Annotated in this window: 107 protein-coding genes, 1 tRNA gene and 1 pseudogene (2 of these 109 cut by a window edge); 64 read left to right on the top strand and 45 right to left on the bottom strand. The window is 57.5% G+C overall.

All coding sequences use genetic code 11. The features are described 5' to 3' along the window. A protein-coding gene (locus YBN1229_RS00835; RefSeq protein WP_046475533.1) for an FAD-linked oxidase C-terminal domain-containing protein crosses the window boundary here: on the bottom strand, nt 1–132 show its 5' end (the start). 1,317 nt of this gene lie to the left of the window's left edge; the window shows 132 of its 1,449 coding nt (coding positions 1–132); its start codon is at nt 130–132; its stop codon lies off the left edge, out of view. A gap of 317 nt (nt 133–449) precedes the next feature. On the opposite strand from YBN1229_RS00835, the gene YBN1229_RS00830 reads away from it, so the two are divergent. Genes YBN1229_RS00830 through YBN1229_RS00815 form a run of 4 tightly spaced genes read left to right on the top strand, consistent with a single transcriptional unit; the run spans nt 450 to nt 3,927 of the window. After that, entirely contained in the window at nt 450–965 is a 516-nt protein-coding gene (locus YBN1229_RS00830; protein ID WP_076605264.1) for a c-type cytochrome, read from the top strand. After that, nucleotides 962–1,771: a (Fe-S)-binding protein gene (locus tag YBN1229_RS00825; protein WP_082100926.1), complete on the top strand. Its 810-nt coding sequence runs from the start codon at nt 962–964 to the stop codon at nt 1,769–1,771. The genes YBN1229_RS00830 and YBN1229_RS00825 overlap by 4 nt, the downstream gene beginning before the upstream one ends. A gap of 60 nt (nt 1,772–1,831) precedes the next feature. Then, a complete protein-coding gene (locus YBN1229_RS00820; RefSeq protein WP_046475528.1) occupies nt 1,832–3,259 on the top strand; it encodes a LutB/LldF family L-lactate oxidation iron-sulfur protein in 1,428 nt (475 codons plus the stop codon). Then, on the top strand, nt 3,256–3,927 hold the full coding sequence (locus YBN1229_RS00815) for a LutC/YkgG family protein (protein ID WP_046475525.1): 672 nt from the start codon (nt 3,256–3,258) through the stop codon (nt 3,925–3,927). Before YBN1229_RS00820 ends, YBN1229_RS00815 begins: the two co-directional genes overlap by 4 nt. 448 nt (nt 3,928–4,375) lie before the next feature. Here YBN1229_RS00815 and YBN1229_RS00805 read toward each other — a convergent pair whose 3' ends face one another. Then, nucleotides 4,376–5,758 (bottom strand): glutamate--cysteine ligase, encoded by a 1,383-nt coding sequence (locus YBN1229_RS00805; RefSeq protein WP_046475517.1) that lies wholly within the window; start codon nt 5,756–5,758, stop codon nt 4,376–4,378. A gap of 186 nt (nt 5,759–5,944) precedes the next feature. Beyond that, the gene (locus tag YBN1229_RS00800; RefSeq protein WP_046475512.1) at nt 5,945–6,685 is read right to left on the bottom strand and encodes a 16S rRNA (uracil(1498)-N(3))-methyltransferase; all 741 of its coding nucleotides are present in this window, start codon (nt 6,683–6,685) and stop codon (nt 5,945–5,947) included. Nucleotides 6,686–6,771: 86 nt separating this feature from the next. Here YBN1229_RS00800 and ubiA point away from each other — a divergent pair, with 86 nt between their 5' ends. The 3 genes from ubiA to YBN1229_RS00785 all read left to right on the top strand — a co-directional run bounded on the left by ubiA (nt 6,772) and on the right by YBN1229_RS00785 (nt 10,214). Further along, on the top strand, nt 6,772–7,746 hold the full coding sequence (gene ubiA / locus YBN1229_RS00795) for a 4-hydroxybenzoate octaprenyltransferase (RefSeq protein WP_046475507.1): 975 nt from the start codon (nt 6,772–6,774) through the stop codon (nt 7,744–7,746). Between the two features lie 311 nt (nt 7,747–8,057). Continuing rightward, nucleotides 8,058–8,306: a DUF4170 domain-containing protein gene (locus YBN1229_RS00790; RefSeq protein ID WP_046475501.1), complete on the top strand. Its 249-nt coding sequence runs from the start codon at nt 8,058–8,060 to the stop codon at nt 8,304–8,306. Nucleotides 8,307–8,375: 69 nt separating this feature from the next. Further along, nucleotides 8,376–10,214 (top strand): ABC transporter ATP-binding protein, encoded by a 1,839-nt coding sequence (locus YBN1229_RS00785; RefSeq protein ID WP_052743584.1) that lies wholly within the window; start codon nt 8,376–8,378, stop codon nt 10,212–10,214. A 15-nt stretch (nt 10,215–10,229) separates the two neighbouring features. Here the strand turns inward: YBN1229_RS00785 and YBN1229_RS00780 are convergent, their stop codons facing one another. Continuing rightward, entirely contained in the window at nt 10,230–10,967 is a 738-nt protein-coding gene (locus tag YBN1229_RS00780; RefSeq protein ID WP_076605263.1) for a fused DSP-PTPase phosphatase/NAD kinase-like protein, read from the bottom strand. 471 nt (nt 10,968–11,438) lie between these two features. On the opposite strand from YBN1229_RS00780, the gene YBN1229_RS00775 reads away from it, so the two are divergent. Both YBN1229_RS00775 and lpxK read left to right on the top strand, forming a co-directional pair. Further along, a complete protein-coding gene (locus tag YBN1229_RS00775) occupies nt 11,439–13,295 on the top strand; it encodes a glycosyltransferase N-terminal domain-containing protein (RefSeq protein WP_244466783.1) in 1,857 nt (618 codons plus the stop codon). Next, on the top strand, nt 13,285–14,358 hold the full coding sequence (lpxK, locus tag YBN1229_RS00770) for a tetraacyldisaccharide 4'-kinase (RefSeq protein WP_046475496.1): 1,074 nt from the start codon (nt 13,285–13,287) through the stop codon (nt 14,356–14,358). The genes YBN1229_RS00775 and lpxK overlap by 11 nt, the downstream gene beginning before the upstream one ends. A gap of 22 nt (nt 14,359–14,380) precedes the next feature. On the opposite strand, the gene YBN1229_RS00765 is transcribed toward lpxK, so the two are convergent. Beyond that, on the bottom strand, nt 14,381–14,605 hold the full coding sequence (locus YBN1229_RS00765) for a DUF2093 domain-containing protein (protein ID WP_046475492.1): 225 nt from the start codon (nt 14,603–14,605) through the stop codon (nt 14,381–14,383). Nucleotides 14,606–14,763: 158 nt separating this feature from the next. Next, nucleotides 14,764–16,386, bottom strand: coding sequence for an exodeoxyribonuclease VII large subunit (gene xseA / locus YBN1229_RS00760; RefSeq protein ID WP_082100923.1), 1,623 nt, complete (start codon nt 16,384–16,386; stop codon nt 14,764–14,766). Nucleotides 16,387–16,517: 131 nt separating this feature from the next. Here xseA and purD point away from each other — a divergent pair, with 131 nt between their 5' ends. Together purD and YBN1229_RS00750 are read left to right on the top strand one after the other, a co-directional pair. Continuing rightward, entirely contained in the window at nt 16,518–17,804 is a 1,287-nt protein-coding gene (gene purD, locus YBN1229_RS00755; RefSeq protein WP_046475488.1) for a phosphoribosylamine--glycine ligase, read from the top strand. An 84-nt stretch (nt 17,805–17,888) separates the two neighbouring features. Then, entirely contained in the window at nt 17,889–18,854 is a 966-nt protein-coding gene (locus YBN1229_RS00750; protein WP_046475486.1) for a patatin-like phospholipase family protein, read from the top strand. Between the two features lie 15 nt (nt 18,855–18,869). Here the strand turns inward: YBN1229_RS00750 and YBN1229_RS00745 are convergent, their stop codons facing one another. Further along, entirely contained in the window at nt 18,870–19,328 is a 459-nt protein-coding gene (locus tag YBN1229_RS00745; RefSeq protein WP_046475484.1) for a nucleoside deaminase, read from the bottom strand. 35 nt (nt 19,329–19,363) lie between these two features. On the opposite strand from YBN1229_RS00745, the gene YBN1229_RS00740 reads away from it, so the two are divergent. The 6 genes from YBN1229_RS00740 to gph all read left to right on the top strand — a co-directional run bounded on the left by YBN1229_RS00740 (nt 19,364) and on the right by gph (nt 24,017). Beyond that, complete coding sequence (locus YBN1229_RS00740; protein WP_082100920.1) at nt 19,364–20,416, top strand: pseudouridine synthase; 1,053 nt, start codon at nt 19,364–19,366, stop codon at nt 20,414–20,416. A 25-nt stretch (nt 20,417–20,441) separates the two neighbouring features. Further along, nucleotides 20,442–21,011 carry a 16S rRNA (guanine(966)-N(2))-methyltransferase RsmD gene (gene rsmD, locus YBN1229_RS00735; protein ID WP_046475481.1) on the top strand — a complete coding sequence of 190 codons (570 nt, stop codon included), beginning with the start codon at nt 20,442–20,444 and terminating at the stop codon, nt 21,009–21,011. Between the two features lie 13 nt (nt 21,012–21,024). Then, a complete protein-coding gene (locus YBN1229_RS00730; RefSeq protein ID WP_046475478.1) occupies nt 21,025–22,017 on the top strand; it encodes a hypothetical protein in 993 nt (330 codons plus the stop codon). A 65-nt stretch (nt 22,018–22,082) separates the two neighbouring features. Then, nucleotides 22,083–22,775 carry a ribulose-phosphate 3-epimerase gene (gene rpe, locus YBN1229_RS00725; RefSeq protein ID WP_046475476.1) on the top strand — a complete coding sequence of 231 codons (693 nt, stop codon included), beginning with the start codon at nt 22,083–22,085 and terminating at the stop codon, nt 22,773–22,775. A gap of 9 nt (nt 22,776–22,784) precedes the next feature. Then, the gene (locus YBN1229_RS00720; protein WP_046475473.1) at nt 22,785–23,339 is read left to right on the top strand and encodes a thioredoxin family protein; all 555 of its coding nucleotides are present in this window, start codon (nt 22,785–22,787) and stop codon (nt 23,337–23,339) included. Continuing rightward, nucleotides 23,340–24,017, top strand: a complete 678-nt coding sequence (gph, locus tag YBN1229_RS00715; protein WP_046475471.1) for a phosphoglycolate phosphatase — start codon at nt 23,340–23,342, stop codon at nt 24,015–24,017. Nucleotides 24,018–24,023: 6 nt separating this feature from the next. On the opposite strand, the gene mutL is transcribed toward gph, so the two are convergent. The 4 genes from mutL to YBN1229_RS00695 all read right to left on the bottom strand — a co-directional run bounded on the left by mutL (nt 24,024) and on the right by YBN1229_RS00695 (nt 30,268). Further along, nucleotides 24,024–25,871 carry a DNA mismatch repair endonuclease MutL gene (gene mutL, locus YBN1229_RS00710; RefSeq protein ID WP_046475468.1) on the bottom strand — a complete coding sequence of 616 codons (1,848 nt, stop codon included), beginning with the start codon at nt 25,869–25,871 and terminating at the stop codon, nt 24,024–24,026. 45 nt (nt 25,872–25,916) lie between these two features. Then, nucleotides 25,917–27,296, bottom strand: a complete 1,380-nt coding sequence (locus YBN1229_RS00705) for a glucose-6-phosphate isomerase (RefSeq protein WP_082100917.1) — start codon at nt 27,294–27,296, stop codon at nt 25,917–25,919. Nucleotides 27,297–27,455: 159 nt separating this feature from the next. Beyond that, nucleotides 27,456–28,829 (bottom strand): M16 family metallopeptidase, encoded by a 1,374-nt coding sequence (locus tag YBN1229_RS00700; protein WP_046475464.1) that lies wholly within the window; start codon nt 28,827–28,829, stop codon nt 27,456–27,458. Between the two features lie 17 nt (nt 28,830–28,846). After that, a complete protein-coding gene (locus tag YBN1229_RS00695; protein ID WP_076605262.1) occupies nt 28,847–30,268 on the bottom strand; it encodes a M16 family metallopeptidase in 1,422 nt (473 codons plus the stop codon). Between YBN1229_RS00695 and YBN1229_RS18810 the strand changes: the two genes are divergently transcribed. Continuing rightward, nucleotides 30,267–30,443, top strand: a complete 177-nt coding sequence (locus tag YBN1229_RS18810) for a hypothetical protein (RefSeq protein WP_160298672.1) — start codon at nt 30,267–30,269, stop codon at nt 30,441–30,443. The genes YBN1229_RS00695 and YBN1229_RS18810 overlap by 2 nt on opposite strands. A gap of 194 nt (nt 30,444–30,637) precedes the next feature. On the opposite strand, the gene YBN1229_RS00685 is transcribed toward YBN1229_RS18810, so the two are convergent. The 6 genes from YBN1229_RS00685 to YBN1229_RS00660 all read right to left on the bottom strand — a co-directional run bounded on the left by YBN1229_RS00685 (nt 30,638) and on the right by YBN1229_RS00660 (nt 37,671). Then, nucleotides 30,638–31,081 (bottom strand): hypothetical protein, encoded by a 444-nt coding sequence (locus YBN1229_RS00685; RefSeq protein WP_046475455.1) that lies wholly within the window; start codon nt 31,079–31,081, stop codon nt 30,638–30,640. Between the two features lie 73 nt (nt 31,082–31,154). Next, nucleotides 31,155–31,682, bottom strand: coding sequence for a signal peptidase II (gene lspA, locus YBN1229_RS00680; RefSeq protein ID WP_046475451.1), 528 nt, complete (start codon nt 31,680–31,682; stop codon nt 31,155–31,157). Nucleotides 31,683–31,698: 16 nt separating this feature from the next. Continuing rightward, nucleotides 31,699–34,731: an isoleucine--tRNA ligase gene (gene ileS / locus YBN1229_RS00675; RefSeq protein ID WP_046475448.1), complete on the bottom strand. Its 3,033-nt coding sequence runs from the start codon at nt 34,729–34,731 to the stop codon at nt 31,699–31,701. 124 nt (nt 34,732–34,855) lie between these two features. Then, nucleotides 34,856–36,169: a cation:proton antiporter gene (locus YBN1229_RS00670; RefSeq protein WP_052743582.1), complete on the bottom strand. Its 1,314-nt coding sequence runs from the start codon at nt 36,167–36,169 to the stop codon at nt 34,856–34,858. Between the two features lie 31 nt (nt 36,170–36,200). Continuing rightward, nucleotides 36,201–37,148 (bottom strand): bifunctional riboflavin kinase/FAD synthetase, encoded by a 948-nt coding sequence (locus YBN1229_RS00665; protein ID WP_046475443.1) that lies wholly within the window; start codon nt 37,146–37,148, stop codon nt 36,201–36,203. Between the two features lie 85 nt (nt 37,149–37,233). Further along, complete coding sequence (locus YBN1229_RS00660) at nt 37,234–37,671, bottom strand: MaoC family dehydratase (protein WP_046475440.1); 438 nt, start codon at nt 37,669–37,671, stop codon at nt 37,234–37,236. Between the two features lie 345 nt (nt 37,672–38,016). Here YBN1229_RS00660 and YBN1229_RS00655 point away from each other — a divergent pair. Then, nucleotides 38,017–38,739: pseudogene (locus tag YBN1229_RS00655) on the top strand (DUF1013 domain-containing protein); the annotation flags it as partial. A 151-nt stretch (nt 38,740–38,890) separates the two neighbouring features. Here the strand turns inward: YBN1229_RS00655 and YBN1229_RS00650 are convergent. Beyond that, the gene (locus tag YBN1229_RS00650) at nt 38,891–40,813 is read right to left on the bottom strand and encodes a propionyl-CoA synthetase (protein WP_046475436.1); all 1,923 of its coding nucleotides are present in this window, start codon (nt 40,811–40,813) and stop codon (nt 38,891–38,893) included. A gap of 159 nt (nt 40,814–40,972) precedes the next feature. On the opposite strand from YBN1229_RS00650, the gene YBN1229_RS00645 reads away from it, so the two are divergent. Then, a complete protein-coding gene (locus YBN1229_RS00645; protein ID WP_046475431.1) occupies nt 40,973–41,731 on the top strand; it encodes a sulfite exporter TauE/SafE family protein in 759 nt (252 codons plus the stop codon). A 477-nt stretch (nt 41,732–42,208) separates the two neighbouring features. Further along, the gene (locus YBN1229_RS00640) at nt 42,209–43,837 is read left to right on the top strand and encodes an acyl-CoA synthetase (RefSeq protein ID WP_046475425.1); all 1,629 of its coding nucleotides are present in this window, start codon (nt 42,209–42,211) and stop codon (nt 43,835–43,837) included. A 10-nt stretch (nt 43,838–43,847) separates the two neighbouring features. On the opposite strand, the gene YBN1229_RS00635 is transcribed toward YBN1229_RS00640, so the two are convergent. Next, nucleotides 43,848–44,642, bottom strand: a complete 795-nt coding sequence (locus tag YBN1229_RS00635) for a hypothetical protein (protein WP_046475419.1) — start codon at nt 44,640–44,642, stop codon at nt 43,848–43,850. A gap of 263 nt (nt 44,643–44,905) precedes the next feature. Continuing rightward, nucleotides 44,906–45,082, bottom strand: coding sequence for a YdcH family protein (locus tag YBN1229_RS00630; protein WP_076605261.1), 177 nt, complete (start codon nt 45,080–45,082; stop codon nt 44,906–44,908). Nucleotides 45,083–45,368: 286 nt separating this feature from the next. On the opposite strand from YBN1229_RS00630, the gene YBN1229_RS00625 reads away from it, so the two are divergent. From YBN1229_RS00625 to YBN1229_RS00615, 3 genes are all read left to right on the top strand, one after another. Further along, the gene (locus YBN1229_RS00625) at nt 45,369–45,575 is read left to right on the top strand and encodes a YdcH family protein (RefSeq protein ID WP_046479752.1); all 207 of its coding nucleotides are present in this window, start codon (nt 45,369–45,371) and stop codon (nt 45,573–45,575) included. An 88-nt stretch (nt 45,576–45,663) separates the two neighbouring features. Next, nucleotides 45,664–46,683: a ligase-associated DNA damage response exonuclease gene (locus YBN1229_RS00620; RefSeq protein ID WP_046475414.1), complete on the top strand. Its 1,020-nt coding sequence runs from the start codon at nt 45,664–45,666 to the stop codon at nt 46,681–46,683. Nucleotides 46,684–46,690: 7 nt separating this feature from the next. Beyond that, complete coding sequence (locus YBN1229_RS00615; protein WP_046475409.1) at nt 46,691–48,307, top strand: cisplatin damage response ATP-dependent DNA ligase; 1,617 nt, start codon at nt 46,691–46,693, stop codon at nt 48,305–48,307. Here YBN1229_RS00615 and YBN1229_RS00610 read toward each other — a convergent pair. After that, nucleotides 48,304–49,629 (bottom strand): dihydroorotase, encoded by a 1,326-nt coding sequence (locus tag YBN1229_RS00610; RefSeq protein WP_046475405.1) that lies wholly within the window; start codon nt 49,627–49,629, stop codon nt 48,304–48,306. The genes YBN1229_RS00615 and YBN1229_RS00610 overlap by 4 nt on opposite strands. A 110-nt stretch (nt 49,630–49,739) precedes the next feature. On the opposite strand from YBN1229_RS00610, the gene YBN1229_RS00605 reads away from it, so the two are divergent. From YBN1229_RS00605 to YBN1229_RS00590, 4 genes are all read left to right on the top strand, one after another. Continuing rightward, on the top strand, nt 49,740–50,627 hold the full coding sequence (locus YBN1229_RS00605) for a YgfZ/GcvT domain-containing protein (RefSeq protein ID WP_046475402.1): 888 nt from the start codon (nt 49,740–49,742) through the stop codon (nt 50,625–50,627). A gap of 7 nt (nt 50,628–50,634) precedes the next feature. Further along, a complete protein-coding gene (locus YBN1229_RS00600; protein ID WP_046475399.1) occupies nt 50,635–51,240 on the top strand; it encodes a DNA-3-methyladenine glycosylase I in 606 nt (201 codons plus the stop codon). Nucleotides 51,241–51,338: 98 nt separating this feature from the next. Then, nucleotides 51,339–51,923 carry an HD family hydrolase gene (locus YBN1229_RS00595; protein ID WP_046479751.1) on the top strand — a complete coding sequence of 195 codons (585 nt, stop codon included), beginning with the start codon at nt 51,339–51,341 and terminating at the stop codon, nt 51,921–51,923. Nucleotides 51,924–52,199: 276 nt separating this feature from the next. Further along, nucleotides 52,200–53,225 (top strand): NUDIX hydrolase, encoded by a 1,026-nt coding sequence (locus tag YBN1229_RS00590; RefSeq protein ID WP_432264134.1) that lies wholly within the window; start codon nt 52,200–52,202, stop codon nt 53,223–53,225. 40 nt (nt 53,226–53,265) lie between these two features. Here YBN1229_RS00590 and YBN1229_RS00585 read toward each other — a convergent pair whose 3' ends face one another. Together YBN1229_RS00585 and YBN1229_RS00580 are read right to left on the bottom strand one after the other, a co-directional pair. Next, nucleotides 53,266–54,024: a L,D-transpeptidase gene (locus YBN1229_RS00585; protein WP_046475392.1), complete on the bottom strand. Its 759-nt coding sequence runs from the start codon at nt 54,022–54,024 to the stop codon at nt 53,266–53,268. A gap of 210 nt (nt 54,025–54,234) precedes the next feature. Continuing rightward, nucleotides 54,235–54,777 carry a hypothetical protein gene (locus YBN1229_RS00580; RefSeq protein WP_052743581.1) on the bottom strand — a complete coding sequence of 181 codons (543 nt, stop codon included), beginning with the start codon at nt 54,775–54,777 and terminating at the stop codon, nt 54,235–54,237. Nucleotides 54,778–55,061: 284 nt separating this feature from the next. Between YBN1229_RS00580 and YBN1229_RS00575 the strand changes: the two genes are divergently transcribed. After that, the gene (locus tag YBN1229_RS00575) at nt 55,062–55,733 is read left to right on the top strand and encodes a LysE family translocator (RefSeq protein WP_046475389.1); all 672 of its coding nucleotides are present in this window, start codon (nt 55,062–55,064) and stop codon (nt 55,731–55,733) included. Here the strand turns inward: YBN1229_RS00575 and YBN1229_RS00570 are convergent. From YBN1229_RS00570 to YBN1229_RS00560, 3 genes are all read right to left on the bottom strand, one after another. Beyond that, a complete protein-coding gene (locus YBN1229_RS00570) occupies nt 55,730–55,987 on the bottom strand; it encodes a hypothetical protein (protein WP_046475385.1) in 258 nt (85 codons plus the stop codon). The two genes, YBN1229_RS00575 and YBN1229_RS00570, sit on opposite strands and share 4 nt — an antisense overlap. A 194-nt stretch (nt 55,988–56,181) precedes the next feature. Beyond that, nucleotides 56,182–56,565 (bottom strand): TIGR02301 family protein, encoded by a 384-nt coding sequence (locus YBN1229_RS00565; protein WP_046475381.1) that lies wholly within the window; start codon nt 56,563–56,565, stop codon nt 56,182–56,184. 30 nt (nt 56,566–56,595) lie between these two features. Continuing rightward, on the bottom strand, nt 56,596–57,063 hold the full coding sequence (locus YBN1229_RS00560) for an NUDIX hydrolase (RefSeq protein WP_052743580.1): 468 nt from the start codon (nt 57,061–57,063) through the stop codon (nt 56,596–56,598). 81 nt (nt 57,064–57,144) lie between these two features. Here YBN1229_RS00560 and YBN1229_RS00555 point away from each other — a divergent pair, with 81 nt between their 5' ends. After that, nucleotides 57,145–57,825 (top strand): SOS response-associated peptidase, encoded by a 681-nt coding sequence (locus tag YBN1229_RS00555; RefSeq protein ID WP_046475378.1) that lies wholly within the window; start codon nt 57,145–57,147, stop codon nt 57,823–57,825. A gap of 225 nt (nt 57,826–58,050) precedes the next feature. Then, the gene (locus tag YBN1229_RS00550) at nt 58,051–59,739 is read left to right on the top strand and encodes a Clp protease N-terminal domain-containing protein (protein ID WP_046475373.1); all 1,689 of its coding nucleotides are present in this window, start codon (nt 58,051–58,053) and stop codon (nt 59,737–59,739) included. 10 nt (nt 59,740–59,749) lie between these two features. Here the strand turns inward: YBN1229_RS00550 and YBN1229_RS00545 are convergent, their stop codons facing one another. Beyond that, nucleotides 59,750–60,712 carry an L-threonylcarbamoyladenylate synthase gene (locus YBN1229_RS00545; RefSeq protein ID WP_046475369.1) on the bottom strand — a complete coding sequence of 321 codons (963 nt, stop codon included), beginning with the start codon at nt 60,710–60,712 and terminating at the stop codon, nt 59,750–59,752. Between the two features lie 117 nt (nt 60,713–60,829). Between YBN1229_RS00545 and YBN1229_RS00540 the strand changes: the two genes are divergently transcribed. From YBN1229_RS00540 to dxs, 7 genes are all read left to right on the top strand, one after another. Beyond that, nucleotides 60,830–62,605, top strand: coding sequence for an acyl-CoA dehydrogenase (locus tag YBN1229_RS00540; RefSeq protein WP_046475366.1), 1,776 nt, complete (start codon nt 60,830–60,832; stop codon nt 62,603–62,605). Further along, complete coding sequence (locus YBN1229_RS00535) at nt 62,602–63,369, top strand: crotonase/enoyl-CoA hydratase family protein (RefSeq protein ID WP_046475361.1); 768 nt, start codon at nt 62,602–62,604, stop codon at nt 63,367–63,369. The genes YBN1229_RS00540 and YBN1229_RS00535 overlap by 4 nt, the downstream gene beginning before the upstream one ends. 58 nt (nt 63,370–63,427) lie before the next feature. Further along, nucleotides 63,428–64,969: a hypothetical protein gene (locus tag YBN1229_RS00530; RefSeq protein WP_152024932.1), complete on the top strand. Its 1,542-nt coding sequence runs from the start codon at nt 63,428–63,430 to the stop codon at nt 64,967–64,969. 53 nt (nt 64,970–65,022) lie between these two features. Beyond that, nucleotides 65,023–65,922 carry an SDR family oxidoreductase gene (locus YBN1229_RS00525; protein WP_046475355.1) on the top strand — a complete coding sequence of 300 codons (900 nt, stop codon included), beginning with the start codon at nt 65,023–65,025 and terminating at the stop codon, nt 65,920–65,922. Nucleotides 65,923–66,032: 110 nt separating this feature from the next. Next, complete coding sequence (locus tag YBN1229_RS00520) at nt 66,033–66,983, top strand: histone deacetylase family protein (protein WP_046475352.1); 951 nt, start codon at nt 66,033–66,035, stop codon at nt 66,981–66,983. Nucleotides 66,984–67,044: 61 nt separating this feature from the next. Next, nucleotides 67,045–67,308 carry an exodeoxyribonuclease VII small subunit gene (locus YBN1229_RS00515; RefSeq protein WP_046475349.1) on the top strand — a complete coding sequence of 88 codons (264 nt, stop codon included), beginning with the start codon at nt 67,045–67,047 and terminating at the stop codon, nt 67,306–67,308. A 221-nt stretch (nt 67,309–67,529) separates the two neighbouring features. After that, nucleotides 67,530–69,446, top strand: coding sequence for a 1-deoxy-D-xylulose-5-phosphate synthase (gene dxs / locus YBN1229_RS00510; RefSeq protein WP_046475345.1), 1,917 nt, complete (start codon nt 67,530–67,532; stop codon nt 69,444–69,446). A 146-nt stretch (nt 69,447–69,592) separates the two neighbouring features. On the opposite strand, the gene YBN1229_RS00505 is transcribed toward dxs, so the two are convergent. Further along, nucleotides 69,593–70,435, bottom strand: coding sequence for a hypothetical protein (locus tag YBN1229_RS00505; protein ID WP_046475341.1), 843 nt, complete (start codon nt 70,433–70,435; stop codon nt 69,593–69,595). Between the two features lie 174 nt (nt 70,436–70,609). Here YBN1229_RS00505 and YBN1229_RS00500 point away from each other — a divergent pair, with 174 nt between their 5' ends. From YBN1229_RS00500 to YBN1229_RS00470, 7 genes are all read left to right on the top strand, one after another. Beyond that, nucleotides 70,610–70,759: an aa3-type cytochrome c oxidase subunit IV gene (locus tag YBN1229_RS00500; protein WP_139165303.1), complete on the top strand. Its 150-nt coding sequence runs from the start codon at nt 70,610–70,612 to the stop codon at nt 70,757–70,759. Between the two features lie 169 nt (nt 70,760–70,928). Then, the gene (locus YBN1229_RS00495; RefSeq protein ID WP_046475338.1) at nt 70,929–72,071 is read left to right on the top strand and encodes a Re/Si-specific NAD(P)(+) transhydrogenase subunit alpha; all 1,143 of its coding nucleotides are present in this window, start codon (nt 70,929–70,931) and stop codon (nt 72,069–72,071) included. A 16-nt stretch (nt 72,072–72,087) separates the two neighbouring features. Then, nucleotides 72,088–72,501, top strand: a complete 414-nt coding sequence (locus YBN1229_RS00490; protein ID WP_076605260.1) for a proton-translocating transhydrogenase family protein — start codon at nt 72,088–72,090, stop codon at nt 72,499–72,501. 50 nt (nt 72,502–72,551) lie between these two features. After that, nucleotides 72,552–73,988 carry an NAD(P)(+) transhydrogenase (Re/Si-specific) subunit beta gene (locus YBN1229_RS00485; protein ID WP_425284152.1) on the top strand — a complete coding sequence of 479 codons (1,437 nt, stop codon included), beginning with the start codon at nt 72,552–72,554 and terminating at the stop codon, nt 73,986–73,988. Nucleotides 73,989–74,015: 27 nt separating this feature from the next. After that, nucleotides 74,016–74,846, top strand: coding sequence for an alpha/beta hydrolase (locus YBN1229_RS00480; protein ID WP_046475335.1), 831 nt, complete (start codon nt 74,016–74,018; stop codon nt 74,844–74,846). A gap of 117 nt (nt 74,847–74,963) precedes the next feature. After that, the gene (locus YBN1229_RS00475; RefSeq protein WP_139165304.1) at nt 74,964–75,524 is read left to right on the top strand and encodes a hypothetical protein; all 561 of its coding nucleotides are present in this window, start codon (nt 74,964–74,966) and stop codon (nt 75,522–75,524) included. Nucleotides 75,525–75,652: 128 nt separating this feature from the next. Further along, entirely contained in the window at nt 75,653–76,498 is an 846-nt protein-coding gene (locus tag YBN1229_RS00470; RefSeq protein ID WP_046475327.1) for an alpha/beta hydrolase, read from the top strand. A gap of 126 nt (nt 76,499–76,624) precedes the next feature. Here the strand turns inward: YBN1229_RS00470 and rpsU are convergent, their stop codons facing one another. The 3 genes from rpsU to purE all read right to left on the bottom strand — a co-directional run bounded on the left by rpsU (nt 76,625) and on the right by purE (nt 78,673). After that, nucleotides 76,625–76,870, bottom strand: a complete 246-nt coding sequence (gene rpsU / locus YBN1229_RS00465) for a 30S ribosomal protein S21 (protein WP_244465087.1) — start codon at nt 76,868–76,870, stop codon at nt 76,625–76,627. A gap of 153 nt (nt 76,871–77,023) precedes the next feature. Further along, nucleotides 77,024–78,112 (bottom strand): 5-(carboxyamino)imidazole ribonucleotide synthase, encoded by a 1,089-nt coding sequence (locus tag YBN1229_RS00460; protein ID WP_046475318.1) that lies wholly within the window; start codon nt 78,110–78,112, stop codon nt 77,024–77,026. Between the two features lie 48 nt (nt 78,113–78,160). Further along, on the bottom strand, nt 78,161–78,673 hold the full coding sequence (gene purE, locus YBN1229_RS00455; protein ID WP_046475315.1) for a 5-(carboxyamino)imidazole ribonucleotide mutase: 513 nt from the start codon (nt 78,671–78,673) through the stop codon (nt 78,161–78,163). A gap of 533 nt (nt 78,674–79,206) precedes the next feature. On the opposite strand from purE, the gene nadA reads away from it, so the two are divergent. From nadA to YBN1229_RS00435, 4 genes are all read left to right on the top strand, one after another. Beyond that, nucleotides 79,207–80,274 carry a quinolinate synthase NadA gene (gene nadA / locus YBN1229_RS00450; protein WP_046475312.1) on the top strand — a complete coding sequence of 356 codons (1,068 nt, stop codon included), beginning with the start codon at nt 79,207–79,209 and terminating at the stop codon, nt 80,272–80,274. Between the two features lie 84 nt (nt 80,275–80,358). Continuing rightward, nucleotides 80,359–82,041: an L-aspartate oxidase gene (locus YBN1229_RS00445; RefSeq protein WP_046475309.1), complete on the top strand. Its 1,683-nt coding sequence runs from the start codon at nt 80,359–80,361 to the stop codon at nt 82,039–82,041. A 7-nt stretch (nt 82,042–82,048) separates the two neighbouring features. Then, nucleotides 82,049–82,912, top strand: coding sequence for a carboxylating nicotinate-nucleotide diphosphorylase (nadC, locus tag YBN1229_RS00440; protein WP_046475305.1), 864 nt, complete (start codon nt 82,049–82,051; stop codon nt 82,910–82,912). A gap of 101 nt (nt 82,913–83,013) precedes the next feature. Beyond that, complete coding sequence (locus YBN1229_RS00435; RefSeq protein WP_046475304.1) at nt 83,014–83,235, top strand: hypothetical protein; 222 nt, start codon at nt 83,014–83,016, stop codon at nt 83,233–83,235. 24 nt (nt 83,236–83,259) lie between these two features. Here the strand turns inward: YBN1229_RS00435 and ppdK are convergent, their stop codons facing one another. Then, entirely contained in the window at nt 83,260–85,962 is a 2,703-nt protein-coding gene (gene ppdK, locus YBN1229_RS00430) for a pyruvate, phosphate dikinase (RefSeq protein ID WP_046479745.1), read from the bottom strand. Between the two features lie 339 nt (nt 85,963–86,301). On the opposite strand from ppdK, the gene YBN1229_RS00425 reads away from it, so the two are divergent. The 3 genes from YBN1229_RS00425 (at nt 86,302) to YBN1229_RS00415 (ending at nt 89,416) form a co-directional block, all read left to right on the top strand. Continuing rightward, nucleotides 86,302–87,702: a dipeptidase gene (locus tag YBN1229_RS00425; protein ID WP_046475302.1), complete on the top strand. Its 1,401-nt coding sequence runs from the start codon at nt 86,302–86,304 to the stop codon at nt 87,700–87,702. 29 nt (nt 87,703–87,731) lie between these two features. Beyond that, nucleotides 87,732–88,517, top strand: coding sequence for a ribonuclease T2 family protein (locus tag YBN1229_RS00420; RefSeq protein WP_052743579.1), 786 nt, complete (start codon nt 87,732–87,734; stop codon nt 88,515–88,517). A 203-nt stretch (nt 88,518–88,720) separates the two neighbouring features. Beyond that, nucleotides 88,721–89,416, top strand: a complete 696-nt coding sequence (locus YBN1229_RS00415; protein ID WP_046475299.1) for a hypothetical protein — start codon at nt 88,721–88,723, stop codon at nt 89,414–89,416. A 61-nt stretch (nt 89,417–89,477) separates the two neighbouring features. On the opposite strand, the gene YBN1229_RS00410 is transcribed toward YBN1229_RS00415, so the two are convergent. Continuing rightward, nucleotides 89,478–90,245 (bottom strand): hypothetical protein, encoded by a 768-nt coding sequence (locus YBN1229_RS00410; RefSeq protein ID WP_046475296.1) that lies wholly within the window; start codon nt 90,243–90,245, stop codon nt 89,478–89,480. Nucleotides 90,246–90,812: 567 nt separating this feature from the next. Continuing rightward, entirely contained in the window at nt 90,813–91,595 is a 783-nt protein-coding gene (locus tag YBN1229_RS00405; RefSeq protein ID WP_052743578.1) for a TorF family putative porin, read from the bottom strand. 505 nt (nt 91,596–92,100) lie between these two features. On the opposite strand from YBN1229_RS00405, the gene YBN1229_RS00400 reads away from it, so the two are divergent. From YBN1229_RS00400 to YBN1229_RS00390, 3 genes are all read left to right on the top strand, one after another. Then, nucleotides 92,101–92,889 carry an SDR family oxidoreductase gene (locus tag YBN1229_RS00400; RefSeq protein WP_046475293.1) on the top strand — a complete coding sequence of 263 codons (789 nt, stop codon included), beginning with the start codon at nt 92,101–92,103 and terminating at the stop codon, nt 92,887–92,889. Between the two features lie 234 nt (nt 92,890–93,123). Then, a complete protein-coding gene (locus tag YBN1229_RS00395; RefSeq protein ID WP_046475292.1) occupies nt 93,124–94,329 on the top strand; it encodes a glucosaminidase domain-containing protein in 1,206 nt (401 codons plus the stop codon). Nucleotides 94,330–94,566: 237 nt separating this feature from the next. Further along, nucleotides 94,567–95,025 carry a ParB N-terminal domain-containing protein gene (locus YBN1229_RS00390; RefSeq protein WP_046475290.1) on the top strand — a complete coding sequence of 153 codons (459 nt, stop codon included), beginning with the start codon at nt 94,567–94,569 and terminating at the stop codon, nt 95,023–95,025. A gap of 23 nt (nt 95,026–95,048) precedes the next feature. Here YBN1229_RS00390 and YBN1229_RS00385 read toward each other — a convergent pair whose 3' ends face one another. Together YBN1229_RS00385 and YBN1229_RS00380 are read right to left on the bottom strand one after the other, a co-directional pair. Further along, the gene (locus YBN1229_RS00385) at nt 95,049–96,035 is read right to left on the bottom strand and encodes a hypothetical protein (RefSeq protein WP_052743577.1); all 987 of its coding nucleotides are present in this window, start codon (nt 96,033–96,035) and stop codon (nt 95,049–95,051) included. A gap of 223 nt (nt 96,036–96,258) precedes the next feature. Beyond that, nucleotides 96,259–97,056 carry an enoyl-CoA hydratase/isomerase family protein gene (locus tag YBN1229_RS00380; protein ID WP_046475282.1) on the bottom strand — a complete coding sequence of 266 codons (798 nt, stop codon included), beginning with the start codon at nt 97,054–97,056 and terminating at the stop codon, nt 96,259–96,261. 310 nt (nt 97,057–97,366) lie between these two features. Between YBN1229_RS00380 and uvrC the strand changes: the two genes are divergently transcribed. Further along, nucleotides 97,367–99,478 carry an excinuclease ABC subunit UvrC gene (uvrC, locus tag YBN1229_RS00375; protein WP_046475279.1) on the top strand — a complete coding sequence of 704 codons (2,112 nt, stop codon included), beginning with the start codon at nt 97,367–97,369 and terminating at the stop codon, nt 99,476–99,478. Nucleotides 99,479–99,509: 31 nt separating this feature from the next. Here the strand turns inward: uvrC and YBN1229_RS00370 are convergent, their stop codons facing one another. Next, nucleotides 99,510–99,920 (bottom strand): hypothetical protein, encoded by a 411-nt coding sequence (locus YBN1229_RS00370; RefSeq protein ID WP_052743576.1) that lies wholly within the window; start codon nt 99,918–99,920, stop codon nt 99,510–99,512. A gap of 168 nt (nt 99,921–100,088) precedes the next feature. On the opposite strand from YBN1229_RS00370, the gene pgsA reads away from it, so the two are divergent. The 4 genes from pgsA (at nt 100,089) to YBN1229_RS00350 (ending at nt 102,976) form a co-directional block, all read left to right on the top strand. Further along, a complete protein-coding gene (pgsA, locus tag YBN1229_RS00365) occupies nt 100,089–100,721 on the top strand; it encodes a CDP-diacylglycerol--glycerol-3-phosphate 3-phosphatidyltransferase (protein ID WP_425284153.1) in 633 nt (210 codons plus the stop codon). 13 nt (nt 100,722–100,734) lie between these two features. After that, complete coding sequence (moaD, locus tag YBN1229_RS00360; RefSeq protein ID WP_046479740.1) at nt 100,735–100,986, top strand: molybdopterin converting factor subunit 1; 252 nt, start codon at nt 100,735–100,737, stop codon at nt 100,984–100,986. A gap of 4 nt (nt 100,987–100,990) precedes the next feature. Next, nucleotides 100,991–101,464 (top strand): molybdenum cofactor biosynthesis protein MoaE, encoded by a 474-nt coding sequence (locus tag YBN1229_RS00355; RefSeq protein WP_046475276.1) that lies wholly within the window; start codon nt 100,991–100,993, stop codon nt 101,462–101,464. Nucleotides 101,465–101,677: 213 nt separating this feature from the next. Next, the gene (locus tag YBN1229_RS00350; RefSeq protein ID WP_052743575.1) at nt 101,678–102,976 is read left to right on the top strand and encodes an N-acetylmuramoyl-L-alanine amidase; all 1,299 of its coding nucleotides are present in this window, start codon (nt 101,678–101,680) and stop codon (nt 102,974–102,976) included. Between the two features lie 734 nt (nt 102,977–103,710). Here the strand turns inward: YBN1229_RS00350 and rpoH are convergent. Together rpoH and YBN1229_RS00335 are read right to left on the bottom strand one after the other, a co-directional pair. After that, nucleotides 103,711–104,598: an RNA polymerase sigma factor RpoH gene (gene rpoH / locus YBN1229_RS00340; protein WP_046475271.1), complete on the bottom strand. Its 888-nt coding sequence runs from the start codon at nt 104,596–104,598 to the stop codon at nt 103,711–103,713. A gap of 405 nt (nt 104,599–105,003) precedes the next feature. Further along, entirely contained in the window at nt 105,004–106,029 is a 1,026-nt protein-coding gene (locus YBN1229_RS00335) for an RluA family pseudouridine synthase (protein ID WP_046479738.1), read from the bottom strand. A 157-nt stretch (nt 106,030–106,186) separates the two neighbouring features. Here YBN1229_RS00335 and YBN1229_RS00330 point away from each other — a divergent pair. Further along, a tRNA-Glu gene (locus YBN1229_RS00330) sits at nt 106,187–106,262 on the top strand. A 146-nt stretch (nt 106,263–106,408) separates the two neighbouring features. Here the strand turns inward: YBN1229_RS00330 and YBN1229_RS00325 are convergent. Next, nucleotides 106,409–107,107 (bottom strand): hypothetical protein, encoded by a 699-nt coding sequence (locus tag YBN1229_RS00325; RefSeq protein ID WP_046475269.1) that lies wholly within the window; start codon nt 107,105–107,107, stop codon nt 106,409–106,411. Between the two features lie 818 nt (nt 107,108–107,925). Between YBN1229_RS00325 and YBN1229_RS00315 the strand changes: the two genes are divergently transcribed. Then, complete coding sequence (locus YBN1229_RS00315) at nt 107,926–108,633, top strand: haloacid dehalogenase type II (RefSeq protein ID WP_046475266.1); 708 nt, start codon at nt 107,926–107,928, stop codon at nt 108,631–108,633. Here the strand turns inward: YBN1229_RS00315 and YBN1229_RS00310 are convergent. Then, nucleotides 108,630–109,268 (bottom strand): class I SAM-dependent methyltransferase, encoded by a 639-nt coding sequence (locus YBN1229_RS00310; RefSeq protein ID WP_046475263.1) that lies wholly within the window; start codon nt 109,266–109,268, stop codon nt 108,630–108,632. The two genes, YBN1229_RS00315 and YBN1229_RS00310, sit on opposite strands and share 4 nt — an antisense overlap. 96 nt (nt 109,269–109,364) lie before the next feature. Here YBN1229_RS00310 and YBN1229_RS00305 point away from each other — a divergent pair, with 96 nt between their 5' ends. Next, a complete protein-coding gene (locus YBN1229_RS00305; RefSeq protein WP_244466782.1) occupies nt 109,365–110,234 on the top strand; it encodes a LysR family transcriptional regulator in 870 nt (289 codons plus the stop codon). Nucleotides 110,235–110,270: 36 nt separating this feature from the next. Here the strand turns inward: YBN1229_RS00305 and gltS are convergent, their stop codons facing one another. From gltS to YBN1229_RS00285, 4 genes are all read right to left on the bottom strand, one after another. Next, entirely contained in the window at nt 110,271–111,470 is a 1,200-nt protein-coding gene (gene gltS, locus YBN1229_RS00300; RefSeq protein ID WP_046475258.1) for a sodium/glutamate symporter, read from the bottom strand. 261 nt (nt 111,471–111,731) lie between these two features. Further along, nucleotides 111,732–112,190 (bottom strand): hypothetical protein, encoded by a 459-nt coding sequence (locus tag YBN1229_RS00295; protein ID WP_046475256.1) that lies wholly within the window; start codon nt 112,188–112,190, stop codon nt 111,732–111,734. A gap of 177 nt (nt 112,191–112,367) precedes the next feature. Continuing rightward, the gene (locus YBN1229_RS00290; RefSeq protein WP_046475254.1) at nt 112,368–113,591 is read right to left on the bottom strand and encodes a YbfB/YjiJ family MFS transporter; all 1,224 of its coding nucleotides are present in this window, start codon (nt 113,589–113,591) and stop codon (nt 112,368–112,370) included. A 275-nt stretch (nt 113,592–113,866) separates the two neighbouring features. Then, nucleotides 113,867–114,379, bottom strand: a complete 513-nt coding sequence (locus tag YBN1229_RS00285) for a GNAT family N-acetyltransferase (RefSeq protein ID WP_046475250.1) — start codon at nt 114,377–114,379, stop codon at nt 113,867–113,869. 183 nt (nt 114,380–114,562) lie between these two features. Between YBN1229_RS00285 and YBN1229_RS00280 the strand changes: the two genes are divergently transcribed. After that, nucleotides 114,563–115,343, top strand: the 5' portion of a protein-coding gene (locus tag YBN1229_RS00280; RefSeq protein WP_046475246.1) for a cytochrome ubiquinol oxidase subunit I. The gene runs 629 nt beyond the window's last position; 781 of the gene's 1,410 nt are visible here — the first part of the coding sequence; its start codon is at nt 114,563–114,565; the stop codon falls past the right edge of the window.

Raw genomic sequence — 115,343 nt, 5'->3', positions numbered from 1 at the left:
TTCGAAGGTCCGCCGGCCTTCCTCATCGGCGATGACCGCCTCCGCACCAGCAAGAGCGGTAAGGTCCTTAATGATCTGCTGCGATCGCCCCAGCACGGAAGCATCCGGCGTAGGCATCTGCAAATGAGTCATGCGTAAGTCTCCGCGATCGGAATTGCGCCGATCGACTTCTGTCCCCTGAAAATCCTTGTGAGAGCGGCCTGCCGTCGCGTCGAACGACGCGGCGTATTAATTTTTGCACGCACACACGCAGGCAGCAAGTTTACCACACCCTGAGGATAGCAAGAAATTTACATTGCGCCAGCCGATCAACCCAGTCCCAATTCGTATTAGGGCCTTGCTCCCACCAGCAAATTCCCGGAACAATGGACCCGGAACATAAATGGACATAAGAGGTTGATTGGACGCGCGAGCCGTCCACGCCGGAATAGATGACAGGAACACCCAGCATGCATTTGAAAATGGCCGCCAACGTTCTAATCGGTGTGGCGACCTTTGCCCTCTGCTGTACTCCGGCCCTAGCCATCACGCGATGGATCCCCTTGCCAGTCGCGAAATCCGTAGCAATCGATACCTCTCAGCCAGGGCCGAACATCTCACGCGGAGCAGTTGTCTATAAAAATTGCCGGGCATGTCATGACATTGGCCAGGATGCCGGAACACGCGTTGGCCCCGATTTAACAGGCATCGTAGGCAGACCTGCCGCCGTCCTTGAGGATTACACCTATTCAAAAGCCATGCACGAGGCCGGGAAGGAAGGTTTGATTTGGTCCCGTGATCTTCTCGATCAGTATCTCTCTGCGCCGACCAAGTTCATTCCCGGAAACAAGATGGCCTATATCGGGTTGAATGACGCGGAAGCGCGGCGCAACCTGATCGCCTACCTCGCAACATTCGAGATCATTGGCCGCGCACCTTGGGAGCCGGTCGAAATTACAGCTCCGTTACCCGACCAACGTCCATGAATCAGCAATCCAGTGACCGCGATTTTTCGGGCCCCCCACCCGAGCCGGCAGCGCCATGTGTTGGCCTGTTCGTCACCTGCCTCGTCGATCTATTTCGGCCCAGCGTAGGCTTTGCGGCTGTAAAGCTCTTAGAAGCCACGGGCTGCAAAATAGTCGTCCCACGCGAACAGACATGCTGCGGCCAGCCCGCCTATAATTCAGGCGACCGAAAAACAGCCAGAAGCCTCGCTCTGCAAACGATCGAAGCATTTAAGGACTGTGACTACGTAGTCGCGCCCTCGGGCTCCTGCGCGGGCATGCTGAAATCCCACTATCCGTCCCTTTTGGCTGACGATCCATCGGCACACGACGACGCCCTGCGCTTCGCCGCTAAAGTCTACGAATTGATCTCATTTCTGTCCGACGTCCGCGGCATGGTCAGTGTCCCAGGCGCCTACACCGGCACAGTCACCTACCATGACAGCTGTTCAGGGTTGCGCGAACTAGGCATCAAGGATCAACCCCGTCGCCTGCTGAAATCCGTCGAGGGACTGGAACTTGTCGAAATGGCCGAATGCGAAACCTGCTGTGGATTCGGCGGAACATTTTCGGTCAAATTCCCCGATATCTCCAATGCCATGGTTGAACGTAAAACCACCAACATAAGTGCATCGCAAGCACCACTGCTTCTCGCTGGAGACCTCGGTTGCCTCATGAATATCGCGGGTAAACTGAGCCGACAAGGCTCACCCGTCGGATGCCGTCATATCGCCGAAGTGCTTGCCGGAGAACTATCCGATCCCGTAATTGCTGCACCTTCACGCTAATCCGGCTAGCCAATAAGTCTTGTTGCCCGCGGACGGGCTTTAGGACAGCTTTCTTCTGTCATGCAGCCAACCACGCGCACCTTCAAAGCGAACGCCCGCGAAGCCCTTGGCGACGAACAGCTACAGACAGCCCTTGCTGGGCTGCCCACGGGCTTGGTCGCACAGCGCGCCGCGGCACGCGCGCGACTGCCGGAATTCGATGAGCTGAGAGACCTCGGCCGCGATATCCGCAACCACACGCTGGATCATCTCGATCAATACCTGGAAATCTACGAAAAGAATGCCATCGCAGCCGGCGCGCATGTGCATTGGGCCGCGACCGGCCAAGAAGCTTGCGACAAAATTTTAGAAATTTGCCGGGAGGCGAACGCGCAACTCGTCACCAAGGGCAAATCCATGGTGTCCGAGGAAATCGGCCTAAATCACGAGCTTCAGAACGCGGGTCTCGAAGTCGTCGAAACCGACCTAGGAGAGTACATCCTGCAAATCCGCGGGGAAACGCCAAGCCACATCATCGCACCGGCGATCCATCTCACCCAGGGACAGGTCGAAGCTGATTTTCGACGCGAGCACAGCGACCTGCCACCTTCCCGCGACCTTAAGGAACCTGCCGAACTCGTAGACGAGGCCCGCCAGATCCTGCGCCAGAAATTTCTCACCGCCGACGTCGGCATAACGGGCGCGAATTTCCTGATTTCTGAGACCGGCTCTTCAATCATCGTGACCAATGAAGGCAACGGCGATCTCACCCAATCGCTCGCCAAGGTGCACATCGTCCTGGCAACGATCGATAAGGTCGTTCCAACGCTCGAAGACGTATCCGTACTGCTTCGCCTTCTCGCGCGCTCAGCAACAGGCCAGGACATCACGGCCTACACGACCTTTTCCACCGGCCCGCGCCGTCCGAGCGATCCTGACGGCCCCGAAGCCTACCATGTCATCTTGCTAGACAATGGCCGTAGCGAATTGCTGGCATCTCAGTTTCGCGAAATTTTACGCTGCATTCGGTGCGGTGCATGCATGAACCATTGCCCTGTTTATGGCGCAGTCGGAGGGCATGCCTATGGTTGGGTCTACCCTGGTCCCGTCGGTGCGGTGTTAACGCCAGGCCTCATCGGTATCGAACAAGCTGCGAACCTACCCAACGCGTCGACGTTTTGCGGCCGCTGCGAATCCGTCTGCCCGATGCGCATCCCGCTTCCCGGCCTGATGCGGCGTTGGCGCGAGGTCGAATTCGAACAGAATAAGACATCGTTCCAGGCGCGACTAGGCCTCAAGCTGTGGGCTGCCTTCGCAAAACGCCCGTGGGCCTATCGTCTCGCATCTCGCTTCGCGGCCTCGTTTCTCCGCCTGCTCGCAGGAAGCCGCGGTGCGGTACGCAATCTGCCCGGTGCGGGAGGTTGGACAAAAAACCGCGATATGCCAGCCCCCCAGGGCCGGACGTTCCAACAGCTGTGGAACAAGAGCAAGCGGGAGCTCTCCAAATGAGCCGCGATCAGATTCTTGCAAAGGTCCGAGCCGCGATCTCTGACGCAACACCACAGCTTCAGCGCCGAGCAGCCGCCGAAGCCCGTGTCGCCAAGCCGTCGCGTAGCGCACCACCATTGCAACGCGTCTCACGTCCGACACAGGAACTGATTGAAGTCTTCAAATACGAGTTGGGCCGGCAATCAGCGAACGTGATCGAGGCACAAGGTTCGATCCCTCAATCTATCGCGGCCTACCTGCAAGAAGCCGCTCTCCCACCAACACTACGTTGCGGTTCAGATTCGCGGCTCACACGACTGCAATGGCGCGACGCGCCCACGCTGGCGCTTCAACATGGCCCCGCCGCTGCCCAAGACGGCATCGGCCTATCCCACGCGTTTTGCGGAATTGCCGAGACGGGCACACTCGCATTGTTGTCCGGGCCGGAGAATCCCGTAACCCTCTGTTTCCTGCCCGATACACATATCGTCGTTGTCCGCCGCTCTGACATCGTAGCAAGCTACGAAGACGCCTACGTTCGGCTCAGACACCTGCTCGGCGAGCGGCGTATGCCGCGAACGCTTAATCTTATTTCAGGGCCTTCCCGCACTGCCGACATCGGCGGAAAAATCGTCATTGGCGCGCACGGTCCGCGGCGCCTGTGTGTCGTAATCGACAACACAAACTAAACGCACTTGAAACTAATCGATTTCGCGGAACGCCACTTACTTCCGCTTGCAGGAACGCAGACACTTGATGAGCTGCGCGTCACACTTCGAACTGTCGAGCGAGGCCTGTCGGGTGCGGCATTTGTTGTGCTCTTCATGACATTTGGCGCAGCCATCGGCAGCAGCCGTCTCAGCAAAGCTAGCAACCGTAACCGCCAACCCGGCTGAAAGGCAAAGCCCCGCGAGCCCCAAGAATATTGCGCGTCGTGTCAAATCGAGCCTCATCAGATCTTGGTTTGAAAGAACACCGCATCGGCCAAGCTGCAGGCCAAAAATGAAATGCGCCACCCATGCGGATGACTCATATCGCAGGTTCGATGAACGTGACCTGAACTTGCAATCAAACACAACCTGGGGATGCAACAACCCACAGCGAGCCTTTAGCCTCGCCCGTATCAAAGCGAACGGGCTACATCGCGGTCTCAGCAAAGACCCACGAAATATCGCCAGCCCACGCACCGTGATACTTTTCGAGAAGCTGATCAGCCACCGTACGACGCGAATCGACGATGTCTTCTAAAGGCGCCAGATATTGTCGTTCATCTGCGCCCGATGAATCGCAGAAATTGCGATTGGCGAGCCCCTTAGCGGCCAACTCAACCATCTCACGCGCAAGGTCAGCAACATGTCCGCCACGGAAGGGCGTCTCAAGCGCCAGCCTGGGGACCTCATCACGGAGTTTCTGACGCTCGTCCGCCGTCCAATCTTTAACGCGGTCCCAAGCCGCATCCAGCACATCAGCGTCATAGAGCAGGCCAGACCAAAGCGCTGGCAGCGCATTGATCATCTCCACCCGGCCGCCATCTGCGCCCCGCATTTCCAGGAACCGCTTCAAGCGCGCTTCTGGGAAAAGCGTTGTTAAATGATCCGACCAGTCATCCAGCGTCGGAAGAATGCCCTCCAGGCCGACAAGCTTACCAGCGAGAAAATCTGCGAAAGAAGCGCCCGCGACGTCGATGTAATGTCCGTCGCGGTAAACGAAGTACATCGGCACCTTGAGCGCATAATCGACAAAGGCCTCGTATCCCATGCCCTCTTCGAAAGCGAACGGCATCATGCCCGTACGATTGGGATCGGTATGACGCCAGATCTCGCTCCGCATTGATTTGAAGCCGTTTGGCTTGCCTTCCGTGAATGGCGATGAGGCAAACAATGCCGTTGCCACCGGCTGCCAGGCCAACGCAACCCGAAGCTTTTTGACCATATCCGCTTCGGATCCAAAATCCAGATTGGCCTGGATGGTCGCGGTCCGATACATCATGTCGAGGCCACGCGTTCCGACCTTCGGCATATAGCTAGTCATGATGCCGTAACGCTTTTTTGGCATCCGCGGCATGTCCTCGAAGGTCCATGTCGGCGCAAAACCGAGGCCCAGGAAACCAAGTCCGAGCGGCCCGCCGGCACGGTGGCATTGCTCCAGGTGCTGCTGCGTTTCAGCTGCCGTTTCATGAACGGTACGAAGGGGTGCTCCGGAAAGCTCAAACTGCCCACCGGGTTCGAGACTGACCGTTGCTCCAGGCTCACCAATCGCACGTTTCAATGCGATCATGTTGCCGTCTTCAATAATGGGTTCCCATCCGCAGCACTTCATGAGCCCGGACATCAGCGCGTTGATGCCGGTTTCGCCGTCGTAAGCAACGGGTTGCCGCGTCGCTCCATGAAACACGAACTTTTCGTGTTCGGTTCCTATGCTCCAGGCGTCACGCGGCTTTTCGCCGGCAGCAATCCAGGCGACAAGATCATTGCGTGAGTTAATCGTTTCGCTCGGCGCTGCGTCCTGACGGGTCGACATAAAGGGCCTTCCGCATTTCTATTCTTACGCCCGCTGAGCGCACGAAGGAGACCTCGTACCAGCGCAGGCTTTAAACCATCGCCATAGGAAGTCGGAATCTGCGAGTTATGACGAGGCGCCGCGACGCGCACAAGCCCTACAATCAGTGTTAACGAGATTGCGAACACGGTCTGAGCCGCACGGACTTCAGGCCCAGTCGCCAAGAACGGAATTAACAAGGCTCAACGCAGCAACAGCCGCCGTGTCTGCACGCATGATTCTTGGGCCCAATGAAATCGCAGTTGTATCAGAGCGTCCCAGAAGAAGAGTCCGTTCGGTGGCATCGAATCCGCCCTCCGGGCCCACCAAAACGGCCACAGGTCCCGGTGAGATCTGCTGCAGCGCGGCAAGTGGGCTGGCCGTTTCGGCTGCTTCATCGCAGAAGATGATCCGACGAGATCCATCCCACCCCGCGAGTAAATCTGAAAACTTGACCGGCTCATCGACGGCCGGCAGCGCCAAGATGCCGCACTGCTCTGCCGCTTCGATGACGTTGGATCGCATCCGCTCAAGGTTGACCCGCTCAGCAATCGTGCGCCGTGTAATTACCGGTCTGAGCCGCGCGGCACCGAGTTCAACAGCCTTTTGCACCATATAGTCGAGCCGCGCGCGCTTCAGCGGCGCAAAAACATAGTGGAGATCGGCCCCACTCTCCTGCGGACGGACCTGTTTGTGCACGATCAAGTTGCATCGACGCTTGCTAGCGCCGCTGACAGCCGCACGCCATTCCCCGTCGCGGCCGTTAAAGATGAGAATTTCATCCTCATTCTTGAGCCGCAATACGTTGATGAGGTAGTTCACCTGCTCATTGGTGCAGGTAATGGTCGCGCCAGGAGCGAGCGCCGCATCGACAAAGAGACGCTCTGCATTGAAATCATGTACTGCCATGTGCGGGTGATACCCGAGACCGCGCCGAATTGACAATTGCTATAGTCGGCGCACACCACTTGCCTTGCCCTGAAAGCCACAACGTCATGCCCAACAACGCAACGTCCGGAAAAATTCCTCCCTTAGACCCGACGGTCGCGGATGCGGTTCCGGGCAATTGGGTCGACCGCTACGCGCCGTCCGCGTGGAGGCCCTACCTGCGGCTCGCGCGTGCCGACCGCCCGATCGGGACGTGGCTTCTGCTGTTTCCCTGCTGGTGGTCGCTGGCGCTCGCTGAACTGAGCGAAGGCGCCAGCTATCCAAATCCTTGGCACCTTGCGCTCTTCGCTATTGGAGCCTGGGTCATGCGCGGCGCTGGCTGCGCCTATAATGACTATGTCGATCGTGATTTCGATGCCCAGGTCGCCCGCACACGATCACGCCCAATCCCATCCGGGCAGGTCTCCCCGAGCCAAGCCTTGGTTTTCGTCGTGGCCTTATCGCTCGTCGGCCTGCTCGTTTTGCTCCAATTCAATGCGTTGACGGTAGCCACCGGCATCGCTTCGCTTGCACTCGTCGCGCTCTATCCGTTCACAAAGCGTTACACCTACTGGCCTCAATTCGTGCTCGGACTAACCTTTAATTGGGGTGCACTCGTCGGCTGGACGGCAGCGATAGGTTCGTTCGCTTGGCCCCCATTGCTCCTGTACGTGGGATCAGTGGCATGGACCATTGCCTATGACACGATTTACGCACACCAAGACAAGGAGGACGATCTGATGCTCGGCCTCAAGTCTACCGCTATCCGCTTCGGAGAGCACACGCGCAACTGGCTGGCCGCCTTGTTCGCATTGACCGTCATTCTATGGACGGCAGCCGCTCTCGCTTCTGGGGGTGGCACGGCTTCGCTGATCGCAATGGCAATCATAGCGGCACATTTCATTTGGCAAGTTCGAACGCTGGATATTTCTGACAGCGACAATTGCCTTGAACGGTTCAGGGCAAATCGCGTTGTCGGCGTAATATTTTTCGCCGGCATCCTGGCTGAGTTCGTCCTCGCGGCGCTTGGGTTAGACCTATAATTCAAGGCCCCAAAAGCAATGCGGCACGGGGAAAGCGTTCTCCCGTGCCGCACCTACGCCGTCCTGTTGACGAACATCACCGTCTTCCGCGGTGGATGTTCACACCATACACCGGATCACTTCAGACCGAGTTAAAGAAACGTTCTAAAATTCGCTGCTCTCCGCTCCGTTATGAACCGATTTGCGGCAAACACATTCACAGCCCATCCCCGCGGGGCTTGCTCAAGTCCCGCAGCTCAGGCAGGAAGAAATCTTAAAGAAGCTCACTGGCTTCGTGGTCCGTCTAACCAAGCGCAAAGGATCTCTCGACAATGAACGCCGACAAATCCGTTACGCCGAAGCAACTTTTACACCTCGTCTTCGGGGGAGAAGTGAGCACACTAGATAAGCCTGAGTTTAAAGACCTGAAAAACCTCGATATCGTCGGAATTTACCCGAACTACGCCGAGGCCCACACCGCGTGGAAGGCCGCCGCCCAACGCACAGTCGACAATGCCGAAATGCGTTATTTCGTTGTTCACCTACATCGCCTCCTCGAACCCGATGCAAGCTCTGCATAATAGTTCCGAACATCGTCAGACCGACGCCGCTACTGCGAACGCAGTCGTTCGCACTCGAAAGGAGATCGTGTGAGCAAGGCCAGCACCGGCACGCCTCCGAAGGGAGCGAAGGCGCGCAAACGGGTCGCTTTCGACGCGAACTCGCGTCTTCTGATCTCACGCTTTCTCAACGATTGGGTCTGGCCCCGCTGGCGCAGCCTTCTCTATGCCCTTGTATTGACCGCCTGCCTCGCTGCGATCACCGGAGGCTATCCGATGATCATCAAGCTATCGTTCGATACCTTGATGAAGGAGCAAACCGGAACGCTGCTACCCATCCTTCTGGGCATTATCGCAATTACCGTCGCACGCAGCATTTTCATGTATCTGCAGACGGTATCGACCCAACGCATTGTCCAGCGCATGGGCACCGACATTCAAAAGGCGGCGTTCACCCACCTTATTGAAGCTGATTTTGCTCGTCTTTCACGAGAATCCCCAGGCCACCTGCTCTCGCGACTGACTAACGATATCAACATGATACAACAAGCCGTGCAGGCAACGGTGAACACGGCGGTGCGCGACGTTTTGATGGTCGTCGCGCTCGTTATCTCGATGTTCTATCTCGACTGGCTGATGTCATTGTTTGTCCTGGGCGTTTATCCGATTGCAGCGCTGCCGATCGCCATTATTTCCGAACGTCTTCGCAAGGTCGCAAAGCGCACGCAAAGCCAACTCGGTGATCTGACATCCTTGTTGTCCGAGAAACTTTCGGGATCGCGACTGATCAAAACCTTCAGGCTTGAGAACTATGCATCCGAAAAAGTGCACTCTAGCTTTGAAGAGGTCTTCAAACTTCGCATGAAGGCGTTGCGCAATCGCGCTCGTCTTGACCCAATGCTAGAAGCGCTTGGGGGCTTGGCCGTCGCTGGGGTCATCGCCTTCGCCTATTGGCGTATCTCCAGCGGAATTTCGACAGTCGGCGACTTTATGGGCTTCATCACGGCGTTGCTGATGGCCGCCCAGCCCATCCGTTCGCTCGGTAATTTGTCGGGGAAGATCCAGGAAGGGTTGGCGGGTGCCGAAAGCCTTTATGGACTGCTCGAAGAGAAGCCTAAGATCATTGATCTCCCGGACGCCGCAACGCTCAAGGTAACTGGCGGAAATATCCGCTTCGACAACGTTGCTTTCGCCTACGACAGCGCCCCTGACGCGCCCGCCCTCCGCGGCATCAATGTCGATATCCCAGCAGGAGCGACCGTCGCTTTTGTCGGCCGGTCGGGTGCGGGGAAATCCACACTTATCAACCTAGTCCCCCGCCTCTTCGATCTCGCCGGGGGGACCATATCTATCGACGGCCAAGATATTCAACAGGTGCGGCTCGCGTCCTTGCGCGACAACATCGCCATCGTAAGCCAGGACGTCACCCTCTTCGACGACACCATTCGCGCCAATATCGCGCTAGGTCGTCTCGATGCGAGCGACAGTGACATTGTCGCTGCCGCCAAGGCCGCTGCCGCCCATGACTTCATCATCGCTCAGCCCAGTGGCTACGACACACAGATCGGTTCAAGCGGACAACGTCTTTCGGGCGGACAGCGTCAGCGTCTCGCTCTGGCCCGCGCCATCCTTAAAAATGCTCCGATCCTTTTGCTCGATGAAGCCACAAGTGCACTCGACACAGAGTCAGAACGTCTGGTCCAGGAGGCCTTGACCCACTTCACCTCAAACCGCACGACATTGGTGATCGCGCATCGGCTCTCGACCGTTCAGAATGCCGACCTGATTTGCGTTATGGACGAAGGCCAAATCATCGAACTGGGCAACCACACAGACCTGATGGCGCAAGACGGCACCTACGCAATGCTCGCCAAAACCCAGTTGGTGGCCGACCCGGTCTTGGTCGACGATCCAGCGGCAGCTGGCTAGGAAACCAATACCCGCTTACTCACGCTGGAGCACGCGGTCAACGAGCCGGTTGGCCCAGCGATTGGACTGGTATGATTCCTTAAGCTTTTCGCTGTCGTAAACGGTCTCGACCCACTCGAAGAAGGGCATCGGACGCTCAGCGGTATCCGCAAGATACCGCTCGAAAAACATATCGAGAATACCCGTATCTGCTTGGCGGATATGTCCATATTTGAGCGACAACTGCTTCAGCGCCTCATCGATCGGCTGATGCCCGCGAACATGCTTGTAGAGGACGCTCATGAGGCCCGCACGGTCCGCGCCTGATTTGCAATGCATGACCATCGGATATTCGATTGTTTCGAACATCTCCCGGGCAGCGAGAATATCCTCACGGGAGGGTGCGGCCCGCGAACGAATCGTAAAGTTCACGAGATTGAGCCCAAGCTCTTCACATTGCTTGCGTTCATGCCAAAAGCTGCCGCAAACACGCTCCCCGCGCAAGTTCACGACGGTTTTGATGCCCATCCGCTTGAAACGCCGGAAATCGTGCGGAGCAGGCTGCGCACTGCGCCATGCCTCGGGAGACAAACGATGCATGTTCAAATAGATCAGGCGAAAAATACCGTGATCGATGAATAACATATCGAGATAGGACGCGTGCGCGCCAAACCGGCGGCGCAACCATTCGGGAGAATGATCGATAAGTCCGTGGCGCCAAGCCATCGTGACGCGCTTGACCGCGCGTTTCGCACGTTTGGCCAACCCTGCCATGCTGCCTTCCGAAAGAACCCGATTGTCAGCCACCGCGTCCGGTATTAGAGCAGATCACCTGTAGAAAGTCACAGGTGCACGCCCACTACCGGCACGCCGCCCCAATCCTAAGACTGGACCTAACCCCGCTTGCACCGAACACGTGTAATATTGAGCCGCATCATATAAAGGCTTTGCGACGCAACATCGATTGCTAACCAGCCGGTATTATGCGCTATAGGATGCGACTGCAAGGGTCTTCGCTCCGCCAACCTCGACGAGTTTGTCAACTCCGCTCAAGCTAAGACAAGCAGGTTAATGGCACTTTCGCCGAAATTGAAAACAACCCTGGGACGTGCGGGCGGCAGAATAATCGCCCGAACCATAAGGCTTGTTGAGCAAACTTCGACATTTGTGGGCGAGCCTCCCGACCTCCAAGAACGCATGCGTGCCCTCCATCCAGCAATTATGGCTTGTTGGCACGGGCAATTCATGATGCTGGCCAGCCCGGCCCCCAAAGAGCTGCGTTTTGCCGCAATGGTCGCGCGCCACGGTGACGCAGAATTGGTTGGCGAAGCTATGAGCCGCCTCGGGCATCAGCTGATCCGCGGCGCCGGCGCGGGGGACCGCCGCAAAGACCGCGGCGGAGCCCATGCCCTGAGAGCCTCCCTCAAGGCCCTCGCAGACAATACCAACATCGTAATGACGGCCGACGTTCCACCGGGCCCCGCGCGCCGCTGCGGTCAGGGGATTATCACGCTCGCGCGCCTTTCCGGTCGCCCGATCCTCCCCATTGCGGCCGCCACATCCCGCTACCATGCCCTCGACACATGGAGCCGAATGACTATCAATCTGCCGTACTCCACATTTGGCTACGTATTGGGCGACCCAATTTACGTTCCGGACGATGCCAGCCCTGAGCAAATGGAACAGCTACGGCAACGGCTGGAGACGGCTCTCAATAACGCAACAGCACGCGCCTACGAATTGGCCGGAGCTGATCCTGCACGCGCCACCCCCCCCGGCGCAGCGGATCCTTCAACACCTCCGGTCCCTGCCGGTTTTCGACTCAAGTCGTATCGGGTCGCGACACGCATAATCCAGCCGGTAGCACCGCTCATTCTTCGGTTCCGGGAAAACAAGGGCAAAGAAGACCCAACACGCCGCAACGAGCGCTTCGGACAATCGAACCTAGCGCGGCCGGAAGGTCCTTTAGTGTGGATCCACGCGGCAAGTGTTGGCGAAACCAATGCGATCCTGCCTGTCGTCGATACCCTCACAGCGTTACGCCCTGACGTACGCTGTCTACTGACCACAGGCACCCTGACGTCGGCACGGTTGGCGGCGCAAAGGTTGGGACCAAACGCGTTCCATCAATTCCTCCCGCTCGACTCACCAGAATATGCGCGCCGTTTCCTAGAGCGATGGCAACCGGACGTCGCTGTACTCACGGAATCAGAAATTTGGCCGAATTTGATTTTGGAGGCACACGCCCGGGAAATTCCTCTCGTCCTCGTCAATGCGCGTATGTCCAATCGCAGCTTCAAGCGCTGGCGACGCAATACCAGTATGGCAGCAGCGCTCTTCACGCGATTCGATCTCGTCCTCACTCAGAACGACAAATTCGCGCGCTGGTATTCGGAGCTCGGCGCACGCCGCGTCCGCTCGATCGGCAATCTGAAAATCGATGCACCGCCACCACCAATAGATCAGGCCGCGTTCGACGCCCTTGCCGCAGCCGTCAACAGCCGCCGCGGCTATGTCGCAACCAGCACCCACGAAGGCGAAGAAGAAATCATCGGCGAAGCACATCGCCGATTGGCCAATGAATTCGAGGGCTTCCTGACATTGCTGGCCCCACGCCATCCTGAACGTGGAACAGCGATAGCCGAAGCGCTGAAAATGAACGGCCTGAACGTCACCCAACGCTCCGAGAATAAGCTGCCGGACACGCGAACAGATGTTTATATCGCCGATACGATCGGCGAACTGGGCACGCTTTATGCTCTCGCACCGATCGCCTTCATCGGCGGTTCGCTTGTAGACAAAGGTGGGCAAAATCCGATTGAAGCCGTCCGTCATCACGCAGCAGTTCTCACCGGCCCGAGCTGGCACAATTTCCGCGACGCCTATGACGCGCTAAAGCGCCACGACGCGATGCGCGAAGTGCGTTCCTCCGAAGAACTCGCTGCGGCCGTAGCCGAACTCATGCACGACGATGCCAAGTTGAATACCATGCGCGCGAACGCCGATCTGGCCATCGGAACGTTATCAGGCGCCCTAGACCAGACCATCGCGGCATTACTCCACTACCTCCCCGACCAGGAAGGAATGAAGCGTGCCTCTTGAGGAACCTTCATGGTGGTATGGCAATCAAACGAGCGACTGGCGGGCAAACGCGCTCGAACCAGTTGCAGGGATTTACGGCTGGGCCGCCGAACGGCGCTTCAAAAAAACGCAACCCTTCCGCTCCGAGCTCCCTGTTATCTGCGTCGGAAATTTCACGGCTGGCGGCACAGGCAAAACGCCCATGTCGCTCTTGCTGGCTGAACTCCTGACACAACTTGGCGAACGCCCAGCGTTCTTATCACGCGGTTACGCTGGCCGCATTGCGGGCCCGGAATGGGTGGACCCTCACCGGCATTCCGCCATCGACGTAGGCGATGAACCCCTGCTGCTGGCCAGCTCAGCTCCAACCATGATCTGCCGGGATCGGCCTGCCGGAGCACGCGCCATCCTCACACGTGAGCCGCGTCCCACGGTCATCATCATGGACGATGGTCTGCAGAACCCATCGTTGGAAAAAGACCTGCGCCTTGCGATCGTGGATGGCGCGCGCGGCATCGGCAACGGTCGGGTTATTCCGGCCGGGCCTCTACGCGCACCTCTCCAATTCCAATACGCAATGACCGACGCTGTGATCGTGAACGGATCACAGCCGCCCCACGACGACGATCGGCAGTCAAATACCGGAACCGGAGTTCTTGACCGCTTGCGCCAGCGCTTCCTAGGCCCCGTGCTCGTTGCCGAACCCGAACCTGCGGGAGATATTTCCTGGCTAGCCGACACCCCCGTCATCGCGTTCGCGGGCATCGCAAACCCGCAGCGTTTTTTCTCGCTCCTAGAAAGATTGGGCGCAACCGTACTCGCCAAGTTGGCGTATCGCGACCATCACACTTTCACTGACAGCGAAGCGGAAAAATTGCTCGCGCAAGCTAAGGCAAGCGGCGCTCAGTTGGTGACAACCGAAAAAGATCTGGTCCGGATGACCCCAGAAGGGAACTCGGCAATAGCCCGCCTACGGCAGTCAGCGCGTCCACTACCCATCCGACTACAGTTTAAGGAAAACGATCTGTCTCGCATGAGGGCGCTGCTCGAAGCCGTCATCGCAGACAGGAAACTGCCCGCATAAAGCAATCATGTCCGGGGCGCCCTCAGACCTTGCCGTTGACTTCCAGATAGCGACGGAAAGAAATCTCGGGAGAAGCATAGGCTTCCTGAAGCTCAACACTCCAGTACCGCAGCTCATTGAGAGCAATCGGCTGCCCAGTTATAGCGCAACGCACAAAATCACCCGGCGAAGTGACCTGAAAGTCACCGCCCTGATACTTGACCTTCGCCTCATCCCGCGGGCCGAAAAACTTCTCAAACCGGTTCATTGGAACTCCCTGCCCGGCAATGGTGCCGAAGCCTCAGATTGATTGCCCGTTGTCGGACACCCGTCAAGTCGTCCCTTTCGCGCAAGCACCACTTCAGGACCCAGTGCTGGTCATGTTTTTCGCGTGAGGGCTAACTTGGGAACCCCCTCGACGAATTGCTAGAATAGGCTTCCCTGATCAGATTTGCGAGCCGCGCGTGACGGCCGGCGCTCGTCCTTCGGTTTCTCAATCGTCATCTCAGAGACTTTCGACGGCGCAGGCTTATCCGCTTGCCCTGGATCCCCTGTTACGTTTGCCATAACTCGTCCATCGGCAAACTCGATCTCGATGCTCTGCTGCGGCACAATCTGGGCCGCTTTACGCAAAGTTTTACCTTTTGCATCACGCACCAGCGCAAAACCACGCGCCAGAACCCCTTGGTAACTAAGCGTATTTAAAAGCTTCCCCTGTGAATCGAGCATCCGACGACGGTTAACGACCGCATTCGCGAACGCAGCATGACTGCGGGCGACAACCCCCACAAAGATCTCTTGCCCACGCGTTAATCGGCTGCGCAATGCCGAAGGACGCAAACGCCCGCCGACGCTTTCAAGCCGCGTACGCCTCTGGCCAGCCGTACGCAAAAGCGCATGACGCGCGCGATTGTCACACTGCGCCAATCGTTCGCGATCTCGGGCAATCCGCATTTCGACGAGGCGCGGCACCAGCCTTCCGGAGATCCGGGCGTGGCGCATCGCATGCAGGCTGGTGTTGGAGATCAATCCGCGACCCAAGCGACGCTCCACATCGTCGAACTGCTGTCGCGCCGACAAAAGAAGGTTCTCGCGGCGCGGCAACCCACGTGCCGCCGCGCGCAAATGCGCCCGTGCACTCTCAACGCAACGGCGGACCGTATGCTGCGCACGGAGCCCGTATTCTGCCGTCCGCTGCACGAGATCGCCGAACTTTGGTACAGCCCATTCCGCAGCCTTCGTGGGCGTAGGAGCCCGCGCATCCGCGGCAAGGTCAATCAGGGTCCAGTCTGTCTCATGCCCGACCGCCGAGATAACCGGCAGCGCACTGTCGGCCACGGCCCGCACGACGATTTCCTCGTTAAAGCCCCACAAGTCTTCAAGACTGCCGCCACCCCGCGCGACGATGATCACGTCGGGCCGTGGTACCGGCCCACCTGCTTTCAGCTGATTAAACCCACGGATCGCGGCAGCGACTTCCGGCGCGCACCCTTCGCCCTGAACCCGAACCGGCCACACAATGGCGCGGGTCGGAAACCGCTCATCGAAGCCATGCAACATGTCACGGATAACAGCACCAGACGGACTTGTGACGATACCAACGATGCGTGGCAGGAACGGCAGCGGCACCTTACGGGCCTCGTCAAACAGTCCTTCCTCAGCGAACTGCTTTTTCCGCGCTTCCAGCAAAGCCATGAGCGCGCCCACACCGGCCGGCTCCAAGCTCTCGATAACAAGCTGATACTTGCTCTGGCCGGGAAACGTCGTCACACGCCCAACAGCGATCACCTCCATGCCCTGTTCCGGCTTGATCGCTAACCTTTGCGCAACGCCTTTCCACATGACGCCAGCGATTACGGCGCGATCATCCTTAAGGTCGAGATACAAATGGCCGGATGCCGGGCGGGAAATGCGGCCCAATTCTCCGCGCACGCGCACGTGCTCAAACTCGTCTTCCAGCGACCTTTTGATCGCGCCCGACAACTCGGACACGGAAAACTCCGGCGCATTACCCGCCCCTAAGCGCTTATCTGACAGGGTTTCGGTCACGAATCAGTCCCGGTTTGTTAACTGCATCAGCGATGATACATCATTGAATAATGGCAGCAGACGCTCGGTAACACATGACGTGAACCTACAGCGATCCTGAAAAAGTGAAAAACTAAGGGCCCGCAACGAACATGAACGTCCTACTCATCGGCGGTGGTGGCCGCGAACACGCCCTCGCATGGGCGCTATCAGCAAGCCCCCTGCTCGACACATTGTATTGCGCTCCAGGCAACGCCGGAATAGCAGATGTCGCGCAGTGCGTTGATCTGAAGGTCGACGATCATGAGGCCGTCGTTACCTTCTGTAAGGACAAAGCAATAGACCTCGTTGTCGTCGGTCCCGAAGTGCCGCTCGTTGCCGGATTGACCGATACGCTGACAGCCGCCGGCATTAAGTGCTTTGGCCCGTCCGCCGCCGCCGCCCAGCTTGAAGGCTCCAAAGGCTTCACAAAAGACCTTTGCCGGGCCATCGGCATCCCGACAGCCGCTTATGCCCGCTTTGATAGTGCTGACGACGCAAAAGCTTACGCAGCACAACAACCTGTCCCCATCGTTGTCAAAGCTGACGGCCTGGCCGCAGGCAAAGGCGTCATCATCGCGCAGACCCAGGCCGAAGCTCTCTCGGCAATCGACAGCCTGTTCACAGGAAACGCCAGCGGAGCCGAAGTCGTCATCGAGGAATTCCTCACCGGCGAAGAAGCGAGCTTTTTCGCCCTCGTTGACGGCGAACACGTCCTCGCCCTCGCGACCGCCCAAGACCACAAACGCGTGGGAGAGGGCGACCAAGGCCCTAACACCGGCGGCATGGGGGCGTATTCCCCCGCTCCTGTCATGACGGATGAACTCATCACGCGCACCATGGATGAGATCATCAAGCCGACGGTCGCGGAAATGGCCCGACGTGGAACACCCTTCAAGGGCGTCCTATTCGCAGGGCTTATGATCACGGACGAAGGTCCCAAACTCATCGAATACAATGTCCGCTTTGGCGATCCCGAGGCGCAGGTTTTAATGCCCCGGCTCACATCCGATCTCCTTCCGGCTCTCATCGCCTCAGCAGACGGCGTCCTCGATCGTTTCGATCTGCGCTGGCATGACACGGTTGCCCTCACGGTCGTCCTGGCCGCCAACGGCTATCCCGGAACTCCAGAAAAAGGCAGCGAGATCAAAGGCATTGATGCCGCTTCTGCAATCGATGGTGTGACCGTATTTCACGCTGGCACCGCCCGTGACGACACCGGGCGCATCCTCGCCAACGGCGGACGCGTTCTTAATGTCACGGCCGTCGGCAAAACCGTCCGCGAAGCACACGATAGAGCCTATGAAGCCGTGAGTTGCATCGACTGGCCGGGCGGCTTCTGCCGATCAGATATCGGCTGGCGCGCTTTGGCGCGTGAAACTTCGGACACAGAGGCTTGATGAACCGCGCAGCTACCATCATCTCGCCATCGTGCGAGAAAGTAATGTCATGACGTTCCGACACCCGATGAGACCGGCAGCAAAGTGACAACCTCTCTAAGTAGCAGGGATCTGACGCGCGCACCGCGCATTGGGCTGGCGCTCGGTGGCGGCGGCGCGCGAGGTTTGGCGCACATTCTTATGTTGGAAGTCTTCGACGAGATGGGGTTACGCCCCCAGCTCATTGCCGGAACCTCCATCGGCGCCATCTTCGGCGCGGCATACGCCTCCGGCTACACCGCAGCGCAGATCCGCACCCATACAGAGGAAATCCTGAAAAGCCGGCTAGAGATCCTTCGCCAGGCTTTCAGCGCGCGCCAGGAGCCTCTCCAGCGCTTCATGAATGTATTCCAACTGCGATCCTCAATCTTCAACGCGGAAGCATTGCTCGACCTGATCATGCCGCCACGAACGGCGGCAGACTTTGCGTCGCTCGAGATCCCATTGAAGGTGATCGCATCGGAATTCAGCGAACAAAAACAGATGGTTTTATCGGAAGGACCACTCTTGCAGGCGGTCGCGGCAAGTATGGCGCTCCCCGGCCTGTTCACGCCGGTCGAAATCGACGGTGCCATTCTGCTGGATGGCGGCCTCGTCAACCCGCTCCCCTTCGATGTCCTCGCAGAAGACACAGATATCACGATCGCAATCAACGTAACGGGGGCCGGTCGGGTCGCGAGTGAGGGCAAGCCCAGCGCCTTCGAGACGATCGTCACATCCCTGCAAATTCTACAGCAATCCATCGTTCGCGAGAAAGTGCGAACCCGGAAGCCAGATATTCTGATCGATGTCGAAGTCGGCAACTTCCACGTACTCGAATTTCATAAACTGGACAAAGTTCTTGAGGCCGCAGCGCCCGCCAAAGCGAGACTTCGCCAACAGCTTGAGCGCATTCTTTTTGCTGAACCCGCCGACGTCAGCGAACCTGACCCTGAGCCCCAACCTAAATTGGAAGAACCCGAACCCGCTAGGCGGGCCCGCCTAGCCGAACGGCTCCTGGGTCGCCGCTAGCGTCAAGGCCCGGCATCATCTCCGCGCGGCAAAAAAATCGCGTAGAAGTGCCCCCGTGCGCTCTTCGTCAAGCCCACCGTAGACCTCCGGCGCGTGGTTGCACGTAGCCTGAGCAAACACCCGGGCACCATGCTCCACACCGCCTCCTTTCGGATCGCCCGCTCCGAAATAAAGCCGCCGGATACGGGCAAGGGAAATCGCTCCAGCGCACATGGCGCACGGCTCTAACGTGACGTAAAGGTCGCAGCCTAGGAGCCGTTCTGAACCAAAGGCCTCGCATGCGGCGCGAATCGCGAGGATCTCAGCATGGGCCGTAGGATCGGCAAGTTCGCGGATACGGTTACCTGCCGCACTCAAAAACGTACCATCCGGTGCAGCGACAACGGCTCCCACGGGAACTTCTCCACGCTGAGCCGCAGCGTTGGCTTCCGCCAATGCGCGTTCCATGTAGCGGCTGCCCCGCATCGATGTCATAACAGCGCGTCCTTCAATTCGAACAGAAATCGCAAATGCCTAAGGCGCCTACAAAACGACGTCCGAACATTATCAGCAAGGACCGGCAGACACACGCCAAGCCGGCACGCAAGGTGAAGGCGGAGGCACGTTCAAAACCAACCTCCGCGGACGCGGCAAAATCCACCACGCGCAAGTCTGCTGAACGCCCCACCGCAGCCAAACCCGCTCGCACGCCGGTCCGCAAGAAACAGCGTGGACCAGGACGCGCGCCGGAGCCTGCTGCAGGACAAAACGACCCTATGCGCATCGCCAAGGCGATTGCCCGTGCAGGACTATGCTCGCGGCGTGAAGCCGAACGCTGGATTGCCGAAGGCCGTGTCCGGCTGAATGGCAAATTGCTAAACAGCCCCGCCGTAACGGTAACCTCTTTGGATAAGATTGTCGTTGACGGCAACCCACTACCGGACGCCGAGCCCGTACGTCTATGGCGCTATCACAAGCCGAAAGGTCTCGTCACGACGCATCGCGATCCGGAAGGCCGTCCTACAGTATTTGACAGTCTTCCGCCTGAGTTGCCGCGTGTTGTCTCCATCGGCCGTCTAGACTTCAATACGGAGGGCTTGCTGCTTTTGACCAACGACGGCGCGCTGGCCCGCCATCTCGAATTACCGTCCACGGGCTGGTTACGCCGCTATCGCGCACGCGCGCACGGTCGCGTAACACAAGCCGACCTCGACAAACTGAAAGACGGCGTGGAAATCGAGGGGGTTCGCTATGGCCCAGTCGAAGCGACGCTCGATTCAACGCAGGGTGCCAACGTCTGGCTCACACTTGGCCTGCGCGAAGGCAAAAATCGCGAAGTGCGCAAAATCCTCTCAAGCCTTTCGCTCGATGTAAACCGCCTGATCCGTGTGTCCTACGGACCGTTCCAGTTGCTCGACCTTGCTCCCGGAACCACCGAACCCGTGAAGCGACGCGTCCTCGCCGACCAGCTTGGCGCGAAATTGACAGAGGAACTGGGCCTCGCAGCACCTGACCCTGACCGCGTCGGCCGAGGCCATAAACCCGAGGGCAAAGCAGCGAAACCAAAAGGCCAGTCGGAATGAATGGCCTACCCTCAAGGGGGACGCCATGCGTATCGTAGGCGGGCGTCTCAAAGGGCGCACTTTGGTTGCTCCTCAGCACGGAGGCACGCGCCCCACCTCGGATCGCGTCCGCGAGTCCGTATTCAACATTCTCACGCACGGCATCGAAGGCCCTCCATTGGAGGGCGCACGTGTCATCGACCTCTTCGCCGGCACGGGAGCACTTGGGGTGGAAGCCCTTTCACGCGGCGCTTCTTATGCGCTTTTCGTCGAAGACAACGCCGATGCCCGCGGGCTTATTCGCAGAAACATCGAAGCCTTCGGACTGCAAGGCATAACCCGCATCTTCCGGCGTGACGCCACCCGGCTTGGCCCAGCCGCAACGCGGGACAGCTACGCCTACGCCTTCCTTGACCCGCCCTACGACAAAAAACTCGGCGAAGCCGCACTCACAGCCCTTCATGAGGGAGGTTGGCTCTCTCCCGGCGCAATCATCGTCCTTGAAGAACGCGCAGGCGTAACAGTCGATCTGCCATCTGCCTTCGAACTTATCGACGAACGTACATATGGCGACACCACGGTTCATTTTGCCCGGCTAATCTCCGAAACAGCATGACGAGGATCCACCCGTGAACATACGCTGGCGGGATAAAACGCACGGCGGTTTGAACGGATGGCTCGAAGCGGCCCTGTTCGTCATCGCGATCTCCGCGTTGACCGTACTCTATGCAATTGCCCAGGCCGCCGGCGCGCATATGTCTGTCTTCATCTTCTACACGATGGCCGCCTCGGCTGCCGGAATGCTGGCGATCACGGGGTGGGGCAAAGACGCAGGCGATGTCATCCTGGCGCGTCAGAGCTGGGTGTTCGGCACCGCCACCGTCGGCCTCGAAGCCCTATATTTCCTCCTGCTGGGTATCCTAACACCCGCCGAAGCTAGCCTCGCTTTGCGCTTGGCTGTGCCCGTGTCGCTTGTGATCGGCTGGCTGTTTTTTTCTCGCACCATGACGAACCGCATTTGGTTCGGTGCGGCCATAATTATTGTCGCCGTTATCCCGATCCTCTGGGGCTTGGACAATGCGCGCATATTTTCCGCAACGTTACTTGCACTCGCCTGCGCACTTGTCGTCTCAATAAAAACATTCGCCAGCGAATTTCATCCCTGGAACCGGCGCGCGGAAACGGTACGCGAAAAACTGCGTGTCACAGGCTTGGTCGTGCTGGCGACAACGCTGATCGCAGCGACAGCGTTGATCTGTTCGGTCTTTCTGGTCGTCTATGGCATTCTCCCAGCCAACCCGATGACACCTGAACCCGCCGCCTTCTGGCACGTGCCAACGCTTGCCCTGGCCCTTTTCTGCGGCGCGCCTGTATTCATCGCCATGACGTATTTAACCTTCTCCTCCGTGGTAAAAATCGGCACAGAAAGCTTCCTGGGAACCAGTGCCTTGACACCGTTTAGCGCACTGGCGCTCGAAGCATTGGCCGCAGGGTTCGGCATCCTTGCCGTCCCGAACTACGACTGGAAATTGATCCCGCTCATATTACTCGGCGTCGTCGGCGTCTTTATTGTCATCAGCGGCCGTCACAAATCGGCCCCCTCCGAAATTCCTGCCCGATAAGGGGTGGCAGGTAAGCGTGTCGGGGGCTATGAAGCAGGCAGCAAAGTCATCCGGGATTCAGATACATGGCCGCCACCCGTCCAATCGTCATAGCCCCCTCGATTTTATCGTCCGACTTCGCCCGCCTGGGCGAAGAGGTTCGCGACATTGATGCCGCTGGGGCTGACTGGATCCATCTCGATGTCATGGACGGCCATTTCGTGCCCAACATCACCTTTGGCCCTCCCATTATCAAAGCCATCCGCAACGCCTCGCCCAAGGTCTTCGATTGCCATTTGATGATCGACCCGGCCGTTCCCTATATCGAAGCGTTCGCGGAAGCCGGTGCGGACATCATCACGGTGCACGTTGAAGCCGACACCCATCTCGACCGCTCGCTGCAAGCAATCAAGGCTCTCGGAAAACGCGCGGGCGTCTCGCTCAATCCGTCGACACCTGAAAGCACGATCGAGTACGTTCTCGACCGCCTCGACCTCATTCTGCTGATGACCGTCAATCCAGGCTTCGGCGGCCAGGCTTTCATTCCTGCCGTGGTGGAGAAGGTCCGCCGCGTCAAACAGATGATCGGAAACCGCCCGATCGACATCGAGGTTGATGGCGGCGTAACACCGGAAACAACCGGCAAGATTGTCGAAGCAGGCGCCAACGCACTCGTCGCCGGTTCTGCGGTATTCAAAGGCGGCACGCCTGCTCACTACGCGGCCAACATCAAAGCGATCCGGGACGCAGCAACGAACGCCCGCTCGATCCCCTGTTGAGGAGTGGCAATGGCGGTAGAAACCCCGATCTGCGATTTCGGCTGGAAAGCTCCGAACTTCACGCTACCCGGCGTCGACGGCAAAACCTACAGCTTGGCCGACCTGCGTGGAGAACGTGGCACGCTGATCATGTTCATCTGCAATCACTGCCCTTACGTGAAAGCAGTGATCGACCGTATCGTCCGCGATGCCAATGAACTCAAGCCCCTGGGCATTGAGAGCGTCGCAATTTGCGCGAACGATTGGCGCGCATACCCCGATGATTCATTCGAAAACATGAAAACCTTCGCCGCCCATCACGGCTTCACGTTCCCCTATCTCCACGACGAGACACAATCCGTCGCCCGGACCTATGACGCCGTATGTACGCCGGACTTCTTCGGCTTCGACGCCGATCTCGGCCTTCAATATCGCGGCCGCTTGGATGCGTCCCGGAAAGAAACCGGCCCCGCCGATCTGCGCAGAGACCTTTTCCTCGCAATGAAGCAAGTGGCTGAAACAGGCCAAGGCCCACGTGAACAGATCCCCTCGGCGGGATGCTCAATAAAATGGCGGGAAAGCTGAATGGTTCGCGCAGTTGTTTTCGACCTCGATGGTACCCTCATCGACAGTGCCCTCGATATCCACGCCGCGGCCAATCGCGTCCTCCGCGAACAAGGCCTCACTGAACTCGATCTTCCGACATTGAAATCATTCGTCGGCGAAGGTGTCCGGGTCTTGATGCAGCGCTGTCTCGATCATGCGCACGCCAGCACCAGTCCTGAAGACATACAGCAAGCCGTGGCTCACTTTCTCGAGATTTACGCTGAAGACCCAGCAAAGCACACAGTCATCTACCCTGGCGTGCAAGACCTGCTTGCGAAGCTGCAGAGCCGCGGCGACCGGCTGGGCATTTGCACAAACAAACCTGAAGCGATAACGCGCACGGTCCTGAAAGACCTTGGCCTCACAAGCACATTCAGAGTCGTGGTCGGGGGCGATACGCTGCCAACGCGCAAGCCGGACCCGAGCGGCCTGTTGGCTACAATCGCGCAACTCGGAAGCAAACCGGACGAAACGATCTACGTCGGAGATAGCGAAGTCGATGCTGCGACAGCCCAAGCCGCTGGCGTAAAATTCGTGTTGTTCACGAAGGGCTATCGCAAGAGCCCCGTAGCCTCGATCCCCCACTGGCGCGCACACGATACGTTTGCCGAGATCGAAAGCGCGCTTATCACGAATGACGCAACGGCGAACGGATAACGCGCGTTAGCGACGCCCGAACAAACGCTCGATATCCGAGAGCTTCAACTCCACATACGTCGGACGGCCATGATTGCATTGGCCCGAAAACGGTGTGGCTTCCATCTCGCGCAATAAAGCGTTCATCTCGCTCGCGGTGAGCCGGCGACCGGCCCGCACGCTGCCATGACACGCCATCCGCGACGCCACGGCTTCCAGCCGGGTTTTCAGAGCGCTGTCATCCGACTCGCTAAGGATCTCATCGGCAAGATCCCGGACAAGACCATCGACATCGGTGTCTCCTAGCAGCGCAGGCACTTCACGTACGGCCACCGCACCGGGACCAAACCGGTCGGCGACAAGGCCAAGCTCTAAAAGTTCATCCGCCTTCTCGGCTAAGGTTTCAGCCCCTTCCTCGCCCAGTTCGACGATAACGGGGATCAAAAGCCCCTGTCGCGCCACGCCACCTTCCGTCAACATCGCCTTGAGCTTCTGATAGACAAGACGCTCGTGCGCGGCGTGCTGATCAACGATGACAACGGCGTCGCGTGTCTGCGAAACAATATAGGTCTCGTGCAATTGCGCCCGCGCGGCGCCAAGCGGGCTATCCATGAGGTCTGCCCGGGCAGGTTCCGCGTCCGCCGACGCATCCGCACCTGTTGCCGAGAATGCAGTAAACGCTGCCTGAACCGGCTCGGCAAAGCCATGCACCCTGCCCTGCGGACTCTCGAAGTCCGATAGGGGTGAGCTGCTAGGTACAGAGGCCACGCGTGAGGAAACGCCAGACCACGCTGCCCCGGTAGTCCGTGACGGTGCCGCCGGTTCCACGGGCCGCAATGTTGCGATCGTATCCTGCCCGCCCCGCGCCGACGCACGATGCCCTGCACCTTCCAAAGCATGCCGAATCGCACCGATCATGATGCTGCGCACCGTTCCAGCGTCACGGAACCGGACTTCCGTCTTAGCTGGGTGCACGTTGACGTCCAGCTCACGTGGATCGACGTCAACAAAGAGCGCAACGAGAGGATGACGCCCGCGCGGCACCGTATCCCCGTAGGCAGCGCGAAGCGCTCCAACCACCAGCCGATCTTTCACAGGCCGTCCATTGACGAACAGAAACTGTTGAGAAGCATCCCCGCGATTGAGTGTCGGCAGTCCCGCAAATCCCGCCACGCGAACGCCGTCCCGTTCTCCGGCGATCTCCAAGGCGTCTGCGAGAAAATCGCGCCCCATAATCCGGCCGAGGCGCTGCAAAAGTCCGTCCGCATCGGCCTTGCACGCTGGCAGCTTGAGACTGGCCCGTTCGCCAGTCACCAGCGTGAAAGCGACCTGGGGATGCGCCATCGCCAACCGTTTGACGACATCGGAGACTGCAAGATTCTCTGAGCGCTCGGACTTCATGAATTTCAGGCGAGCTGGTGTCGCAGAGAAAAGATCCGTCACCTCGATACGGGTTCCCGAATTGATCGCTGCGGGCCGAATAGGACCCTTGGCACCCCGGTCAACGATGATAGCGCAGCCTGAGCTCCCGCCCCGCTCCTGCGTAACAATCTCCAGCCGCGCAATCGAACCGATGGAAGGAAGCGCTTCCCCGCGAAACCCGAGCGTTCGAATATCGAAGAGATCTTCCTCGCTGAGTTTGGACGTCGCGTGACGTTCGACACAAAGCGCCAGATCTTCCGCGCTCATGCCGCAGCCGTCGTCGCTCACACGGATCAACGACAAGCCACCGCCTGCGGTCACAACCTCGACGTCGCGGGCACCCGCATCGATCGCGTTTTCGACAAGTTCCTTGACGACGCTCGCCGGCCGTTCGACGACCTCGCCGGCCGCGATACGATTGATTGTTTCAGGCGAGAGCTGACGTATCGGCAAACCGAGAAATCCCTCTTCGTCGAGTACCCGGAACGCCGCTGCGGATCAGATACCGGCGTCGAGCCGTTTACGCGTGAGGATTTTCGCCAATTCGACGGCTGGCTGATCGAACGGATCGATGCCCATAATCCGCCCGGCGAGAATCGTTTCGAGCATAAAATGCATCAAAATCCCGCCGATCGCACGCTCATCGAGGCGATCCACATCAATCGTGCGAACCGGCCGCCCAGCCTGCGCGAGTGCTTCCGGTAACGCCGCCGCTTGCGCAGCCACGATATCCCCAACATGGCGGCCCGCCATGTAGTCCGCGCCAGCCTGCCGGGCCATCTCGGCATCCACGACCGGCCCATTGCCAACGGTGGCAACACGGACAACCGTGACCCACAGTTCAGGCGGCCCATCCATGAAAAACTGAAGCTGGGAATGCTGATCAAGCGGTCCGACTGCCGCAATCGGGCATGTGCCTTGGCCATTCTTACCCAGGCTCTCCGCCCACAGCTGAACGTACCAATCTGCCAACCTTCCCAGACGGTCGGCGTAAGGCATGATGACGCTAAGCCGAACGCCCTTTTCTTTGTTAAGCGCCACGGCTGCCGCTGCTGATACGGCCGGCGCGAAGTCGGCTGGACGGCGTGCGTCCAGCATCTTCTGGACCACATCGGCGGCCCCCTGCCGCACAGCGAACGCATCGAGCCCACGCGCCATCGCCGGCATTAATCCGACGTTCGTGAGGCACGAATACCGCCCACCGATCCCGTCATGATGCGCAAGCATCGGAATGCCGTGTGCCGCAAAGAGGGAACGCAACCCATTGCTTTTACCCGGCTTATCCTCCTCCGTAATCCCGAGGAACAACTCCGGGATACGGGCCTCGAGCCCTGCCGCTTTGACTGCGCTGAGCGCCGCAATGGCCTGCGCGAGCGTTTCGGTTGTACTACCCGACTTCGATGTCACAACGAAACGCGTTGTCTCTAGATCAAGGATGTCCAGCGCACCGGACAACGTCGCGCCGTCGAGATTGTCGTAAAAGCGCGTCCGAGGCCGTTTGCGTTGATCGGGAGCTGCACCGCCGGGAATATTCCATCCCGCAAGCTGAGCCAAAGTTTGCCCGCCAAGCCCCGAACCACCAGTCCCGAAAAAGACAATCAGCCGGGCCCCCTCGCTGAGCCGCGCGAGAGCTGCATGGGCTTCATCAAGATCCGCCGTCTCTTCGGGAATATTGAGAAGAGGCAGCCGCCCCGTCTTGTAGTGGTCTCTCAGCTTGGCGAGTTCGGGCTCGGCACGTTTGAGATACCGGCTCAGCAAATGCTCGGACAAACCATGTCGGCCAATGACCGTCTCCATGCAGCCGTCGATCGAAATACGAAAGGGCGCGCAGCCTTCAGCTGATGCTGAATTCTTGCTGAGAGAAACAGGGTTGGTCATCGAGCAATCCCGGATTGGTGAAACGTGTGTGTCCACCTAGCCCGTTTCTGCGGCCACGCCAAGGCACAGGAATCTGAGCCGCAGATAGTAACGCGGGGAAAATTGCCCCGCGCTCTCAAAACAAAACGTGCAACCCTCTGCGAAATAAAGAGAAAATACTCACCCTCTCGGGGCCAAACCAGCCGGCTTGCCAACGACGGTAACGATGAGATCGTTGAGGTCGAGAAACCGTTTTGCCGCCTGCTTGATGTCTTCCAAGGTTACCGCCTCAATCTGCGCATTACGCGTATTCACATAGTCGATGCCCATGTCCTCGACCATGATGCCCAGAAGCTGGCTGGCAATCTTCGCGTTGCTATCAAACCTCAATGCATAGGAGCCCGTCAGGTAGTCCTTGGCGTTCTTAAGATCCTCTTCGGTCGGGCCGGTTTCCAGCATCTTCTTAAGCTCCGCACGGATGACATCGAGAGATTCCGCGATCGCCTCGTTCTTCGTCGCAACGCTTCCCAGGAAGATCGCCGAATGATCCATCGGGCTTAGATAGCTGTAAACGGAGTAAGCAAGCCCGCGCTTTTCACGCACCTCTTCCATCAACTTCGAGGCAAACCCGCCACCACCGATGATGTGGTTCAAAACGAACGCCGACATGAAGTCTGGATCTTTGCGCTTCAACCCGCCAAGACCGAACACTGCAACAGACTGCGGAACGTCCATTTCCGTAACGGTCAGACTTCCCTTCTTAGGCGGCGCGACATCCGACACGGAATTCAGTTTCGCCTTCTGCGGCAGATCCCCAAAAACTTCGTCGAGCAGCTTGGCGAGCGCGTCGGCATCAATATCGCCGACTGCCACAACCTTTAGATTCTCCCTAGCAAAGATCCTCGAGCGATAGGCTTCAAGATCATCGCGCGTGATACTGGAGATCGTCTCAAGCGTTCCATCCTTAGGCTTGCCATACGGGTGGTTCGGGAAAGCCGCGGCATACCATGCGTTGCCAGCGACGCGATCCGGGTCACGCGACGCGTAAACAATGCTCGCCTTAAGCTGCCCGCGAATACGTTCAATGGCATCATCATCGAAGCGCGGCTTCGTCAACGCCAACTTCAACAGTTCCATCGCCTGCGGACGGTTCGCAGAGAGAGTTTCAACACTGCCGTAGAACGTGTCGCGACTATCCTCATAGGACATGCGCATGGCGATATCTTCCATGCGCTCCTGGAACTCCGCCGACTTCAGATCACCCGCGCCCTCATCGAGCATCGCCGAGAGAAAATTAGAAACGCCTGCCTTGTCGGCCGGATCCTGCGAGCTGCCGCCCGTAAACGCAAAGCGCAGCGCAACGAGCGGGACAGAGTGTTCTTCGACGAGCCAAGCTTCGATGCCGCTGGCACTTTTAACGGTCTTGATATCCATAGCTTGAGCAGGCCTGCTGAGCGCGACGATGTTAAGGAGAAAAAAAACGGCGAGGAGATTTACGAAATTGACACGGGCAACAGCACGAACGCGCAACCCGGCTTGTCGCAATAGGCTCATGACTTCTCGTTCCCTTGTCAACCGCGTGGCGATGCCGTAGCCGACGCCCGTTTATTGGACGTGCCAGGATCGTTATCGGCCTCGGGCAGAAGCCGTCCACTCACAGACTGCCGAATGTCGAGGCTTTTCTGTGCAGCCTTCTGCACATCCGCCGCGGTAACTCGCTCAATGGCCGCTGGCCATTCCTCGATATCTTCGATGCTCTGGCCGACGACTAAGCCCCAGCCATAACGCCGCGCCATATTTGACTGATTGTCGCTCTCGTAGACGTAGTCCGCCGTCAGGCCCATCTTGGCCCGCCTCAGCTCGTCTTCGGTAACGCCGTTCTTCGCGACATCTGCAATAACCCGATCAATCTCAGCTTCTACCTGATCAAGATCGGAGCCGTCAGCCGCGATTGCGTAGAGCGCAACCTTGCCGCTATCGAGCCCATCACCGTGATACCAGCCACCCGCCGACGAAGCGATTTTCTTGTCGACCACAAGCGACTTGTACAGTCGGCTTGTCGACCCGTTGGCAAGTATCCGGACGAGAACGTCGAGCGACTCGGCCTCACCTTTCTGCGCCTTCACATAGCTAGGCGCCAGATAGTAACGATGGAAGGAAGCTTTACCTGCCCGCGGATCCGTAAGCACCAGCTCGCGAGCTGCAAGCTGCGGTGGCTCGACAGGACGGAGACGATTTGCACCCACCTCGGGGTTAGAAGGGATTTTACCGTAAGTTTCTTCAGCGAGCTTGCGCACCTCGTCAACGCCAACGTCCCCAGAGACCACCAGGATCGCGTTGTTCGGCGCATAGTAGTGTTTGTAGAAATTGAGAGCATCTTCCCGATCGAGCCGCGCAATCTCGTGCTCCCAACCGATCACCGGAATGGCGTAGGGATGTGAATAATAAAGCGTGGCATCCATCTGTTCAGACAAAATAGCTGAAGGGTTGTTATCGACACGACTGCGGCGTTCTTCGAGAATAACGTTGCGCTCGGTCAAAACCTCATTGTCGGTAAGCCGAAGATTGACCATGCGGTCCGCTTCCATCGACATCACTTTGGCAAGTCGGTCCTTCGCGACGCGCTGGAAATAGGCCGTCGTATCCTGGCTGGTGAAGGCATTGTCCTGCCCACCCAACCTAGCCACGATCTTGGAAAATTCCCCAACCGCTATCTTGTCGGTGGACTTGAACATCAGGTGTTCGAGAAAGTGAGCGATGCCGGATTCTCCGCGCGGCTCGTCAGCAGCACCGACGCGATACCACACCATGTGCGTCACGACCGGCGCACGCTTGTCTTCGATAACAACCACCTGCATGCCATTGGCGAGTTTGAATTCGTTGGCACGAGGAGCAGCGTGGGCGGAAGTAGCGGACAACGTCGTTGCGAGCATGAGAGCCGTCACTAAGCTGGAAACCAAAAGGGGAAAGCGGCACGAAGCCAGAATGCGCATGAGTTCAGATCCTCAAAGGTCCGGACATCGGCGCGCTATGAAGGACAAGCTCAACCTCCAAACGCGCATTTCAAACCCGGCTACGGAAGCGAAGCAAATCGTAACCGATTTACCGTGCACCTATCGAGTCGAAGCCTCCGAGGATGTCGGCATTCAGACCTGCCTTGTCAAATGACAACGCGTCCATGTTCCCACGGAATTGGCGCTGCTACATAGCTACGCCACATGCATAAGAGATTATTTTAACTGAATAAATATTATTTGATAACGATGCGCTGCGTTACCTAGCATGAGCACCTCAACCACGCGCCATGACGCCCCACGATGCCAAGCAAAATAATCTGGGGTCAGAACGCCGGCCAGAATGCCCTACTGCGCGTTCCACTCTTTCATGGCTGAAAGAACCGACTTGCGGCAGGGACCCAATGGCCCAGAGACCGAGTCTGCGTCGGCGCGTCCCATGGCAACAGCCGTATCATAGTGCTTCGCGCAATACTCTTCCTGCTGCTTCTTCAACATTTCCTGGTCGACCACTTTGGCTCGGTCAGGATCGTTAATCGCAGCAAGAGAGATATCTTCCGGTGTCTGAGCTGGAGCATTGGGATCAGGCAAACGGGCCAAATCCGGAGGCACGACCAATGGGCTCCGCGATTCCATCTTAGGCGTTGTACGGGTCGTAGGCGCGTTCATGCCCATTGCATCGAAGATCTTACCTTCGAACTGGACATCGCCTGGCGAGCAGCCAGCCAAAGCAGCGGCAGCGAAAACGCTCAGTGCGGTCAGTAAAGCCCTGATCCGTCCGACAGATCTCATTTCCGAATCTCCCTGGCCGCAAGAGGTGGATCGCGTTAGGCGAGCCCCGGCCCAACCTCTGCAGCATCGAGCGCTATGACGTCTTTGCGGCGTCTTTGCGACTCGTTGCCCAGAAATCATACAAGAGGCCGATTACCCCAGCAACTATAGCGACATCTGCGACATTGAAGACATACCAGTAGAAGCCGAAGGCATGCAGCGAAACAAAGTCGGCTACGCCCCCGATCACCAGCCGATCGATGCCATTTCCAATCGCTCCTCCGATGATCAGACCTAGGCTTAGAGCGAGAACGGCGCTCCCGGTGGAACGCGCTGACCATATCCACAGCGCTATGCTGGCCACGGCAGCAAATGCCGCCAAAGTGGCCTGCCAAGCCGGATGAGCCATATCGAGCATAGAGTAGCTCACACCGGTATTCTTCACGAAGACCAGATCGAGAAACGGGAGCACGACAACCCGCCCTCGCTCTTCTAGGTTGTAGTGGGCGATAATCCACCACTTGCTTACTTGGTCGGCCACCAAGGTGATGAGCGCCGCCCACAGCGTCCACCGCGAGAACGCGCCCCAAAACCATCCACCGGAGTGTTGATCGCCCGTCATCACCACACGCCCTAACCTAACTCTGGCCTGCGCCAGCAGCATCTATCTCACGCATCGCGGCGGCATCCCGCGCCGAAAGATCGGGATAGGCAGGATCAGATCCGACATCGTCAGTAATACGCCATGAGCGCGCGCATTTGCGTCCCTCAGCACGCTTCGGCACGACACCCACACCGGCAACGTCGGGGAGCTTGAAAGCATCTTCCGGCGCTGAACCACTGACCAGTTCTGCCCCACTCGTGATAAAGGCCTCCGCGAGGTCTACATCACGCAGCGCAGCCAAGGTATCCGCGTTGTCGACATAGACGACGGGAGCCGCTTCGAGACTGGAGCCAATGCGTTTCGCCGCGCGCTCCAATTCCAACGCCCCTGTCACCACCCGGCGCACCTTTCGGATGTGGTCCCACTTTTCATCAACCGCTTCATTCCGCCAAAGCCGCGAAATCATCGGAAAGTCTTGCAGGTGAACCGAGCTGTCTTCGGACGGATACCGCTCCAACCAAGCTTCCTCCGCCGTAAACGACAGGATCGGAGCAAGCCAAAGCGTCGTCGCCTTGAAGATCTCATCGATAACACTGAGAGCCGCACGTCGGCGCATACTGGAAGGCGCATCACAGTAAAGCGCATCCTTCCGGATATCGAAGTAGAATGCCGATAGATCCGTGTTCAGGAATTGCGCGAGCAGATAAACAACCTTCCGGAAATCGTACTCCGCATAAGCCGTCCGCACCTCTGGCCCCATCTCGGACAGCCGGTGCAGCATCAGCTTTTCGAGCTCGGGCATATCGGCAATTTCAACGCGATCTTCCTCGCGGAAATGCGAGAGCGCCCCCAACATCCAACGGATGGTGTTGCGCATTTTCCGATAGGTCTCAGAGAATGTCTTGAGGATCTCGGGACCAATACGCAGATCGTCGGAATAGTCCGAAGCCGCCACCCACAAGCGCAGGATATCAGCACCCGACTTGTCCATGACGTCCTGCGGCGCGGTTACATTGCCCGCCGACTTGGACATCTTCGCGCTCTTCTCATCGAGCACGAAGCCATGGGTCAGGACGACGTCATAAGGCGCATGCCCCCGCGTACCGCAGCTTTCCAGAAGCGAGGAATGGAACCAGCCGCGGTGCTGATCCGACCCCTCAAGGTACATCACACGATCATGGCCACCGGCGGAAGCCCGATGGATATTGGCGAGTCCCGGAAAATGCACGGGGTCTTCCATTGTGAACGCGTGCGTGGAACCGGAGTCGAACCACACATCCAGAACGTCACGCACCTGCTCCCACGCGCTCGGATCGTCGACGAGACCATCGAGGAAACGCTCTTTCGCCCCCTCTTCAAACCAGACGTCCGCGCCTTTTTCCGCAAAAGCATCGGCGATCCGCTTTTGCAGTTCGTCCGATTTCGCAAAGCCGGGGCCGGGAATAATTTCATCGGTTTCCGTGTTGCGGAAGACCGTGATCGGCACGCCCCACGCGCGCTGACGCGAAACCACCCAATCCGGGCGGTTGACGATCATGCCTGTGATGCGGTTCTCACCAGCAGCCGGCACCCACTCAACGCGCTTGATCTCCTCCAGCGCCGTCTCGCGCAACGACTTGTTGCCGGCAGCCGCAAGAGGTCGGTCCATGGCAATGAACCACTGCGGTGTATTGCGGAAAATGACCGGCTTCTTCGACCGCCACGAATGCGGATACTGGTGCTTGAGGCGGCCGCGCGCGATCAGCGCACCCGCCTCTGCGAGCGCTTTGATGACGGCGTCGTTGGCATCGCCCTTATCGCCGTTTTCCTTGAGCACACGTTTGCCCGTGAACCCAGGCGCTTGATCCGTCAGCACACCGTCCGCATCGACCGTGAACGGGATCGTCGTGTCGATGTCGCGGTCCCGTAGAGACTTCTGCCGCGCCGTCCAGATGTTGTAGTCGTCCGCACCATGTCCCGGCGCCGTATGTACGAAGCCGGTTCCTGTATCATCGGTAACATGGTCACCATCGAGCAGCGGGACATCGAAATCGTAGCCCTTGCCGCGAAGCGGATGCGCACAAATCTGCGCACCACCCAATTTGGCAAAATCCACGTCACCGAGCCGTTCAGAGCTTTCAACCTTGGCAGCCTTCATCACGTCAGCTGCAAGCTTGTCCGCAAGTACAAACGTGTCACCGGATTTGGCCCAATTGCCTTCCGGCGCTGCCGTAACTTCGTAGAGCCCATATGCGATTTTCGACGAATACGAGATCGCGCGGTTCCCAGGAATCGTCCACGGCGTTGTTGTCCAGATGACGACCGATGACGACAGCAGCTTTTGCGAGACGGGATCATCTCCAGACTCCCCAACACTGATGATCGGAAACTTCACCCAGATCGTGTCGGACTGATAGTCCTGGTACTCAACTTCCGCTTCCGCGAGCGCCGTCTTCTCGACGACCGACCACATCACCGGCTTCGAGCCGCGATAGAGCTGACCGCTGCGCGCGAACTTCATCAACTCGTTGGCGATCGTCGCCTCAGCGGGAAACGCCATCGTCGAATAGGGATGTTCCCAATCGCCGATCACGCCCAGTCGTTTGAATTCCTCGCGCTGCACGTCGAGCCACTTCGCAGCAAAGGCCCGGCATTCAGCACGGAACTCATTGACCGGCACTTCGTCCTTGTTCCGGCCCTTGGCACGATACTGCTCCTCGATCTTCCATTCGATCGGCAGGCCGTGGCAGTCCCAGCCCGGCACATAGTTCGAATCGTGCCCCAGCATCTGCTGGCTCTTGACCACGAGATCCTTGAGGATCTTGTTCAGCGCGTGCCCGATATGAATGTTGCCGTTGGCATATGGAGGGCCATCGTGCAGCACGAACTTGTGCCGTTCCTTCGCCTCCGCGCGCAGCTTGTCATAAAGCCCGATCCGCTCCCAACGCTCGAGCAATCGGGGCTCAAGTTTCGGCAAGCCCGCCTTCATGGGAAAGTCAGTCTTCGGCAGATAGAGTGTTTTCGACCAGTCGCGTGCTTCCGTGGTCGTCGCGCCTTCGTTATCGCCTTGGCCAGTCTGTTTCGCCATTTGTCCTTCACGCCGGGCGGCGTTCTTTCCAGTGTTTATGGGTTAGCCGCCTTCTAGCAACGCTGCCGCCGCTGTACCAGCACCATATCGGCACATTAGGAATTCGCTTGGTAAATCGCACGGTTCAACGCCGCGGAGACGGGCCTGAGCGACCGCGCCGGGTTTTGACCGGTCCGAGGTCGAGCGACGGCACGGCCCAATCGGTTTTCACTTCCATGTCACCACCGTCCCGCGCAGTCGGGTGAAAGACGCCATATCCCAGCGTCGCAATGCGTCGCTCTGTTGATTCGTGCACGCGACGCACTGCAAACGTCCAAAGCGGACTGAACAGGAGTGAGAGCACAATAACCGAGATAGCAAGCTTGTAGCCGACAGGATCGAAAACCTGATTCGCCAAGCCAACAGCGGCCAGCACAAACGAAAACTCTCCGATCTGGCCCATCACGAGACCGGCCTGATAAGCCGTTTTCCACGGCAAGCCGACGCGATGAAGGATGACAATGTTGGCGACGGATTTCAGCAGAAGCGTCCCAACCACGAAGACCGCTACCAGACCGGCATTCTCAATGATGAACTCGACGTCGAGCAAGAGGCCGATGGCCACAAAAAACAACACCATCAGAACGCCTTGGATCGGCTCCATCGCGCGTATCGCCTCTGTGCGAAGTGTTGTTTTGCCGATCAGCAACCCCGCAAGAAACGCTCCATAAGCCGGCGACATTCCCGCAACGCCCGTAAGCACGGCGGCTGTGCAGCAAATGAGGAGCGCAACAAGCGTAACCAACTCTACGCGCCCCAGGATATTCTCCTGCCAAGGGAACGGCAGCTTCCCGCCCTTGCCGAATATGCGGATGAAAAGGGCCAACCCTGCGAACGCACCAACGACCTTAAGGAGCGTTGAAAGCTCCAACGACGCCCCAGGTACGAACGAGTTCGCGATGACCAACATCGGCACGATGGCGATATCCTGCGCGATCATAACCGCGACGACGATACGCCCGAGGTCCGTGCGCAATTCGCCAAGGTCATCCAACAGCTTCAATGCGACAGCCGTCGATGACATGGTGACAACAAAGGTCATCAGAACGATCTGTTCGGGACGCCACTCAAGGATAACGCCAAAAAGCGCTAGCGCACCGAATGCTACGATGATCTGCCCCGCCACCGTCAAAACGGCGGGCCGAAGATCATCGATGAACGCCTTTAGGCTGACTTCCATGCCGATGACGAACAGGAGAAACAGCACGCCGAATTCAGCCGCCAAGGGCACCGCATCCACTTGCGGCATAAATCCGACACCAGCCGGACCAAGCGCTACGCCTGCCAGAATATAGCCCACCATCGGCGGCTGCTTGAGCCAAGCCATAAAAAGACCGGCCGTAACGGCCGCTAATGTGATGATGGCGATCGCCAACAAAAACGGGAGCTGGTCTTCCACGTGACCCGCATTCCTTATGTATCTAAAAAATCTAAATAATCGGCGGCTTTTCACGCACGGCCGACAGGATCGCACGGGCCTGCACGCAATCTTCGACAATTTGCGCCTTCAGCGCATCGAAGGTTTCAAACCGCTTATCTTCACGTATGAAATCAACGAACTCGATGGCAATTTCACGATCATAAAGATCGCCCTGAAAATCCAGGATAAAGACCTCTAGCCGAACGGGACCGTCATCGGCACTCGGTCGAGTTCCGAAATAAGCTGCGCCATCGTGTATTTCGTCACCGATGACCACACGCGCGGCGTAAATGCCGTGTCGTAGAGCTGTCCCGCGCGGCAACTCAACGTTTGCCGTCGGAAATCCCAGCTCGGTCCCAAGCTTTTGTCCACTGATGACTGGTGCGGCAACGCGCCACCAATGGCCCAGCGCATGCGCAGCCCCACGAACATCGCCTTGAGCCAGATGCAGCCGAATGGCAGTCGAAGAAAAAACTTCGCCCTCCTCGGCTTGCTGATTGATCACGCTCACGCCAAATCCGTGTTTCTCCCCAGCCTGACACAATGACTCAGGCGTGCCCGCACGGGCCTTGCCGAAGCGAAAATCGTAGCCGATTACCACATGCGCGACGTCATAAGTCCTGACGAGAATTGTTTCGACGAACTGATCCGCCGACAAGCCGGCGAGCTCAGCATTGAAGTCGAGAACAGCGACAAGATCGAGCCCGAACAGCTCAAGCAACCGCAATTTTTCCGAGAGCGGTGTCAGGCGGAAATGCGCCTCTTCGGGATGAAAAAACTCGCGCGGCTGCGGCTCAAAGATGACCGCACCCGCCTTCCGCGACAACGCCTTGGCCGTCTTCACGGCCTCTGCAAGAAGCGCCTTGTGTCCGCGATGCACGCCGTCGAAGTTGCCGATCGCCAGCACGGCGCCTCGTGCAACGTCCGGCACCGGAAGACTACCGTGAACCACCAGCATGCGGCCTGTTCCCATTCATCAGCACACCAATGTGCGCGTCAGCGTGAATAACCCTTACAGCACGTCACCGCTGTGGGGACGCAAACTACTCCGGGCGTCCCGGCACCATCATCATCGCCTCGCCATCGAGAACAACTTTGCCGTTAACAGAACAGGTGCAATCGAATCGCGCGCGCTTCTTGGATGGGACGAGATCAACAACGACGACCTTCGCCGTCACGGTATCACCAATCCGTACAGGGGCTTTGAAGTTGAGCGTCTGGGAGACATAGATCGCGCCTGGCCCGGGCATCTCCATGCCAAAGACCGTCGAAATGTAGCTGGCCGTCAATAACCCGTGGGCTATGGGCTCTTTGAAGATTGTTGTGGCGGCGTATTCACGATCCAGATGCACCGGGTTGCGATCGCCCGAGACCTCCGCGAACGCCGCGATGTCAGCCTCTTGAACCGTTTTCTCGAAGGTGGCCTCCATGCCGAGCTCGAGGTCCTCGAAGTAATATGCTTTTCGTGTCACCACCGTCATCAATGCCCTTTTCGGTGCCTGCACCTTAGCTGTCGATGCATTCGCACCGCGATTTAGCCCGCGCACCCTAATGGCCGCTTCGCATACGAGCAACACGCTCATTCACACGTCATTGACCAAAAAAGTTACAGAGCTGGAATAGGCACAAAGGGCCATTCCGCACTATATTTCCGCTTATTGGGTTTGGTCTCACAGGCAACGCGCGGCGTGCTGTTGCATCCACCTCCGACGCCAGCTGTTGCAATGCGCTAAGTATTCAATGTATTGTGCAGATCCTCCCGTTAATTCATTCAGCCTATTGGCCCGCGCGGACGTCTCCACCGCGCGCGGACCGGAGAAACTCTTATGAGCGATCGTAAGCCGTTGATGCCCAAGGCCACTGCCGTTTGGCTGGTCGACAATACCGCCCTGACGTTTGAGCAGATTGCCGAGTTCTGCGGACTACACGTGCTCGAGGTCAAGGGCATTGCCGACGACGATGTGGCGCAGGGCATCAAGGGAATGGACCCCATTACCTCCGGCCAATTGACGCGCGATGAGATCGTGCGCGGCGAAGAGGACCCCAATCATCGCCTGAGATTGGCTGAACCCAAGGTCAACATGCCGCAGGTCGCGACTCGAAAAAAAGGTCCGCGCTATACACCTGTCTCGCGTCGTCACGATCGGCCGAATGCCGTCCTCTGGCTATTGCGCAACCATCCGGAGCTCAAAGACAGCCAGATCATGCGCCTCGTCGGCACCACTAAGCCGACCATCGCCCAGATTCGCGATCGCACACACTGGAATTCGGCCAACTTGGTTCCGCAGGATCCGGTAACCCTCGGCCTGTGCTCCCAGATCGATCTCGACAATGAGGTCCAGAAGGCCGCGAAACGCACCGCTAAGGAACGTGAAGCCGCCGGTCTTCCGCTGGAGCCAGGTGGCAGCCTGTTGCCGACTGACGAAACGACCGACCTCAACGAGACTCCGGCTCCAGCCGACGAATCCGAGAGCGAGGAAGAGGCACGCATGTTTGCGAAGCTTCAACAGCTCTCCGGCGGCAATACGTCCGACGAAGACGAAGAAGAAGAGGGCGAAGACGAAAAATCTGAGGAAACGCCCGAAGCTTCCTCTGATGAGGGCTCAGGGACTGACGAGGATTCAGAGACTGAAGAAGAAGATGAAGAAGATTCAGAGCCTCGCGATTCGTGAGTTCCTTAAAGCGGTCGATATTTGCGGCCTAAACAATTTTGGCCTGCGCTAGCCCCCGCAGCTCCAGAACAGCTTTTATCTCTTCAAGGATCGCCGGGTCATCGATGGTGGCGGGCATCGCCCAGGCCTGTCCGTCAGCCATCTGCCGCATCGTTCCGCGCAGTATCTTGCCCGAACGCGTCTTCGGAAGACGATTGACCACCATTACGGTCTTGAAAGCCGCGACCGGGCCGATGACGTCCCGCACGAGTTGGACGACCTCGGCCTCCACTTCGGAAGCCTCCCGATCCACACCGGCGTTCAACACAACAAACCCCACGGGAAGTTGCCCTTTGAGCGAGTCTTGAACGCCAATCACCGCACACTCGGCAACATCTTTGTGCTGCGCGACGACCTCTTCCATCTGTCCCGTCGAGAGACGATGCCCAGCGACGTTGATAACGTCATCCGTACGCGCCATCACATAAACGTAACCGTCTTCGTCAAGGAACCCGGCGTCTGAGGTCGAATAGTACCCCGGAAACTGCGTGAGATAGCTGCTGCGAAAACGCTGATCATCCTGCCAAAGCGTGGGCAAACATCCTGGGGGCAACGGCAGTTTGATCGCGATAGTCCCTTGCTTGCCGCACGGTAGCAAATTTCCCACCTCGTCCAACACGTCGAGAGCATAGCCCGGCATCGGCACTGTCGGAGAACCATACTTGACTGGCAACAGTCCGAGCCCAACCGGATTGCCGGCAATCGCCCAACCCGTTTCCGTCTGCCACCAGTGATCAATCACAGGAACTTGCAGCTTGGTTTCAGCCCATTTCAGGGTTTCCGGATCAGCTCGCTCGCCGGCAAGAAAGAGAGTACGCAGACTTGAGAGATCATAGTCCCGAACAAGGTTGCCTTCCGGATCTTCCTTCTTAATTGCGCGGAATGCCGTCGGAGCCGTAAACAAAGCGGACACTTTGTGCTGGGAAATCACGCGCCAAAAAGCACCCGCATCCGGTGTCCCGACAGGCTTGCCCTCATAGACCAGCGTCGTCGCACCGTGAAGCAGCGGCGCATAACAGACGTACGAATGCCCCACGACCCAGCCAACATCGGAAGCCGCCCAGAAAACCTCACCAGGTGCGATGTCGTAGAAATTGGGCATCGTCCATTTTAGAGCCACCATGTGGCCGCCGTTATCGCGAACGACCCCTTTTGGCTTTCCAGTCGTACCGGATGTGTAAAGTACGTAAAGCGGATCGGTCGCCTTTACTGCGACGGGACCGACAGTCGCCCCATTCCCACGCTCGAGCATTTCCTGCCAATCGAGATCGCGACCGGGAACCAAAGTGGCTTCTGCCATCGGCCGCTTGAGAATGAGACAATAACGCGGTTTGTGTTGCGCACGTTCAATCGCAGCATCAATAAGCGGTTTGTAGGGAACAACACGGCTGCCTTCGATCCCGCAGGACGTAGAGAGAATAGCAACAGGTTTGGAATCATCGATACGGGTTGCCAATTCAGCCGCTGCGAAACCGCCAAAAACCACCGAATGAACAGCCCCGATGCGGGCGCACGCCAACATGGAGATAACCGCTTCCGGGATCATCGGCATATAAATGACGACCCTGTCGCCGGTCCTGACCCCAAGTTCGATGAGGACATGCGCCAAGCGTGCAACTTCTGCCGTCAGTTCAGTGTAGGAGAACGTTTTGACGGTTCCCGTAACCGGGCTGTCGTAGATGAGAGCCGTTTGATCACCGCGTCCCGCTTCGACATGACGGTCAAGACAGTTGTAAGCGGTATTGCACTCGGCCCCAGCGAACCACGCCCCATGATGCCCCGCGTAGGGATCGTGTACTTTGTCCCAAAGACGATACCAGGAGATGTCCTTGGCTGCCTCGGCCCAAAAACCTTCAGGATCCCTCTTCCACGAGTCGTACACCTCAAAATAACGGCTCTGCGAGGATGTCATTACGGCGCGCTCCCATGGGAATTGTTTGATTATTCCGCTATGAGAGCACTGCGCACCCCTCAAGCGCAATAATTTCTGCGCCTTCCCGACGTCGCAACACGCACACCCAGAGATACGTCACCCAATGCTCAGGCACACGTGCCGCCTCGCCAAGAGCCGATGATCACCGACCCCTACTTTTACGCTGTAGCAATTCCCGCAGTTTTCCTGATGGGGCTCGCCAAGGGCGGCTTCTTAGGCAGCCTCGGCGGGTTCTCAGTGCCGATCATGGCCTTGGCCATTTCTCCCGTCGAAGCTGCTGCCATCATGCTTCCAATCCTGATTGTCATGGATTTGATCGGCGTCTACGCCTACAGGCGAGAATTCGACCCGGTGAACTTGCGCATCCTGCTACCGGCCGCGGTAATTGGCGTCGGCATAGGTTGGGCCACTGCCGCCATCGTAACCGAATCTCATGTGCGGCTTATCGTTGGAGTCGTAGGGCTCGTCTTTAGCCTCGACTATTGGATAAAGTTGCATAGACGCACAGAATCAGCCAAAGGCCCGAACGTTCTCAAGGGTTCATTTTGGGGTGTCGTGGCCGGATTCACCAGCTTCGTCAGTCACGCTGGCTCGGCGCCGTTTCAGGTCTACATGCTGCCACAACGGCTGCCGAACGCCGTCTTTGTGGCGACTTCCGTCATGTTCTTTACGACGGTGAACCTCGTGAAGGTCATCCCTTATGCAGCTCTAGGCCAATTCAGCTTGGCAAACATGTCCACAATGGCGGTGCTCTTGCCGTTAGCCCCCATAGCGACACTTATCGGTGTATGGCTGACACGCAGAATTCCACAGGAGCCCTTCTACCGAATCGCCTATGCATGCCTGCTTTTGATTTCGCTTAAGCTGATTTGGGATGCCGTCAGTGCGCTGCTTTGACGAACGCCTGTCAGGCGAAAGACCATCAGACAGCGCAACCAGCTTGCATTCATCACACTCAAGGCCGCCAACCCGCTCCAAATTACTCAATGAGCAATGGGGTAAGAGCGATAAGTGTCATAAGTATCCAGAGACCTATGCTGTCTAATCTGCTCGGACTGCTCATTGCTACGTCTCCGCCATCCTAAGCCGACGCGCACAATTCCAAAAATATCACGTATTCATAACACGGCAATTGCCACCTTGAGAGTATGGAAATGTATATCACAGATTTATCGCACGTGTCCTCAATCGCCTCACCCCAACCTTGAAGAGACGCTCAATGCACTGGTCATATTGCCGGAAAACGACACCTCGTGCATTGATAACTCCACGGGTGAATGACAAAACCACACGCCCCTAACGCCGGAACGCCCTGTCCATGCTCGGTTAGATAACTGGGCTTATTTGAATCGAACATACTGACCCTGGTGAAAGATGTCCGCCAATCCTTTTGAGCAGAACCTCGACAAGAATGCAGCCAATTACCAGCCGCTGACGCCGCTCACATTCTTGTCACGCGCGGCGCTCGTTTATCCCCGGCACACCGCCATCATTCATGGCAAGCAACGTACGTCATATGCCGATTTTTACGCCCGTAGCCGGCAACTCGCTTCCGCCCTTGCAACACGCTACATCGGCAAGGGGGACACTGTATCCGTAATGCTGGCCAACACGCCGCCAATGCTTGAGGCACACTACGGCGTCCCAATGATCGGCGCCGTCCTTCACTCGATCAACACCAGGCTCGACGCCAGCGTTATTGCGTTCCAACTCGACCATGCCGAAGCCAAGGTATTGATTGTCGACCGCGAGTTCGCTGCCGTAGCGCGAGAAGCTTTGACGCTCGCAACAGTGAAACCACTTGTCATCGACTACAACGATCTGGAATTCCCCCAGGATGGCGAGCCTCTGTCCTATACGGATTATGAGGAATTCATCGCGAAGGGTGATCCGAGCTTCCAATGGAAGATGCCGGACGACGAGTGGGACGCCATCGCCCTCAACTACACATCTGGCACCACCGGCAACCCCAAAGGCGTCGTCTACCATCATCGCGGCGCCGCCCTGATGTGCTATGCAAACACGCTGGCAACCGGCATGCAGGCGCATCCCGTCTACCTCTGGACCCTGCCAATGTTCCATTGCAACGGCTGGTGTTTCCCGTGGTCGCTTTCCGCCGTTGCAGGAACGCACGTTTGCCTGAGATGGGTCCGCGCTAAAGGTATGTACGACGCCATCGCCGACCACCGCGTCACTCATCTCTCCGGCGCTCCGATTGTGATGTCGACGCTGTTGAACGCAAACCCGGATGAAAAGCGCGAAATTACCCACCGCGTCGCCTTCAATCACGCCGCAGCACCTCCACCACAGGCAGTTCTCGACCGCATGGTCGAAGCAGGCTTTGATCTAACGCACCTTTATGGGCTCACCGAGACCTACGGGCCGGCAACAATCAACGAGTGGAATTCTGAGTGGGATAATCTCAGCCCGGAAGCCATCGCACAAAAGCGCGTACGCCAGGGTGTCCGTTACGTTGCGCTCGAAGGACTCACGGTGCTCGATCCTCTGACCATGCAACAGGTTCCCGCGGATGGAGAATCGCTTGGCGAGGTCATGTTCCGTGGCAACATCGTCATGAAAGGCTACCTGAAAAACACCGAAGCGACCGAAGAAGCATTTGCTGGTGGATGGTTCCACTCGGGCGACCTTGGTGTCCTGCATCCCGATGGCTACATCCAGCTGAAGGATCGTTCAAAGGACATCATCATATCCGGCGGCGAAAACATCTCTTCGATTGAAGTCGAAGACGTGATCTACAAACATCCCTCTGTCGCGTATTGCGCCGTCGTCGCGAAGCCCGACGAAAAATGGGGTGAAACGCCCTGCGCATTCGTTGAGCTGAAGCCGGAGACATCCACCACGGCGGAAGACATCATCGCATGGTGCCGCGAGCGGCTCGCTCATTACAAGTGCCCGCGCTACGTCGTCTTCTCTGAAATCCCGAAGACTCCCACCGGAAAGATCCAGAAATTCAAACTGCGTGATATTGCGAAGGCTGACTAACTGGCGGTCTCTAGAACAGCCGCCAGATAACCAGAAACCCCGCGCTTAATCCCGCAAAGCCAAGGCCCGCCAGAGCTTTCACTGGGTTGTCCTCAAACAGCTCAACGGCCTCTCGCAAGCGCGCCGTGTTCAGCGTCCACCAATTCGCGCGTGTCTTTAGCGTCCGATCGTGGGCAAGATGCAGGATATCGAACTGCAACCGCACCTTGGCCAACACAGAACGCTGAACGAGCGCATAGTTGCCCCGCTCGAATGCCTCTGCTTCGATCGGGCCGGACAGAAAGCCTTGAAGTGCGAGATCATTCCGTATCGCAAGCCCTTCCAGATAAGGCCGCTCGACATAAGCGCTGCCGTACATATCAATAAGAAGGCGAGCCAAATCGAGCTTTTGCGATTCAGGCAAGCAGAACGGTTCTCGCCCGAGCACCCGATAGCGATGTTCGACAGCGGCAAAACCGTACATCGCATCGCGCATATTCCAGTGCACGAACCGCATCATGCGATTGGTCGCCAGAAAATCGAAAAACTTGGCAAGCATCGCGCATTCGAGCTCTTCGATCCGACTCAGAACCTGGATCGGACCAAGCCTTCGTAGCTCGGCCTCGATATGAATCGAAAAGACGCTAGTTTCGCCGCTTTCCAGATGCCGAGCCGCTATGGCTGTAACACACGGTGACCCCAGCGCCTCTTCCGCATCGAAACTCTGACAAGCATAGTGAATGATGAAGACACTGGATGGGTGTGCGAACAGGCCGGCAAGCTTATCGCGAGCCGCTCTTTGTCGAACTGGATTGGGTGCCGGCATCCCTCAAGATCCATCTGACGCGCGCCACGAATCAACAGCGCGCTCTTGAAGGAGCATTCCGAATTACACAGCGATTGCAAGCGCCAGCCGATCACACCGGGCAGTCGTCAGGCACAACGAACCCACGTGACGCTACGCGCTACATGTCGGCCAGCTTCGCCTCACCGCACGATAGCGAAATTCAACCGATGCAACCATTACCCCGCATCAGTTCATCCGCAAAAAATAGAAAGCCCCGGCGCATCGCACAGGGGCTTCGAACTTCAATGGCGTGTAACGTGTTTTAAACGCTCGATCTCTTCCTTGATCTTCAGTTTTTCGCGCTTGAGGCGTCTGATCTGCAGGTCATCAGACCCTGGTCTCCCCAATTCATCACTTATCTGTCGGTCGAGCAGGCGGTGCTTCTCTGTGAGCTCAGCGAGATGACCTTCAAGCGACATCGTGACCCTCCGTTTGAGGTTTCAGGCATGGTTATCGTGACAGATAGGTGACATGTTGTCTATGTCCACCCTACCGCTCCCGTTAATTGCCGTTAAACAGTTTTGCCCGTCTCTATCGAAATACGCCGAAAGGGAGGTGGCACCTACATTATCCCCAACCGGATTGCTGCTTTAGCTAGCCTCGGGTCCCCCTCAGAAACCGCGTTCACGGCTTGCGAAATCGTGCAAACGCGACAATATTGCGCGCGCCGTGTTTGATGGCGGCAAACTCAAGCGGCGTGGTGAAATGCAGCGGGAACGCGAACGAGAACTCCGCGAGGAACTTGTGCAGTTGAGAGAGCAACATCGGGCACTCGACGAGGAAATCGTTGAGCTCGAAAGCTCGGCTGCGGTCGATCAACTTCTGATCAAACGGCTGAAACGGAGAAAACTCGCAATCAAGGATCGCATCCAAGTCATCGAAGATCAGTTACTGCCCGACATCATCGCCTAAAGATCCGTTTCAAGATTACCGAACCACCGGCATCTCTCACGCGTTTAGTGAGCCAAGACGCCTGATACGCAAACTTGGTCCCTCGGTAATGACACACTCGGCTCACATCGCAGAACGTTGGCTTTATCCAACGGACGCGGGTCTGTATTGCGAACCCGGCGATTTCTTCATCGATCCCCATCTCCCCACTCCGCGCGCCGTCATCACCCATGGTCACGCCGATCACGCCCGTGCAGGCCATGACGCTGTTCTGACAACGAGCGAAACCGCAGCGATCATGCGCCTCCGCTACGGTCCCGATGCCGTCGGCCGGTTCGAAACGGTCGCATACGGCGAAACACACCGTATCAATGGTCTCGACCTGAAACTCGTGCCCGCGGGCCACATATTGGGATCCGCCCAAGTCGTACTCGAGTATCAAGGAAGTCGCATTGCTATTTCGGGAGACTATAAGCGCAGCCCAGACCCGACGTGCGAAGCATTCGAGCCCATAAACTGCGATGTTTTCGTCACCGAAGCGACCTTCGCACTTCCGGTATTCCGTCATGAAGTAGCGCAAAAGGAAATTCAACGATTGCTGGCATCCCTGCGCTTGGAACCCGACCGGCCGCACCTTGTAGGCGTTTATGGCCTGGGCAAATGCCAGCGGGTAATCAAGCTCCTGCGTGAAGAAGGCTACGATGATCCGATATGGCTGCACGGCGCCCTCGTCAGCCTCTGCGATCTCTATAAGGACCTAGGCCACGATCTCGGCGACTTACGCGTCGTCGATACGGAAAAACCGGGCGGTACCGCACAAGGCATCATTATGTGCCCGCCATCTGCGCTCGGAGATCGCTGGTCGCGTCGCTTTCCCGATTCGGTATCAGCCTTCGCCAGTGGCTGGATGCGGATCCGTGCGCGGGCCCGGCAACGCGGCGTCGAACTGCCGCTTGTCATATCTGACCATGCGGATTGGCCGGAATTGATCGGAACCATCAGAGAAACCGGCGCCGCGGAAATCTGGGTCACGCACGGACGCGATGACGCCCTCGTGCATCAATTGTCTCAAATGGGGGTCAAGGCCAAGGCGCTCGCCTTGGTTGGCTTCGAGGACGAAGCGGAGTAGGGGGCATATGCAGCGTTTTGCCAACCTCGTTGACAGCCTTGCCTTCACGCAAAGCCGCAACCGCAAACTGTCTCTGCTGACGGATTACTTTCTGACCACCTCCGACCCCGACAGAGGCTGGGCACTCGCCGCACTAACGGATGGGCTCCCTCTGCGGGTCCCACTAAGGCGGATCCTACCAGAAATCCTGGCCGATATAGTCGATCCGGTCCTGTATCACTTGTCGCGGGACTACGTTGGCGACACGGCCGAAACGGTCGCACTGCTATGGCCGGATCGGCCGGAATACCAACGCGATGGTGCGAGAGTAACTCTTGACTCCGTTGTCACTGCGTTCGCGACCGCACCCAACTCGAGCCACGCAGAAATCCTGAAAGGGCTGCTTGACGCGCTTGAACCGTCCAGCCGTTTTGCACTTCTCAAACTCCTCGGTGGCGCCCCGCGTGTTGGCGTATCAGCGCGCTTGGCAAAACTCGCATTAGCCCAAGCCTTCGAGCAGCCCGTTTCTGAAATCGAGGAATCCTGGCACGCAGTTGACGCTCCCTACCTCGCATTGTTCGACTGGCTAAACGGCGATGGACCACGCCCCGACCCGGGCGGACGTCCCGTCTTCCGCCCGATGATGCTCGCACACCCGATCGAGGATGAAGACCGCACGAAACTTGATCCCGACGATCTGCTCGCAGAATGGAAGTGGGATGGAATCCGCGTTCAAGTCGCAGCCCAGATGGGAGAGGTCCGTCTCTTCTCCCGAACCGGCGATGACATCTCTGCAGGCTTTCCCGACATTGTGACAGCCTTTACTGGGCGAAACTGTATTCTGGACGGCGAGCTATTGGTTGTCCGCGAGGATGAAGTCGCCCCCTTCAACGATCTCCAGCAACGCCTCAATCGCAAGACGGTCTCAGCGCGCATGGTGCGCGACTACCCGGCACACATCCGCCTGTACGATTCACTCCAAATCGACGAAAAAGATCTGCGCGACCTGCCGCTCATCGAACGACGCAAACGTCTTGAGCACTGGCATCGAGCGCATCCACCATTGTCGACAGACCTGAGCCCGCTCGTCCCCTTCAACACCTTCGATGAACTCACCCACCTCTGGCAGAACACGCGCGCCGAAGGCATCGAGGGATTGATGCTGAAGCGCAAGGACAGCCCCTACCTTTCCGGACGCCCCCGGGGCCATTGGTGGAAATGGAAGCGAGCCCCCCTCACCCTCGATTGTGTCCTGATGTACGCGCAGCGCGGCTCCGGCAAACGGTCATCGTACTATTCCGATTACACGTTCGGCGTCTGGCGGGACGCCCCCGACGACGGAGCAGAACTCGTCCCCGTGGGAAAAGCCTACTCGGGTTTCACCGACGCAGAGCTTTTGGAACTGGATCGCTTCATCAGATCGAACACGACCGACCGCTTCGGTCCCGTGCGCGCTGTCTCCCCCAAACTTGTGCTCGAGGTTGCTTTCGACGCACTGCAGAAATCAACGCGACACAAATCCGGCATCGCGATGCGCTTTCCCCGCATCGCGCGCATACGCTGGGACAAGCCCGTCAGCGAAGCGGATACGCTGTCACGTGCGCAATCGCTTCTGAAAGCCCCATCGCTCGATAAACGAGGCTAGCCTTCGTAGAAGCGTACAGCTTCGCCGGATGCGGCAGGAGCAAGCTCCCCTTCCCACATGGCGCGATGTCCGCGCACGATCGTGCCGAGGGGCCAACCCGTGACCGTCACGCCATCATAGGGCGTCCAACCGCACCGGCTTTCGATCCAATCGTTCCGGATTGTCTCCCGCCGCTTCATGTCGACGATTGTTAGGTCGGCATCGTATCCAACTGCAATCCGGCCCTTTCCACGAATTCCGAAAAGACGTTGCGGACCATGGCTCGTCAGATCAACGAAACGTTGCAGCGACAAACGCCCTGCGTTCACATGATCCAACATCATGGGAACCAAAGTCTGCACGCCTGTCATGCCGGAATGCGACGCGGGGTAGGCGTGATCCTTCTCCTCGCGAGCATGCGGGGCGTGATCTGACCCCAGCACATCAACGACACCGGATGCCAACCCCCGCCACAACCCTTGTCTGTGCGTATCGTCCCGCACCGGTGGGTTCATCTGCGCATACGTACCAAGACGCTCATAACAATCAGGCGCAACCAATGTCAGATGATGCGGTGTGACTTCGACACTCGCCCATTCCTTATGGTCTGCCAAAAAAGCCATTTCATCGGCCGTCGAAATATGGAGCACATGCACGCGTTTTTTGTGCTTCTCCGCTAACGCGACAAGTCGCTTAGTCGCCATCAAAGCGGCTTCCGGATCTCGCCAGACAGGGTGCGAACTCGGATCACCTGCCAGCCTGAGATCCTTGCGTTCGTTGAGCCGCATCTCGTCTTCAGCATGAAACGACGCGCGCCGGCTGAGTTTGGCAATAATGTCATCAAGCGAAGGATCGTCTTCGACCAGGAGGTTGCCCGTCGAGGAGCCCATAAAGACTTTGATGCCCGCAGAACCCGGCAATCGCTCAAGCACAGGAATATCTTCGATATTTTCCCGTGTTCCACCGACGAAGAAAGCAAAGTCGCAAAACATCCGGTGGCGCGCGCGCGAAACCTTATCAGCCAAGGCCTCGGCACTTGTCGTCAGGGGATTGGTGTTTGGCATCTCGAAAACGGCAGTCACTCCGCCCATCACGGCCGCGCGGCTACCCGTCTCAAGATCTTCCTTGTGCGTTAGACCCGGCTCTCGGAAATGCACCTGTGTGTCAATAACACCAGGGAGAATCGTGAGCCCCTTTGCGTTGATCACCTCGCCAGCGGCATCAGCCGCTATCGAACCGAGTTCGACAATACGCCCGTCGCGTATACCGATGTCGCGCACACTCTCGCCGTCGTGGTTGACGACGGTGCCCCCTCGCACAACGACATCGTATATTGCTGGCATGCGCTTCTCCTGAGACCGCGATATAAATGGAAGATTGAGAGCATCCGACTTGCCCCGATCCGTCCTCCCGCATACGTAAACTGCTAGATTACCGCAACCCTGGACATACCATGGCTCAATTAAAGTCTGCCTTCCTACCCGATCGGGGCGTCGTCAGCATTGTCGGACGTGACGCACAGACGTTCCTACAGGGCATCGTCACCAACGATATGGGTCTCCTGGCGACCCAGCAGGCGATATATGCCGGCCTGCTAACGCCGCAAGGAAAAATCCTGTTCGATTTCTTCGTTACCAAAATCGAAGGCGGCTACATTCTGGAAGTTGCACGTAGCCAAATCCCAGCGTTGATCCAGCGGCTTAACCTTTACAAACTAAGGTCAAATGTCGAGATAACCGACTGCTCCGCAGAATATACGGTCACAGCGATCTGGGACGACGGCATTGACGCGATGCCCAAGGATGGTTCGGTCATCGCGTTCCTCGACCCGCGTCTGCCCACGCTTGGCTTCCGGGCCCTCTTGACGCTCGCAAACGACAAAATACCAGCCGAGATCGGAGCAGACCCGGCTCCCCGAGAAGATTACGATGCACATCGCATCACACTCGGCGTTCCTGAAGGCGGTAAAGACTACGAGTTCGGCGACGCGTTTCCCCACGAAGCGCTATTCGACCAACTCAACGGCGTGTCCTTCTCGAAAGGCTGCTTCGTGGGCCAGGAAGTCGTCTCACGAATGCAGCACCGGGGGACAGCGCGTAAGCGTATCGTACCTGTCGTCGCTGACGGCTATCTGCCTGATCCGGGTTCAGAGGTGCGCGCAGGCACGGCGGCAATTGGGACCCTGGCGAGCACGTCGGGCAACCGTGCCCTGGCACTCTTGCGCATCGACCGGGCGGCAGAGGCCGCTAGCAAGGGCGAACCCTTGCTTTCAGGCAATACCCACATCCGTATCGATCTTCCCGATTGGGCAACGTTCAAAATTGCGGCCTCTGCGGATTAAAGCTGAAATGGCGAAACAAACAACGCGCTGTCCTTGGGTCGGCATCGAAGACGCAGAATATACACGCTACCACGACGAAGAGTGGGGTGTACCGAAGTTCGGCGACCGTGAGCTTTTCGAAAAGCTTGTACTGGAGGGCTTTCAGGCCGGCCTCTCCTGGCTGACCATTTTGAGGAAGCGACAGAACTTTAGGACCGCCTTCGATGACTTCGACGCCAAGAAGATCGCCGCATACGGATCCTCGGACATTAGCCGCCTGATGGCCGACGCAGGAATTGTCCGGAACCGCAGCAAGATTGAAGCCACGATATCCAATGCAAGGGCGTACCTTGAATTAAGCCGCCGACAGAGCTTGTCGGATTTCCTTTGGGGATTCGTCGACGGAAAGCCGATCATCAACAAACACACCGAGTTCGGAGATGTCCCAGCGCAGACCGATATCTCGAAACGCATTTCGAAAGCACTGAAAACCGAAGGGTTTCGCTTCGTTGGCCCAACGACCGTCTACGCGTTCATGCAGTCGGTGGGCATGGTCAACGACCACCTTGTCTCCTGCCATCGGCATGCACCCTGCGCGAAGCTACAACGCGCCCTCAACAGCAAGAACCGCTAGCCTGCACACGAATGACCCCAAAACAGCCCAAGAAAACCCCAACAGCGAAGACCGCGATCTCACGCAGCTCTCAACCGCCTCCACGCGCTTGGCAGCGCATGCTTTCAGGCCGTCGGCTGGATCTCCTCGACCCCTCACCATTGGATATCGAGATCGAGGATATCGCCCATGGTCTCGCCCGCGTCGCGCGTTGGAATGGTCAGACCATCGGAGACCACGCGCTATCGGTAGCCCAGCATGTGCTGATCGTCGAAGAGATCGCCACCAATCGAAATCCAAAGTGGTCATCCGCATGGAAGCTGGCGACATTGCTCCATGATGCGCAAGAATACGTTGTCGGCGACCTCATTAGCCCCTTCAAGACCGCGATCGGTCTCGACTACAAAGCTTTTGAGATAAGATTGAACGAAGCTATTCACCTTCGCTTTGGCTTACCACCAAATTTACCGGACGAAGTCGCCACGGAAATAAAATCTGCTGATCGGATCGCGGCCTATTTCGAAGCAACGGTTCTTGCTGGCTTTGAGCGAAACGAAGCGGTGAGATTTTTTGGAAAGCCCAGCGGTATTTCCGCGGCTCTACGCATGCGTCTGGAAAAACTCACACCTTTCCCTGCCGCCGAAGCACAAGATCTTTTCCTGCGCCGTTTTGCACTATTATCGAAGCATCCAACGCCACGCTGAGCTGACAGCATATCTGCGTTGTACTGCGCAACTTAGTCCTACAAAACGACAAGTCGGCGCCATAAACATACCGCGGTATCGAGCGAATACCGCCACGACGAACTAAGGCACAATTTGGGAACACTCGCATGATCAGCGAGTTAGCATCATTTTGTACAAAACACCTGTTCTGAAAAACGCCATGATCGGCCTCTAGCTCGACCCAATCACAAGAATGCGAGAGACCGCATCGGAGAGCCTCATATGACGTCTCAGGCAAACCTGCGCCACCCAGAGATGCCCACCTCGGTACCGAGGGGTCCCTTGCGAACCTCGATGCACCTGGAGCAGTCGACCGTTGAGATCGAACTCAACGCAGCTATCATCGCCGTCACGAACGATGAGCCCGTTGTGTTGACGGTCAAAGACGCGGCCGACGCTGCCGGAGCAACAGAAGGTTTGCCATTTGGACCATTTTCACCCATCGATCATAGAACGTTAGAAATCGGTTTGCGCTCGTGGGTCGCAGATCAAACAGGCCTGGAACTCGGTTATGTCGAACAGCTGTACACGTTCGGGGATCGAGGCCGGCACGCACAGGTCGGCGACACAAGACCTCCTGTCGTATCCATCGGCTATCTCGCCTTAACGCGCGCACTCCAGGCGGAAGGTCTTCAGTCTGGAATCTGGCGAAGCTGGTATCATTTTTTCCCTTGGGAGGATTGGCGCAAAGGCCGCCCTGAAATTCTCGACAGTGTCATGGAACCGGAACTCCGCCGATGGGCCCAAAGCAACCAGGGCAGACCATCATCGGCTCGTCCGCTCGACCGCAATCAACGCATACGCGTATGCTTCGGTTTTGATGGCGTTGCCTGGGACGAAGAAAAGGTTCTGGAGCGCCTCGAACTCCTCTACGAAGCTGGGCTCCTTGCCGAAGCTCATAGGGATCGCCCCGAGGCAGCGTCGCTGATGAACGTGCCCGAGCGGACGCTCGGCAGTCCGATGCGTTTTGATCACCGCCGTATACTGGCAACAGCGATCGGTCGTGTACGCGCAAAAATTAAATATCGGCCGGTCATCTTCGAACTGATGCCCGACGAGTTCACGCTCTTCGAATTGCAGAAAACTGTGGAAGCTATTCTTGGCCCACATCTGCACAAGCAAAACTTCCGACGCCTCGTCGAAAGCGCCGGCCTCGTCGAACCGACAGGTCAAATGAAGACGCGGACCGGTGGGCGTCCCGCCAAACTCTTCAGCTTCCGTCGTGAAGTTCTACTGGAACGGCCTGCTCCGGGCGTCAGAGTGAAACCGCAGCGCGTTTAAGACGCGCTGCGATTGAACCTTGCCCGAACGTGGTGGTCCGTTAGGACGGACCACCAGGATTGTCGACGGCAACGACGCCTTTCCCGGAAGGCGGCCAATGCTTAACGACCTTTACCGTCGTCCCGACACCGACCAACGTCGCGAGATGCATCACATGCGAGTTCATCATGCGGAAGCAGCCTGATGAAGCCGCCCGCCCAATGGACTTCGCGTCATTGGTCCCGTGAATTCGATAAAGCGTATTACCAAGATAGATCGCTTTTGCGCCAAGCGGGTTACGCAACCCGCCAAGCATCTTTTTCGGCAATTCGGGCTGGCGCTTCCGCATGTCAGCCGGTGGGTGCCAATCTGGCCAAGCCGCAACACGGCTGACCTGCTCGGTACCCGTCCACGAGAAGCCTTCCCGGCCCACTGATATGGGATAGGTGTAGGCCGCAGTCGGCGACAGCACGTAGTAGAGCTTTCGCGCCTTGGTATCGATAATCACGGTGCCAGGCTCTTCATCACTGACGAAAGAAGTCGTCTGTGGAGCCTTGGCGGCTATGTGTGGGCGCGCGCCCCCGGAACGGACCTCATTTGAAGGTCGCCGTTTTGGGCGCGGTTCGCCATAATAGTCGTCGTAATACCCACCATACCCGCCGTACGAATTATATCTGGGCGGCTGATATGCACCCTGATACTGCGGAGATGAGTGAAAAATCGGCTGGCCATTCTCCCACGTGATGCCGGATTGGGCCGCTACCGGAGAACTAAATGCGAATCCTGCGATCGCAGCAATTGCGAAACGGCGTTGCAGCACGGGAACTCTCCATCTTACTCGTTGCGCCGATCTCGACAGAGCGCAGACAAGCCTCCCTCCGATGACCGACAACCTGCATAAAGATGGGGGGAAAATGCCATGCCCGCAAGGAACGTTCCGATCCCAAAAAATTGATCGGTATCCGCATCTTGAGCGCTCAAGCAAATATAGATTGATTACTTGCCCATGAGAGATCGGGCGTAGACAGTTTTAGTCATGTTGTGCAAAAGTGTGCCACGTGCCATCAGCCCCAATGGCAAGGCGATACCACGTCCATTTGCCAGATTTGATGATTGCTGAAGCCTGCTCTGGACCAACCATCCTATAAAGTTCAACTTTTTCACCCGGCGTGAATTGAGCGGGCGGCTTCTCCGACATGTAGGGCCAAACGTAGACCGCATTGTTTTCAAGATCCGGCCCGATAGGAAGCTTCGCGGGCGGCCCTTGCAGTATTTCGCCAAGTATCGAGAGGATCTCAATCCCGTCCCCGGCCATGTTCGCCTTCCAATATGCGATCGGATCACTGTTCGCATCCAGACCAAAGTCCGGACGCAGCTCGTTCCATTCGATAGCCGTTCTGAGTTCGTCAAAATCGCCGCGGACTACACCTGCAAGGATCGCATCCCGCATTTCTTGCACGGCAATGGGCAACTCCCCCAAAGGAACACGCACTAACTCTGGCTTTTTCTCCCCCTCGGACTGTGGCATCTCGGCCTTCTGAGACGCCGCGACGCCCGCTGTAGGTTCCGCCAATACGCCCGCCGTAAGGCCCGCACAATAGACAATGCTAGACAGCCCAACTAGGAATAGCCGTCGAAACCTACGCCAGGGGGACTGGGCGGCCAATATCGGGAGGAACAGCGATTGAGGGATTACACGACAGGCACTAACATTCTTGGAAGAACGCGACATAGATCTGCACATAATCAACTACTCCCCCACTTAAGTGTGACGGCTTCGCGCCTACGCTCCGTGGCAACCGACAGTATACCCGCACACGCGCACTGCCACTGTGGCGTTCCTCGGTGGCCCACCCAATGAGCTTTATCCCAAATCCGCTAATCATCCCGATCGGAATGTTCATTGGCATTCTTGTGGCCGCTCCGGTGGGACCGGTCAATGTGTTGTGCATTCAGCGCACACTTGCCCATGGTATGGCCGCGGGAATCATTGCCGGCATCGGCGCAATGCTGGGCGACGGTCTGATTGCGCTATTCGCAGCGTTGGGCGTCGGCGCAATTACCGGCGTCGTCGATTACCATCGCGCGGCAATCCAGATCATCGGCGGCTTGGTGCTACTGTATTTTGGTTGGCGGCTTTACGCACATGCGCCACCTTATACACGCCCCCAGAACGGCGCGCCCAATGGCGGTCCCCTGCGCAACTACGTCTGGGATATCCCGAAAACGTTTCTTCTGACGGTAACGAATCCAGGCGCCGTCCTAGGTCTCTTCGCCATCTTTGGCGGCGCGAGCACGTTCGTCGAAGTCCGCGGCCCCGGCGAGGCCTTTCTGATGGTCGGCTCCGTCATGCTTGGCTCCCTGTCCTGGTGGATCGGGCTCTCTTACATGGTCGGCCGAATACGTAACATTTTCAAGCCAGAGCATCTCACGCGCATCAACCTCTGGGCCGGGATCCTACTCATGGGATTCGGCCTCGTTTTGATCGGCGAGATCGTCTTTAAATTGATAACCGCGCTAATTCATTAGTGGCGTGATTGGCGAAGCGTGAACTCGCCGAGCTTGACACGTTGTTCCAGTGATCCGGCCATTTTTGCGACCGCATCTTCGCCAAACAAGGTTACGAGATCTGTCATCGCAGCAAAGATAGCTGCGTAAGCCATCAGTTCGGGGGCAACCCCGCTTTCCTCACCCTCGTCCCACGCAGTCAGAATTAGCTGCAATGCCCGCACGGTATCATCACTTGTATCGATACTTGGGTCAGTCCATTCTGCTGTCGGCATGCTTGTGTCCTCCCGTTACTGCAATTGGCAAACGGCTCCCCTAACCGTCGCAATGACCGGACCGCGAGCACACGGAGCTGCGCGACCGACATTCGTATGGCTGTAGCACGCCGCTTTGTCGGCGGGAGTTGGCAAAACAATTCATTGTAAACCGCTGATGTAGAAACCGCCCATGCTGATGACCAAGCGACGTGTTAGGGATAAGCTTTCACAAGGCTCTCCGAGAGCTCCACGCCCTCAACAAGAAAGCGATCAACAGCCGTCTTCGCTGACTGAGTGCAAGCATTATAAGTGCGGCTGTAACTATTGTAGCCTTTATTGAAACTGCGCGTTAGCTGTGCGCGGCGGAGCGCGCTCGAACCTTCAGCATTAATGAGATCACGCATCTTGTCTCGCCAGAGCTGATCCTCTCCGGCGCCACATAACTCGCGCAGATAGTGCACCGCACCCAGTATTTCGGACAGCCTCATCAGCTTGTCGTCATAAGGTTTCACTTCCGCTGCGTGTGTCCCAAAGCCCGCCGACCCAACAACACCGAGAGCAAGAAGGATCGCCGCACTCCGTAAGCGCCACCTCATCACTTGCGTTTGTCCCTCCATGAAGTCGGATCACCTTTCCCCGCAGCGTAACCCCGCCTGAAGCACTTCATCATACAAATACGTCCACGCGGACCGAATCACATCCTCCGCTCCGCTCGTCAGACGATACTGTTCGAGTTCGGCAAAGGGAACGAACCTAGCTTGTGCAGCATCGCTCGCCGCAACCGGCACTGCTCCAGCCCTTATCACACCCGCAAACACGCTGAGCTGATATGTAGTCGATCGGCTTCCATCCGGCCCGAGGCTTTCAATCTCACGCTCACAGAAGCACCCCAAAATCTCAGGTTCCAGACCGGTTTCTTCGCGAACTTCGCGGATAGCCGCAGCCTGAGGGGCCTCCCCGGCACAAATATGACCACCGGGAAAACTCCAATACCCTGCAGCAGGCGGATGCGCACGCTCGACGAGCAAAACCGATCCGCCCTCGAAAATAACGGCACTAGCCGCCAAAACGACTTTTCTCTGCGGCACCGACATGCGCTCTAGCCTACGTTCCTTGACCCGACGCAATCGCAGCAGGCATGGTATTTTTCTAATGCGACTCTACCATACGAAACCATGTGTTCACGCTATACCCTGACATCACCGCCTGAAGCTGTTCGGACCCTTTTTGGTTATGCGAACGATGCAGGTTTTCCACCCCGCTATAATATCGCGCCGTCGCAACCGGTCGCGATTGTCCGTCATGGCCTGCGCGGTCAGCGGGGATTGGCATTGGTTCGGTGGGGGTTGATCCCACCCTGGGTCAAGGACCCGATGAACTTTGCAATGCTCATCAATGCGCGCGCCGAAACCGCAGACGTAAAACCGTCATTCCGCAGCGCCCTCCGTCACCGCCGCTGCCTTGTGCCTGCTGACGGATTTTACGAATGGACCGGACGCGCTGGTGCCAAACAACCCCACCTGATCAAACCAAAAAACGGCGGGCTCATTGCTCTCGCCGGGCTTTGGGAACATTGGCTGGGCGCCGATGGCAGCGAACTGGAAACGATGGCCATTCTGACCACAACGGCCAATGCCGAAATGGCGGCAATCCACGAACGTATGCCGGTCATTCTTACGCCCGATCAATTCGATGAGTGGCTCGATTGTCGTTCAGGCCGGTCTCAGGAAGCCAAAAAGCTGCTAAGTCCGCTTCCTGATAGGTCTCTGGAGATTACGCTCGTTTCCAAAGACCTGAACAATCCCAGGAACGACTTTCCTGAAGTCCAGCGCAACATGCCTGACACGTTATTGTAAGGACGCAGCCCGCTTGGCACCGCCACATTCGCCACACCTGCTTGGTAAATTGAACAAATCAATTGCGAATACTGTCTGCCCCCTCGCTTCCCAATTCGAGTGCGGTTAATCTGCCACGGCCCAGACGCGCAATTTACCGAGTGAGTTCAGGGCGATTAGAGCGATGGCCATAGGGCGCATTGCTTGATGTAAGCGAGCAGAACCCCGCGTATCGGGAGAGTGAGTATGGGCTACAGAGGCGAAGACCTGGATTTGCGCACGACGCGAACCTGGAGTGGTCGAGGTGAAGGCGACTCTGACACAGCCGGCCCCGACGCGATTTTGGATCCTCTTGCATCCCCACCTGACGGCCACGGTCCGATATGGGTCGATGACCTCCTGCTCACCTGTTGTAACCACGCCTATGAAATCGCGCTCGCCCACCGCTCGGGCGAAGTGCGTATCGAGCATCTGCTCTACGCCCTGACCCGCGTCGAAGAAGCCGCTGAAGTTCTGGAAAGCTATCGCATCAGGGTGGCCAGCCTTCGCCGCGAGTGTGGCATCGTTATAGCTGTCGAGCTTCCCGTTGGATTGGACGGAGAAGACAGCGCGCCGCGGCGCCAGCCAGCCCTTGAAGACGCGCTCCGAACCGCAGCACACTTGGCCTTCCGCCGGAAGAGCCCGGCGGGCGTTGCCGATCTCCTACAGGTCTTCGTTGATCTGCGACCGGATCTTCCAGGCCTCGACCTCCTCCATCGCTTTAGCTTGGTCAACAATCGCGACTACTATCGCTCGCGCTCATCCGCCTTCGAGCCGGACTACAACGATTATTCGACGCCGCGGGAGCGTCCACGCCGCCCAGCGCGACCAAGTTATCCAGACGAGCATTTTCCGTCCGCCAGTGCGGTTCGCTACAACATCCCCCAACCGCTCAACGACAACACACAAAATGCACGCCTGGACGCTCTCGTACGCATGATCCAGACGTTGAGCGACGACCTTGCAAAAGACCGCGACAATCTCACGTCTACCTTCAAAAAACTGCAACGAGACCTCGGAAACCCACCAACGTCCGGTGCGTCATCTACCGTTATTGAAAGTATCTTTGAAAAGATTGCCACCCGCCTTGATGCACTGGAACAAGTGGTGCGAGAAGAAACCGGCGAGTCAGGACGGTCGCTCGCAGCCGTTTCCGCGCGATTGGCATCTGTCGAAAATCGCATCGCCGATAACCGCGACACAGGCGTTGACCTGGGCCCAATAGAAGACCGGCTTGGCGAAATCGAATCCGCCTTCCTGAGCCTGAGCAGCGACACCGATACGGCCACGCGGATTGATGCACTCGAAGCGACCTTAGTCGCAAAGCTTTCAGAAGCAGAAGAACGGGCCAATGCCGCAACCAACACCCAATTGGAAGCTCGAGCCCACGTTCTATCGGTAATTGAAAGCAGCCTCGCCGGACTTACGACAAGCCGCGAAGCCGCGCAGGCACTCCGCGAAAAAAATGCCCAGCGTCTCGAAGCCATAGAGACACTACTCTCGCGGCAGACACAGCCAATCGATGACACACGCCAAGCTGACCTGCTCAAGCTTGATGAAGTGCATCAGGCCATCATGACGCTGAATGAGAACCAGCACACGCTGGCTATGGCCATCCAGGCCTTCCGTTCCGCAAGCGTTGAACATGTCCAAGCGATCGAAACCCGCCTCGCGCGTATCGACGCCAGCAACGAGGCCCCGGTCGCGCAGCTTCACCGCATGTCTCAACGCGTCGACGATCTACATCGCGCAGCGCTGGAACGCGATCATCGCCGAAATCGCTTCTGGTATTGGCTGTTCGGCACAAACGACTGGCTCGCGGCAAGCTGGCCAAACCCGGTAAAGCAAACCGAAGAAGAACTACGCGCCATCAAGGACAGTGCATCGTCGACGTAGCGATTGAGCATCACACCCTCGGTCGCGGCGCAGCGGCTCGTGTCAACCGGTCATTGATGGCCTCACCCAAGCCGGTATCGGGAATAGGCATCACAGCGATAGCTGAGACCCCGGGCTGGTCGAGTTCTCTCAGGCTCGCGAATAATCGCACGGCCGCCTCCGTGAGATCTCCACGCGCGCTCAAATTTAATACTAGCCCGTTATGTTCGGGCACGTTGGGGCCGAACGCCAACAGCGCCTCACCCTTTTCGGGTCGCTCCACATTGAGTCGAACCCGAGCAGCCGGCGCGTAATGGCTCTCCAACTGGCCGGGCGACGTCGGCGTTTCCGTTGCGCCCTCGACCCGCGAGATCGGCGACCCAATCGTTTCCTCAATAAGATCGGTAGCAATCGCCCCAGGGCGGAGCAGTCGAACAACCTCTCCAGAACAATCGACGATGGTGGACTCAAGTCCGACCGTTGCAGGCCCGCCGTCCAGGATCAGATCGACGTCATCACCAAGATCCGCTGCAACATGCGCTGCGCACGTCGGACTAACCCGCCCCGACCGATTGGCAGAAGGCGCCGCAACGGGAACTTGAGCCTCCGCAAGAAGAGCCGTCGCAAGCGGATGGCCCGGTACGCGAATGGCAACCGTATCCATACCGGCGCTCACAAGGTCGGAAAGGCCGCTGTCCGCGCGCCGTTGAAGTACCAGCGTCAGCGGACCTGGCCAGAACGCGGCGGCCAAGACCTTCGCGACAGGCGTCATTATTGCGTAGCGTTCTACCGTGGCGACATCCACCGCGTGCACAATCAGCGGATTAAACCGAGGCCTGCCCTTCGTAGCAAAAATGGCGGCGACAGCATGAGCTTGCGTTGCATCTGCGCCAAGTCCGTAGACGGTCTCGGTCGGAAACGCCACAAGCCCACCCGCGCGGAGCACGGCACCCGCTTTTGCGACGGCCTGTGCGTCGGCCTTCTCGATATTCATCGACTAAATTGTCCCACAGCTCCGCCTCCAGTCTTGCCGATCCGGTCATTGCGAATAAGCTCGCGGCAAGACACGTCGCCGACACGGCGATATCCATACCACTCCATGAGGCTGCCCATGACCTATCAGGCTCCAGTAGACGACATCATGCACGTCCTCAAGTCGGCAGTCGGTCTGGATGACCTCATTGAGCGCAATTTCTATGATGATCTCGATGCCGACACGATCCGCGCAATCATGGAGGAGGCGGGCCGTTTCGGTTCGGAGGTTCTCTCGCCCCTTAACAGCGAAGGGGACCATAAGCCGAGCGCTTTGAATGGCGGAAAAGTCACGACGCCACCGGGCTGGAACGAAGCCTATCAGCAGTTCACGGCCGCAGGCTGGAGCGCCTTGCCAGGGCCTCAACAATATGGGGGCCAAGGCCTGCCGGAAATCGTCTCCATGGCGGTAAGCGAGATCTGGAATGCCGCCAACCTATCCTTCGGTCTCTGCCCTCTGCTGACCCAGGGCGCCATCGGAGCTCTTGAGGCTGGCGGCTCTGATGTGCTGAAGGAAACCTATCTACCCAAACTCGTTTCAGGGGAATGGACCGGAACCATGAACCTGACCGAACCGCAAGCTGGGTCCGATCTGGCTGGCATAAAAACGCGCGCAGTTCCCCAAGACGACGGCACGTACCGTATCTTCGGCACAAAGATCTTCATCACGTACGGCGAACATGAGCTGAGCGGCAACATCATTCATCTTGTCCTTGCGCGGTTGCCTGATGCGCCCCCTGGCACACGCGGGATCTCTCTGTTCCTCGTACCGAAGTTCATCGTCAATGACGACGGATCACTCGGTGAACGCAATGACGTCATCTGCACCGGCTTGGAACACAAGCTTGGCATTCACGGCAGCCCGACGTGCATCATGACATTCGGCGAACAGGATGGTGCGATTGGCTACCTCGTCGGGGATGAGAACCGCGGCCTCAATTGCATGTTCATTATGATGAATGCCGCACGCCTCGCCGTTGGCGTTCAGGGTGTCGCCGTCGCTGAACGCGCAACCCAACAGGCCATTGCCTATGCAGAGGAACGTCGACAGGGCCGCAGTCCGCAAAATCGCGATGAGATGGTCCCCATCATCCAGCATGCCGACATACGTCGAATGCTCCTGGCCATGAAGGCCATGACGCAGGCGTCCCGCGCGATCTGCCTCGTCACCGCGCGCGAATTCGATTTGTCCAATCGCGCAGCAACGCCAGAAGAGCGCGAGCAGGCCGCCGCACGCGCAGCATTGCTCACCCCCGTGGCCAAAGCATTTTCGACCGATATTGGCTGCGAAGTCGCTTCACTTGGAGTGCAGGTTCATGGCGGCATGGGATTCATCGAGGAGACGGGCGCCGCGCAGTATTACCGTGATGCACGAATCCTGCCGATCTATGAGGGCACTAACGGTATCCAGGCAATCGACCTCGTCACCCGCAAATTGCCGCTCGGCGAAGGCCGCGTCATGAAAGCGTATCTCGCTGAACTCAAACAGATCGTGGAAGCCGTATCCGCATCGAACCAGCCCGAATTCGGCGCCATGGCAAAGCGGCTGGAGGAAGCCGTCACCGCGCTGACGGAAGCCTCCATCTGGATGGGCGAACAGCTTGGCCAGGATCCGCAGAAAGCCCTCGCCGGTGCCACGACGTATTTACGCTTATTTGGGATCACCGCAGGCGGGTGTTATCTTGCAAAAGGCGCGTTAGCCGCTGCGCGTGATGGCACTCAAAGTTCCCCCCATGTCGCAATCGCGCGCTTCTTCGCCGAACAGATCGCGACAACAGCCCCGGGTCTCGCATTGACCGTTACAGCAGGATGCGATGCTGTGCTCGGCCTTGAACCGACCGCGCTCTCCGCATGAGCAAACTCGTCGAAGGTCAGGTTACAAATCACGTCCAGGTGCTGCGTCTCTCACGGCCAGAGAAGAAGAACGCGATCAATGCAGAAATGTATCGCGCTCTTTCTGACGCCTTGGAACACGGCGATGCGTCGGACGATGTCAGGGTCCATGTCATCGTCGGCAGCGAAGGCACGTTCTCGGCAGGCAACGACCTGACGGATTTCTTGAAGACCGATGAGAACCGCGATGACGCCATGGCCGAGGTACTGCGCTTCATTCACCTCCTGCCCCACATCCGCAAACCGCTGCTCGCAGCCGTTGACGGACTCGCGGTGGGCATCGGAACCACATTGCTGTTCCATTGCGATCTGGTGTTCGCCAGCGACCGTGCCACCTTTTCAACCCCCTTTGTTGATTTGGGTCTCGTACCCGAAGCAGGATCAAGTTTGCTCGGACCACTGCAGCTGGGCTACGCGCGTGCATTCGAACTTCTCGTTCTTGGCAAACCCTTCTCTTCTGAACGAATGCGCGAAGCAGGTCTCATCAATGCCGTCGTGCCGCCGGATGAACTGGAACAGGCAGCGCTCGCAGCAGCTGCGGGCCTGGCGGCAAAGCCTCCTCACGCGCTCGCGATATCTCGCCGCCTGCTCCGGGGAAATCCAACCACCGTCCAAAATCGCATCCGAGAGGAAGCCGAACACTTCGCTGAGCGCCTCAAAGCACCCGAAACTGTTGAAGCGCTGACAACATTCACACAAAAACGGCCGCCAAATTTCTCAAAGTAACAATCATTCGGCTGAAAATAGCCCAACGGAAGTGCTAGCCTGAGGGAGAGAGAGGAATATGGCTAGCGGGATGAGATTGAAGCGCCTGAAACACTTTGTGAGCCTAGTCATGGTCATCGGCCTCGTGTTAACGGCATCCGTCAATCACGCCGGCGCCAACTGGCTGACCAAGCTCTTGAAGGAGGCCGGTGACGCTGGCGTCGACGCCGGCCGCATCGGGAGCAAGCTCGCCGTGACGTCCCTCGATGACGCCGCGTCCGTCGTCTCAAAACTCCCCCACGCACCCGGAAGTGTCGCGCTCGCGACCCACGCGACACCCGAAGGCCACTGGAAATTTGTCAATCGCAAGGGCGAAATCTTCACGGCCGGAAACGCCGACGAGATGACCCGTGTTGTCCCCGCACTCGCCCCGGAACTGGCAGGCAGCAGCCCGGGACTCGCACTCTATCTGTCCGAAGAAACGCTCTTCACCCAGCGCCAACTGCTTCGAGACTTGCCCGAAAAGGCAAAGCTCCATGTCGTGGTGGATGGAAAAGCCTATCCTGTGTTGCGCCGGGTGGGGCCAAAGGATTCCGCCCTAGTTGAAGTTCGCCCCAACGTCGTACTCGAAGCGCAGGACCGAACGCTGTTCAAGGAAGCGATTTGGCAGCTCTCCCGGAACCTGTCGAAAGCCGACGTGCGCATTCTGTCCATGACGGAAGCCGGCCCACGCACTTTAGGGGCATCACGAAAATTCGACAAAGCCGGACGATCGGTTCTAGTCGAACCTATAGATCCCAATCACGTCATCACGAGCCTTGATGCATTGCGGGGGCAGACGGTCGTCGTCACGGGGCGCGTCGAGGGCAACATGCTCAACGTGAAACCGATCTCGGGCATCTCACGCAACATTCCGCTGGAGAATTTGAAGTCGGCAGCCGCAGCAAACGACATCAATCTCGTCGTGCTCGCAACGTCGTCTCCCGCACAGCCAGGCAGCCGCAACTGGTTCTGGCAATCAATAGAGGTGAGCGGCCTGCGCGACGCACTGAAACGAGCCACATACGCTGATTTTCTTGATGCCCTCGGCGCCCAGCATGGAAAGCTTGAGCTCTCTGCAACCAAACAGAGTTCATCACGCATTCGGATCGATGCCGTTCCATACGATCACCCCCCCGGCACGCAAGATATGTTCGGCGACATCCTTGGAGAGGTGGTTTCAAACGTGACAGGAAATGTCGCCACCGCCGCGGTCGAAGCACACGTAAACTCACGGGAACGGCAAACGGAACTGGACCTGCGCATCATCCCGAACATTCCCTCTACGATCCAGTTCGCTTATCTCTTCAGCCTAGTCGCCGGACTGATTGGGTTTAATGTCGTCCGAGACTGGTGGGCCCGTGTCTGGCCAAAAATGAAGCGGGAAAGCTTTGCAAACACCGCGGGCTACTATGCGACGCGGATCTTGAAACTGGTGGTGTTTTTGATTGCGTTTATGCCCCTCGTTGGCGTGCCCGCGGCTCTCGTGAGTATAATACAGCAGCTTTGGGCCATCGTAACTTTGCCCTGGCGCATTCTGACCTGGATATTCGGCTTCAGGCGAACCGGCGACGCCCAATAGCAACCCATGCTCCGCAATAACAAATGGGGCGGATGTGATCCTAGAGACGAGCCATGGCAAACCTCCATTCCAAGACATTATTTGTAACGGGCGCCAGCCGTGGCATCGGCTTGGCGATCGCGTTACGGGCAGCACGCGATGGTGCCAACGTTGCCATTGCCGCCAAAACGGCTGAGCCCCATCCGAAACTCGAAGGCACGATCTTCTCAGCCGCTGAAGAAATCGAAAAGGCAGGTGGCAAAGCCTTGGCGATCCAATGCGACATCCGCAGTGAAGAGCAGATCGAGGAAGCCGTCGCGCGCACCGCGAAAACCTTCGGCGGCATCGACATTTGCGTAAATAACGCGTCGGCGATCTCGCTAACACCGCTTGCGGAGACCGAGGCAAAGCGTCTCGATCTCATGTACGCCATCAACACGCGCGGGACATTGCTCGTCACTAAAGCTTGCTTGCCCCACCTCAAGCTTGCTGCCAATCCGCATGTGCTGATGTTATCGCCACCGCTTGACATGCAGCCGCAGTGGTTTGCCGGGCATGTTGGCTATTCCATAGCCAAGTATGGCATGAGCTTAGCGGTTCTCGGGCTGGCGCGCGAACTGGCGCCCGATGGGATCGCAGTCAACGCCCTGTGGCCGCGCACCACCATCGCGACCGCTGCCATCCGCAACGTTCTCGGAGGCGACCAATTGATCAATATGAGCCGCACCCCGGACATTTTGGCGGATGCAGCTCACCTGATCTTCTCTCAGCCGGCCTCGGAATTCACCGGCAACTTCCTGATCGACGACACGTTTCTATACGAAACGGGCAATGTAACGGATTTCGAAGGTTACAGCGTTACGCCAGGCCAGATGCTCGCTCCGGATTTCTTTGTACCGGCCAGATCCTTGCCGCCGCCCGGGGTGAACATCGCCCCCGCCGCCATACTTTCAAAGCTAGGAACCAAAGCCTAGAAAGGTCGAAACGACTGGCTTTCTTCGCGTTGGACGTAATTTTAGTCTAGCATGGCCTGAAGCCTCGCCCGCCAAACGAACAGGTTCCTCAAAGGACAGCGCTCGCCGACATGTCGACACTCCTCGTTACGCACCCCTCGTTTCTCAATCACGATACGGGCCCCGGTCACCCCGAGCGTCCCGATCGCATGCGCGCGATCGATAAAGTACTCGCCCATGAGTACTTCACCGACTTGACGCGTAAAGAAGCCCCCATGCGCGACGATGTCGAAGAACAAATCCTTTTGGCGCACCCAACGAGCTATTTGGCCCATATCCGCGCTCAGCGGCCCGGAGAGGGGGAAGGACGCATCTACCTCGACGGCGATACGCTGATGTCGCCGGGAAGTTGGGAAGCTGCTTTGCGGGCCGTTGGAGCCGGTTTAATGGCCGTTGATGAAGTGATGGACCCAGCGTCAGACATCAAGAACGCTTTCTGTCAGGTCCGTCCTTGCGGCCACCATGCCGAAACGGACAAGGCCATGGGCTTCTGCTTGTTTGCCAATGCCGCGATCGCCGCGAAATATGCACGCCAGAAACACGGCGTTGAGCGCGTCGCCGTTGTCGATTTCGATGTCCACCATGGCAACGGCACTCAGGACATCTTCTGGAGCGACAAAAACCTGTTCTTCTCCTCAACGCACCAGATGCCGCTTTTTCCAGGCACGGGCGCGCTCTCGGAGACCGGAGTCGGCAATATCTGGAACGCCCCTTTACGCAGTGGCGATGGTGGCGAACGATTCCGCGAAGCCATGGAAAGCCGTATTCTCCCGGCACTGAAGAACTTCTCGCCGGACCTGATCATCATTTCCGCGGGCTTCGACGCCCATGAAGCCGACCCGCTGGCGAGCTTGCGCCTCGTGGAAGCCGACTTTATGTGGGTTACAGAGAAACTCACCGAAGCGGCTGACCGCCATTGCGATGGTCGGATCGTTTCGCTTCTCGAAGGGGGCTATGATCTGACAGCTCTCGCCCGTTCCGTCGCAGTCCACGTTCGCACCTTGATGGACGCGGCTGAATAAACGACGTTTTCCCGAATCAACGTAAAACGCCCCAAGTTTAAGGACGAACAACCGGACATCCATGACCACCAATCAGAAATCAGAGCCGCAAGCCGACATTGCAAGTATGACCTTCGAGCGTGCCCTCAAGGAGCTCGAAACGATTGTCGGCCGACTGGAACGCGGGGATGTGGAACTCGAAGAGTCCATCACGATATATGAACGCGGAGAGGCTTTGAGAGCCCACTGCGACAAGCTTTTGCGGCAAGCGGAAGCGAAGGTTGAGAAGATCACTCTGGACACGAACGGGAATCCGGCCGGCACCGAGCCGCTCGATCCCACATAAACCGAGCTTGAAAGTCCGCGGCGATCGGCTCACGACCACGTGCTTTTCATCTGCGCTCAGCACAGATAGTGTGGCCGTTCGACGCAAAGCCGGCTCGATCCGCTCGCTCCGCTTCTCGTTAGCAAAGATCGCAACCTAAAAGACCTTATCGTGCTATGCCGGTACAAATGCTTTAAACCGGCCGTTTGAATGCAAACTAAGCAAGGAAGCGTAGTAAGAGCGTGCCAACGACACCGTTACTCGATCTCATAAAGTTCCCCGAGGACCTACGGGCGCTTCCAGAAAGCGACCTCAACCAGGTCGCCGACGAGCTCCGACAGGAAACAATCGACGCCGTCTCGGTGACCGGCGGCCACCTGGGTGCCGGACTGGGTGTAATCGAGCTAACCGTTGCCCTCCACTGGGTATTCGACACGCCACGTGACCGCCTCATCTGGGACGTTGGTCACCAGACATACCCCCACAAGATTTTGACCGGGCGCCGCGACCAGATCCGCACACTGCGCCAACCTGGCGGCCTGTCCGGTTTCACCAAGCGCGATGAAAGTCCTTACGACCCATTCGGCGCCGCCCACTCCTCAACGTCGATTTCTGCCGGCCACGGCATGGCCGTGGGACGGGATCTCGCAGGCAGAGATAACAATGTCATCGCCGTTATCGGCGACGGCGCGATGTCGGCGGGCATGGCTTATGAGGCGCTCAACAATGCCGGCGCCAGCGACGAGCGCTTGATCGTCATCCTCAACGACAACGATATGTCCATCGCGCCGCCTACAGGCGCGCTATCATCGTATCTCGCCCGCATCACATCCAGTGGCACCTACCTCTACATGCGTGACATCGCCAAGCAGTTGGCGAAACGTCTCCCAAAAAGTTGGGAACGTCGCGCGGCGCGCGTTGAGGAGTACACCCGCCACCTGTGGCAGGGTGGGATGTGGTTCGAGGAGCTCGGCTTTTATTACGTCGGCCCCATTGACGGTCACGATCTGAGCCAGCTGCTCCCCGTCCTGAAAAACGTGCGCGATGCACGCCAGGGCCCAATCCTGGTGCATGTCGTCACCAAGAAGGGCAAAGGCTACCCGCCGGCTGAGGAGTCCGAGGACAAGTACCACGGCGTTGGCAAGTTCAACGTCATTACCGGAGCACAGGACAAACCGAAGTCCAACGCGCCGAGCTACACCAAGGTCTTCGCCAAAAGCTTAGTCGAGGAAGCACGCAGAGACCCAAGCATCGTTGCTGTTACCGCGGCCATGCCTTCCGGAACGGGATTGGACCTGTTCGGCGAAGAATTCCCGAACCGTATGTTCGATGTCGGCATCGCGGAGCAACACGCTGTCACCTTCGCCGCCGGTCTGGCGACAGAAGGCTTCAAACCTTTCGCCGCGATTTATTCGACGTTCCTTCAGCGCGCGTATGACCAAGTCGTGCACGACGTGGCGATCCAAAAGTTGCCTGTGCGTTTTGCGATCGATCGTGCAGGGTTCGTCGGCGCTGACGGTCCGACCCATGCCGGCTCATTTGATATTGCGTTCCTCGGCTGCTTGCCTGAGTTCGTCATCATGGCCGCAGCCGACGAGGCCGAGCTTAAGCACATGGTCGCCACCGCGGTGACAATCGACGATCGGCCTTCTGCCTTCCGCTACCCACGCGGAGACGGCGTCGGCGTTGAACTTCCCGAGCGCGGCATACCGCTCGAAATTGGCAAGGGTCGCATCCTGCGCGAAGGCTCGACGATTGCGATTCTTTCGCTCGGCACACGGCTCGCGGAATCTCTCAAAGCCGCCGAACAGCTTGCAGCATTTGGCCTGTCAGCCACCGTGGCCGACGCACGCTTTGCCAAACCGCTTGACAAAGACCTCGTGAATAACCTCGCGCGCAATCACGAAGTGCTTATCACTATTGAAGAAGGCTCCGTTGGTGGTTTCGGCAGCTTCGTGTTGCAGCACTTGGCCGAAAACGGCCTGCTCGACAGTGGACTGAAAGTCCGGCCAATGGTGATGCCCGACATCTTCGTCGATCACGCCAAACCTGACCAAATGTATGCGAACGCTGGGCTGGCCGCGGCAGGCATCGTGGAAACGGCCTTCAAAGCGCTCGGCCGGGAAAACCTTTTGATGGACTCATCGGACCGCGCCTGATCCCGTTCGAATGGTTGTCCGCGTTGTAGTGGCCTGCCACTTACATGGCAGCCATCGCCTGTCGCGTGACGGCGTTGTTATTCAAATTTATATCGCGACAAAATCGCGTCTTTTCTGCCGCCTTCATACACGCGCACACCCATTTCCTAGTCTTTTTTAGGTGTTGCGTCAGACGCGGCTTTCCCTTCCGCCTCGGATTTTCCTCCATCCTCCTTGGATGGTTTCGCATTGCTATCCGCTTTAGATGTTTCCGGCTTTTCAGCGCTCTTATCAGGGTCGGGTTTCTTTACGACCTTCGTATCGTTTTCAGTATCTTTGGCCTTCTTGTCCTTACCCTTTTTCTTTTTGTCCTTTTCACTTTCAGGCCCGTAGTCCGCCGGGCAGGTTTTGTGGACAAATTTATTGATCTCTTTGACCATTTCGCTGTGAAAGATCCCGAGCGTATCTTCCAGCTTTGCTGTCGTCCAAACGAGCCCCTTGAGCAGCGTCGGACCGTCCAGCTCCTTCAATCCGACCCAGGCCTTCTTCACGCGCCCCCCCTCGAACTTCAGCTTCGGCTTCAAAACAGCGCGTACCCGCTCGATCCCGTTTCCGGTCTCCACATCGCAATGCACAACATGCGGCCGTGCTTCGAATGTGAACTTAGGCTGCGTCAGGGCTTTAACAATAACTCGCTTCGGGATGCGCACGCTCACTTTGCAGCGCGCATCACCAAACGACCATTTGATCTGTTTTGAATCGGCGCCTTCTTTGATCTTAGCCTTGCCCCACGTCTTCCCAAGGTCGCACTTGAGAGCACCCTTTTCCTTGGGCTTATCAACGATAAGCCGACATATCTGGGCTTCGCAGGCTTTGCGGCCGTCCTTTTCATCGTCGGTTTCTTCGAGAGCCACCGCCGGTCGGACAGCCAACGCACCAACAAAAATGCCAAAAGCCATCAACTGAGCGATACGTGAGCCTTGCTTGACACACGACTGAGACCGGGACATCACAAAACCCTTTGATTGTTTCTCGCCAACGCTCTAGACCTCGAAAAAGCGGCGGACTGGCGGCAATCGGCCGGCATGCGCCGGTACAATCGCGTGACGCGAAATCCAACGCGTGCGACGAGTGATCCAAAGCGCCGTAATACGGCAGGTAGAACCCAGTAGGAGGGGATGAGAATGAGCATTGATCTTTCTGGTGCGGGTGGCCATCCGGACATGGACTACAATGAGCACGCGCGTACGTACCGCGCATTCCTCCGTGCAACCCAGATTATGGTCGTACTTCTAGTACTTTTGTTGGCCGGTATGGCGATATTCCTGGTCTAGCCTTCATTAGATTTTGCCTATATGGTTTGGCAAATGAAGAGGGATAAACGCTAGTCGGTTATTCAATAACCGAGGACCCCATGACGGGTTCGCGTTCCACGCGAGCCCGTTGTTTTTTATACGGAAGGGATCGCCGAAAAGGCCACCCAAGCACAATCGGACTTTTTTTATGGTCACCATCGCGGTCACACCAGAAGCTTCAAATGAACCCCGCGTTGCCGTGTCCCCCGATACGGTGAAAAAATTCGTTGCTGCTGGATGTACGGTGGCAATCGTAAGCGGTGCCGGATTGAGGTCGAGTTTTTCCGACGACGCATACAAAGCACAAGGCGCAGAAATAGTTTCGTCGCCCAATGATGCGTTACCGCGCGCCGATATCCTCCTGAAAGTGCGGCGTCCCTCACCCGAAGAATTTAATACGCTCAAACCAGGCGCCATCGTCGTCGCGATGCTTGATCCCTACGGACAACGCACTGAAATCGAGACGTTGGCCGCCACCAAGGCGACCCTCTTCGCGATGGAATTGATGCCGCGCACGACACGTGCGCAGGCCATGGACGTTCTCTCTAGTCAGGCAAACCTTGCTGGCTACAAGGCCGTCGTCGATGCTGCTTCGAAATTTGGCGGCGCACTGCCGATGATGATGACGCCCGCAGGCACCGTGCCAGCGGCGAAAACCTTCATCATGGGCGTTGGTGTTGCTGGTCTCCAGGCTATCGCGACCGCGCGGCGGCTCGGCGCCATTGTTACCGCAACTGACGTCAGACCCGCGACCAAGGAACAAGTGCAGTCTCTCGGCGCCAAGTTCATCGCCGTTGAAGACGAGGAATTCCTCCAGGCACAAACAGCGGGCGGCTATGCAAAGCAAATGTCCGCGGCCTATCAGGCAAAGCAGGCGGAACTTGTCGCAAATCACGTGAAGACCCAGGACATCGTCATCACCACCGCGTTGATCCCTGGCCGCCCAGCCCCACGTCTAATCACGAGCGACATGGTGGCCAGCATGAAACCTGGCGCCGTCATTATTGACCTCGCAGCGGAACGTGGCGGCAACTGCGAACTCACGAAGCCGGGCGAGACCATCACCACGGCAAACGGCGTAAAGATCATCGGTCCGATTAATTTGGCCGGCACCGTTCCCGTAAATGCCTCCAACCTTTACGCGCGGAACTTAGCCGCCTTCGTGGACCTGATGATCTCCAAGGAAGACAAATCACTCGCAATCGATTGGGATGACGAGCTCATCAAGGGCACGTTGATCGCCAAGGACGGTGAAATCGTCCATCCCAGCCTCACGGAAAAGACAGCCTAGGGAACGGAACTAGACGATGCACAAGCCCACCATCTCAGCACTCCGGAACAGTACCCTTACGCTCGCCTTTGCAGTGTTCGCGCTTTCCGCCTCAGCTCTCCCCGCCGCGGCAGCAGGAGGTGGCGACGTCGCACCATGGGTCTATCAGATCATGGTGTTCGTGATGGCGATCTTCGTCGGCTACTATGTGGTCTGGAGCGTGACACCGGCCCTGCACACGCCGCTCATGTCGGTCACCAACGCCGTGTCCTCCGTTATCGTCGTCGGTGCACTGCTCGCTGTCGGCATCGAAAGCATCGCCAACGGTGGACTAGCCGCAAAGATCTTTGGCTTCCTCGCTCTCACGATGGCTTCCGTCAACATCTTCGGTGGCTTCCTCGTCACAAGCCGCATGCTCGCCATGTACAAGAAGAAAGAGCCGAAGCGTTGATTTCACGCACCTTGTGCGATTGCAGATAACCTCTTGGGTGCTTTCCTAAAATGTCCGAACCGATGATTCCCACCGACCTCGTCGCGATTCTTTATCTGATCTCCGGCGTGCTCTTCATCCTGGCGCTGCGCGGCCTGTCGCACCCCGAAACGTCACGCCGTGGCAACCTGTACGGCATGATCGGCATGGCCATTGCCATTGTGACGACGCTCACTCAGCTTAAAGGCGGCGATCAGCTGCTGACATGGGTTCTGATTGCACTCGGCTTGGGAATCGGTGGCGTAATCGGCGGCAAAATTGCCCGCGATATTCCGATGACGTCGATGCCGGAATTGGTTGCCGCGTTTCACTCGCTCGTCGGCCTTGCAGCTGTCTTCGTCGCGGCAGCAGCTGTCTACGCACCAGACGCATTTGGCATTCTTCAAGTTGCAGGCGATCCGAATAGCGGCATCAAGGCCGCCAGTCTGGTGGAAATGTCTCTGGGCGTTGCCATCGGTGCGATTACGTTCACCGGCTCCGTCATCGCATTCTCGAAGTTGTCCGGAAGAATGTCAGGCGCCCCGATTATCCTGCCTCTGCGCCACGTCATCAACGCAGGTCTTTTCGCAGCCCTGGTTGTGCTCATCTACATGTTCGTGGTTTCCGGCGGCGACGATAAGCTGTTCTGGGCCATCACCGTCATCTCGCTACTGTTCGGCGTGCTGATCATCGTGCCCATCGGCGGCGCGGACATGCCCGTCGTCGTCTCAATGTTAAACTCGTATTCGGGGTGGGCCGCAGCAGGTATCGGCTTCACTCTGGGCAATATTGCTCTCATCATCACCGGCGCATTGGTTGGCTCTTCTGGCGCGATCCTGTCCTACATCATGTGCCGGGGCATGAACCGCTCCTTCATATCGGTCATTCTCGGCGGCTTTGGCGGTGAAGTTGCTGGCCCTGCAGGTGGAGGCGGCGAACAGCGGCCCGTGAAGCTCGGCTCAGCTGAGGACGCGGCCTACATCATGAAGAACGCCCAAAAGGTGATTATCGTCCCGGGCTATGGCATGGCCGTCGCGCAAGCTCAGCATGCGCTGCGCGAACTCGCGGACGCTCTGAAAGAAGCTGGCGTCGAGGTTAAATACGCAATCCATCCTGTCGCCGGTCGTATGCCGGGTCACATGAACGTCCTGCTCGCTGAAGCCAACGTCCCCTATGACGAGGTTTTCGAATTGGAGGACATCAACTCCGAATTCCAGCAGGCTGATGTCGCTTACGTCATCGGCGCGAACGACGTCACCAATCCGGCTGCTGAAGATGACCCCTCATCACCCATTTATGGTATGCCCGTGCTTCAAGTTTGGAAGGCTGGCACCGTCATGTTCAACAAGCGCTCGTTGGCCTCCGGTTATGCCGGCATCGACAATCCGCTGTTTTATCGTGACAACACCATGATGCTCCTTGGTGATGCCAAAAAGATGACGGAAGAAATCGTCAAAGCGATCGACTGACGAAAGGGCCCCGTAAGGGTAGGCCACATGCACCTGCTCAAACGACCACTTTCAATTTTGGTCGCATTGCTTCTCGTGGGCTATGCCGCGGCCGCTGCAGGCATGTTCTTTCTTCAACGCAACATCCTGTTCGACACCGTTGATACCGGCAATCTGGCGACAGCCGGAACGCTCGCCATCGAGGGGAGCACGCGTATTGTCATCAAGACGAGTGACGGCGAGGAACTCGCTGGTTGGTATCTGGCCCCTCAAGCTGATCAGCCCGTGTTCCTCTTCATGCACGGCAAGCGAGGAGAACTCGAACAACGCGACGAACGCTGGCGCAAAATTCGCGACCACGGCGCCGGAGTCCTCGCGTTCTCGTATCGCGGATTTCCAGGTTCAACAGGCGCACCGAGCGAATCCGGTCTACATTTGGATGCCCTCGCCGCTTATAACTGGCTTCGCGAAAGACATGCCGCTGAAGACATCGTACTTCACGGCTATTCACTCGGCACAGCCGTCGCTATCCACCTCGCGACGGAGGTTCCAGCCAGCGCATTGATCCTGGAAGCGCCCTTTACAGCAATCGTGGATGTTGCCGCCGAACGTTACCCTTGGTTACCCGTTCATTTTTTGATGGTCGACCAGTTCAGATCCTACGATGAGATCCAAAACGTCAAAATGCCGCTCCTCATCGTTCATGGAAACCAGGACAAGTCGGTTCCCTATGAGCAGGCACAGCGGCTTTACGCCCGCGCCAACGAGCCAAAGACCTTCGTAAGTATGCCTGGCAGCACTCACGTGTCACTAGTGCAAGACGGTCTTTACAGCCACATCTGGTCGTTTCTGCAACAGGTGCGACAACGAATGCAGTGAAATCAACCATGTTTGATTTACTGTTAGCACATACAATCTTCTCGACTCGCTCGACTGATGTATCCTCTAGCGTTGGCAGCGTTGCAAGACGAGGCCGGCAACTAGCGAGGAGGTCAATTGAAGAGAACTCTGTCCGCTGCAACGGCATCCGTGCTCATCGCCATATTGTTCGTGGCGTCTGGAGCGGTCGCCGGAAAGACTGCGATCAAGGCTCCAAATGAGGTCACAATCGCAGGTCTGACGGTACAGTGTCAGGATTTCCGAGGCAGACACGTTACAACTCTGAAGGTGGATGAACTGGGCGACGTCGGACGTGCCTGGGTGGTGAACATGACGCCATTCATTGTCATGGACTCCCATCTGCTTATGCAGTTGCCCGTAAAGTTACAGCTATTTTTCTACGCACACGAATGTGCGCACCATATTTTAGGGCATTGGTACACGCCATCTGTGAACAACGAGATCGAAGCCGACTGTTGGGCCATCCGTTACGGCCGTGACACAGGCCTTTTTCGCCGCCAAGAGGTGGCCGATTTCGCACCCTGGTTAGCGGCGAGTAAAGGGTCTCGCTTCGGACATTTACCCGGTCCCCGCCGCGCCCAATCGTTGCTGGAGTGCTTTGATAACGCGGAGCCGTTACTCCTCAGAAGTGAACAAAAAACGATGTTTGTGCGTTGAGATTTTTGCAGGCACTGCCCGCATTGTGAAGATGAGGCTAGGCAATAAGAATTCCCACCCGCACACTCAAGCTTGCTGGGCGTACTGGCTTGCTTGAGCTGTGACAGAATCCCAGGCGAAATGAATCCATGTCTTTTGTGCTGAGTACCATCGCAATTATCGCTGTGCTGGCCGTAGTGGTCATGGTGGGCGCTCCCATCGTTGAGCGCGCACTAATGTATCATCCGGTCGGTAACCGTGTTCGTCCCGCTTCCGCGGGCCTTCCGAACGTTGAGGAAGTGTTAATCAACACCCCCGATGGCCATACCCTCGTGACTTGGTATGCGAAAGCCGAGCCGGGACAGCCGACAATACTTTATATCCACGGCAACTCCGGAACCCTAGCGGATCGGGCCGAACGTATCGGAGCGTTCACGAAACGTGGGCGCGGAATCATGATGATGGCCTATCGTGGCTATTCCGGCTCTACAGGACGGCCGTCGGAGCTAACCAATATCGCGGACGCAAAGTTGGCTTATGACACCTTGATTGATAAGGGTGTGGCGGCTGACGATATCGTAATCTACGGTGAGTCAATCGGAACCGGCATTGCCGTCCGCGTCGCTGCCGAAAATTCCACTGCAGGCTTGATCCTGGACGCCCCCTACACATCAATCGTTGACGTCGCAGAGATCTGCTATCCGTATCTCCCCGCGCGCCTGATGATGCGGGATCGCTATGAAACAATGCGTTATATTGGCGACGTGCACACACCACTCTTGGTGATCCATGGCGAACAAGATGCGATCATTCCAGTAGAAATGGGTCGCCGAGTCGCGCAATCAGCCTCCGGCCCAACCGAAATCGTCACATTCCGCCGCGCGGGCCACACTGACCACGGCAAATACGGCTCCTACGACGTGGTAAATGATTGGATCGACCGCATAGCCGTCAAACCATCGATATCGGCGCAGGAAGACCGCGTCGCCGGATAACAGCTAAAACGCGACGCACAAACGCCAACGGAATAACGGGCACCGGTTACAGTCAACCGGTGCCCGTTATGTTGTATAAAACCCATTAAGGGCCGTTGTCAGGCGTTCTCGCGCGATACAACCCGCTTAGCGAGCGGGACGCGCAACCTTACCAGGCAACAATCCTTCGCGCTGAGCGCGCTTACGAGCCAGCTTACGAGCCCGACGCACCGCTTCAGCCTTTTCACGAGCCTTCTTCTCGGATGGCTTTTCGTAATAATTCCGGAGTTTCATCTCACGGAAGATGCCCTCACGCTGCATTTTCTTCTTGAGCGCCTTGAGAGCCTGATCGACATTATTGTCGCGAACGAGAACCTGCACGCGAATCCCTATCCTTTTGTGCGGTCAGAGTTTTTAAACTTCAACAAGGCAAAAAGCCCGGACAGTCGTGGCCGGGCCATGCACTTGCTTCACGAATTTAACCCGTTTGGTAGCAGACGGACACCGCTTTGTCCACCAAGACGGCAACAACTTCCACCACGCACCTTACTTGCCTGAAAGTGTCGAAAGACGGGTCACATGGCCCATCTTGCGGCCCGGTCTTGCTTCGTTCTTCCCGTAGATATGGAGGCAGGCCTGCGGCTCAGCAGCCAGCTCGGCCCATTGCTCCACATCAGCACCGATCAAATTTGTCATGACCGCATCGCTGTGACGCGCAACGCTCCCGAGAGGCCAGCCGGCCACGGCGCGAATGTGATTTTCAAACTGGCTGACGCCGCACGCATCCAGCGTCCAGTGTCCGGAATTATGAACCCGCGGGGCGATCTCATTGATGATGAGCGGCTCCGGCTTGTCCTTCCCCAGATAAAACATTTCGACCGCGAGCAAGCCGACGTAATCGAGCGCCTCAGCCACCCGCGCTGCCATAGCACGAGCCTTTTCACATACCTCCGCAGGAACCGGTGCAGGAACCGTAGAAGTATCCAGAATTCCGTGCTTATGACTGTTGAGTGGTACGTCGTAGACGGCCGTCCGACCATCGATACCGCGAACGCACAAAACAGAAATCTCGCAATCAAACGGTACCACGCCCTCCAGCACGGCAGGCGCACGCCCAATAGCATCAAGCGCCCAATCCGATTCTTCCGCCGACGTGATCCGGACCTGCCCCTTTCCATCATAGCCGAACCGACAGGTCTTCAAGATCGCCGGTGTCCCCAAGGTCGCCAGGGCATCTTCCAGGTCATTCAAATTGTCGACGTTGGCAAAAGGAGCAACGGGCAGGCCGATATCGGACAGAAACCGCTTTTCGACCAACCGGTCCTGCGCAACTTCAAGTGCGCGCGCTCCTGGGCGAACCGGACGGACTGCGGCGGCCGCAGCAGCCGCACCAAGCGGGACATTCTCAAACTCATAGGTAACGACATCGACGGTCTCGGCAAATGCCGTAATGGCCCCGAGATCTTCATAAGGGCCAACCGTCGTCGAAGCGGCAACGTCAAAAGCAGGCCCGGATGTGTCCCCAAAAACATGCACGCGAAAGCCGAGCTCTGCTGCAGAGACCGCCAACATGCGCCCAAGCTGCCCCGAACCCAGGATCCCGATGACCGATCCCGGTGGGAGTACTCCGGTCATAGCGCAGCCCTTCCGGTTGGACCGCCGTCATCAGGTGCATCAAATTGGTTAGTCATTGCGCTCCGGAACCTCGCCCACAGCTTCCGTCTGAGCTCTGCGCCATGCTGCCAGTCGCGCACCAAGAGCCTCATCACCAAGCGCCAGGATCTGTGCCGCCAATAAGGCAGCATTCGCCGAACCCGCCTCGCCAATTGCCAGTGTACCGACCGGTACCCCCGCCGGCATCTGAACAATTGAATAAAGGCTGTCCAAGCCAGCAAGCGCCTTGGAACATACTGGCACGCCAAGCACCGGAAGCGTCGTCAACGCCGCGACCATACCCGGTAAGTGCGCAGCCCCACCAGCACCCGCAATAATAACTTTGAGACCACGGGACTGGGCGTTGCGCGCATAGTCGTACAGGCGGTCCGGCGTCCGGTGAGCCGAAACGATCCGAACCTCATGGGGAATCTGAAGCTCATCAAGCAGCGCCGAGGCACGTTTCATGGTTTCCCAGTCTGACTGGCTTCCCATGATAATACCGACCTGTGCCTGTCGGCCTGCCTGGTTTTGCGCGCTCATCGTCCCATTAGCAGCACGTACGGAGAGTAATTTAAGCTCCCACCGCCCGCTGCTCCCAGCGTTCAGGAAAACGCGGGTTCTAGACGTTGGGGCCGGTCAACGCAAGCATCTGTTCGGCCTCATACAAGGTTATAGTTTTGCTGCAACGCAGCGAGCTTCAATCTATCTCCGATGCCAACGTGCAGAGAACGAAAAGCCGAAACGACCTTCTTAAATTTTGCGCTTTCTCCAATGGCCCATTCCTAACTTTAGAAAGCCACAATACAGAACTGTAAAAGGCTGTCTTCACACGGAAAAATTGGTGGCCCGCCCACTTTCTCGGCGGCTTTTGAGCGTGCGAACCTGACGCAAAAAGCGCACCGCAAACTCTCATTTCTCCTTCAAATTCCGCGCAACCTCCCCTATATTACACTTGGTTGACAATGCTCGTTGCGAGCATAAGACACAAAAAGCACTTCGCGCGTCGTGAGCTACATTGAAAATACTCAATGTGAGCACATCGAATCGACGATGATGAAGGAGGAGCAGTGATCATGGCAAACCTTAACGCCCCGGACCTTGGGCTGGTCCGCACCACAAATGAGCGTTTTTCGGAAGTTCCGCGGCCTGAATTCCAATTCACGCCGGAACTCGCCGCGGAAATGGCACCGCTCTACGAAAAGGTAAAGCATGTCGTCACCCCGATGGAGTGGCCGCACTACGCGCCGCTGATCAAGGCCATCAACGTGATGAAGAAAGAGCGCAACGCCGTCGTTCTCGCTCACAATTACATGACGCCGGAAATCTTCCACTGCGTGGGAGACTTCCGCGGCGATAGCCTTCAGCTCGCGCGCGAAGCTGCAAACGTCGACGCCGATGTCATCGTCCAAGCTGGCGTGCACTTCATGGCTGAGACGTCCAAGCTGATGAACCCGAACAAGACGGTTTTGATCCCGGATCTCGAAGCCGGCTGCTCGCTTGCATCATCCATCACCGCAGAGGATGTACGGGCGCTGCGCGAAGCCTATCCCGGCGTCCCCATCGTCACATACGTGAACACGTCAGCAGCCGTAAAAGCCGAGTGCGATATCTGCTGCACCTCATCCAACGCTGTGAAAGTCGTCGAAAGCCTCAACGCACCGCGCGTACTTCTCATTCCCGACGAATATCTCGCAAAGTACGTTGCGACTCAGACCGACGTGGAAATCATCGCGTGGAAAGGCCGCTGCGAAGTCCATGAACGCTTCACAGCGAGCGAACTGGAGGCTCTGCGTGGCGATGATCCCGGAGTAAAGATCATCGCGCATCCCGAATGCCCGCCCGACGTCATCAACACGGCGGACTTCACCGGATCAACGGCGGCCATGATCAATTGGGTGAAGGACCACCAGCCTAATAAGGTAATTCTGGTTACAGAGTGCTCGATGTCGTCCAACGTAGCAGCGGAAGCACCGGACGTTGAATTTGTCCGGCCATGTAATCTGTGTCCGCACATGAAACGCATCAGCCTTGAAAAGATTCTCGATAGCCTCGTTTACATGCAGAATGAGGTTACCGTTGATCCTGAGATTGCCGAACGTGCACGTCGTGCCGTTGAGCGCATGGTCAATTTAACAAACTGATCCATCTCAGCCGATTTCGACGCGGCAATCATCGTCGACGTCTGATAGCCAGGGGGACAATTCCCGGAAAGGCTTCACACCGAAATGACCCAATCATCTCGACATGCCGGTCCGGTTGCTGGCTTCAAAGATCCTTCTTGCGAACTCAGCGGCCGGATTGTCATCGTTGGAGCCGGTCTTGCCGGTCTGTTCACCGCACTGCGACTGGCGCCGCGCCCGGTCGTCCTGATCGCAGCCGCACCACTCGGCCAAGGCGCGTCCAGTGCATGGGCTCAGGGTGGTATTGCCGCCGCCGTAGGCGAAGGCGATACGCCCGAAGCCCATGCAGCCGACACCGTTTTGGCCGGTAGTGGCCTCGTAGATAAAGAAGTCGCGCGTATCATCACTGAGGCCGCACCACAGCGCATCCGCGAGCTTCTCAGTTACGGCGTACCCTTCGACCGCGACCTGGCCGGACACTTCGTTCTTTCGCGCGAAGCCGCACACTCGGCAAAGCGCGTCGTCCGGGTGAGTGGTGACCGTGCGGGCGCAGCCATCATGCAAGCGCTCATTGCTTCGGCACGCACAACGCCATCGATAGAAATTCTTGAAAACTACGAAGCCAAAGATCTCGAAATTCGTGACGGCCGCGTAACCGGTGTCCGCTTGCTGCGGAACGATGGTCCCGACCACGCGGATTATGAAGTGATCTCCGGCACCGCCGTCGTCATCGCCACCGGCGGCGTCGGAAAGCTTTATGCCATCACCACCAACCCGGCATATTCGCGCGGAGAAGCCCTCGCATTTGCTGCCCGTGCTGGGGCCGTCATTGCCGATCCCGAATTCGTGCAGTTTCACCCCACTGCCATCGACGTGCCGGGAGACCCCGCTCCTCTCGCGACGGAGGCCTTGCGGGGGGAAGGAGCAACTCTCGTCAACCGCGCCGGTGAACGTTTTCTCAAAGCCCTTCATCCCGACGCAGAGCTCGCCCCTAGAGATCTCGTCGCACGTGCAGTCTTTTCCGAAATCGCGGCGGGGCGTGGCGCTTATCTGGATTGCCGCAAGACAATAGGCCTGCGCTTCCCCGACGCCTTCCCCGGCGTGTATCAAAAATGTCGGGAAGCAGGTCTCGATCCAGTCAACGATCTGATCCCAATCGCACCGGCCGCACACTATCACATGGGCGGTATCGCAACCGACATGAATGGACGCACGACCGTGGAGGGGCTCTGGGCCGTTGGTGAAGCCGCTTGCACCGGCTTGCACGGTGCCAATCGCCTTGCATCCAATTCGCTGCTTGAAGCTATCGTCGTGGGCGGAAACGTCGCCGAAGACATTGCTAAGATAACCACGCCTACAAAACTGCCCATCAAACTGACGTCCCTGATGCGCGAAGGTTCGAACGTGGAGCCCACGTTGCGCACGGCCCTGATCAAACGTCTACGGCGCACGATGTCCGGCGAGGTCGGGGTTGTCCGTGAACAGTCCGGCCTGAACCACGCCCTCCGGGTTCTCCGTGAAGTCGAAGACCAAGCCGGCGGCGATATCACGTTGGCCAATATTGTACTGACGTCTCGTCTGATCACGACCGCCGCGCTTAATCGCGAGGAAAGCCGCGGCGCACACATGCGCAGCGATTTCCCGGACACATCCCCTATGGCTCGACATTCACTGTTGCGCTTAACGGACCTGGATAAGACGGCAACCATTACCGACATCAGCCGTCAGCCGGACGGAGCCACGTTGACAAACGGTCGGCTCCACCAAAGTTGCCAAATGAGCGGTTGACGGCCCCATGACGACACCAGGGCCGTTGCCCCATCAAACGATTGCACAAGCCGTCGACGCTGCCCTGGCTGAAGATCTCGGGCTGCTTGGCGATATCACATCCATCGCAACGATCGCGCCATCTGCGCAGGCTGCCGCCTGGATCGCCACGCGCCAGCCAGGAGTCATTTCCGGCATCAGCCTAGCCGAATACGCTTTTCGCGCATTGGACCCTGAAATCGATTTTCGGATCGAAGCAGACGACGGCGACAGCGTCTTTCCCGGAACGCCGATAGCTCAAGTGTCAGGAAATGCCCGCGCTATATTAGGCGCAGAACGCGTTGCCCTGAACTACCTGGGCCGGCTCAGCGGCATTGCCACCCTCACGCGCGATTACGTCGATGCCATCGAAGGGACTTCCGCCACCATCGTGGACACACGCAAGACGACGCCAGGCCTGCGTGCGCTGGAGAAATTTGCAGTGCGGTGCGGCGGGGGCCAAAACCATCGCTTTGGTCTATTCGATGCAATTCTGATCAAGGACAATCACATCGTGGCCGCTGGCGGTCTGTCAGCGGCTATCGAACGGGCTCGCACCACCGCTGGTCACATGGTCAAAATCGAAGTGGAAGTAGACACCCTTCAACAGTTGCGCGAAGCGATAACACATCGCATTGATGCCGTTCTCCTCGACAACATGCCCCCTGCAATTTTACGTGAAGCCGTCGCGATTGCTTGCGGACGCGTGCTACTGGAAGCCTCGGGTGGCGTTAATCTAACGACGGTGCGCGCGATCGCGGAAACCGGTGTAGATCTGATCTCCGTCGGGGCTTTGACACACTCGGCCCCGGTACTCGATCTAGGCCTAGATATGGGTTATTCCGACGCGTAAGCTACGCTTCCAACGCTTGCTTTTTTGCCATGTTCGCCGTCCATTTGAGAGGCGTGTACCGGCTTCAGGCTGTGATCAATTAAGCGGACCAGACATGAATCATGGATGATATTCTTTATTGGATTGTCGGATGGGCGATAATCGCCATTACCGCTTCCGCAGCGGCGGGCATCCTCTCAGCAGTCAAAAATCGGGACTACTCATTCTGGATGGCGTGGTCGTTCCTGCTACCACCTCTAGTTCTGGTTCTGCTATTCCTGCCCCGCTTCAAAGGGGAGCGGCCTCGTCGCCCCACCCTCGACGAACAGGAGAAGCACTGGTAGCTGCTTCTCCCTGCAATCTGGAGCTTAGCCGACGCCTTTCTCGCGAAGCGCAGCCTGCGCGGCCGCTAAGCGTGCAACCGGCAACCGGTAAGGCGAGCAGGAAACATAATCGAGCCCCGCTTCATGGAAGAAACGGATTGAGGCCTCATCCCCCGCGTGCTCCCCGCAGATACCGATCTTCAAATCGGGCTTCACACGTCGACCACGTTCGGTCCCAATCTGGACCAACTCACCAACTCCAGACACATCGATGGAAACAAACGGATCCATCTCAAGGATACCCGCCGACGTATAAGTTTGCAGGATCGGCCCGCCGTCATCGCGTGATAATCCGAGGCAGGTTTGTGTGAGGTCGTTAGTACCAAACGAGAAGAACGCTGCGCCTTCTTCTCCGGCGGCGATCTCGTCAGCCTTCAACGCGCATCGCGGCAGCTCCACCATCGTGCCGATCTCATAATCAAGCGAGACGCCATGCTCCGCTTCGACTTCCCGCGCGATCCCTCGGATCACATCCGCAAGGATATCGAACTCCCGACGGTATATGACGAGCGGGATCATGATCTCAGGCTTGACGGGAGCACCCGTTTTTTTACCCGCCGCGATAGCCGCTTCGAAAACGGCTCGCGCCTGCATCTCGGTGATTTCCGGGTAACGGATCGCTATACGGCACCCGCGAAAACCCAACATCGGATTGAACTCCGAAAGTTCACGCACACGCGCACGAAGCTTCTCAACGCTGATGTCGAGAGCCTCCGCAACTGAGGTCAACTCACTGCCCTCATGCGGCAAGAACTCGTGCAAGGGAGGATCGAGCAGACGGATCGTGATAGGCAGACCAGCCATCGTCTCGAACAGTTGCTCGAAATCGCCACGTTGCATCGGCAGAATGCGATCCAACGCCGCCCGGCGCCCCTCTTCGTCTTCAGCGCAGATCATTTCCCGCATCGCCAAAATGCGGTCGGCCTCGAAAAACATATGCTCTGTACGGCAAAGCCCGATGCCATCCGCACCGAAGATGCGCGATTGCTCAGCATCTCGCGGCGTATCAGCATTGGCGCGAACCCCGAGCCGGCGAAACTCGTCTGCCCATGACATGAGCGTTCCAAAGTTCCCGGACATTTCCGGCTGGCGCATCTTCACACGCCCGTGCAACACTTGCCCCGTGCTGCCATCAATCGTGATGACATCACCCTCTTTCAGAAGGGTGCTGCCAATCTTCAATGTGCGGGCGCGCGCATCGATCTGCAGCGCACTCGCGCCCGATACGCACGGCCGACCCATCCCGCGCGCCACGACCGCGGCATGGCTGGTCATGCCGCCCCGTGCCGTCAGGATGCCTGCAGCAGCGTGCATGCCGTGGATGTCTTCCGGACTCGTCTCAACCCGCACGAGAATAACATCGATCCCCTTCGCCTTGGCCGCCTCGGCGTCCTCAGCGTGAAAGACGATCTCACCGACTGCCGCACCGGGGGATGCCGGCAAACCGTTGGTCAGGACATTTTTCTCAGAGTCCGGATCGATTGTCGGATGCAGAAGCTGATCAAGATCCGCTGCATTCACCCGCATCACGGCCTCTTCCCGGCTGATGAGCCCTTCTTCGGCCATCTCCACCGCGATACGGAGGGCAGCTTCCAGCGTGCGCTTACCCGATCGCGTCTGCAGCATCCAAAGTTTGCCGTCCTGAATCGTGAACTCGATATCCTGCATATCCCGGTAACGGGTCTCGAGCTTATCGAAGACAGCAACGAGTTCGGCAAACGTCCCAGGCGTCAGAGCCTCTAACGACGGCTGGCTACTGCCCGCCTCTATGCGTGCAGCTTCCGTCAAATGCTGTGGCGTCCGGATTCCGGCAACAACATCTTCGCCCTGGGCGTTGACAAGAAACTCACCAAATATCTCCTTCACCCCCGTGGACGGATTGCGCGTGAAAGCCACACCTGTTGCGCTGGTCTCGCCCATGTTGCCGAACACCATGGCCTGCACGTTGACGGCCGTTCCCCAATCATCGGGGATGCCGTGAAGGAAACGATAGGTTTTGGCACGCGCATTCTGCCAGGAGCCGAATACCGCGCTGATTGCACCCCAAAGCTGCTCCCCCGTATCCTGCGGGAAAGGACGGTCGATAGCATCGGCGATAGCCGCCTTGTAGGATTCAATAATCTCCAGCCAATCATCCGCCGTCAGCTCGGTGTCGAGCTGCATGCTATTGAGGTTCTTGAACGTTTCCAGAATGTCCTCGAACACCCCGTGATCGACCCCGAGCACGATATCTGCATACATTTGAATGAACCGGCGATAGCTGTCGTACGCAAATCGCCGGTCGCCGGAGCGCCGCACGAGCCCTTCCACGGTCTCGTCATTGAGCCCGAGGTTCAAAATAGTGTCCATCATACCAGGCATTGAGGCCCGGGCGCCCGAGCGCACAGACACGAGCAGCGGGTTATCCGTATCGCCGAATTTCGTCCCAACGATACGCCCGATCGTTTCCAACGCCTCGTCGACTTGCGGAGTAAGGCTTTCCGGCAGTTTCCGCCCCGCCTCGTAGTAAGCGGTGCAAACGTCCGTCGAAATCGTAAAGCCGGGCGGCACCGGCAAACCGAGGTTTGCCATTTCCGCGAGGTTGGCGCCCTTCCCTCCGAGAAGCGTTTTCATTCCTGCATCGCCATCCGTGCGATCAGCACCAAACAAATAGACCCAGCGAGGCGCAGAAGTGGGCGCAGTGTTCATGGTCTTGCTCCAAGCAACATCGAGAGGAAGGCGGGCGGCAGACACACCACGAAAATCCGGTCTGTCTCGGATGGAAGACTGCCTAGCAGCGCACGGCGTTTGATTGAAGTCTGTAATTTGTCATTTGGTCTGCGACCACATGTTGGGGCTCGTCAAATGGTCGATGTTATTCGTGTAATACTCCTTGAGGGTTCGGCTGATAATCTCACTTTCGTCTGGCCGTTTAGGACACGACAGCTTTCGGCCTCTTTGCGAATAGGCCTCCGCGAGCAATTGCGCTAAACTCACGGCAAATCCCACCCCTTCTCCCCTTACATCAACCCTGGGACTGTTTAGCCGATGACCTCCGCCTTGCCAGAAGTCCTCAAACGCATCGATGCGACGCATGATGAACAACTCAAACGCCTGTTCGAGTTGCTCTCAATTCCAAGCGTTTCAACCGATCCGGCCTATGCGGCACAATGCCAAACCGCCGCCGAATGGTGTGCAAAGACGCTCGCAGACTCTGGCTTTGACGCAGATGTAAAAAAGACAACCGGTCATCCAATGGTCGTCGCCCACGACCGTCCCAAGCGTGACAAATCCAAACCCCACCTTCTCTTCTACGGCCACTACGATGTTCAACCGCCCGATCCGCTTGAGCTCTGGAAGTCGCCACCCTTCGAGCCACGCATTGCCACGGAAAAAGGAAACGGCAAGGTCATCGTCGCCCGCGGTGCTGAAGACAACAAAGGTCAGCTGATGACCTTCTTTGAAGCCGCGCGCGCCTGGAAAGAGGTGAATGGCGAACTGCCCGTTGCCGTCTCAGTCCTCATCGAAGGTGAAGAGGAATGCGGCTCACCCTCGCTACCAGGCTTCCTGAAAAAGCATGGCCGCGAAATTAAATCCGACCTCGTCCTGGTTTGCGATACCGGGCAGTGGGACCGCGACACTCCTGCAATAACCACAATGCTGCGGGGTCTGGCCGGAACGGAAATCATAGTCCGCGGCCCCGCCCGCGATCTCCACTCGGGCCTCTATGGTGGCATAGCCGCGAACCCCATCCGTGTTCTTACCGGCATCTGCGGCGCCATGCACGACGCAAACGGCCGCGTAAAGATCGCTGGCTTCTACGACGGCATCAAAAAGCCCTCGGCACGTCAGCTCAAACAGTGGGCCGCGATAGATTTCGACGCGGGCGACGTCCTGCGATCGATCGGCCTCGACACGCCCGCTGGCGAGAAACGGCACTCACCGCTGGAGCAGCTCTGGTCCCGCCCAACGTTGGAATTCAACGGCATCAAGGGTGGCTATCAGGGAGCAGGATTCAAAACCATCATTCCGGCCGAAGCGTCCGTAAAAATAACGTGCCGGCTCGTTCCGGGCCAGGACCCGGAAGCAGTCATCGAAGCTCTGCATGCATTCGTACTCGAACGTCTTCCCTCTGACTGCAGCGTAGAATTTGTCGGAAGTCATGGCAGCAGCGCGATTGCATTCAATACTGACACGCCGGCCATCAAAGCCGCAGCCTCCGCTCTCGAAGACGAGTGGGGCAAACCGGCGGTACTCATGGGCTGCGGCGCATCTATTCCAATCGTCACCGCCTTTAAGGACGCTCTCGGGATGGACAGTTTGTTGGTTGGCTTTGGTCTCGAAGACGACCGAATCCACTCGCCGAATGAGAAGTACAATCTCCGCAGCTTCAAGAAGGGTACACGGAGTTGGGCGCGCATCCTTGACCGGCTGGCGGAAGCCGCCTGAGCGCTCACTGAGGGAGGGACAATAGAACGATGACGCAACGCCGTTCCCTAACGTTCACGCTGCTTAGCGCCGTGATCCTAGCCACGTGCTTGTCCGCGACAGCAGAGGCGCAGCGCCAAACCTATGAGAGTAATCGGACGAGGCAGGATCGCCCCGGTGACTTCGATTACTACGCGCTCGTCCTATCTTGGAGCCCGACATACTGCGCGGACCGCACCGGCGATCGGTACGAACGTCAATGCGACATCCGTGCAGCCCGGCCGTACGCATTCGTGTTGCATGGCCTTTGGCCCCAACATAATCGCGGCTATCCCGAACGTTGTTGGACGAGGGATAAGCCCTGGGTCCCCAAACCCGTCATCGATCAGATGCTGGACATCATGCCGAGTCCCGCGCTGGTCATACACGAATACAAGAAGCACGGAACCTGCTCGGGCTTAGATGCGCGCGGGTACTACGACCTCTCGCGTCGCATGTTCGAGTCGATCAAAATCCCGGCGCGCTACATCCAGCCGATGGAAGCGCAGCTTGTTTCCCCAGATGACCTTATTGACGAGTTCGTCGCAGCGAACCCAGGAATGAAGCACGACATGTTGGCCATCTCCTGCCGAGGGGCTGGAAATCGCCTACGTGAGGTCCGCATCTGCTTCTCGAAATCAGGCTCCTTGCGACCGTGCGGCGCAAACGAGAACCAGCATCGGATGTGCCGGGCTCAACGCATGTATGTCCCGCCTGTCCGTGCGACGGCGGCGGCCTCCACAAACAACAAAAAATCTATGCGCGAGCAAGATTCGCCTTTGCCTGGCCCACGCTGACACGGACACCAAATTTGCGGCCCAGCGAGCCACGAATTCGCTTGCAAAATCAGCCAGTCACAATTGGCGAATCGAAAAGGTGGCGCACCTGTGGATAGCCGGTGCGTTCTCCATCAGTGAGGCGTTAACGTCCTAGTTCAACGCCTCACTTTTTCGCGATGCTTCCCCAGTGATTCCACTTGAACCACTAACGGGACGTATCAATGCAAGATCCGCGCAAAGCCAACGCCACGCCTCGCGATCCGGCGACTCCTCCGCCGCTTCCGCCGCGTTCTGAACCTCGCGTTGAGCCACGCCCAGAACCTCGCGTTGAACCTCGTTCGGAGCCACGCATCGAATTGCGCATTGAACCCGTGGCAGACGATGCTGCAGGTGATCACAAAGTCCCGACGTACCTCGCGCTTCCAAAACGGCAGGCCGTCTATTTCGGCGTCGCTGGCTTCGTAGCAGGTATCGTCTTCTGGCATGCCGTCGGATTCTGGACTGTTGTACAAAACACCGTCTACCAGGGAACCGATGATCGCTTGTCGAACGTTGCCGATGCTCAGCCAACAAACAAAAGCTCAGGAACATTCGCCGACGCGATAGACCGTGCCATCTCGCAGGCCACTCCGCCGAGTGAAGCGACTCCCATCACAACCGGGGCAATCTCGCTAGAAAAGAACGCCGAACGACTGGGTGGAAACGAGGGCCAGGCAACGGCTCCAGGGCAAACGAACTGTGCCAGCTTCACACGAGACCGCGCTACAGGCGAAATCTTGAGCCGTCCCTGCACCGAAGCCGAACGTTCACTGCCGCACAATCCCGAAGGCACACGCGAGAATTTTGCCGTGGAACAGGCACGCGCGCCGGCTGGAACAGGAAGCCGCTGGTCGACGTACACAGCCCCAAAGAACTAATAAAGAAAAGCGAAACAAAAACCCTCATCGGCGTAGACCTTGTCTCTTCGCCGATTTTTGTTTATGCCGCCGCGCGTTTGCCCGAGCGCTCTGCGCACCACGCTATCGGCACACGCACCACGTAGCCATGGCCTGGTGCATTTTGCATGCGTTCAAGCTGCATCGGATCGAGGCTCCAACCTCGCGCGATCTGCAAGACATGGTCCTCTGTCGGATAGAGCACCATCTCTCCGCCCGCATCACCACTCCTTTCTCGTACGCCTCTGAGTTCAAAGAGGCGTAAGCCCAAGGAACGCTCTTCCGGGGTGACACGTCCCTTGTTCCAGACCACGCCTTCGTCGCTCACAGCAAAGCCACGTACCAACTTGCCTTGTCGCACCCGCCCCCAGGCAAAGAAATCGAGCAACGGATAGGTGAAGAAGTACTGCACATCGTCAAACGACTGACCCAATCGCAACATCAACGGCGTCAGCTTATCGACAAAGGCGGGCCCGACCGGATGCGGGAGCGTGAGACCGATGACGAATGTCCATCCCTCAACCGGAGGACTGAGGAATAAATGGGTGGCACCAAGGCGATCATCGTAGACCGTACCGATGCCAGCGTTCCAATTCGCCTTCTCACCGTCGCTGAAACCAAGAAGTTCAGCAACGCGCTCAACGTCAGTAGAGTGGATAGCAAGCCACGCCATCTTGTAGCCGAAGGGCTTCGGGGCATCAGGGTCGTTCTCAAAAACGATCACCTGTGGCAGCATTTTCGGCGCAACCCACACTGCCGCGATTGTTATTGTCGCGACAATGAAGCCTGCAATCACGAATGCGACGACCATTCCCACCCTCGCGTGGCTGCGCTCGGCTAGTTAATGCGCCCATCTCGCAAACGGCAATACATGCGAAAGCGAGAACTGGGGATGAGTCGACCACGTGAGAGCGCGTCGATGACGGGAGAGATAGCTGATTCGTCTGGCGAAGCACGCTGTGTGATGGAGACCAGCTCCAAGCCACGCCCGGCAGCGGGGTTAGAGAGCCGACAGCAGATACAGAGCTGGCCTCCGTCGAGTGGGCGCCAAGAGAGAGGGCGATAGACGCAGACCACCCGATCACCAAACCGGAACGCGCGATACGTCGCTTCTTAATACATCGCACCTAACGGTCTGCAGTCTGATATTTACGGCGAATATAAGCCCGTAGTTTGACAGATTGACAACACCGCCGGAAACTCCATGAAGCCATGACACCCTTCATCTGAGCCGGTGCATAACTCGGCCGGGTTATCTGGCGGGCAAGACTTACGGCGATGCCGTCTAGGCCCACCACAAATCAGGCTTTAGATAAACGAACGCCCGGCTCTCGGGGAAGAACCGGGCGTCGCGTTCTAACAGGAGACGTATCTTAGATTATGGCAGGGCCACCGTTGCCTTGAAGACAAACCGGTCATCGCCAAGATCACCAAACTGGTCGGTGTCCGTACCCCAGTAGCGGAAGTCGAGAGTCAGCTGTTCAACAGCGAGCGAGAGACCAGCGTTCCAATACGTGTAGTCGGAGTTCGCTACGTCCTCGTTCTCTTTATAACCAAGCGTACCGCTGATGGATGGATCGAAGATCCAGACCTTTGGCAGCGCGTAACCGAGGGTACCCTCGACAGCGTGGCCAGGGCCGATCTCAAACGTGTCGTCTGGCGTATAGTAATAGGTTACGCCAGCACTCAACTTCGGCAGGATTTCGCCGCTGACGCCAGCCTTGAATTCCCAATAGTCGACGTCAACGTTAGCGGTCTGACCAGCATAACCGTAGTAAATGACACCAAAATCGAAGGTTGCCGGACCAAGGACCGGCTTAATGCCGAAGTACAGGTCGACTTCTGCATCTGAAGATGTGAAGGCCTGATCAACCTTTGCAGCCCAAACACCAGCGTAGAAGATTCCGTAGGACGCATCCGCACCAGCGAACCACGAAGGATCTTCACCGCTCTGCGAAACGCCGCGGAAAACATAGTCGGACATCAAGCCGCCATTGACGGACCATTCAAATTTCCGGCCCTCGCTTGCGACAGGAGCATCCTTAATGCTTCCGTCGCGCTCATAGCGCTCAAAACCACCTGCAACAGCCGTTGTGGCACCGATCCCGAGTACCAACGCCGCCACGGCTGCCGTGCGAACAAATTTCGAAGTCGTCGTCATGATATGGTTACACCCCCCGGGTTCACTGCGGCCCGATCCTCCATTGAATCTGCCGCGACCATGATGGATAGGAAGCGCAAATCAGCTGGAGGAAACAAGTCCTAAGTCGATCCGGACACAACGCTTGAGTGGAAACTGTGCTGATGGAGCAACACGCACAGTTAACTGAACAACAATTGCGCATAACTCGACTGCGAGCAGTGCAATTTTGAAATGAAGCAAGTCTGTTTATTGGGCAGTGTGCACATCAAATAGACGAGAATTCATTTTTGATTCGGGCTCAAGAAGAGGCACCGCAGCCACAGCTTTTCGCTCCCTCGCCAAGACCGCAAGATCTACCCACAGAGTCCCAACACATTCTTCATTGCGACGCGTCACAAAGCACCGAACTTCTTCGCCCTCACCATCCGTAGATGCTTCACACGTCGCACTTGGCAAATATGATCCTCCGCACGACAACGGCGGCTTAACCGAGCCTATCCCGCCAAAGGAACGACAGTTCATCATGAGCACCACCGCGACCGGCACACCGGATACTGTACTAATTACCGGCGCAGCGCGCCGGATCGGACGCGCCCTCGCGCTTGATCTTGCACGTCATGGCTGGCGTGTGGCTATCCATTGCCGCCATTCTCGCGGCGAGGCTGAGGAGCTGGCCCACGAGATCACAACTCTCGGGAGCTCAGCTGCGGTTCTGGATTGCGACCTTGCCGACAGCGACGCCGTTGCCAAGTTGATACCGCGCTGCGCGGATGCCCTCGCTCAGCCGGTATGCTTGATCAATAACGCGTCGGCATTCCTTCCGGACTCGGTTGCAGAGATGACCGAAGAAATATGGAACACACATCTTGATATAAATCTTAGGACGCCAGTATTTCTTGCGCGTGCCCTCTATGTTGATCTTCCCTCCGATAAACAGGGCAATGTCATCAACATTATTGATCAACGTGTTTGGCGCCTGACTCCCGAGTTCTTCTCATATACGATTTCCAAATCCGGGCTCTGGACGGCAACACGTACTCTTGCTCAAGCCATGGCGCCGCGCGTCCGCGTCAATGCGATCGGACCGGGGCCGGTCCTCAAAAGCATACATCAAACAGATGCTGACTTCGCGGCTGAAGCAGAGAGCACATTGCTCGGCCGCGGACCAACCCCGGAAGAAGTGGCTGCGGCCGCCCGCTTCATCCTGGCCGCACCGGCGCTAACAGGCCAAATGATCGCGCTAGACGGCGGCCAGCATCTGACATGGGCGAATGAGCCTCGCTCAGGCGTAACTCAGCCCAACAAAGGGTAGTTGCCGCGCTTTTGTAATAGATCAGCCCTCTGATCGCCTTATTTCTTCCCTGCACTACCCAAATTGATGCCGGATTATTGATCGATACAATCCAAAGACCGGACGTTGAGGGGCGGAAAGCAGGCCAGTCGTCAACCAGCCCTTAACGTTAACGGAATAGATAGTTTTGTCATGGGCGTGTAAGCCGCCAACGCCCTTCGCAAGAAGAAGCCAGAACGCCCGAAGGTGTTTGATATGCTAACCCGTCTCGCAATCCCGGCCCTCATTGCCATGTCTGTCCTATACGGCACGGCGCCAGCATCTGCTGCCCGTTTGCCGGGGATTAAAGTGGCACCCAACAACGTGGTGCCAGCCTGCGCGACACCAGGGCGCCTCATGGCATTCCTGCGATCACGCAATACCCGCATGAACCCGCGCTATGACAAAATCGCCGTCTCCTACATGCGTCATGGCGAACAACTCGGGATACGGTGGGATATTGCGTTCTTTCAGATGCTCGTTGAAACGGCGAACCTTGCTTACACAGGCGACGTGGACGCATCACAGAATAATTTCGCCGGACTTGGCGCAACCGGTGGCGGCGTAAAAGGCGAACGTTTCCGGGACGTCGACAGCGGCGTGCGCGCGCATCTCGAACATGTACTCATGTACACTGGCGAAACAATCCAAAATCCCGTCGCGGAGCGCACTCGGAAGGTTCAGGAATGGAATGTCCTGACATCCTGGCAGCGCAGCATTCGCGGCCCCATGACGTTCTCTCACCTGACCACCAAGTGGGCGCCGAGCGATCGCGGCTATTCCGACGACATCAAATCAATTGCCGACCTGTTCTATCAGGGAGAGTGCAATAGACCGGATCCCGAACCTCAGCTCGTCGCCCTTGCGCGTGGTGGCAAGATGACCACGGCCGCAGCCAAAACACCGCCTGCCACTCAGAAGCCCGCGACGGCCAGCAGCGCCGACTTAGTAGCATCTGTTATCAACCGTAACCGCGCTCAAGCTGCTGACCCCTCAGGACTGGGCGCACCTCCCGCTGGCGGATCATCAAACAAGCCCGCACCAGCAGCAACTCTAAGTCCCGACGCACCCGCAGCGGACGCGAAATCTGTAACAGTGCTCAATTCTCCGGGCGCGAAAGAGAACGCCCCGACCAAGACCGCAATGGTCGCGAACGAAGCAAAGAAAGCAGCGCCCGCAAAGTCCGAGCCAGACAAATGCCGCGTATGGACTGCGAGCTACGGTGGTGCGAAGGCCATCATCATCAAGGCCGTCAATAACGACGTCGTCAACTACACGGTTCTGGACGTCAATGCCGGCAAAGAGAAACGCGAAGCCGAGGCTTACATCGCGGCCTACGCCAAGGGAGGCGAAACCCTCGAAGAGTTCTCCAGCGCTTCCGCCGCTCTCGATAAGGCCTTCCAACTTTGCCCTGAAGGCTAAAGGATAGACCGGCACGTCTTTCCCTACCCCGAGTACCGTGATCGCCAGGGTCACCGGCAGCGTGTTGACATTGCGCCTTCGCATGTCACTTTCATAGTCAAACTGAGCCGCGAAGCAGGGCAATCACACCCCGCGCAGGCTCTTTAGATCTTTCTGACACGTCGGTGCGTAACAAGTTCCTGATGCACGGGGCCCTGCAAGGGAGACCCGCAATTCTGGTTCTAGGAAACTGAGCGAATGGACTACAGCGGCTATACAGTCGGACGCATTCCCAAGCTCACGCGGATCAAATCTCCGCGCGACATTGACGGCATTGAATTCGTCGATGGTGTCGCCGAGGTCGAAGTGCCTATCGAATTGCTCGATCAGATGCCCATTAAGAACTACGAACGCCTCGACAGCCCACGCCTTAACGCGGTTCTTCAAGCCATTCGCCGTGAGGGCTACAGCAGCCTCGATCCCATCATCTGCCGGGTCGGAGCCCTCGGAAACTGGGTGGTCATCGACGGCGGTCACCGCATCACAGCAGCCAAACGGATACATAAAGAATTCTTTACGAACCTGTGGGGCTCAAAGATCGGCGATCTGACGTTCATTCTCTTCAAGACGCCCCTAAGCTACTCCAAGCTGACGCAAGCGCGTGGACGTCGAGCAGGCGCCGCGAAAGAGGCGAGCGAACCCCAGACGGAAAAGTAGCAGCTCGCGCTTTTGCGCCTGAATTATTGCGCCGGTTTGGACATATAATTGACCGCGGCAGTTGAGAGTGCGCCGCCAAGCACGCAAGGGATTCCGAACTGGAGTTGGCCAAGTACGCTTGCCGCGACACAGCCCAGCGCCAAGGCGGTTGTTCCAGCTTGGCCCCACGTCCCCCAATCCCGGTTCCACTTGGGGCCCTTCGTCTTAATCTCATCAATTTGCTTCAAAGCGGCTTCGCGCAGACTGCTCAATTCATAAAGCTCTGCTGCCTCGATCACTTCCTGAAGTTGCCGGCGCACAGCTTCGTCTTCATGGTCCATCTGGGATTTGGCCAGATCGAGCAAGTTCTTATCGCGTGCCGCATTGCTGGCGAACGTCCACTTGGCCATCGCGCCGATGGTCAGCTTTTCAACGTCATTCTTCTCTTCCGCCCATTTAAGAACCGACACAATGCGGATCACAGGGTCCCACTCTCCCGTGGCGAAGTAAAAACCCCATAAAACATCAATCACATAGGGATCATCTAGCTCCAGCTTGTCGAGAGTCTTGCCACCTCCATAGAGGTACTTCTTGATGAGCACCTTCCGAGCCGGCATACGCTCTATGAACTGGACGAGAAAGGCTTGCCAGTCCGGTAAGCCCGAATAGGCGATGGCCTTAACCAGAACGACCTGTTCCACCGGCGGCATGGGGAACATCTCGGCGATCAGGTCGGTCGCCTTTACCCGGTTGCTGCCGATAACGCCTGCAATAAACCCCGTATAGATTCCCGCCTTTTCCGGATCGCGTAAAAGCCCGTGCCGGACCATCGCATGGACCGCGGCTGGAACCTTCGATGGCTGCTTGTTCTCGCGATAGTCATTGATGAATTTGAGAACGCCTTCAGACGTCGCAAAGGGATCGGACGCGAGCGAACGTTGCGTGCCGCGCATGCCCTCGCTCGACACAGGTCCAGCAGCAGCTGACAATCCGGCAAGCCCCGCAAATAGCAATAGGACCGCTCTGCGCACCCACGATTGCCGTATCCCCCTTACGGGTCGCAGCAATCGGCGCGACACTGGATTCTGTTTTTCTGACGGCCTGATCGCAGATAAACGCACTGCGCGAACCGCGTTGAGAACCTGCAACGAAAGCCCCCGGCGATTATGGACAGCAGGATTTGCCGATATCGGCAAGGCCTTTCACTGCACATGCACCAATGGCGGTTTTGTGGCTCTTTGCCGCGAGATCACGTTAGCGGCCTTTGAAATTGGCCGGACGTTTACCGAGAAACGCCTCCAAACCCTCGCGGAAGTCCTCGGACATATAGCAGCTCACGATGAGATCATCGTCCTGAACCTGGGAGGCCGTCCGTAACCTCCGCAAACCTTCTTTGGTTGCACGAAGCGTCAAGGGGGCGTGACTTGCGACAACATTCGCTAGCGCAGCCGCGCGCGACATCAGGCTCGCGTGATCATCCAATAGCTCGGAAACGAGCCCGGACGCCAAAGCCTCATCAGCCTCAATCAAACGCGAAGTAAAAATAATCTCTTTGGTCCGGGCTACCCCGATGAGATCTGAGAGGCGCGCAAGATTGGCCACGGAAAGGCAGTTGCCGAGCGTCCGCGAAATCGGAAAGCCGAACCGGATATCCCGCGAGGCAATGCGCAGATCGCAACAGGCAGCAATAGCGGCACCGCCCCCGGTGCAAGCCCCGGCAATAGCCGCAACCGTTGGAACCGGGCAGCGCTCGATCGACCCCAACACGACATCCATCGTCCGTTCGTAATCGAGCGCATGCTGCGGCGTCGTAAAATCGCGAAACTTGGAAATATCGGTTCCAGCTGCAAACGCCTTTTCCCCCGCGCCGGTCACAACCAGCGCCCGGACGTCGCCGCCTGGGACAATCCCTTCGAAAATGGCTTGGAGCTGAGCATACATCGTGAAAGTCATGGCGTTGCGCGCCTGCGGCCGCGACAGCGTCACCCAACCAATGCCATCACGAACCTCCAATGTAACTTGGCCGTCATTGTTATTGGAATTGTCGCTCATATCCGTGCCATCTCCGCGTTTCTGTTAGGCCGACGCATCCCTCCCAATCGCAGGTATCTCGCGGATCGGCAAGACTTGCACCCACCGGCATCATCAGACTTCTGGCTTACTGGCCCAGGTCCGAAGTTCACCGGAGTTTAAGGCGAGCCTAATAGGCGAACTTCAGAATCAAAAAGGGACACAAGAGACTTAGTGTTGCTGATGTAATTCAAATAATGAAATTTGCTCGCCACCCGGCAGAGAATACCGACGAATTTATCGATCATCACACGCGCTTGACGCCGGCGTCGCGACAGCCAATGTTGCCTGCATGCCCAATCAGAACGCATCCCAGGGCGGAGGCGGAGCGGCCGGCAGCGAGCCGACGCACCGCTCCGGCCCGGAAGTCATCGCTGAATATCTTAAAACGCTCCCCGCGGCACCTGGCGTCTACCGCATGCTGGACCGACACGGGGAGGTTATTTATGTCGGCAAGGCGCGTTCTCTAAAGTCACGCGTTTCCAATTATACGCGTCTCGGCGGCCACACGAATCGCATCGCGCGCATGATCGCCGCCACAGCTGCGATGGAATTCGTCACGGTACGCACGGAAGCAGAAGCTCTGCTCCTGGAAGCCAACCTGATTAAACGCTTCCGGCCCCGCTTCAACGTGCTTATGCGCGATGACAAATCATTTCCGTTCATCCTGCTCGCCCGCGACCACCGAGCTCCTCAAATTCTCAAACATCGCGGAGCGCGAAATCGTAAGGGCGACTACTTTGGCCCCTTCGCTTCCGCTGGCGCGGTCAACCGCACCATCAACATGCTCCAACGCGCGTTCCTGCTGCGCTCATGTACCGACAGCGTCTACGAGAGTCGCACACGGCCATGCCTGCTCTGGCAGATCAAACGCTGCTCCGCGCCGTGCACCGGAGAAATCAGCCTCGAAGACTACGAAAAGCTGGTTGATGAGGCGGTGCGCTTCTTGCGCGGTGAAAGCCAAACCGTCCGTCAGATGTATCAGGCGTTGATGCAGGAAGCATCCGACAAGCTCGAGTTTGAGCGCGCAGCGACCTACCGCAACAGACTATGGGCTTTGGCACACGTAACTGCTGATCAGTCCATCAACGCTGCCGGGATCGAAGAAGCCGACATTTTCGCCGCGCATCAGGAGGGAGGACAGACCTGCGTTCAGGTCTTCTTCTTCCGTGCTGGTCAGAACTGGGGAAACCGCGCTTACTATCCCAAAGCAGACCGATCGCTCGAGGCCGATGAGGTGCTAGGTGCCTTCATCGCTCAGTTTTACGATGACAAGCCGATCCCCCGCATGATTCTGGTTTCGCACGATCTGCCCGAACGCGACCTGCTCACAGAAGCCCTCTCGACCAAGGCCGAACGGAAAATCGAGATCCTGACGCCGAAGCGCGGCCCCAAGGTCGAACTCGTGGCCCACGCCCAGGCGAACGCGAAGGAAGCTCTCGGCCGCAAAGTCGCCGAAACGGCATCCCAGCGCGAGTTGCTGAAGGGACTAGCCGAACGTTTTGATCTCGATTCCATGCCGACCAGAATTGAAGTTTTTGACAACTCCCACATCGCCGGCACCAACGCCGTCGGCGCCATGATCGTCGCGGGACCTGAGGGATTCTCGAAATCCCAGTACCGGAAGTTCAACATCAAGTCGGACACGCTCACACCTGGTGACGACTACGCCATGATGCGCGAGGTGCTGACCCGACGCTTCAAAAGGCTCGTTGACCCGGCTGGGACAACCGCTGAAGCCGAGAAAACCACAGAGCTAACAAAAGATTCCATCGTCGAAGAGCCTGGTACACGCATACGCGCGCCCGATCCCATGCCGCTTGCAGAACGCGGTTCCAACTCTCTGGCATTCGCCGCCTTGCGCGCGCAAAACGGAGAGCCAGAGCACGCCGAAGAACCTCAAGCCACGTTAGAGGAGAATGACGAACGGACCGCCGCCGAAAAAAAGATACCCGACCTCGTTCTCATCGACGGCGGGGCAGGCCAGCTCGCCGTCGCCCGCGAAGTCTTGGCGGAATTGGGCCTCCACGACATAGCACTGCTCGGCGTGGCCAAAGGTCCAGACCGCGATGCCGGCCGCGAACACTTCCATAAGCCTGCGGGAGGTCCACCGGTCATGCTCGAACCGCGGGACCCTGTACTTTACTTCGTTCAGCGACTGCGTGACGAGGCCCACCGCTTCGCCATCGGCACCCACCGCGCCAAACGCGCGAAGGCCCTCAGCGCCAACCCGCTCGATGAAATCGACGGCATCGGACCAACGCGGCGACGCGCCCTGCTAACGCACTTCGGATCGGCCAAAGCTGTCAGCCGCGCGGGTGTCGAAGACCTCAAAGAGGTTCAAGGCATCTCAGCTGAGATGGCCCAAAAGATCTATGACTTCTTTCACGAGCGCCGCAGCTGACCGACCTTCTAGGTAGGGTCTTCGCGCTCTGCTAGCGGCTAAGGCGCATATAGCCGGACGCCCCGCCACCATCCAGCGACGCACTCAGCCGACTGCCGCGCAAGGTAATGAAGATGGAACCCGAATAGTTGTATTCGGCATTGTGGAAGCTACCGGAATACTTGTTCGATCCGACCCGCCGGATAACGGCCGTCTGCACAGCACGCCCTGACGGCGTCGCACACACGGCATGCATATTATAGCTCTCACTGGAATAGCGGTTGAAACGTACGCGGCACCGGACCTGTTGGGAGTCCCCCGAGGGCAGCATGACCGTCCCCACACCGTTCCAGGATCCACCCAGATCAGACTTGCGGCTTTGCGCTGGCGCCGCCGCGGTAATTGCAAATAACGCAACCACGGCGTAGATCGCGGCAACATACAATGAATGAATTCGGGACATGAAAGAGCTCATAGCCAAACCTCGCTTGCAACTGCTCAGGTTCTAAAGCCGTTTCGCCACCTCCCCGTTCCAAATTATGCACCACTATCTCAGACGCACCTACAGATATTCAGGCCGCTCAGAACGACCTCCCAGCTGGAGAGAACTGACGAAGAGAGCGCCTCACCATTGACGTCGCCTTCAGGTGATGCTCTTTCCAGCTTCATGCTTCACTCTGCGTCGCGCGCCACTGTGCTGAACATTCCCAACTGTCTGACTTTCGCCCGCATCCTTGCGGTGCCTGCGCTGGTGCTGGCCCTCTACTATCTTGATCCAGTTACAGCTCATTGGACGGCATTCGCAATTTTCGTGCTGGCCTCAATTACGGACTGGCTGGATGGATATCTGGCCCGCATCTGGAGCCAACAATCGCTCATCGGCGCAATGTTCGATCCGATCGCGGATAAGTTGCTGGTGGGCGCCACCCTCATGATGCTCATCGCGGATGGCACGCTTTCCGGAACGGCCGTATTCGCCGCCGTGATCATCTTGTGCCGTGAAATACTTGTTTCCGGGCTTCGCGAGTTTCTCGCCGGTCTTCAGGTAAGGGTACTCGTAACGCAATTAGCCAAGCTTAAGACGGTCCTGCAGATGGTGGCATTGGCCTTGTTGCTTGCCGGTCCGGCCATGGGCGGCCCGACGTCGCTCACCATGCAGGCGGGGCTCGTCTTGCTATGGCTGGCGGCTATACTTACCCTCTGGACAGGCAGTGATTACCTAAGTGCCGCAATCCGGCATGCAACGAGTGAACGAAATGACTGAAAATTCAAAACCCATCAAACTCATGTATTTCGCCTGGGTGCGCGAAAAGGTGGGCCGCGCCGAAGAACACATCGAACCACCCGAAGATATCGCAACGGTCGGCGATCTCATGGGCTGGCTCAAGGGCCGCGGTCCCGAGTATGCCGCCGCTTTCGAACGCGCCGATGTAATCCGCGCGGCAATCGACCACACGCACGCCCGCTCCGACGCGCCCATCGCCAGTGCCCGCGAAATCGCGTTTTTTCCGCCCGTGACAGGGGGCTGACCTAATGGCCGTCCGCGTCCAGACTGACGATTTCGACGTCGGTGCCGAAACGAAGGTGTTGACCAAAGGGCGCACCGACATCGGCGCCGTCGTGACATTCACGGGTACAGTGCGCGGAAACACACCCGATACCCCGATTTCGTCGATGACGTTGGAACATTACCCCGGCATGACGGAAACCGAACTCGAGCGTGTTGAAGCGGAAGCGGCAGCCCGTTGGCCACTAGCTGCCAGTCTTATCATTCACCGCTACGGCACGTTGAAGCCGGGCGACAACATCGTACTCGTCATCACCGCGTCCGCCCACCGGCAGGCAGCCTTCCAGGCCGCCGAATTCCTGATGGACTACCTGAAGTCCCGCGCACCTTTCTGGAAAAAAGAGACCGATGATGAGGGGCGCGGTGAATGGGTTGATGCGCGCGAATCCGATGACAAGGCTGCAGCTCGCTGGCAGACACCCAGCAAAGTAATTACCTAACATTAACTAAAAACAAGAACGAAATCAGCGGCTTAAGGAGTCAGCGAATCCGTTTGGCTTTGGCACAGCCATTAACGTTAAGCCTTCGTTAACCCGCATACGTTAAGACAAGTAAAAACCCGATGAAGACCCGGAAATAGCCATCTTCAGCGGGAATATTACCGGTCTCGATTCCAAATGAACCGTATCGCGTTAGACGGGGGTCCAGCCGAAATGGGTTTACGGTTTGAGCGCTCCATTGCGTGTGCGCTCGTTCTTGGTGTAGCTTCAATATTCTTAAGCGCGGCGGCTTCAGCGGCGCCACAAGCCTCGCCTGCAAACCAGGCTGCGCCTGCGCAATCCGCTCCACACCCCGACCAAAAACGCACGCGCTTCATCATCGCGCTGGAACGCCGCAGCACCTATCAGGTGTTCTCGCTGGCCAATCCTAATCGCGTGGTCGTGGAGCTGCCCGCCGTCGGCCTTCGCCTACCACCGCTTCCGAAAAACGGTCCGGTAGGTCTGGTAAGCGGCTTTCGGGGAGGCCGCTCCGGCCCCAAGAAGTCAAAGGTTATCATCCGCGTCACAGAGCCGGTCTTCGTCGAAACGGCGAAGCTGGAGATGAAAGACGGCAAGGAGCCCCAGCTCGTTCTCGATATCGTCTCGCTCGCCTCGGCGCCCGTCACACCAGTGCACACCGCGAGCGCAGCTCCGGCTCCAAAACCCGAACCCGATTTTGATAAACCATTCGGATTGGGCGCCTCCGACCTCTTGCCGCGCCCGCCGCAACCTGCACAACGGCCGGATGCCATCGAAAAGCGCACCGCAAAGCAGCTCATCGTCATAGATCCGGGACACGGTGGACATGACTCCGGCGCCCAGAAAAACGGTGTCGTTGAGAAAGATGTGGTCCTCGCGTTCAGCCATACCCTACGCAAGAAGCTCGAAGAATCGGGCCGCTACCGCGTACTGATGACTCGCGAAACCGATGAGTTTATCCCGCTCGGAGACCGCACAGCCTTTGCCGAACAGCACAATGCGAGCCTCTTTATCGCGGTTCACGCGGATTACGCGCGTTCATCGGCGCGCGGGGCAACGATCTACTCGCTTCGTCCGTCTGTCGCCGAGCGGCTGAAATCGAGCGCACGTGCGCGAGCCTCCGACATCGACATCCCCGAAAGCAAATTCGCAGCAATCGACGCACGGGATTCTGACATCGTCAAACGCATGCTTGCCGACCGTGCAACCGCCGCCGTCGAGGTCACGCACCACCGTACAGACCTCTTCTCGCGCTCCGTCGTCGAATATATGGGGGACTCGACCAACCTGCGCAGCAACCCTCACAAGACAGCTGCCTTCAAGGTTCTGAAATCTGCGCTTGTACCTTCAGTTCTGATCGAGCTGGCCTACGTCACCAACAAGAGTGACGCAAAGCTGCTCATGTCTGAAAGCTGGCGCCGGAAGGTATCTGACTCCATCGCCGAGGCCGTCGACAACTACTTCGCCTTGAGCATCGCAAAGATCCCGATGTAACGCGCAGTCGATTTACAGACATACCGAACAAACAAAAGGGCTGATCGTCCATCGATCAGCCCTTTGAATTTATCTGGCCGGCCTACCCTCGCACTGGCTTACCGGCAAGGCTCAGTTAGGCGGGACTTGGAGGGTAATGCGGTTTGAGACGCCAGAGGAGTAACAACCAGTCGAATTCGAGATGACGCGGGTGGATCTGGAAAACTCGTGAAACAAATCTCAGCGGAACCAGACGTGGATGAAGGCGCGTCAGCATGGGCCACTCCATCTTCGTGAAGGTGCCGCGACCGAGGCCCAACCAAGGGCGACCAAACGGCAGCATCGCAGCGCACGCTCCACCCCGCTCAGCCGGGGACGGCTGGCATGGAGACGACTACAATGTCTGAAATTCGGCTGTCGAGGCGATCCAGGATGCGATTGTGAGAAGGCAGTGCCTGTAAGGCTGCCGAACGCTCCCTCGGGTGGGGTCATCCGTACCCACCACGCGCTCGGCAAGTGCCAGCCGGACTTGTGCCGGCCTGTTAACGGCAACAACAAGGGCAATTGCCCCCCTTTTGTCCTTAACGCGCACTCTCGCAGGCGCCACCACACAGCGGTGGCAAGGACTAACTCCTCACGAGTCAACAACTTAAATGATTCGCCCCGTATTTTCATGGGCATTGTGCGGCGCACGCTGATCAACACCGCAGGCGCGTAAAGGCCGCAGCCCTTTTTTATAGGGCCGCGGCAGGCATTTAAGCCTCTTCGCGCTCAGCCTCTAGGGCTGCTTTCTGAACCGCCTTCTGAACCTTCTCGAAGGCACGCACCTCAATCTGTCGAATACGCTCGCGGCTCACGCCAAACTCACCAGACAGATCTTCAAGCGTCGAAGGATCTTCAGCCAATCTCCGGGCCTCGAAAATCCTCCGCTCCCGCTCATTGAGAGTCGAAAGCGCTTCGGACAGATAGTTGCGGCGCATGCCGAGCTCTTCCTGTTCCGCAAGCTGCTCTTCCTGATCCGGAGCATCATCAACGAGCCAATCCTGCCATTCACCCGAATCCGGTTCAGCACGGAGCGGCGCATTGAGAGAAGCATCGCCACCCAGACGCCGATTCATCGAAATGACGTCTTCTTCGGTAACGCCGAGTTTCGTTGCGATCGCCTTCACCTGGTCAGGGCGCAGGTCCCCGTCCTCCAGAGCCTGCAACTGGCTCTTGGCCCGGCGCAGGTTGAAGAAGAGCTTCTTCTGCGCCGCCGTGGTGCCCATTTTCACAAGGCTCCACGAACGCAGGATGTATTCCTGGATCGAAGCACGGATCCACCACATCGCGTAGGTCGCGAGGCGGAACCCGCGATCCGGATCGAAACGCTTCACCGCTTGCATCAAGCCGACGTTGCCTTCGGAGATCACCTCACCGATCGGCAAACCGTAGCCGCGATAGCCCATCGCAATCCGGGCAACTAAGCGAAGGTGCGACGTGACGAGCTTGTGAGCCGCTTCGGAATCTTCATGTTCCTGCCACCGCTTGGCGAGCATGAACTCCTCGTCCGGCTCGAGCATCGGGAATTTGCGGATTTCTTCCATGTACCGGGACAGTCCAACCGATCCGCCGCTGACTGTCGGAAGAGTTTTACTGGCCATCGCGTAACCCCACTTTCCAATGCCCGCCGACCACCATTGTCGGCTCTAGCAAACGTTTCGAAGGCGCCCAGTCCGTTGCAACGGCCTGGAATGTATTTAAGTGCTTATCCAAGCAACGCGCGCCCAGCAATGAACATTGCCGTGTTATTGACGTAACAAGCCGTCACAACTCCTTGAAGTGATACGCAGTTCTTCGCATTCGGTTCCCTCTCAAGAAGTGATCGGACCGATAAGCTAATCTGTAGCTGACGACATCTGCGAGAATTGCCATTTGCCGGTCGAGTAGCGGCCGGGAATGGCTATTCGCCAAATCCCATTTCAGCGGAATTCATTCTAGCACGAACTTCAGCGTCCGTGCACGCACGGTCGCTTAGCCCCAATATTGTTTTAAGCCATGTTCCAGGTTCAGTTTCCGGCTTCCAGGCATTCAACAAGCCGGACCATATCGTCGGGCAAAGGGCTCTCAAATGAGAGCTGTTCGCCGGTAACCGGGTGTTCAAACGCCAATTCTGCGGCGTGTAGAGCTTGTCGCCCCAACCTCTCGAGTGCCGTTCGCGCTGCTGGCCCTAGCCGACGCGCGCTCGCTTTGAAGCCACTACCATAAACCGGATCCCCCAGAACTGGATGCCTGATATGCGCCAAATGCACGCGAATTTGATGTGTGCGGCCTGTTTCGAGCACCAAACGCATCAGCGAAACGAGTTTCGGCGCAGAAGGAGCATCGAACGTCCGCAGAACCTCATAATGGGTCACCGCGTGCCGACCTTCCTCAGGTGCGACAACAGCCATTTTTGTGCGGTTTTGCGGACTGCGGCCCAGATTCGCCTCGATTTGCCCCCGATTGCGATCGGGCTCTCCCCAGGACAACGCGATATAGGAACGGCGTAACCGCCCATCAAGTCCATGAGACACGAACTGCTCAGCCAGACCTTGGTGAGTTGCATCGTCTTTTGCGACCACCAAAAGCCCTGAAGTATCTTTGTCGAGCCGATGCACGATCCCTTGCCGTTCTGGCCCGCCAACAGCAGAGAGACTCTCGCCGCAATGCGCGATAAGCGCATTAACCAGCGTCCCGGAGGAATGTCCGGCTCCAGGATGCACAACGAGTCCGGCCGGTTTGTCTACGACAATGAGATGCGCGTCTTCATAGACGATATTCAGCGCAATGGGCTGAGCACGCGGGGGTTCCGGCACAGCGTCAGGCACTATAATTCTATATGCCTCGTCGGCTTTGATACGCTCACCGGGATTGCTGAGAATCCGTCCACCGGACCAAACCGCTCCCTCCCGCACGAGCGCCTGGATACGCGAGCGGCTGAAGTTTGGAAGCTTCCCCACAAGCCACTTATCGATCCGCTCACCGACGTCTTCGGCTGAAGCGAAAAACTCGCGCACGTCGCTCTCCGCCGTCTTGTCTTCATCCACCTTCACGAATTTCTCTTTCACCTGCGGATACACGTAACGCGCACGCCACGTGAGCCGGATGTTTTTTCAATCATGCGCCAGAACAGAACGCGACGTGTCGATTCTATTTCCTTGATCAGCGAAGCAGCCTAAACTATACGAGCCGTCTGCCAACAGTGCACACGTCCCGTTCGTCTAGTGGCCTAGGACGCCAGCCTCTCACGTTGGAAACACGGGTTCGAGTCCCGTACGGGGCGCCATTGCTGTTGATTTTATTGATTTTTTCTCCGGTGCGGGCCTAAAACACCCTGATTGACACCCGAGTTGGACGTCGGTTTCCCAAGCCTTTGCTACGCTGAAGCGGCTCGCTCGCGGAAGCTGGGGAACGAGGTTCCTGTCCCGAGACCTAAAACGTTATAATATCTTCATAATCTTGAGGCTTTGGACCTTCCAGTTGCTTTGGGTCAGCATCCTTGGACAAACGCGACTGTGCCTCTTCCTTATCCTTTGCGAGGCCAAAAGCTCTCCCGATGCGCTCAAGCGTCTCCGTCCACGGCTCAAGCTCTCTGCTGCCGTCTCCGAGGTAGCCACAAAGTGTCACGTACAATTCTCCGACCGCGTGAAGCGGAGTGCGCATTCTGTCTACTTCTGCCTGAAGCTTGTTGATCAGAGCGTACAGCCGATCCTTCTTCTCAGCAGCAACATCTGCTTTCTCTACAATCTGGCGAAGTTGCGTCAGCAGGTGCGAAATACGCATCTTGGTCGGTTCGTCTAACGCGATACCCCTATTCTTTCCCGAACAGCGGTACATCAATCGCTGTGAGACGTGGGTGGCGTCATCTCTGAATGCTCGGCAAGTTTCGTAGAAATGATCGTTGCCACGCGTGGGCAGTGTCCATGGGTCGGCCAATTCTTCAATCTTATACTCTTGTGCAGCAGCTAGCACAGCCGCCATATAATCGAACTCGTCGTAAGCAGGACCATCATACAACTCGGATTGGGTTCTACTTTCTAGGAGCCGACTGCGTGCAAGTCGTTCCAATTTGTAAAACTTTTCATCGTCGGAACAGTGCTGGAATTGCTCAAGATCCTCTGGCTCAATCATATCGTTTTTTCCTGTGCAATAAATAATGCCCCCACCAAACCAGTGGGGGCATAAACTGAAGGTGCTAATTTGGCTCCGGACCACTCTGTGTCTTAATGAGCAACCGCCACCGGATTGGAAGTGTCCGGTTGCTATGTTGGCGGTGGTTCTGTGGAGGTAGTGGGTTGCCGGCGTTCACAGCCACCTCGTCTCGACAATTGACGCACATATAGATCCCTGAGGATGGCGTGACAGATCCAGGGGCGTATGATTTGTCGAAGGCGGGGTCGTCTACTCTGGTCATTTCGCTAGGGTCTTTATAAAGAGCCATAGCCGTGCTCCTTGTGGAGTTTAAACGACCCGGTCTTGACGGCCCAAGCGAAAATGCGGAACGTGTCGCTGTCCTTACAGGGATTCCCGCTGCCGGGTCATACCGGCGGGATACTATAGGCCACACAGGCGGTGGATGCCTGTGTGGCTTTAATAGTCGACGCAAATATATAATTCAAGAAAACGACTTTTGGGATAACTGACTCAAAGCGCTTGATTTGCGTTTTGCAGATGAGCCATTTGATTCGAGAATAGTCGTTCGCGACCCAATTGTTGTTGTTCGACGCTTCCAATCCCAAAAGTATAACTGAGCCAAGAAAGTCATTACGCTTCGATTGTGAGCGGGAAACATGGATAAGTTCCCGTGCTGGCTTTTCTCACCACGGTTGGATTTGATGTCACCGATGCGCCAGTGCAGGATCTATAGCCCTGAGAGCAATTCGGAAATTCACAAGACATTCTAATCGGAGACCTTCTCCTGCTTGTCGTCCGGCTGCGAAAGATAGCCCATGTCCCACAATGGACCTTCCTCCATTCTCGTATTTGACGTGAATGAAACCCTGCTCGATATCACGACGCTCGAACCTCTGTTTGATCGCGTCTTCGACGACCCGGCGATTTTGAGAGAATGGTTCGCGCAGCTTGTCCTCTACTCCCAGACCATGACCCTGTCGGGCCTGTACACGCCATTTGGCGAATTGGGCGTGGGAGCGCTCTGCATGCTCGCGTCAATTCACGGAAAGACGCTCGTCGACAGCGACATCGATGAACTGAAAGAGCGGATGAACGCGATGCCGGCGCATGCCGATGTCGTGCCAGCGCTAGCACGGCTACGCGATGCAGGATTTCGGCTTGTGACACTGACAAATTCAGCGAGCGCAGCTTCGCCAACACCACTTGAATGTGCAGGTATCGCCGAATTCTTTGAACGCTCCTTCAGCGTCGACGCGGTTCAAAAATTCAAACCAGCCCCCGAAGTCTACCGACTGGTCGCTGAAAAATTGCACGTCGAGCTATCTGACATTTGCCTCATCGCGTGCCATGTCTGGGATACGATTGGTGCGCAGGCTGCTGGCTGTCGTGGCGCCCTCATTACACGCCCTCACAATGCCGTTCTGCCGGCGGCACGAGTGCCGATCCCTGATCTGATTGCGCCAGATCTGAGCGACCTCGCCGATCAAATCATTAAGCGCTGGCAGACTCAGACCACACGCTAACGCTTCCGCGCCACGAGAAACAATCGAGGGTCCTTCCGCCCCGATCCGTGACGGCCACGCTCGATGATTTCAAATCCCGCCGCAGCAACCTCGCGCTCCAACTCCTCCGCTGAGAAAAACGCGACGTAGGGTGCTTTCCCGAAGAGCTGCATGACAGGGACTCCGAAACGAACAATCGAACTCATTTCATTGAGGCACGGCGTCTTCGAGATAAAGAGCCCTCCTGGCTTCAGAATACGATGCACGCTCTTCAACGCGGCTTCGCGCTCATCGAGAAGGTGCAAAACATTGAAGCCCAAAGCCGCGTTGTAGGTCTCATCCGGCCACGGCAGATCATCAGGTGTCGCCACATCGAATGACACATTCGAGACGCCCTCGACCGCAACTTTCTCGCGCGCAATCGCGATCATTTCACTCGAGATATCGGTCGCGGCGATCTGCGCCACGGAAGGAGCAAGCCTGAGCGCCGTCGTCCCGGTTCCGCATCCGAATTCAAAAGCGACATCGGTATCTTTCAGGTAGTCGCGGGTACGCTCGAGCGTCCGGTCGTAGCCTGCCATATCGGAAATCGAACCGGCGGCATATTTGCGCGCAGCACGATCCCAGAAGCGGGCATTGTTAAGGGTACGGAACATGAGCAGCCTCCTGTGAGCCGCCGCTCACTAGCATATGCGTGAAATTTTGAAATTGCGGAAAATTGCAAGTCACATATACAAAAATGCATGAAGACGATGGATTGGAACCGAGCTCAGGCTTTCCTCGCGACCGCAGAAGCTGGATCGCTCTCGGCTGCCGCACGACAGCTCGGACTGACCCAGCCGACCCTGTCCCGCCAGGTTGCCGCCCTCGAAGCTGAACTCGATGCAACGTTGTTCGAAAGGGTCGGCAAGAAACTCGTTCTGACCGAAACCGGCATGGGCCTTCTGGAGCATGCACGCGCCATGGGTGAAGCCGCAAACGCTTTGACCCTCGCTGCCTCCGGGCACACTCAAGCGATCGAAGGCCGCGTCAGCATTTCCGCCAGTGACGCGTACGCCGCTTATATCCTTCCAGACATCGCAGAACGTATTCGCGAGGAAGCCCCGCAGATCACGCTCGTCATCATATCCCGCAACTCATTGAGCGACTTGCGCCGGCGCGAAGCGGATATAGCCATCCGCCACGTACGGCCCGACGAAGACGGTCTTGTCGGCAAACTTGTTCGCGAGAGCACAGCGAACTTTTACGCATCTCAATCTTGGCTTTCACGCAATGAACGCCCCAAATCCATGGCGGACATAGCTCAGTACCTCATCGGGTTCGAAGATACCGAACGCTTCGCCCAATTCATGCGCGGCATCGGCATTCCTGCGACGGAAGACGGATTTCGGCTCGTATCGGAAAACTCGGTCGTCGTCTGGGAAATGGTCAAACGCGGATTGGGAATTAGCGCCATGATGCGCGAGATCGCCGAACGCACCACGGGCATCGTCGAACTATTTCCCGAAACCGAAGCCGCAAAGGTTCCCGTCTGGCTAGTAACCCACCGCGAGCTGCGCACAAGCCGGCGGATCCGGGTCGTCTATGACATCCTGGCCGAGGAACTGACGCGCCTGACGTAAACGTCTTTAGCACGTCGCGACGAGGTCCATGAAGCGCTAGAGACCTGCAAAAAACTGAATCACCATCGCGTTGACCAGATCCACGAAGAAGGCCGACACCAGCGGTAAGATGATGAGCGCGAGCGGCGCCGGTCCATGATGCTTCGTCACCGACGACATGTTTGCGATCGCAGTGGGCGTTGCGCCAAGGGAAAACCCGGCGAAGCCCGCACTCAAAACCGCAGCGGTATAATCGGCTCCGGTGAACCGGTACACGACGAACAAAATAAACACCATCGCGGCCACGACCTGTAGGATCAAAATCCCGACCAAAGGCCCACCCAGACCTGCGAGCGTCCAAAGCTGCATGCTCATAAGCGACATCGCCAGGAATACGGAAAGACAGTAGTCAGAGACGACTGCAAGCGCACGTGTGCCTCCTGGCCATGGCAACGTCGGAAAGAGATACGGAATAGTGTTGGCCATTACGATGGCGACAAGCATGCACGGCACAAAGAGAGGAAGCGTCAAACCAAGGTCAGAGATCCACTGATTTGCTAGGTAGCCGAGCAGCACGGCAACGTGCGCAGCCAGGATAGCGCGCATAAGCTCAATGTGGTCGATATCCGGCTCCCCTGGCCCCGGATCTTCGTCAGGAAGCCCAACAATAAGAGTATCGTTGTCACTCGCCTCAAGCTTGTCCCGCTCAATCAAGTGCTTTGCAAGCGGTCCTCCGATAAGCGCCGCAGCCACAAGTCCGAGCGTAGCCGCAGCGATACCGATTTCCTCGGCCGCAGCGAAACCAGACACGGAGGTGATTGTTGGCCCCCACGCGATAGCGGTGCCGTGTCCCCCGATAAGCGAAGCCGAACCGACAAGCACGCTGACGCTCGCGGGCAGACCAAAAAGGTTCGTGCCCAGGAGACCAACTGCATTCTGGATCAGGATGAATATCACGGTAAGCGCGAGCAAAATCCCGAGAAGGCGACCGCCGGCCAGCAGATCCGAGAAACGCGCATTGAGACCGAGAGTAGCGAAGAAAATCACGAGCAACTGGTCACGCACGATGAGATCGAACGTAATCTGCGTGCCGGAGACCAAGAAGTACACCCACGTGACAAGGGCAGCCATCAAGCCGCCCGCCACGGGTTCGGGAATGTTGTAGTCGCGCAGAAAAGGGACGCGACGCGTCAAGAACGCACCGACAAAAAAGACGATTATACCGCACGTTACGGCCGGAAATGCTGGAATCTGCATGCTACCCGAGAATTCTGTCTCAGCGAATGCGCGCTGCTGACCAACGTCTCAACTTTGAATTCGCAACCTGAGAAACAGCCAGCGCGAATCTGCAGCCCAGACTGCCTCACACGGAAAAAGGGCGGCGATGCTAGGCGCCACCCTTCAATCGAGTTCGTTAGCGCTCTCAGCCCCGTCTCACACCGCTTCCACAATGCAATACTCTAAGCCTCGTTTCCAGCCCTTGGATAAGCGAGATGCTATTCCAAAAATACGAGCCGTTCACTCACAAGAGCACTTTGCTGAAGCTGCGCATGGAGGGGCCGGAGCGGCAACACAGATGCCTTTAGCCGAGCCCTGTCCCTTACACCAAACATCACAGTCGAACTTGTCGGGGTGGCCAACATCATCGCTGTGCGCGTGAACGACATCAACCCCAGGATTGGATTCAACAAGCAGGGTATCCGAGAGGCAAGCTTCGCCGAACATCCTGCCGTTTGGATTCCCGTCCTTATCCGTTCCAACGTGACAGCCTGCGGCACCAGGATTTACTCCGTCAGTATCGGACCAGTAAGTCATCTCGCCCCGCTTCCAATCATCAGGCTTGAAACTGAAAACACCCAAGGCACCCGCCATACCCTTGGCGCCTACAGAGGGGCCATGGCCTTCGTCAGCCATCGCAGAAAAAGCCGTCATCATCGACAAAGCAGACAACATAAAAATCGTGAACAATCGAACCATAGGGGTTTCCCTTAAAAGCGTGGTCACACGCTAACGACAGCTGGAGTTTTCTAAAGCCTCGTCGGACTTGGCATCACAACGTGGGAAGCGGTTTATCACGAACCCCATTTTGTGAAGCTTACATACCCTTTTTATGGAAAAGCAGACATTAAGCTGCCCAATGCAGCCACAACCGTTTTAACGAAATCGTTTCATTAGAACGTTCAAAGCAAAGTCAGCCAGCAACGCCATGACAAGTGCGACGGCGCCACAGAGAAAGATCAGGCTGTAGTTCTCATCGGTATGACTGAACAGAAATGCGTATCCGTAAGCACCAAGAGCCTGAAACAAAGCGTATGCCATAGCCGTACGCCCCCATGCGGTGCGTTGCGCAGCATAATTATGGGGGAAGATCTCACAGACCCGACCGAACACGATCGGCACAATGCCAGGCGTGAAGGCACCCAGAATGACAGCCGTTACACCGATCACCAGCCAATGCTCGCTAAAGGCAAGGAACGCCGCAGCTATGGCCTGTAGTGCTAAGACCACACGGTAAGCTTGCCGAAATCCGATTTCATCCGCGAGGTAGCCACAGACTATTGGTCCTGCTGTCGCGGCCAGCCCATAAGCGACCCAATATACCGATCCGATTTCCGCTCCACGGCCAAGTCCGCGCGCAACATAGTCAACGAGCAGGATCATCGCCGGCACAATGCCGAGGGCATTCAACGCATATTGCGCATAAAGAACACGCAGGGCGATGCGCTCCTTCGCCTTCTCAGCCCCCGTTGCGACCTCCGTGGTGGAAGGGGGAGTAAATGCAGGCCACCCAAACCAACTGATCGCGGTCAGAATGATCGATAAAATGCCCAATCCGATCCAGGTCTCGCGGACTCCAAACTGAAGCAGTGCGGGGATGAGAGTGCCGGACGACGCGATGCCAAGACCTATGCCCAAAAAGATCATGCCACCGGCAAAACCGCGTCTGAGCACTGGAATGTGCGGCAGCACCGTCGTCGCCACCAGCACCATGATGGCGCCACCGGCAAAACCTGAAAGAAAGCGCCATGCGAAAAACCATGACACCGAGAGCGGATAGGCACACCCAAAAAATGCGGCCGTAGCCAATATCATGGACGCCCGCAGCGCGAGCCGGTTGGACAACATCGTGCCCATACCTTTGCCGGCGAAAGCTCCGATCAGGTACCCGGCCAAATTCGCAGCGCCAAGCGCAACGGTTGTGGCAGAGGAAAACCAGTTAGCATCGATGAGTGCAGGAATAAGTGGCGTGTATCCAAACCGGGCAAGACCGATTGAAACGAAATTCGCCGACAAACCGGCAATCGTCGCAAACCAATCCGAACGGCTAAGAGTAGTCCTCGCAACCTCTTGCGGAGAACTCGCGGAATTTTCTGACATGCTGATGAAGCTTTCCCCGTTGTGAGCACGCCCTGGGTTGCCGCTAGAGAAATGTCCAACCGACAAAACCGACTACGTTCGGTCTTGCCTGGAACGATCACTTGTCAAACTGGCGTGCCTCGGACGGCGGAAAGGCAGGAAGTTGGATGTTAGACAAGCTGACACCTCACGCCCAATGACATGAAGCCATACCTATCTGACGAAGCATCATGACGCGCGTTTCGAACAAAACGCACGTGAGTGTTACACCTCACACGGCCAAACACTTTGCGAGATTAGCGCTCGATAACCCATTGAGTAACCGCCTGATGATAGTTCAGCATTCCCGGTACTGTCTTATGCGTCTTGAGATACTTGAATCCAGCGTTCTGCAACGTTCGGTTCGGACCAACATTAAACGCGTTTGGCTCGCAGAAGAGGCTCTTGAGCTTGAGCTTCTCGAAATAGGTATCGACGCTAAGACGAACGCACCCTGAGCCCACACCCCGCTGCCTGAGGTCCGCCTCCGTAATATGCAGATGCATGTTCGCACGCTGCCCAAAAACGATTTTGTCGCAACTTGAAAAGCCAATCGGCCTACCATTCTGCAACCATATCAAAAAGTACCGGGCACGCTCATCCAAGGGCAGCAGGAGATCGGTTTGAAATCGCTCGCGCCACACGTCCGGACTGGGGAGGCGCGTCGGATCGACACCAAGAAGATCCAGATATTCCGGCGTCGATCCGTGAAAATACTCAATGACCAAATCGACTTCTGCCAATGCCATTTCTCTCACGATGATCGACATCCGGTCTCCCTCTAGTTGCATCCGATTTCCAATCCAATCGGGACGCCATAAAGAATTTCAAACACAGGATTAACAATGAAACCCGCCCATCCTAACCACCTCACTATTAGTCATTGATCCGTGACGAATTTGGCGTAGCCTAGGACAGAGAATTCGTCTGCGGCAGACAGATGGGAAGCTCTCATGGAACTCGACGCTCTTTTCCTCGCAAGGCTCCAGTTCGCGTTCACCGTAGCCTTCCACATCATCTTTCCCACCTTCACGATCGGGCTCGCGGCATTTATCGCGACGCTGATGATCCGTTGGCATTGGACGAAGCGCGACTATCTTTACCAACTCGCGCGCTTCTGGACGAAAATCTTCGCCGTGTCCTTCGCGATGGGCGTCGTCTCCGGCATCGTGCTATCCTACCAATTCGGTACAAACTGGAGCGAATTCTCGCACCGGGCCGGCAATATTATTGGCCCCCTGCTCGGCTACGAAGTCCTGACAGCATTTTTCCTTGAAGCAACCTTCCTCGGAATCTTGCTGTTTGGCTGGAATCGCTTTCCGCCGAAACTTCACATCACAGCGGCAATATTGGTCGCAGTGGGGACATCACTCTCTGCCTTCTGGATTCTGGCAGCCAACAGCTGGATGCATACGCCCACCGGCCACGTCATGAAGGACGGGATCGCCTCACCCGTCGACTGGTGGGCGATCATATTCAATCCAAGCTTTCCCTATCGCTTCTCACATATGTTCACCGCGGCCTTCCTCACCACATCGCTCGTCGTGCTCGCGGTCGGCGCGCGCTACCTGATGGCACGCGTCTACATAGAAGAAGCAAAGACCATGATCCGCATGGGGCTTGGCATGGTCGCGATCCTTGCTCCGCTACAGCTCATTATCGGCGACATGCACGGCCTGAACACGCTGGAACATCAGCCGGCAAAAATCGCCGCCATGGAAGCTCACTGGGATG

Origin of the sequence: Candidatus Filomicrobium marinum (assembly GCF_000981545.1) — a bacterium.
Classification (GTDB): Bacteria; Pseudomonadota; Alphaproteobacteria; order Rhizobiales; family Hyphomicrobiaceae; genus Filomicrobium; species Filomicrobium insigne.
This window is presented reverse-complemented; position numbering and strand designations above follow the sequence as displayed.

Coding starts and splice junctions, on each gene's coding strand:
- YBN1229_RS00315 (WP_046475266.1), top strand. CDS start 107,926: ATGTCCCACAATGGACCTTCCTCCATTCTCGTATTTGACGTGAATGAA.
- YBN1229_RS00825 (WP_082100926.1), top strand. CDS start 962: ATGAATCAGCAATCCAGTGACCGCGATTTTTCGGGCCCCCCACCCGAG.
- YBN1229_RS00685 (WP_046475455.1), bottom strand. CDS start 31,081: ATGAGATCTGTCGGACGGATCAGGGCTTTACTGACCGCACTGAGCGTT.
- YBN1229_RS00370 (WP_052743576.1), bottom strand. CDS start 99,920: ATGTCCCGAATTCATTCATTGTATGTTGCCGCGATCTACGCCGTGGTT.
- YBN1229_RS00790 (WP_046475501.1), top strand. CDS start 8,058: ATGAACGCCGACAAATCCGTTACGCCGAAGCAACTTTTACACCTCGTC.
- YBN1229_RS00500 (WP_139165303.1), top strand. CDS start 70,610: ATGAGCATTGATCTTTCTGGTGCGGGTGGCCATCCGGACATGGACTAC.
- YBN1229_RS00470 (WP_046475327.1), top strand. CDS start 75,653: ATGTCTTTTGTGCTGAGTACCATCGCAATTATCGCTGTGCTGGCCGTA.
- YBN1229_RS00545 (WP_046475369.1), bottom strand. CDS start 60,712: ATGAATATCGAGAAGGCCGACGCACAGGCCGTCGCAAAAGCGGGTGCC.
- YBN1229_RS00515 (WP_046475349.1), top strand. CDS start 67,045: ATGACCACCAATCAGAAATCAGAGCCGCAAGCCGACATTGCAAGTATG.
- YBN1229_RS00390 (WP_046475290.1), top strand. CDS start 94,567: ATGGACTACAGCGGCTATACAGTCGGACGCATTCCCAAGCTCACGCGG.
- YBN1229_RS00635 (WP_046475419.1), bottom strand. CDS start 44,642: ATGCCGGCACCCAATCCAGTTCGACAAAGAGCGGCTCGCGATAAGCTT.
- nadC (WP_046475305.1), top strand. CDS start 82,049: ATGACGACACCAGGGCCGTTGCCCCATCAAACGATTGCACAAGCCGTC.
- YBN1229_RS00435 (WP_046475304.1), top strand. CDS start 83,014: ATGGATGATATTCTTTATTGGATTGTCGGATGGGCGATAATCGCCATT.
- YBN1229_RS00505 (WP_046475341.1), bottom strand. CDS start 70,435: ATGTCCCGGTCTCAGTCGTGTGTCAAGCAAGGCTCACGTATCGCTCAG.
- YBN1229_RS00805 (WP_046475517.1), bottom strand. CDS start 5,758: ATGTCGACCCGTCAGGACGCAGCGCCGAGCGAAACGATTAACTCACGC.
- YBN1229_RS00555 (WP_046475378.1), top strand. CDS start 57,145: ATGTGTTCACGCTATACCCTGACATCACCGCCTGAAGCTGTTCGGACC.
- ubiA (WP_046475507.1), top strand. CDS start 6,772: ATGCCCAACAACGCAACGTCCGGAAAAATTCCTCCCTTAGACCCGACG.
- YBN1229_RS00310 (WP_046475263.1), bottom strand. CDS start 109,268: ATGTTCCGTACCCTTAACAATGCCCGCTTCTGGGATCGTGCTGCGCGC.
- YBN1229_RS00400 (WP_046475293.1), top strand. CDS start 92,101: ATGAGCACCACCGCGACCGGCACACCGGATACTGTACTAATTACCGGC.
- YBN1229_RS00490 (WP_076605260.1), top strand. CDS start 72,088: ATGCACAAGCCCACCATCTCAGCACTCCGGAACAGTACCCTTACGCTC.
- YBN1229_RS00600 (WP_046475399.1), top strand. CDS start 50,635: ATGGCGAAACAAACAACGCGCTGTCCTTGGGTCGGCATCGAAGACGCA.
- YBN1229_RS00380 (WP_046475282.1), bottom strand. CDS start 97,056: ATGAGCGACAATTCCAATAACAATGACGGCCAAGTTACATTGGAGGTT.
- purD (WP_046475488.1), top strand. CDS start 16,518: ATGAACGTCCTACTCATCGGCGGTGGTGGCCGCGAACACGCCCTCGCA.
- rpoH (WP_046475271.1), bottom strand. CDS start 104,598: ATGGCCAGTAAAACTCTTCCGACAGTCAGCGGCGGATCGGTTGGACTG.
- YBN1229_RS00530 (WP_152024932.1), top strand. CDS start 63,428: ATGGCTAGCGGGATGAGATTGAAGCGCCTGAAACACTTTGTGAGCCTA.
- YBN1229_RS00745 (WP_046475484.1), bottom strand. CDS start 19,328: ATGACATCGATGCGGGGCAGCCGCTACATGGAACGCGCATTGGCGGAA.
- purE (WP_046475315.1), bottom strand. CDS start 78,673: ATGAGCGCGCAAAACCAGGCAGGCCGACAGGCACAGGTCGGTATTATC.
- YBN1229_RS00535 (WP_046475361.1), top strand. CDS start 62,602: ATGAGCAAACTCGTCGAAGGTCAGGTTACAAATCACGTCCAGGTGCTG.
- YBN1229_RS00575 (WP_046475389.1), top strand. CDS start 55,062: ATGAGCTTTATCCCAAATCCGCTAATCATCCCGATCGGAATGTTCATT.
- YBN1229_RS00660 (WP_046475440.1), bottom strand. CDS start 37,671: ATGACGGTGGTGACACGAAAAGCATATTACTTCGAGGACCTCGAGCTC.
- YBN1229_RS00355 (WP_046475276.1), top strand. CDS start 100,991: ATGGCCGTCCGCGTCCAGACTGACGATTTCGACGTCGGTGCCGAAACG.
- YBN1229_RS00740 (WP_082100920.1), top strand. CDS start 19,364: ATGCCTAAGGCGCCTACAAAACGACGTCCGAACATTATCAGCAAGGAC.
- YBN1229_RS00820 (WP_046475528.1), top strand. CDS start 1,832: ATGCAGCCAACCACGCGCACCTTCAAAGCGAACGCCCGCGAAGCCCTT.
- YBN1229_RS00520 (WP_046475352.1), top strand. CDS start 66,033: ATGTCGACACTCCTCGTTACGCACCCCTCGTTTCTCAATCACGATACG.
- YBN1229_RS00640 (WP_046475425.1), top strand. CDS start 42,209: ATGTCCGCCAATCCTTTTGAGCAGAACCTCGACAAGAATGCAGCCAAT.
- YBN1229_RS00415 (WP_046475299.1), top strand. CDS start 88,721: ATGCAAGATCCGCGCAAAGCCAACGCCACGCCTCGCGATCCGGCGACT.
- YBN1229_RS00570 (WP_046475385.1), bottom strand. CDS start 55,987: ATGCCGACAGCAGAATGGACTGACCCAAGTATCGATACAAGTGATGAT.
- YBN1229_RS00775 (WP_244466783.1), top strand. CDS start 11,439: ATGATGCTGGCCAGCCCGGCCCCCAAAGAGCTGCGTTTTGCCGCAATG.
- YBN1229_RS00610 (WP_046475405.1), bottom strand. CDS start 49,629: ATGCCAGCAATATACGATGTCGTTGTGCGAGGGGGCACCGTCGTCAAC.
- YBN1229_RS00765 (WP_046475492.1), bottom strand. CDS start 14,605: ATGAACCGGTTTGAGAAGTTTTTCGGCCCGCGGGATGAGGCGAAGGTC.
- YBN1229_RS00325 (WP_046475269.1), bottom strand. CDS start 107,107: ATGATTGAGCCAGAGGATCTTGAGCAATTCCAGCACTGTTCCGACGAT.
- YBN1229_RS00595 (WP_046479751.1), top strand. CDS start 51,339: ATGCTTTCAGGCCGTCGGCTGGATCTCCTCGACCCCTCACCATTGGAT.
- YBN1229_RS00650 (WP_046475436.1), bottom strand. CDS start 40,813: ATGACATCCTCGCAGAGCCGTTATTTTGAGGTGTACGACTCGTGGAAG.
- YBN1229_RS00410 (WP_046475296.1), bottom strand. CDS start 90,245: ATGGTCGTCGCATTCGTGATTGCAGGCTTCATTGTCGCGACAATAACA.
- YBN1229_RS00620 (WP_046475414.1), top strand. CDS start 45,664: ATGACACACTCGGCTCACATCGCAGAACGTTGGCTTTATCCAACGGAC.
- YBN1229_RS00285 (WP_046475250.1), bottom strand. CDS start 114,379: ATGTCGATCATCGTGAGAGAAATGGCATTGGCAGAAGTCGATTTGGTC.
- YBN1229_RS00560 (WP_052743580.1), bottom strand. CDS start 57,063: ATGTCGGTGCCGCAGAGAAAAGTCGTTTTGGCGGCTAGTGCCGTTATT.
- YBN1229_RS00395 (WP_046475292.1), top strand. CDS start 93,124: ATGCTAACCCGTCTCGCAATCCCGGCCCTCATTGCCATGTCTGTCCTA.
- YBN1229_RS00495 (WP_046475338.1), top strand. CDS start 70,929: ATGGTCACCATCGCGGTCACACCAGAAGCTTCAAATGAACCCCGCGTT.
- YBN1229_RS00425 (WP_046475302.1), top strand. CDS start 86,302: ATGACCTCCGCCTTGCCAGAAGTCCTCAAACGCATCGATGCGACGCAT.
- nadA (WP_046475312.1), top strand. CDS start 79,207: ATGGCAAACCTTAACGCCCCGGACCTTGGGCTGGTCCGCACCACAAAT.
- ppdK (WP_046479745.1), bottom strand. CDS start 85,962: ATGAACACTGCGCCCACTTCTGCGCCTCGCTGGGTCTATTTGTTTGGT.
- YBN1229_RS00705 (WP_082100917.1), bottom strand. CDS start 27,296: ATGACCAACCCTGTTTCTCTCAGCAAGAATTCAGCATCAGCTGAAGGC.
- gltS (WP_046475258.1), bottom strand. CDS start 111,470: ATGCAGATTCCAGCATTTCCGGCCGTAACGTGCGGTATAATCGTCTTT.
- YBN1229_RS00305 (WP_244466782.1), top strand. CDS start 109,365: ATGGATTGGAACCGAGCTCAGGCTTTCCTCGCGACCGCAGAAGCTGGA.
- YBN1229_RS00700 (WP_046475464.1), bottom strand. CDS start 28,829: ATGAGCCTATTGCGACAAGCCGGGTTGCGCGTTCGTGCTGTTGCCCGT.
- YBN1229_RS00625 (WP_046479752.1), top strand. CDS start 45,369: ATGCAGCGGGAACGCGAACGAGAACTCCGCGAGGAACTTGTGCAGTTG.
- YBN1229_RS00815 (WP_046475525.1), top strand. CDS start 3,256: ATGAGCCGCGATCAGATTCTTGCAAAGGTCCGAGCCGCGATCTCTGAC.
- YBN1229_RS00480 (WP_046475335.1), top strand. CDS start 74,016: ATGCACCTGCTCAAACGACCACTTTCAATTTTGGTCGCATTGCTTCTC.
- YBN1229_RS00550 (WP_046475373.1), top strand. CDS start 58,051: ATGGGCTACAGAGGCGAAGACCTGGATTTGCGCACGACGCGAACCTGG.
- YBN1229_RS00445 (WP_046475309.1), top strand. CDS start 80,359: ATGACCCAATCATCTCGACATGCCGGTCCGGTTGCTGGCTTCAAAGAT.
- lspA (WP_046475451.1), bottom strand. CDS start 31,682: ATGACGGGCGATCAACACTCCGGTGGATGGTTTTGGGGCGCGTTCTCG.
- rsmD (WP_046475481.1), top strand. CDS start 20,442: ATGCGTATCGTAGGCGGGCGTCTCAAAGGGCGCACTTTGGTTGCTCCT.
- gph (WP_046475471.1), top strand. CDS start 23,340: ATGGTTCGCGCAGTTGTTTTCGACCTCGATGGTACCCTCATCGACAGT.
- YBN1229_RS00460 (WP_046475318.1), bottom strand. CDS start 78,112: ATGACCGGAGTACTCCCACCGGGATCGGTCATCGGGATCCTGGGTTCG.
- uvrC (WP_046475279.1), top strand. CDS start 97,367: ATGCCCAATCAGAACGCATCCCAGGGCGGAGGCGGAGCGGCCGGCAGC.
- YBN1229_RS00540 (WP_046475366.1), top strand. CDS start 60,830: ATGACCTATCAGGCTCCAGTAGACGACATCATGCACGTCCTCAAGTCG.
- YBN1229_RS00525 (WP_046475355.1), top strand. CDS start 65,023: ATGGCAAACCTCCATTCCAAGACATTATTTGTAACGGGCGCCAGCCGT.
- rpe (WP_046475476.1), top strand. CDS start 22,083: ATGGCCGCCACCCGTCCAATCGTCATAGCCCCCTCGATTTTATCGTCC.
- YBN1229_RS00695 (WP_076605262.1), bottom strand. CDS start 30,268: ATGCGCATTCTGGCTTCGTGCCGCTTTCCCCTTTTGGTTTCCAGCTTA.
- YBN1229_RS00830 (WP_076605264.1), top strand. CDS start 450: ATGCATTTGAAAATGGCCGCCAACGTTCTAATCGGTGTGGCGACCTTT.
- YBN1229_RS00645 (WP_046475431.1), top strand. CDS start 40,973: ATGATCACCGACCCCTACTTTTACGCTGTAGCAATTCCCGCAGTTTTC.
- YBN1229_RS00420 (WP_052743579.1), top strand. CDS start 87,732: ATGACGCAACGCCGTTCCCTAACGTTCACGCTGCTTAGCGCCGTGATC.
- YBN1229_RS00800 (WP_046475512.1), bottom strand. CDS start 6,685: ATGGCAGTACATGATTTCAATGCAGAGCGTCTCTTTGTCGATGCGGCG.
- YBN1229_RS18810 (WP_160298672.1), top strand. CDS start 30,267: ATGAGTTCAGATCCTCAAAGGTCCGGACATCGGCGCGCTATGAAGGAC.
- YBN1229_RS00630 (WP_076605261.1), bottom strand. CDS start 45,082: ATGTCGCTTGAAGGTCATCTCGCTGAGCTCACAGAGAAGCACCGCCTG.
- YBN1229_RS00485 (WP_425284152.1), top strand. CDS start 72,552: ATGTCCGAACCGATGATTCCCACCGACCTCGTCGCGATTCTTTATCTG.
- YBN1229_RS00590 (WP_432264134.1), top strand. CDS start 52,200: ATGCCCACCTCGGTACCGAGGGGTCCCTTGCGAACCTCGATGCACCTG.
- YBN1229_RS00350 (WP_052743575.1), top strand. CDS start 101,678: ATGGGTTTACGGTTTGAGCGCTCCATTGCGTGTGCGCTCGTTCTTGGT.
- YBN1229_RS00405 (WP_052743578.1), bottom strand. CDS start 91,595: ATGACGACGACTTCGAAATTTGTTCGCACGGCAGCCGTGGCGGCGTTG.
- YBN1229_RS00295 (WP_046475256.1), bottom strand. CDS start 112,190: ATGGTTCGATTGTTCACGATTTTTATGTTGTCTGCTTTGTCGATGATG.
- YBN1229_RS00720 (WP_046475473.1), top strand. CDS start 22,785: ATGGCGGTAGAAACCCCGATCTGCGATTTCGGCTGGAAAGCTCCGAAC.
- YBN1229_RS00605 (WP_046475402.1), top strand. CDS start 49,740: ATGGCTCAATTAAAGTCTGCCTTCCTACCCGATCGGGGCGTCGTCAGC.
- ileS (WP_046475448.1), bottom strand. CDS start 34,731: ATGGCGAAACAGACTGGCCAAGGCGATAACGAAGGCGCGACGACCACG.
- YBN1229_RS00665 (WP_046475443.1), bottom strand. CDS start 37,148: ATGCTGGTGGTTCACGGTAGTCTTCCGGTGCCGGACGTTGCACGAGGC.
- YBN1229_RS00615 (WP_046475409.1), top strand. CDS start 46,691: ATGCAGCGTTTTGCCAACCTCGTTGACAGCCTTGCCTTCACGCAAAGC.
- YBN1229_RS00780 (WP_076605263.1), bottom strand. CDS start 10,967: ATGGCAGGGTTGGCCAAACGTGCGAAACGCGCGGTCAAGCGCGTCACG.
- YBN1229_RS00290 (WP_046475254.1), bottom strand. CDS start 113,591: ATGTCAGAAAATTCCGCGAGTTCTCCGCAAGAGGTTGCGAGGACTACT.
- YBN1229_RS00565 (WP_046475381.1), bottom strand. CDS start 56,565: ATGAGGTGGCGCTTACGGAGTGCGGCGATCCTTCTTGCTCTCGGTGTT.